Genomic DNA, 115343 nt, shown 5'->3' on the forward strand with positions numbered 1-115343 from the left:
ACCTTGCACAGCAGATTGATAGCGAGGGCTTCAGATACAGGTTCAATGGATCTGAATTGCCTTGGTCATTGATCGTCGGTTGATTCTGGCGGGCCCCGGGAGGGGCCCGCTTTTCTTGCTCAGGTTACCAGCGTCGCAACGCGGAAGGCGATTGGAACTACAGATTGAGGTAGCTGAGTCCGAGTGCCAGCGCTCCCACATGAACGGCAGTCCTTTCTAAACGACGATATCCCGGTGATCGCAGTCCGGCGCTGAATTCAGGCGCGTGTTTGCTGTATACCAGTGATGCTAGTACAGGGTGGATCCCGCATAGGGAGAAGTATCTTGAACGGATTGAGCATGTTCCTGGAAGGTCCAGGGCTGGAACGTCGCGCGGTGCAGTTGCTGCGAACTGAACGCGTTCCGCTTGATACCTTGCTGCATCACGCGACAAGCAGGGCGGCGGTAGCGTTGATCGATCTCCATATCTTGATTGACAACCGGGGCAACGTCGCCACGCAGGTCGACCATGAAGGTCTGCGCTACCGCTTTCCCGAATCCAATGCCCCGTGGGCGTTGATTGTCGGCTGAAGTCCATAGGTAGCGGGTGGGATCCGCTACCGCTGACGCGTTCAAATGCCGGGAGACCACCACCTGTCTTTACACCAAGGTTTGGGCCCGCGAGCTTTGGCTGCGTCGCCGTCACTCGGGCGTGTTTCCTTCATAGACCCGTTGATGGTGTAGAAAGCCATCGCCGCATCGCGCTGTTGGTAAGTGACCAAAGACTGGCGCGGGTCGCAACCCCGACCCACGCCAATCTGGTCAATCGGGCGCCTTCGCAGGAACGAACGGAGACACCGGGTCGCTGGCCGGGAAAGTTTCCTCCAACGCCTCATCCTGATTTGAACTCTCATGATCTTTGCGCTTGCGACGCTCATGGCTTGACTCGGGGCAGTCACGTTCCTCGGAAGGCTCTGGCGGGTCCTTGCGGTCTCGTATCATTTTGATGGCTCCTGGCGTTGAACGGTGCCTGCAATGAGGTTGCGTTGCTGGCAACGCAGAATCTGATCTACGTGCTGCTAGCAACGTGTGGAGAACTGGCAGGGCGTTGTGAAAAGATCGCTCATTGACCGCAACCGGCCTTTATTCAGGGTTAGCACCTGACCGCGTAGGGTGGCAGCAAGGCCAATCAGAGGATACGGCGATGGCGCGTACGGCACCGCGGGTTCATACAGCTCAAGCAGACATAGAACAGCTCAAGGCCTTGCAGTTGCTGCTGGATGCAGAGCTGGTCGTCGAGCTCCGCATGAAGGACGGAAGCGTATTGAGCGGCATGGTGACGGAACGACCCGCCGTGCAGCAGTTTCGCGGCCCCGATGAGCAGGAAGGAACGAATGGCCAGGTTTCACTTGACGTGCCCGGTGAGGGCGCCAGGTTGCTATGGCTGGATGAGATTGAGCACGTAACGCGCTTGGGGAGCAATTGATCAAATGGCTCCGTCATCGGCGAACTGAGGTGGCGGAAAATTCCACGTTTGATATCTATCAGGTTGATCTATAGACGGACAATACTGATTAGACAAAGAGTGCCGTTTCAGTAACACCGAACTGCACTGCAAGCCTGGCCAGCTCATTGGCAGCGGCAGCTGCGTCACCATGCTGCGATACGGTATCAAGTATGTCGCGATAGGCTTGCCAGAACTCTGGCCCGCTTCCATGCTGTTTGTACGAGACATGCAGGCGCATCCACTGCTTGGTTGAAAGTACCTGTGCGCCGAGTCCCATGATCAGATTGCCTGGATGATCGAGGCCAATGCTGCGCCGAATACGAAGCACAGCAATGCGGTTTTTCGTGGAAGGGTCCGTGCAACGGTCATGATGCTGGCTCCGTTCGGGTTTACCAGCATGCTGCCAAGTGCGGGGTTAAGCGCTCGTCCCCGGCGCCCTTTGTTTTGCGAAGGGTTCTTCACGCCTGGCGGCTTCCGACGAAGGCGCGGGTGGAGGCTAACGCTGGAACTTCACCCGCTCAGGACGATGCAGACCAAAACCCTGAGCGTAGTCCACGCCCAGGGAACGCGCCGCCTCGCACAGATGCCCGGAGCTCACCCCTTCGGCCACGACCTTGAGGCCGCGCTGGTGGCCGATCTTGGCGATGGCGCTGATGATGGTATGGCTGATCGGATCGGTATCCAGGTCAACAATGAAGCTGCGGTCGATCTTGATCAGGTCCAAAGGCAGATTTTTGAGATAGCCGAAAGACGACATGCCCGCGCCAAAATCATCCAGGGCGATGCTGCATCCGGCACAGCGCAGGCGCTCAACGATGCTCGCCACTTTGACCAGGTTGCGGACTGCGACGGTTTCGGTGACCTCGAAGCAAAGCTGCTGTGGTGGTACCCCGTGTTCTGCGATGCAGCCCAGGATGAAGTCTGCCAAACCTTCGTCCTCGATGCTGGCGCCTGACAGATTGATTGCACAGCTGCCCAGGGTCTGCGCGGTGGGGTGGAGGTTGCTGAAGTTTGACAGGGCTTTGCGGATCACCCAGCGGTCGATCGCCGGCATCAAGCCATAGCGCTCGGCGGCGGGGAGAAAGACGCCCGGCAGCACGATGCTGCCATCTTCATCACGCAGGCGCAGCAGCAGCTCGATGTGGGTAGTGGTGTCCGCGCCGGTGAGAGAGATGATCTCCTGGTAGTCAAGCAGCAGGCGGTCCTGTTCCATCGCCCAGCGCAGCCGGTTGACCCATTCCATTTCCCCCTGGCGCCTGCTGGTCTCGTCGTCCTCACGGTAGACGTGGACGCGGTTGCGCCCGTTCTCCTTGGCCAGGTAGCAGGCTGTGTCTGCCCAAGCCAGCAGATCCTTCAGTGTGGGCAACTGCTGGTCGATCACGACCATGCCGATACTGCAGCTGACCTTGTAGCTGCGCTCCTGCCAGGCGAACAGCAGGGTTTCGATGCTCCTGCGGATCTGTTCTGCCAACTGCAGTGCCCCGTCGGCATTTGCGTGGAAGGTCAGCAATCCGAATTCATCCCCACCCAGACGAGCGAGGACGTCGCCGCTGCGCAGCTGCTGGCGCATGATCAACGCGAGTTGCTCCAGCAGCTGGTCGCCGGCCATATGCCCGGACACGTCATTGATAAGCTTGAACTGGTCAAGGTCGATGTACAGCAATGCCCAAATGCCGTTGATCGCTGTTGCGGACCGGCTCTTCAGTATCTCTTCCAAACGTCGCTCGAACTCGCGGCGGTTGTAAAGGCCGGTCAGCGCATCGTGTGCGGCCTGGTAGCTCAGACGATCGGTCAGTTCGCGCTGCTCGGAGTTGTCGGTTGCCACCAACAGTAGATGTGGGGTCCCATCCACATCCACTTCGGCCATGGAGGCATTTGCCCAGAAGCTGGCGCCATCTGCCCCTCGCAGCTCGGTCTCAAGCCTGTTCCAGCCGCTGCGCAGATCCGCCGGATCTAGGGCCCTGGCCTGCAGTTGTTGATCAAGAAACAGCGAAGACAGTTGCGAACCGGTGGGGTCACCCAGACGCTTGCGTGCTGCCTGGTTGGCGTACACGATCTTCCAGTCGCGGGCATCGACCACCAGCACCAGCGCTGGCAGTAGTTCATTCAACGCACGAAAGCGCAGCTCGCTCTCGCGGTAGCGGGAGCTCATCTGCGCCCCCAGGGCCAGTGCCTTGCGTCGCGTTACCGCCAGCGACCATAACAATGCCGCCAACAGCAGGCTGATGATGGTTCCGGCGATGATGATGGTATCCAGCCGGCCGAGGGCGAAGGGCTGCGGGCGGGGCTGCATCTCCAGATGCCAGCGTCTGCCGCCGAAATCCAGTTGACGGTGCTGCGCAGGCAAGCCGGCAGCGACCATCGTGCCGGAATCGTAGAATGGCAGGGCACGCACATCGGTATCGCGGATTCTTATCCGGAAGCCATCCAGGATGGGTGCTTCCAGCGCGCTTTCGATCAATGGCTGCAAGCGGATGCCGATGGCCAGTGCACCGATCTCCCGAGCCTGGCGCTCACTCGCCGACGCCGGCGTTGGACCTTTGGAATACACCGGCAGGCGAAGCGTAACACCCAGCGGACTCTGTCCTGGAGACGCGTGTTGGCGAAGGGCAAACGGGGCTGAAACAGTGACGGTGTCGGTATCCCTGGCGCGCAGCAGGGCTGCCAGGTTGGCCGGCTGGGTGACCATGTCAAAGCCCAACAGACTGGTATTGCTCTGATAGGGCGATACGAACTCGTAGCGGTAAGCCGCGTTGTCGGTTTGCGGTCGGTCGACCTGGGCACGCCGCGCAAACGCGATGGAAGTGTAGGCCTCGCTACCATCGTGCAAACGCGCGTAGTACTGGCTGAAGCCGGTCTGATCCATCCTGTCGTTGGCCAGAAAGACGGTCTGCATCGCGCGCAGGATCGATGCTGCACGTTCAAGTGGTACCTGCAGTTGCGCAACGCTGGTGTCGGCCAGTGCTCGGCGCGCGTCTGCGGCCCGATGCTGCAGATCGGACCATTCGCGATACGCGATGATCGCCGTGCAGGTCAGGCCGAACAACAGGCCTGCAACCGCCCACGCAAGCGGCGTAAAGGTGCCGCCACGAGCGGGCAAGGCATGCGCGGGTTCTTCTTGTTCTGGCTGGATGAAGTTCACTTGCCCGTCCGGCTCCTGCGCAATGTTGTGCCATGAGGAACATGCGGCCTGCCGTTTCCCGGCCAGCTGCAAAAAACAGTCAAAACAACGCGAAAGCCACTGTGACGAAACGCCCGGCCCGTCCAGGCCGAGTATGGATATCGGCGCAGGTCCGGCGATCTTGATGGAGCGACGGAGACATTTGCTACGAAGGGGGGGCGTGAGGTCCGGGAACAAGGTAACGCAATTTGGCTCAAAGGCAGTCATCGCGCAGATACCTGATTTCACACCACCATAGCCACTCCTAGACTCGGCGCTGACGTTGAAGGCGTAGATTGCCTATCAAAGCATCCATCCAACCTGGATCGGACACCGTCTGGAGCGCCCCATGAGCGATGACAAACACGTCTTTGCCCGATCAGCTGGAGGCAGACCCACCCCAATCAGGTTGGTGAGGTCAAACAGGGGCGCAGCGCAGCGGATCCTGGCTACAAACGGCTGTGTCGAATTGTGGAGGCATCGAAACCCGGTGCTGCTGCAGTGCAGCGTTGCCTGCGCGAGATGGGCACCAAGATGAGCTTGATCGACTACCGTCGCAAACGCCGCTTCGAACATACGCGTGAACCTGAACCGGGCAAGTCGTTGCCAAAGGGACGACGTGCAATCTTCGTCGTGCAGCTGCACCACGCGAGTCGACGTCATTACGACTTCCGCCTGCAGGTTGGGGACACGCTGAAGAGCTGGGCGGTGCCCAAGGGGCCCAGCTACGATCCCTCGGTGAAAAGAATGGCGGTCGAGGTGGAAGACCATCCCGTCGCCTATGCAGATTTCGAGGGGGAAATCGCCAAGGGCCAGTATGGCGGCGGGCATGTGGCGCAGTTTGACCATGGCATCTGGGCAACCGAAGGCGACCCAGAGACGCAGTTGGCCAAGGGACATCTGCGGTTTGAACTGTTTGGCAACAAGTTGAAAGGCGGCTGGCACCTTGTGCGCTCGGGCAAGCCTGCGCGTCAACCGCAATGGTTGTTGTTCAAGGATCGTGACGCGTTTGCCGGTGATCTGGAAGCCGACGACCTGCTGGCCGATGTGACACCGGCGCCGGAAAGCGACAAACAACGCGCCGGCCGCGGCAAGACCGAAAAGAAGCGGATGGTGACTGTGCCAGTGAAGTCGGGTCGGCGCAAGGATTGGTCGAAACGTGCATTGTCCTTGGAGGGCGCTCGCAAGGGCAGGGTGCCGACAGGACCTTTCCAACCGCAACTGGCAAAGCTGGGCCAGACTCCGCCCAAGGGAGAGCTGTGGCTGCACGAGCTCAAGTGGGATGGTTATCGCATCCTGGTCACCGTGGCAGACGGCAAGGTACGCCTTTGGTCACGCAATGCCCTGGAATGGACGGATCGACTGCCCGAGGTCCGCGAAGCACTGGAAGGGCTGCAGCTCGACTCGGCATCGTTGGATGGCGAGCTGATCGCTGCACGCGGGGCACAAGAGGATTTCAACCTGCTGCAGGCGACCCTCTCGGGAGAGCGGCAGGGCCGGCTCACCCTGATGCTGTTTGATCTACTGCACCTGCAAGGCGTAGACGTCGCCAACGCGCCGCTGATTGAACGCAAGGCACTGTTGCAGGACCTGCTGAAGGGCGCATCGCCGCTTCTCGCGTTCAGCGCGCATTTGGACACGGATGGTGAGACGGCATTCCAGGTGGCGTCAGAACAGCACTATGAAGGGGTGATATCCAAGCGTTTGGATCAGCCCTATCACCCAGGTCGCAGCGACGATTGGCGCAAGACCAAGCAACTTGCATCGGATGAGTTCGCCGTGGTGGGTTTCACCGCGCCGAAGGGAGCGCGCACTGGTTTTGGCTCCCTGCTGTTGGCCAGCCCGGATGCCAGTCACGGCTGGCGTTATGCCGGCAGAGTAGGCACCGGGTTCGACGATGCGCTGCTGAAGCAACTGATGCGCAGACTCCGTGGTGGTGGCAGCAAACCGACTGTCCATATCGGGACCACCGAAACCGACCTGCGCACGGCCAAGTGGTTTGTCCCGCGCTTCGTGGTCGAGGTGTTCTACCGCGGAAGGGGAGGCCAGACCTTGCTGCGGCAACCTTCGTTGAAGGCCCTGCGGCTGGACAAGAACGTGAACGATCTCCTCGACAGTGATCGAATGCCCATGACGCGACAGAAAACCACTGGAGCCAAGCGCAGCAAACCTGCGACGAAGGCTGCGAAAGCCATGCTGCCAACGCTGACCAGCCCCACCAAGCGACTGTTTCCAGCCGACAACATCAGCAAGCAGGACGTCTGGGACTACTATCTGGCAATTGCCGATCATCTGCTGCCGGAAATCGTAGGGCGCCCGTTGTCGGTGATCCGCTGCCCGGCAGGCATTGAACGCCAGTGCTTCTTCCAGAAACACATGACTGCCGGCATCGAGCGTGTATCCACCGTCAAGCTCAAGGAAGAGTCGGGATCACAGGCCGACTATCTGGTAGTCGAGGATCTTGCCGGCTTGATGGAGCTGGTCCAGTTAAACGCGTTGGAGTTCCACCCCTGGGGAGCGAAGGCCGACACACCGGATATCGCCGACAGAGTGGTGTTCGACCTAGATCCGGGGCCCGATGTGCCATTCGCTGAAGTCAAACGCGCTGCCGCGGACATACGAAAGCTGTTGCTTGGCATTGAACTGGAATCCTTTCTGCGCGTATCCGGTGGCAAAGGCCTGCATGTGGTGGTCCCGCTTGCACCTGGGTGTGATTGGGCGTTGACCAAGCGCTTCGCACACAGCTTCGCTGATGCATTGGCCCAGTCTCAGCCGGACCGGTTCCTGGCCACCGCCACCAAGAGCCGCCGAAATCGTCGCATCTTCATCGACTACCTGCGCAACGGGCGAGGTGCAACCGCGGTAGCGTCCTACTCGATGCGGGCGCGTCCCGGTGCGCCGGTGGCGCTGCCTCTTGCATGGAGTGACCTGCCGAAGCTGCACAGGGCCGATGCGTTCACCATCAAGGACGTGCCGACGAAGCTGAAGCGGCGCAGGAAGAATCCATGGGCCGACATGGATACGCTGAAACAAAACCTGTCGCGCTGGGCCAATGACACATAGCCGCAGGCTTCGTGTCACGTTTATCCGGCGCAAAGAGCAAAGAGACTGCGGCCGCTGCACACGAAAGCGCAGCACCTTTCAATCGAGGAAATCACAATGGCGAACAACAAGCCCGCCGTCGGACAGAAAGAGGAAAAGACGCGTGCCGACGGAACCCCAGGTACCGATGCAGCACGCGACCAGGACATGAAGGAGCAGGCCGACCAGAACAAGCAGGAGGAGAAGTTGCGACAGTCCAACCAGATCGACAAGGGGCCATCAGCGTGCAATTCAGGTGGGCGCCGATAGTCGCACCTGCAAGCGTGATCGGCCGGTTCTTGGCGGCGGGCCAGTGCGGCGGTGTTGAAGTATCCGGGAACAGGACGCTCTATTCCGGTTCGGCCAGATGCACCGAAGCAATCCAAACTCGTGCGGCTTCAAGGAAGGCTGACTTTGCCTGCGGATAGCTTGTTTACTTCTCAAGTGGGCTACGCCTCATGGTCAAGCACTGGCGTAAAAACGAATGATCTAACGGTTCAGAACCGGACGTGTCGCACGCTGCTGGTCATCGATCGCCGGGTGGGGTTTTTTCCGGTGGAGTAGGGGCGGCAACCAATGGCGCGGGCATGCCCAGGACAGCGAGCACTGGCGCGGCAAGCATTTCAAGTTGAGGGCAGGTACACCATGCGATGTGGGTGTAGCGAGCGTTGAGAAGGAAAAATGATCGGGATTTTCATTCTTCCCATCAAATTGCAGCAGTGACAAATGAACTGCAGTGAGTTTTCTTCACATTGCATGACTGCAGACTAACGTTGGCGTGCGCAATGTAGGTGCTGCGATATCACCATCGCGCTGTTAGATGAGGTGAGTTGTGAGCACCCCCACGCCAACCGACCCGAATGCACCTCGCGAACCGGGCACTCCTGACCCGATGCGGGATCCTCGGAATCCTGATCGTCCGAACCCTGATCTGCCAGGCAACGACAATCCCGACTTGCCACCCGATGATCCGGAAAGAGAACCTCCAGTCCCGGACCATCCAGACAAAGACGGCGCAACTTGAGCCCCCTTCCGAGGCGTTTGCCAACTGATGCCTGGAAGGCCGAATCAGGTCTGAGTCCAGGAAGTTCGCTGCCAAATCAGCTTTTGGAAAGATGTCGAAGAAGACACCAGGAACGCCCATTGCGACGCGCGGTGAGAGTGAAGGCGGCCGCCGTGCCGCAACGAGCCGCTGATCGACTATTCCTGGGCAAAGGTTGCGATTCATGCCTTCACCAAGGCGCCGGTAGCCGAGTTGCGGACGAGCGGAATGCGTGTGAAAAGGATTTTCCCAGGCCCGGTATGGAAGCCGGTGAACCCTGCTGATAAGCCAGCGAATAATGTCGCTGAGTTCGGTGCTGACAGTGACATGAAGCGACCAGCTCAGTGTGAGGAGTTGTCGCCGGTATACGTGTTTCTGGCCTCTCCTGTTACCACCAGCTATATCAATAGCGTTGTGCTGCCCGGGAAGGGTGTGCCGCATTGGTTATAGATTCTTGGGTATATCCTGTGTCAGGACGGTGCTTCCCACTTGATCCGCCAGCTTGGCACATTCCTTCGAACACTATCGAGAGACCCGACGCACATGCAGATTCAGAAATACGAAGAGCGACTTCGAGTTGCCATGCTGCAAAGTGATGTAGCTGCGCTCGACGAGCTGATTGACGATGATCTGCTGTTCGTAGGGCCTGGAGGCCAGATCTATACGAAGCAAGATGATCTCCAACTGCATCGCTCGGGCACCCAGCGGATGTCTCAAGCCGACTGGTTGGCTGTCGAAGTGCGCCACTACGGTGCGGTTTGCATCACTGTAGTGACTGCGCAGCTCTCTGGCACGTTCTTGGCGCAACCTTTCTCGGGGCGGTTCCGCTACATCCGCACCTGGGAAGAGCGTGAGGGCATCTGGCGTGTAATTGCAGGTAGCGTGTCCGTGGTTACCGCGGAGAGCCCGTAACAGGTACCGTGGTGCAGCATCCTGCAGTTGATCGCTAGTATTGACGACTTGGATAGTACTACGAGCAGGACGTCATGAAGAGCGTATTGGTGGTATTGCTGCGAGTGGGGCGGCGATGGCGGCGGCTGCGCAACTCACCGACCCGCAGCGATTTCGGGCTGCTCGCCAGGAAATATTCGAGCGGTTTCGGTTTCCATCGCGCGATGGTGCTGCCTTCACTGTTGCTCAGGTGCGAGTGGTGAAACAGCTGCACGGACGGTTCGATGGTATGCAGCAACCTGGGCCGCGCTGAATGGCACAGGCTTCAGACGATGCATTCCGGTACTGCGTAGGGCCTGGGCCAAGTTGGTATCTGGCCATTTCGGTTTCAAGACGCAATGGCTTCCAATGGAATGTCGACTGGGTGGTATGCCCTTTGGACGAGGGCCGCATGCGTGCCGCGCTGAGCGGCGACACTGAATCCTTGCGGTTGGTCTTTGGCGAACAGACCGCACGGGGATGGGTGGAAATCGAGCACGGCGCGTATGCAGATTATTGTAGAGACGGAATTTTGAGTCGCGTCGGTTTGAAGTCAGCGGGCATCAGCGGCCATGTTCGTTACTGGCCAATAGCGGGCACGTGGCAAGGCGGGGAATAGATTGATTTGTCGGGGGTAGGGAAGGGCGGCTTCCGACCCGAAGTGAACACTTTGCCCGTAGCCAGATCGCTTCCCATCAAAACGCACTTCTAGCCGGACGATTTGGAATCGGGAGAGGGGGCAGGTTGCTCCAGCACTCGCCCACATTTGCCAGCAGCGGATCGTTACCCTGGGGCATAAAACGCCTGTATGCCAGACTCATCGCGTCGAGCTCAACGACAAGTCAGCGGTACAGGTCCGGGGCTTACTCGTCCTCGTCAATACCTTCTAGAAAAATGGGCGGGCTCCCAACGCGGGAAGGAGACACAAGCCTGTTGATTGCAGTAGGATTCCTCCCGCCGCGCCGCGGCTGATGAGGATCGCATCGATGCGCGGATCACCGGTTGAATGGATGCTTGTGATCGCCGGGCTGCTGGGCGTGGCCGGATTTGCGATTTCGGATTTTCAACCCAGCAGTGGATTGTTGTTCGCAGCCCCAGTCATCGCGGTGCTAGTAGCCTTCTGGGCCGTACGGGCGCAGCCCAGATCCGAAGGGACTTACTCGCCCCTTCTAGGCAGGCGGAGGTTAGCGCGTTCGCCGTATGCTCCTATATGGGTGGTACTCCCCCTGGCATTGGTGGCCGGATGGGTTTTCACCGTCTACGGGGCGGGCATGATCCTAGCCTCCGCCGTCGGGGTCGAGCACACCCGAAGCGGGATCCTGATCTACAGCGCGAGACATGAGCCATCCGCGCGCTCGCGCCGACGTCCCTGCACCGTACTCTCTGTTGTATTGAAGGCCGAGCGTGGACCGGTGTACATCAGGCATTGCGATGCGTATCTGGCGGGCAACATCCTACCTGCTGGCATGGGCGTAACGTACCGCACGCGCGAATCAGCGCTTGGGCTGTTCGCTGATCGGGACCTCGCCTTGCGGCAGGTGGAGTCAGCTCTCGAGATGGCCAATCGTGCAGAGCAACAAGCGGCACGCGCCGCCGAACGACACTAGGTTTTGTGAGCAGGGCGATCATGTTCGGCATCCCTGGGCTGACCCGCGCTTACTTCTTCCTGAGTTTCTTCTTAGAGTTCGGCAAGGACTTGGATGCAGAAGCCGCTACGGCCTCTGCGTCAGCCGGTGCTGAGCCGGTCATGGTCTCTTTGATGCAGATGGGCGGTACGTGCGCAGAGAGGGCGAGGGCGGAGCCGGCAGCAAGCTTGTGGAGAAGGCCAAGCCGGACCCTTATGTCGAGCTGACGCCGGATCAACGGTATGTGGCAGAACTCAAGGATCTCGGCCGCGTAAAGCTTGCGGCTCGCGCAGAATCCGGCCAAGACGATCAGTGGCTACACGCCGCCCAACCAGCACGCCTTTATCAAGGTTTTTCCTGCAGGAAAACCTGCCCGGAAACCATTGTCCTGTAACGCTTTCCAAAAGTACCGATCGAGCACGACCTGGCATTTTTGGGGTTCTGATACTCTTCGCACGGGCGCAGGGGGCGCTCGCTGCGTAGTTATCGCTATGAAGGCATACAGGTTCGCGCTGGCGTTATCGCTGATCGTTTTGGGGTTTACCCAAGAAGCGCTGTCTCAGACCATGAAAAGCGCGACTGGTCGCGGTGAGCCGCGCATCACCAGCTCGCCGACAGCGGCTTACAACTCGATGGGAAAGACCACGACACCCTTCAACTGCGAGCAGTATCGGGCGCATCCTCATCCATCGATGAAGGGATTTTGCGACGGGTTGGAGGCCAGTACGCTGCAATCGGAGGCCCGTCGAGCTGGTAGGCCCGGGCCTAGTAGCGAGGTCATAGAGTTACCCAGCATGGGGTCTCAGGCCGCGAAATCATCAGGCTATGCCTGTATCGGAGGTCAAGCGATGCGGAAACTGCCGAATGGGTGGGCGCAGGTCTCGTCGCCTAATGGCGGCTGGCAGCGTTGCCGGGAGCAGTGATTGGGGTGCAGGGGCATTTCCCCTGCAGTAGCGCTGTTATCCGGCGCGGGTTCCGAAGTGGCGTTCCCGCCATTCGTCCACGACAACGACCTTGACCATCGACTGCTGACGGGCTTTCCTCGCAGCGTTCCTTTTACGTGTCGCGTCACGTAAATAAGAGGCAACGGCGCGCCAGAGCAGGACACGTAACCGGAGTTCTGGGATTCCGTCGCCCGATGGCCCCACCAGGTCACGGCCAGCCAGCCGGCACCCAGCCCAAGGGCCGTGGAGCTCGACGTGGTTCTCTATGACGTGCCGGTGGTGCGCTGATGCGCACGCATTCGGACATTGTTCGCCGGTCGGCCAACATGGCGGCCTGCGGTCGATGTTGTAGCTGTCACTCATGCCTCAATTTCCCCCTGATCCTTAGGAGGCCGGGATGGTAGGTGAGATGAGATCCAAAGCCAGATCCAGCGCATGTGATTTTCCGAAGAGGATGTCCAAATTCGGCCCGTCATTGCTGGCGTGGACACGGGCTGTGGACGCGAAAATCTTTCACAAGACGATGTCCGTTTTATAGTTGTTAGGCGAATGTGATGGACTTCGTTTGGAAGGCACTTCCCGTTAGCTATCAATGAATTGACGCACGTCACCGGCGAGAGTAGATAGAGCGTCAAAAGACCCGGGGCAGCGACTATGACTGATACCCCTCTGGACCTCATTCCGGACGATAAGTGGGAACAAGCTCGGTTACGTGCTGAAGTGCTCCGAGGTATTTCCGGTCGAGGCCATGACCGGGCACAGCAGATAGTGCGAGCAGCCGAGCAGTTGCAACTCACCACTCGAACGATCCGTAGACTTTTGAGCCGGCTTCAGGAATCAGAATCACGTACGTCAAGCTTGTGTCGCCAACGTCCTCTTGGCGGAGGTGGCATTTCGCGATTGCATCCGCTTGTCGAGGAGATCATCAGCGAGACAATTCAGGACGCCTATCTGAAACGGCAGCAGCCTGGAATTTCGGAGATCACCAAGGATATCCGTCGGCGCTGTCGATCAAAGGGCCTCAACGCCCCCGCCTACAACACCGTGGGAAGGCGCGTGCAGGCCCTGAACCAGCGTGTCGTCGCAGTTAGTCGGCGCGGCCAGGATGAGGCCCTGAAGTATCGGCCCATTCTGGCGAGCACCCCCCTCCGTGATCATCCTCTGGAGATGGTCCAGATCGACCACACGACGGCCGATGTGATCCTGGTAGATGAGCGAAGCCGCCAGCCGATTGGTCGTCCTACGGTGACATTCGCAGTGGACGAGTGTAGCCGCGCGATTGTTGGCCTTGTGGTGTCGCTAGAGGCCCCGTCTTCAACAACAGTAGCCTTATGCGTCGCGAGCATCGCGGGAGGCAAGGCAGAGCGTCTTGCTCGTTTTTCGGTGGTTGCGCCATGGACAATGAGTGGTTTGCCGGAAGCCATCTTTGTAGACAACGCTAGTGAGTTCCATGGCAAAACGCTGGAGCGGGGATGCGCACAGTATGGGGTGAAGCTGCGTTTCAGAAATCTGGGGCAAAAGCAGGAGGGCGGCATCGTCGAACGCCTGATAGGAACCTTCATGCGCAAGGTTCATGCGTTGCCTGGGACCACGTTCTCGAACGTTTCCGCCAGAGGATCCTACGATTCGGATCGGGCTGCTTCACTTACATTGGATGAGTTCGAAGCGTGGCTGCTCAACGAAGTGTGTGGTGTGTATCACAACACGGTCCATAGTCACCTGCAGTGCACGCCCAATGAGGCATGGCACCGCGGCCTGCGCCGCAAACCACCCCAGCAGGTTGGTGACTTGGCAAAACTGATGCTCGACTTCCTGCCCGGCACAATGCGCAAAGTAGGGACGCACGGCGTTGTTTGGGATCGAATTAGTTACTCTTCACCAGCGTTATCTGAAATATTGATCCGCAGGAAGTCTCCAAAGTATCTCGTCAAACGTGATCCTCGCGACATCAGCTCGGTCTGGCTCTTTGATGAGCAACGATCGCTTTACATCGAGTTGCCCTATCGCGACAGATGGCGTCCACCGATCGCATTGTGGGAGCACAAGCGAGCGATGGAGAGGGTGCGCGCGGCCGGCGAGAAAGATCCGACCGAAGAGCTGATTTTTCAGCATGTAGAGGAGGGGCGAGCAATTATTGCGGCGTCCCAGACCAAGTCTCGCAAGGCACGTCGCGAGAAATCTCGGGTGGAGCATTTGGGTGTTCCTGCATCGGCCACGCCTATGTATCCGGACAATGATCCGGATGCCGTGAAGAGCGGGATACCGCCTAGTCAAAGTGTGGAGGTGTACTGACATGACCACACAGCCATTCGAACATTTGGCTCCTGCTGTGCGTGAAGTTGCTACTCAGAGCGCGCAGGAGCGCGCACTTCACTTGTATCGGGAACGCTGGGTCTCCTACGAAGTTGCAGATGTGGCGCTGAAGCAAATGCTGCGTTTTCTTGAGCTTCCTCCCAACCCACGCCCTGCGTGCGCACTGCTTGTTGGGCCGACGAACAATGGCAAGTCATCCCTTCTCCATCGACTGGTAAAAAGCCAGCCGTGGACTCATTCTCCGACCGGGGTCGTGGCACCGATCGTTTTCGTCGAAATGCCCTCAAGCCCGACCATCGAACGCTTTTATCGTGGCCTCATTTCAACGCTTGGCGCGCCCTCACCAAGTACCTGGGTCCGGACCGGGGCATTGGAAACTTTGTGCCTAGATCTGCTTCGTCAGATCGGCATCAAGCTGCTGGTGATTGATGAATTCCACAACATTCTTGCCGGCAGTCGCAGTGCGCAGCTGGAATTCCTCAATCTTCTGAGGTTCCTGACCAACCGCCTGCAGCTCTCAATGGTGCTGAGCGGCACTGAGCACGCTGCGCATGCGATTCGAACAGACCCGCAATTAGAGAACCGCTTCAAGCCGATAGTCCTTCGCCGTTGGGAACCATCTGACGAGTCCAATCACCTGATGCAAGGACTCGTCTCATCGTTTCCGCTGCATCGTCCCTCCCTGCTGGGGGAGGCCGCTGTGGCATACATCCTTCGACGTACCGAAGGCACCATTGGAGAGGTCCTGGATCTACTGCGTAGCACGGCAGAAATTGCGATTCGAACCGGTGAAGAGTGCATCAATCGCAGGACCTTCGAACTGAACTCCTATCTTGGCCCTATGGCACGGCGTGCCAAACTGGCCAAGCTCTAACGGTGATGAAGACATGGCCCATATTGATAGTGCCGTTTGCAGAGGAAGCCGCATCCTCTTGGGTGGACAGGGTGTGTCGGACGTTCCGTGCACCATGGGAAGAGATATCTCGAACTTGGTGCCGAGGACCGCTGAGTGATGTCGCGCTAGATGCAGGAAGAGCTCCAGTGGACATCGAGACCATGGCAGAAGTCAGTGGCGTGGATCAGTCCAGCCTGCGCTCGATGTTCTTGGAAAGTCAATTTCGTGGAGTCCAACGCGCCCTTCACCTCAAGCGCGGAACGATTGAGGAGCGACTTGGCTGGCAATCCTGGCAGCCTTCCGATTCGTTGCCGTTGCTTCGAGCATGCCCTGTGTGCTTGCGGGAAAAGGGCGCTTTCTACTATCGACTGTCCTGGCGCTTCAAGGTGATTAGGACATGCCAGCAGCACAAATGCTGGTTGCTGTTTGCCAATCAGGTCGGCGATCAGGCCAGATTCCGCGGCGATGCCTGCGGTTTTTTAGCCCATGCCTTGGCACTGGATAAGATCTCTCTGCAGACGCTCAGCGAGGGGAAGGCAATCTTTTCAGACGCGACATTGCCAGCAGCGAGGTGGTTCTTGAAGTTTCTACCGCCGCTGATCACACATCTGGAAGCCGATTACTATCCAAAGCATCACCCTGGAATACGCTATATATGCGCTGAGTCTGAACGGTTAGGGCGCCTTTTTAAGAGCTAAGGTTTCGGCGCCTGCAGTGGCTCAGATTGGCCCAGCATGGAACTTTCTGGAGGGGAACTCCAGTATGTGTTACCGATCGGCGCCACAAAATCGAGGAAGAGCCTAGTTATCAACGTTCTAGCACTGTCTGTTCGAGGGGCAAAGCAGAACGTGGCTTCTTCCTGAGGAGATTGAGCCTCACGCGAATGCAACCAACGGCTTCGCCGGCGAATCTCGTCGCACAGCGCTTGACCGGCGAAGGCCTGATCCATTCCGCTGCGCAGCAATGCGGCCGCCGCCCCCCTGACGGCATACCATGCCAAATACCTTCGCCGGCCCAGCGAGTGGTTCGACCACATATCTGCAAGTTCACTGCCACTGGCTAGATCGGTGGGTAGTTCGAGCTGATGGTTGGCTAAGAGGTACAGCAGGTATTCAAAGGCCTCCGCATCCACCAGCATCTGCCACAGTGAAGTGACCTCGACCTGCCAGCTGGCGCGCGCTTTATAGGCGGCAATTGACTGCAGCAGAGCGGCGCATAGGTGCGCACATGAGGGGCTTATAGGCTGTTGATATTGCCAAGCCCAAGGCCCTCGCAGGGTTCGTCTAGCGGACCTATTACCTTCGTTTACGGCAGCCAAAACGCGCGCCTCCTCTAGGTCTCGGAATAGGCGTGCACTAAGCCGATCAGAAGGCGAAATCGGCATGGCCTTGGTGATGGACATCTCGAAGGCCCACCAGGAAACCAAGCACACCAAATTCAAGCTCTCCGGAATTTCCGGCAAAGCCCGATGAACGCGACAGGCTGTTTTGCGGGGCATGGGAGATGCTCGACCTAGCCATAAGCGCAGATTACACGTTTTTCATGTATTCGGTAGGGGGTCATAGATTCCTTGGTCGCTAACGAAACGCGACCATGGACTCAAAAACCATCTATACGCAGGCCTACCGGGAACTGGTGCAGCGCTTGCGCCTGCGCCGTGAAGCGCTGGGCCTAACCCAAACCGATGTGGCCGCACGCTTGGGCTGGCCGCAACAGCGATTGTCCGCGGTCGAAGCTGGCGCGCGCCGACTGGACATCGTCGAATTCATCGAGCTGACGAATCAGTTGGACTTACCCTTAGTCGAATTGATTGAGACGCTGCGGACCGCCGTGCTGGCTCAGGGGCGCAGGTAGGTAGAGTACGCGCCTCTTCACACAGGTCTCGGGTGAATCAGCCACCGGCCCCACTGAGACTAGAGAGGAGGGGTCCTCCCGCTTGACTCTCGCCATCTGAATAGCGGTGCGTTCGGCCATCTGGCGCGCCACGCCATCATGCGAAGTCGGCGGGTGCAGAGTGGGGGGACGGGTGGCACCACATCAACCTGGCCACCTCCGGTGCAGTGCGTCAATCACGAAGCGGTGTGAATGCTTTCCATGCTTCCGCGCGTGCTCTATCCAATGCGGGTGATCATCTGGAAGGTCATCGTGGCTATGTTCAATCTCCTCGGGATCTGCCCTTGGCCACGAGCGCCAGGCAAGCAAAAGCCCAACGCCGGCAACGCCCACCAGTGCACCGATAGCCACCGGTAGCCCCCATTTCGCCCCCACCACTCCGGCAAGCGGGTAGGCAATCAGCCAGCACACATGCGATAGCGAGAACTGTGCTGCGAACAGGAATGGTAAGTCGGCGGAATCTGCGGAGCGACGAAGCAACCGCCCGCCCGGCGTGACCAGACCCGCGTATGCCATGCCGAGCAATACCCAGGCCGGAATGATCACGAACCAGTTGATCGCACCATCCAGGCCGATCCAAGCACCTTGCAGGCCCATCAACACCGCACACATCAGGCTCGCGGCGGCAAGCATTACGCGCCGGTCGGAGACCTTATCCAGTACTTTCGGCAGCAGCATGGCGACAGCCATGCTGCCAATACCAAAAGCCGCAAGGGCCCACGCGACTTCACGTTCACCGCCGTGAAGTACGCCGCGGACCACAACCACGGTGTTGACGAATACTAACGAGCCGCCTGCTGCAGCAACAAGGTTGAGTGCCAACAGGCCGCGCAGGCGAGGGGTACGCAGATAGATGCGCATTCCGCGGATGGCTCGCGCATAAGGGCCTTCATCACCGCGCCTATCGACAATCAGTGGGAAGGCAGTCGACAACACCAACATGGCTGAGAGCACGAAACCAACTGAGGTTCCGGCAAACAAACCGTGGAAGCTAATCAAGGTAAGCAATGCCGCAGCCAGGGCCGGACTCAGGAGGCTTTCCAGGTCATAGGCCAACCGCGAAAGCGATAGCGCCTTGGTGTAGTCCTTCTCATCCTTGAGGATTTCCGGAATGAGAGACTGGAATAGGGGGGTGAAGCAGGCGGATGCAGACTGTAGTAATGCAATCAGGATGTATACCTGCCAAATTTCAGTGACGAAAGGCAGGAAAAGAGCAGCGGCGGCCCGGACCAGATCAAGTGCAATCAGCACGCGCTTCCGCAACACCGGAGGCACAACGGCAGCGGAGACAGGGGCGAGTGTCACATAGACGATCATTTTGATCGCCAGCGCCGTACCTAAAACCGCACCGGCCTCAGCTCCAGCTAGGTCGTAGGCCAACAATGCCAACGCGACTGTCGCCAGTCCAGTACCTACCAGTGCAAACACTTGGGCGGCGAACAAGTTCCGGAAGCTTGAGTTCTTCAGAACATCAATCATGGCGTGAATCTCAGCACGTGCATGCGGGGAGGCAGGGCGGCGCCTGGTTGGCACCGCCCTGCTTTTCGGTCAGCTTAATTCTTTGCCGGCGCCGCCCTGCGAGCGTCGCAGGTGGACTTGAGGGTCTTGGTGGCCGAATCATTCAGATTCACGTCGTACTTGGACGTATCGGCCAGCTGCTCGCAGGTGGTGGGCTTGGGCTTCTTCGCAGCTGCCGCAGGAGCCGGCGCGGGTTCATGCAGGGCAGGGTCGTGCGCGATTGCGGCGCCCGAGGTGAATGCTGCTGCGAGGAAGGTAGCTACGAGAGCATTGCGGATCTTCATGGGTAACACTCCGGAAATTGCGGTGCTTACACCGCGGGTTGAAAACAAGTGTGGCGAGATCAGGGGCGATACAGATCGGCTTGGAAGCCGATGACTTCGACCGAAACGTCTACCGGCGCGGTGCCGCGGTTCTGCCAGTACCAGCCGTGGGTGCCGTCGAAGGGCGCAATGAAGGTGCCTTCGGCTTCGCTCTGTGCGGCCTCGACCGAATAACTGGTCCATGCACCCTTCACGTCCGGGCGCTCGCCATGCATGTCTACGGCTACTTCACCCGTGGCCTTCCAGCGATAGACAGCGCCGGCCCCTTGCTTGAGGTGTGCCTTCACTTCGGCACCTTTACCCGGCGCCAACGTCACCGTGAGCGTGTCTGTACGGATTGGCCCGGTAGTGAGGGAGGTGGCAGCCGCGTCCAGCGTCTGGCCGTTGTTCTCCCCGAACGCGGCTTTCGCCTTTTCGGCCAGGGCTTGATTGGCATCGCTATTGATGCTGGTCACCGTCGCGATGGCGACCGGATCGCTGTCAACCGGAGTCTCGGCCAGCTTGGTTAGACCCAACGTTCGACCAATACCGGTCGGGTCAACGCCGTACTCGGCAGGCAGGACGGTAGTGATCAACAACACTGCCGCCACCGCTGTTGCGATGAAGGTGGCACGGAGCAGGCGTGAGGTGCTGGGAAGAGGCTGATTTGCAGTAATGGACATTGAATTATCTCGATCAGGAAACGAAGTAGCCGGTGAGCTGGTAGCCAATAAGCACAAAGCCTGCGGTCATCAGGACGGCGTTGGCACCAAACGCCTGGCGGGCAAACATCGGTGAGCGGCGCCAGAAGCCCATGACGATCAGGATGAGAGCCAACGCGAGAATCTGGCCGATCTCTACGCCAACGTTGAATGCCAGCATGTTGGCAACCAGTCCTTCGCGTGACAGCGAAAAATCCTGGAGCTTTGTGGCTAGGCCGAGGCCATGGAAAAGACCAAAGACCATTACCGCGGCCTTCGTATTGGGCTGGAAGCCGAACCAGCGTTTGAAGGCCCCCATGTTGTCCAGCGCCTTGTAGACAACCGACAAGCCGATGATGGCGTCAACGATGTACGGGTTCACATGGAAGCCACCCAGCACGCCCAGCAGAAGCGTGATGCTGTGACCGATGGCAAACAACGTGACGTAGATGCCCACGTCCTTCATGCGATAAAGGAAGAAAACGACTCCCAGCAAGAACAGGATGTGGTCGTAGCCGGTGAACATGTGTTTCGCACCCAGGTAGGTGAATGCGAGCAGGTTTCGCCCAGAACTCTCTTCGAGGAATGCAGCGTCTCCCTCGCTAACGCCATGAGCCAGGGCGGCCGCTGTTGTCGTCAGCAGCGCTACGCCTGCGAGTACTGACGCTGGTGCTTTTATGTTGCGCAAGAAGATCTCCTTAGCTTTCAAAATTACTGAAGCACTCATACGTGCTCCTTGTTGATGTCGCCGTCGCGATGAATGAGGCGATAGAGCGCCGGCAGAACCAGCAGGGTCAACAGCGTGGAAGAGACGATGCCGCCGATCACAACCGTGGCCAGTGGACGCTGGACCTCGGCACCGGCACCCACGTTGAGGGCCATCGGCAGGAACCCTAGACTTGCCACCAGCGCCGTCATGAGCACTGGCCGCAAGCGGGTTATCGCGCCCTCGTGGACAGCGTGCTCGAGTGGAGCACCATCCTCGCGCAGCTTCTTGATGAAGCTGATCATCACCAAACCGTTGAGCACTGCGACGCCGGATAGGGCGATGAAGCCCACGCCCGCAGAGATGGATAGCGGGATTCCCCGCATCGCCAGCGCAAGTACACCGCCAGTAAGTGCCAGCGGCACACCGCTAAAGACGATGGCGGCATCCTTGCCCGAGCCGAACGCCATGAACAGCAGACCGAAGATGAGCACCAGCACGACGGGTACGACAACGGATAAGCGCTTGCTGGCCGAGATCAGCTGTTCAAACGTACCGCCGTACTCCACCCAATAGCCCTCCGGCATCGCGACTTCGGTGCTCACGCTTTCACGAAGCTCCTCCACGAAAGAGCCAAGGTCACGACCACGGACGTTGCTGGTGATGACCACGCGTCGCTTGCCGTTCTCGCGACTAACCTGGTTCGGGCCAGGGGCGACTTCAACCTTTGCCAACTGTCCCAGCGGAACATAGCCTCGGGTCGATCCCTCGCTCACCGGCAGTGCTACGGGAAGTGAGGCCAGGGTCTTCGGGTTCTCCCGCATGCTCTCAGGTAGACGAACCACGATGTCGAAGCGACGATCACCCTCGAATACCTGCCCGGCGGTTTCACCACCCAACGCCATGGAAATGGTCCGCTGGACCGCATCAATCGATACGCCATAGCGGGCCAAAGCATCCAGATCCGGAGTGATGGTCATCAGCGGCAGGCCCGTGACCTGTTCCAGCTTCACGTCGGCATTACCCTCAATGCTGCTGGCAACCTTCTCGATCTGTCCCCCGATGGCAGCCAGTTGATCCAGGTCATCGCCATACAGCTTGATCGCTACTTCGGCACGGACACCGGCGATCAGCTCGTTCATACGCATCTGAACGGGCTGCGTGAACTCATAGTTGTTGCCGGGAATGGCGCGCACCGCCTTTTCTAGTTCAGCAATGAGTTCAGCCTTCGGCTTGCGTGGGTTCGGCCATTCGCTCCGATCCTTGAGCATGATGAACGTATCCGCCACTGAGGGCGGCATCGGATCGGTGGCAACCTCTGCGGTGCCGATCTTCGCCACCACTTCGTCTACCTCAGGGAACTCCTTGATCCGCGCTTCCAGCTGTCGCTGCATACCGATTGCTTGGCTCAGGCTGGTACCTGGAATGCGAAGGGCATGCAACGCGATATCACCTTCATCCAGGTTGGGGATGAACTCCGTGCCCAAGCGGCTTGCGAGAACACCCGACAGCAGAATCAGTACTGCAGCGGCTGCGACCACCAACTTACGCGCGGACATTACCTTTTCCAGGAGCGGGCCGTAGAAGCGGCTGACCGCACGCATGGCGCGGGTTTCCTTCTCCGACACCTTGCCCGTCACGAACTGGGCGACGGCCGCCGGCACAAAGGTCAACGAGAGCGCCATTGCGCCCGTCAACGCGATCACCACCGTCAATGCCATCGGGTGGAACATCTTTCCTTCCACCCCGGACAGGGCAAAGATCGGGATGTAGACCGCCGCGATGATGAACAAGCCGAACAAACTGGGTTTGATCACTTCGGCGCTGGCGCTGGCCGCCAACTCAAACCGCTCCTGACGGGTAAGCAAGCGCCCCAGAGCATGCTGCTTTTCGCCAAAACGACGTAGGCAGTTCTCCACGATGATGACCGCGCCATCTACGATCAGACCAAAATCCAACGCTCCCAGGCTCATCAGGTTTGCAGAAACCCTATTCTCGACCATTCCGGTAATCGTCAAGAGCATGGTCAGCGGGATCACTGCCGCGGTGATCAATGCTGCGCGCAGGTTGCCAAGCAGTAAAAACAGAACGGCGATGACAAGGAGAGCGCCTTCCAACAGATTTTTGCGAACGGTCTCGATGGTGCGATCAACCAGCTCGGTGCGGTCATACACCGCATGCACGCGAACGCCGTCGGGCAAGGTTTTGTCGATTTCCTTGAGCTTGGCTGCACTGCGCTGTGCTACTTCACGGCTGTTTTCGCCGATCAGCATGAACACGGTGCCGAGGACCACTTCCTTGCCATCCTTAGTGGCTGCACCGGTACGCAGTTCGCTGCCTTCAAGTACTTCGGCGACATCGCCAACGCGGAGCGGAAGACCTTCACGTGTGGCGACCACGATCTTCCGCAACCCCACGATATCCGCCACCTGGCCAGGGACGCGGATCAGGTACTGCTCGCCAGACCGCTCGATGTAGCCCGCGCCGACATTCGCATTACTGCGATCGACAGCCTCAAGGACGTCCTGCATCGTCAGGCCGTAGGCCTGAAGTTTCGACGGATCGGGGGTGATATGGAACTGGCGGACGTAGCCACCGACCGTGTTGACCTCAGTGACACCTTTGAGGTGACGCATCTGCGGGCGAACGACCCAGTCCTGGAGCGTACGTAGCGCCATGGGGGTCCACGTGTCTTCCGCGCCCGGCTCGGCTTCGACGGTGTACATGAAGATCTCGCCCAAGCCGGTGGCTACCGGCCCGAGTGAGGGCTTCAGGCCCGAGGGTAGGGCAGAGGCCGCTTGCTGCAGGCGTTCGGCGACCTGCTGGCGTGCGAAGTAGATATCCGTTCCGTCCTCGAACACCACCGTGACCTGGGAAAGGCCGTAGCGTGAAACCGAGCGTGTGTACTCAAGCTTGGCCAGGCCGGCCAGAGCTGTTTCGACCGGGAAAGTGACACGCTGCTCCGCCTCCAAGGGCGAGTAGCCGGGGGCCTCGGTGTTGACCTGTACCTGTACGTTGGTGATGTCCGGAACGGCATCGATGGGGAGCCGGTTGTAGTTCCAGATGCCAAGGCCACATAGCCCCAGAACAAGGAGCAACACCAGCCATCTATGAGCGATGGACGCTCGTATGATTCTTTCGAGCATGGCCGTTCCTTAGTGGTCGTGGCTGGCGCCAGACTTTTCGATGTCTGCGCGGATCAAGTAGCTTTGCTCGGCGACGTATGCCGTTCCGGGCTTCAAGCCGCCAAGTACCTCGACGTACTCGCCATCTCTCCGACCTAGCTCGAGCATGCGCACCTCGTAGGTATCCTTGACCTGCGCAAACACAACCGTGAAGTCACGGAAGCGCTGCAGCCCGGATTCCTTCACTGCCAGCGGCACTTCCTCCGAAGACAAGGTGACCTCGGCTGCGACCGTCATTCCTGGACGCCAACGGCCATCGGGATTGGGAAGGTTCACGCGAGCAACCACGCTCTGACCGCTGGACGCTACAGGCAGCAGGGACGCAACAGTGGATTCGACGGTCGCTTCCCCGGTAGCCGAGCGGACCTGCACCGCCTGGCCGGCCGCCAGACGTTCGGCATCGGTACCGATCGCCCGGAGATCCACCCACACCTCGCCCATGTTGGCGAGTTCGATCAGGGTGTTATCGGCGGCCACGTCACCGACATTGGTGGCGCGAGTCAGCACCACACCGTCGAAGGGTGCGGTGACGGCGTATGTACGCATGCTCTCGTTGCCTTCGATAGTCGCCAGGGTTTGCCCGCGTGCTACCCGATCACCAACTTGCACGTGGACCGCGCGCACGATTCCCGGGAACCTTGCTTTGATCGCAGCGTGGCGGTTCTCGTTCAACGCGACGGCTCCCATCAGCTGAACGGTGTCGCGGATCGTCGCGGGCCCTGCTGTCTCTACGACTACGCCGGCATCCTTTGCTGCTTCAGGATCGATGGTGGTCCGGCCTTCATAGGAGGCATACGTCCAGCTATGAGGTTTGCCACCGAGCGTCGCATTGACCTTCACATCGAACGAGTGGGGCTCCACGACCTCGGAGCTCGCAGCCAGATAGTCCTTTTCTGCCTTGAAGGAGAAAGCACTGACTTCCCCATCAAGTCGCGTGACCTCCATGCTGGCAGTCACTTCACCAGGGGCGATAGGCTGGTCGTCCCGGTATGCATACAGGCGGAAGTGGGGCGGCGTGTTGGTTTCGTACACCGTCACCTCGATGGCGACGTTGCCATCCCGCAGCATTCGGCCACGATGAGGGCCGCGTTCGTATTCGGCGCCAGCGGCGGCTGAGGCTTCTCCGGCGATAGGTTCAGCGCTCTGCTTCTCGCCACATGCGGCGAGCATCAGAGATAGAAGGATCAGGAATGCATAACGCTTCATCGGGAGGCATCCGGGATGTGGGCGGTCAGGCGTTCAACCTCGACCATAAGGGTGTGGTATCGGGCGGCCGACTCGACTTCGCGTTCGCGCAGGTCGAACAGGGTCTTCTCGGCTTGGGCTAGAGCGAGGAATGAGAATCGACCGGCTTCAAAACCATGACGCGTCAAGCTGACCGCTTCTTGAGCCTTGGGCAGCATTCGGTTGCGAAGCGCTTCCACTTCGGAACGGACTTGCTGCATCTGTTGATAGCGATCGAATAGCTGCTGGCGTTGCTCCAGGCTTGTCGCCTGGGCGCGCGCTTGGACTGCGGCCAGATCTGCATCGGCTTCGGCGACCGAATAGGAGGCGCGCCGCTGGCTCCCAAGAGGCACGGAGAAGGACATCACCAGACCTTGATCCCCTGTCGCCTCCAAGCGACGAACGCCAAGACTGACGTTCACGTCAGGCTTCCCACTCGCCACAGCAATCCGACGACGAGCCGCGATGGATTCGGATTCGAGCTGTGCAAGACGCTGCTGAGGCGTCTGCGGCAGGCGGATGGCCAGGGATTCGAAATCCGCGAGCGGGGGCAGGGTGTCCAGATCCGCGGCCACGCTGTCGAAGTCCGGGGTTAGGGCTCCCCAACTGGCAGCAAGGCGTGCCTTGGCTCCCTGAAGTGCCTGTAGTGCCTGCTCATGCTGCAGTTCGGCATCGGCTAACGTGATCTCAGCTGCCCGAAGGTCCGAGTCTGGATTGCGTGCCGCCTGCACCCATCTGGCAACTTCTCGACGGGTGCGGTCGGCATGACGAACCCGCTCTTGGGCGTGTTCCACGTGCTCCTGAGCGACCGCGGTCTGGATGAACCGCTGTGCGGTGCTGTTGGTGATATCAAGCCTGGCTACGCCTTCAGCGCTTCCCTGAAGGTTGATCTCGGCAGTTCCCAAGGCTCTGCGGGCATCACGCTTGCCGCCAAGCTCAAGGACATGTCCGAGGCGTAACGTGGTTTCAGCTGAGTCCACACCGCTCAGCCCGCCGGTACCTGCAACGTTCTCAAAATCGGCCCCTATTACATAGGGCGCTGGAAGAGCCTCTCGGTTGGCACGATTGCGCACTGCCTCCAGACGGGCAGTTTCGGCTTGGATTGTGGGATTCGCTTGGAGCGCGCGGGCAACCGCATCTTCCAGGCGCAAAGGTTCAGCAGCGAAGCCGCACGGGGCAACGCTGCAGGTACCGACCAAAGTCAGTACCCACATGCAACGCAAATTCACGGAATCTTCTCCGATTGTTCGACGAATAACGCAGCCAGCCACAAATTGCGGCCAGCACTGTCAGGCCGCTACAAGGCGGCCGGATTCGTCAAACGATGGGAGGTCTGAAGGGGCTGGAAGGTTGTTGCGAAGGACGCCAAAGGACGTCTAAGGCAGGAACCGAGGTCTCTGGTGCGACGCTAGGCGCCCAATAACTGTGGTTCCAAAGGCTGAGTGCACCACTGGAATCAGCCGAATGGAGTAGGGCATGCAGCCCCTTGGCATGCTCAGGATCAGAGCCCGAGTCGTGATCGCCCGGGTGGTGGTGGCCATGTTCGGCAGCAGCCACAACTGCATGTTCGGTGGAGTGCAGGTCCCCCACCAGGTTCAACATCGGCCGCACAACCGCGCCCAAGGCCAACAGCACAAAGAGGCTGACCCGAAGCAGATTGATGGTGGCCGGTGTACGGAACATTGGCCGTAGCTTAAGGTGCGTTGCCAGCGCTTGTCGACAAGGAATCTGTCCATTCCAACCAAAGAGTGCAAGGGTGGCGGATCTTGAGGGCCCCAAGCCGTTTCAGTAGAACGCGAAGGCTAGCCAGCGCTATAAAGGCGAACCGCAACGCGAGGCCCGCAAGTGATTGCAACTTAACCGACCGCGATACCTCCAATGATCTATTTGGGCTTGTTCTTTGCCGCCTTTCTAGCGGCCACGGTAGTTCCCGCCCAGTCGGAGGCGGTGATGGTTGCGCTCCTTTTGGCCGACCATCCGGCTGCGTCGCTGATCATCGTGGCCAGTGTCGGCAATATCCTGGGCTCAACAGTTAACTGGTGGCTTGGTTCCAAGGCTCTCCAGCTCAGTTCAAAGCGGTGGTTCCCGCTCAATCCGGCGCGATTGGCGAGGGCAAGTCGTTGGTACAGCCGGTATGGCCGCTGGTCACTTCTGCTGAGCTGGGTCCCGGTTATAGGTGACCCACTGACGCTTGCAGCTGGGTTCATGCGCGAACCACTACGAACGTTCCTGCCGCTGGTCGCCTTGGCAAAAACCGGTCGCTATGTTGCCCTTGCATGGATGACACTTGGCCTCCGATGAGGTTAGGAACGAACTTCGTCTACATGCGCGATGCCTGACTGCTTTGTTCAGAGCTGCAAGGCCGCCTGCGCGCCCCATCCCCATAAGGCAGCCCCCACGATGACTGCAGGTATCACCAGCCGCGCCTTGCTTTTGAACAGAACCGCGGTGGCGATGCTGAAAAGCACGATCGGAGCGACGCCATTTAGACACTGATGCAACAGGGCTACCGCTGTGCCAATAATCAAACCCACTACCGCGGCGGTCACACCTTCCAGGAATAGCTGGATACGAGGGCGACTGACCAACCGCTCCAACGTGTTGTGACCCAGCAGCGTAAGCAGAAACGCGGGAAGGAAAATCCCTGTCGTCATAGCAACCGCCCCCCATGGCCCCCCGGCCAGATAGCCGATGAAGGTAGAGAAAATGATCAGCGGCGCGGGGAGTAGTCCCGACAATGCAATGCCATCGAGGAACTGGGCGTTGCTGATCCACTCCCCCTGGATGACCGCATCCCTCTGTAGGAAGGGAATGACAGTGTATGCACCACCGAACGTCAGCAGGCCAGCCTTCAGGCCTGACGCGAATAGGGTAGGAATTGAAGTGCTGGCTGCATTCGCCGAGCTCCAAGCGGGAGCAGTGTCGGCAGCAAAGGAGGCTAGGCCCGCGAGGCCACCTTGTCGGATGACCACTAGACCGATCACACAACCAGCAAGCAACAGCAGGCCCATGCTAAGAAAGCCTTTCCAGCAGCGTGACACCGCATAGGTGAGGCCACCAAAGGCCAGCAAAATGGCGAAATGGATGCCAGCCATTTGCGCGAACGCTCCGAGGATCGTTATGACCAACAGCCATCGATCAGTGATCACGTGGCCTCCGATCCGAAATGTCGCCCGCACAATGAGTGCCGCCACCGCGACCTGGACGGCAGCAAAGACGGACTGGAATGCCTCGGCTTTCAGTCCGAAGCGCACATACGCCCAGGAAAGAATGAACATCAGAACGAAGCCGGGCAGCATGAATCCCAACCCTGCCAGGATGCCGCCGATACGCCCGCGTGCGAGCATCCCGAAGTAGACGCATAGCTCATGTGCTTCTGGCCCAGGCAAAACCTGATAGATCGCAAGAGCTCGATTGAACTGTGCACTGGACACCCAGCGCTCGTCATCCACCAACGCTTGTCTGATCATTCCTATCTGCGCGACCGGGCCTCCCCATGCCAGGCATCCAAAGCGGAGGAATCGCAAGAACAATGCCAGCAGCGACTCATGTGGCACCTGGTACCCCGCAAAGGGGGGCCCGGTCGTCACTTCTGAAGAGGGAGGGGGGGACTCAGACATGATCCGACCTCCTCCTTGCATTTGTGGTATCTCCGGCCTGAGCCGCCTTTTCAGAAAAGGTCGCGAACAGTGCATCCAATACCGCGCATGCCTGATCCAGCAACTGATCATCGTTGGCGATAGTGCGACGCAAGCCTGCGAGGATGCTCTCTGCTCCGGCTGCTTCCGGTGGCGCCCGCCCCCCAACGTCCAGGTAGTGGACAAGCGCACTCATTAAGTCGATCGCAGCACTCGTCAGTCCGAAACTGGCTGCCAGAACCTCAAACGTGACTTTTGAACCGACGTGCGAAAACTCAGCACCATCGTAGTCGAAGCCCACAACGCCATCAGGACGATCGCGTTCGTTGACCAGCCATCTGAAGGTAGCGCGGGGGTCGATGAAGCGTCGAATCAACCACGCACTGGCCAGACGGTCAATCCAGGGTCGCTGGCGGGTCGCCCAGATTCGCCCTTGGTAGTCCAAGCGACTCAGTTGCCGCAACGTGTAATCTGCGGCCTGCGGCTCGTCTGGCGCTTGAAGACGGGCGCAGCTACTTTCCAGCTCCATTAGTTCTGCGAGCACCAGTTGTTCCGTCCCTTCGGGAAAGAAGTCAATCGCGCTGATTGCTTCATAGCGGCTTCGCAGTTTCCGTGTGCGTTTGAGTGCTTCTGTGGGTGGCAGCTGTCCGACGTCGCACTTGGTGAGCCGCACTACTTCCATCAGCTCCGTATAGTCCTGGGTTCGGGCAAACATTGCCCGATACGGGGCCGCCTCAAGGATCTGCAACGGAAACCAGTGGGTATCGCCCCCACTTCTTTGCACGTCGTTCGCTATCGCTTGCAAGCGCACTTGCAGCTCTTCAGAAGCAGGCAAGAGATAAACGCCATCCCGCAGGCTTGTGGCGCCAACTGATTTCAGAGCACGCCATGCCCGCTGTCGGGCTGTCGCATTCCCGCTCGGAAGGGAAAGAATAAGAATCTGCCAGCTCATGAGTAGAGACTACTACTGAATCAGTAGCTATCTCTACATCAGAGTTGTTATTACCTTAGGTCTCGATCAGCCCATCCCCAGCCCCGGCCGACCAGGGGTTCCTGGGGCGATGCAGGCTGCGAAGCACCGTGGAGGAGCCCGGGAGGGCTATTAGTGGCTCAAGACAGAGTGTTGCCGGGGGTAATCCGGCCAAAAGTCGTCGCGCTGGGCGGGCGACGAGCGCGCTAACTGCCCAATGCCGCTAGAACGGGTCTCACCTTATGAGACGCAAGTCACTAAACGTTAGATTAACGGAAGTCATTTCCGAAAAATTAACGGATTGCACAGGCGTATGGATGGTGATTTAATGTATAGAGAGGGGTTTTATGTCAATCGACAAATACTCCTCGTAAAAAAGCCACCATGTGCTGGTGGCTTATCCTGAAATGCAGGACGGTAGCCCAGGGACTGAGCATCAAATATCTAACGAGCGATTCTAGCAGCAAATCTGGCCGACGTCAAAGAGCCTAGCTGTAATCGCACAGTCTTCTGAAACTGCCTTCTGCAGCAACGCTGAAACGGAGGAGTATCCATTGAGTAATCGCTTAACTGTACGAAAAGCGAGCCGCCTTGCGGTCGCTACCGAGGAAGAACTGGCCGAACAGGCACGACTGTACCAACGCTCAGGGCAGCGAGAGGGGATGTCATTTCCCCTCTGGTATACCAACTGCATCAAGCTGGCCGTGAAGGATGTCTGTGCGGGATTGAGTGCAAACGATGCGTACGCGCGCTTGGCTAACTTTCCCGGTCCGTTAAAGGACAAAGCAGAAGGGCTGGTTCGCAATTTCGTGGAGATTGTGGCCGCCAACGATGACGTGGACTTCACGCCGCGACCGAGCCCACCCAAGTGCTCAGCCACGGTTGACGGCGTTATCTTGAGGACGGGGCAGGATGTTGCCGTAGCCAGCCAGGATGGCAGGCTCCTGCTGCTCTACCTCCACGTTGTCGACGCACCCTTGAAAGCCGAGCAAGCCCAAACGTTGCTGCATCTTGCCCAGTACATCACTGACGCCAAGCAATTGAATGCGGAAGTGGCGATTGTTGATGTCCCGCGCAAGCGTCTGATTAAAGTGGCCGAGTCCTACGATCCTGAGCAGATCCGTAAGGCGGTGGCTTCTGCGATGAGCAAGTTGCATTAAGCATTCTCGGTACAGCGCTCGGTGAAGTAGCTCTGGGGGCGTATGGGGCAGCGAGCGTCATGAGGAAAAGGCAATGCTCGCCAGCAACTGGCGAGCTTTCGGCGGTGTGGGTGGAGACGCTTTTTCCAACGCTCGCCGCAGATGGCAGAAGTCTTCTATCTATCGATCAGCCAGAACTTGGCGCATACGGAGGTGTGGCGGTGGCTCAGTACAAGTATGAAAAGTACCTCAACAAGTCAGAGAATGAGGCATACGACCTGCTTTTTTCCCCTGGAGAAAATTGTGCTAACTCGGGCATCTACCGCTGTGAAGCGTGCGGTGATGAGATTGCTTCGAATAAGAACAACCCATTTCCCCCACAGAATCATCACCAGCATGCTCCAGGCGCAGGCGCCATCCGCTGGAGACTGATCGTTTTTGCGCAACAGAAGAAGTAGCCCTTGCCGGCCTTCAGCACTCGCAGGTAGGGGCGGCGAACCCCCCGGCCACGCTTGCGTAGTGCTTTCCAAAACGCCGTCGTTTGTCACAAGGAAAAACAACGCCGGTCCCGGTGATGGGGCCGGCGTACTCAATCCCCCGCGAGCCTTGCCGCTGGATTGTCCGCGACCGCTCCGGCCTGAAAGTAGCCCACCACGCTTGCCACGGAGCGGTGGTCAGTCATCGCCATCAAGGCGGGCAGGGCGACGCCCTGGCGAGCCCCTTCGGTGACGAAACCTGAGCGCAGACTGTGCCCGGCGAAATCCCCCTCCAGCCGAGGGTCGGCAGGGATTCGTGTAAAAACGGGCCGAAAGTGAGCTAACTGCCTGTCGCAGCTGGCTTTATTGGCCGCTCCAGAAAATCGAGGGTTGGGCAGCACTCTCCCGCCGGCACTTGGGCGCACCGCGCTATTTTCTGTTCGAGATCCCTCTCCAGCTGTCGCAGCTCGCGGATTCGTAGACGGACATCGACGAGCTTTCGCTCGGTCAGCTGACGGGTCTGCTCGCAAGAACCTTCGCCTGTGATCTCTAGCAGGCCAGCGATCTCGTCGAGGCTGAATCCCATCATCTGAGCGCGCCGGATGAACTGAAGCCGATTGACATCGTTTTCGTCGTAACGACGCACGCCTCCTATGGGTCGCTCGGGTTGACGCAGCAGCCTACGCCGCTGGTAGTAGCGCACGGTTTCGACGTGCACATCGGCCGCCGCCGCCAGCCGGCTGATCGTAAACGTGTTCGGACGCACGGCTTGACTCCGTACCTAGGTACAGAGGCTAGTATGCTCTGATGCAAACAACCCCGGCCAAATCGTCTGTTCCAGCCATCGTTGGCGCGAGCATCGCCGCCATTGGCGCATCGGTCTGCTGCGTCGTGCCGCTGGTGCTGGTCCTGCTGGGCATCAGTGGCGCCTGGATCGGCACCCTGACAGCTCTCGATCCCTTGAGGCCCTGGTTCAGCGCCGCCGCCGTACTGTCCTTGGCCGTGGCGTTTTGGATGCTGTATCGACCTGCGGCACGGTGCGGTGTGGATGGCAGTTGCATCGCCCCGGACGCTCTGCGACGCAGGCGACGTTGGCTCTGGTTGGCGACAGCCCTCATCGTCCTGTTGCTGCTGTTTCCCTATTACATCGTCTGGATTCTGTAGGAGGCGCGATGCACAAGTGGATACTGGCCCTGGTGGCTGCTCTGTCGGTCGGTGCCGCTCTTGCGACGCCCGCAACCGTAGTGATGCTCGATGCTGAGAACATGACCTGTCCCGCCTGCGGCATCACCATCAGGAAGGCGCTGGAGAAGGTGCCGGGCGTGGCCGATGTGAAGGTGGACACCCGGGCTGAAACAGTCACGGTGACGTTCGAATCGAGCCAGACGGATGCAGCCGGAATCGCGCGTGCAGTCACGGAAGCAGGCTTCCCGGCCAAGGTGCGGACTGGCGGTGAGTGACGTCAAGCTGGAAAGCATCTTGACCTGCCCGGAGTGCGGCCATCGGGCGACCGAGACAATGCCCATCACAGCGTGTCAATTCTTCTATGAGTGCACGGGCTGTGGAGCGGTTTTGCGTCCGCATCAAGGCGACTGCTGTGTGTTCTGCTCGTTCGGAACAGTGCCATGTCCACCGATCCAACAGAACAATCCCTGTTGTGGTTGAACCGCGGACTCCGATAATAGTTGGACAGACAGGCTGCGAGATCGACTGTGCCACCCTGGAAAGCGCGCCGCTCAACCAGCGGTGTGCATGCGAAGTGGTCGACATCCTCCGTCTGCACGAGTCGATCCGGGGTGCCTTTCCGGAGTTCACGACTGATCCCGCCGTACACGCGCACTTATTTTCACCCTATGCCTTGTTCGTTGATCGGCCCGCGTTGGAGGCCATGGGACGAGTCGCGGCGGCGGTCTTCGACGTCGCAGGAAACCCGGGATATAGCCAACGGGTCCTGCAATGGGCCCCTGACATTGCAACCCATGATCCGGGTTCGGCGGGGGGCGTCCTGGGTCTGGACTTTCACCTGACGGTCGATGGCCCGCGGCTGATCGAGGTCAACACCAATCCAGGCGGTCTGCTCCTCAATGCCTTGTTGCTCGATGCCGTGCGGTCTTGCGCGCCGCCAGCATGGGCCACCTGGACCAACGCGGCCCAAGCGCGTGATGCGGCCGTCACGGCCTGGATGGAGGATGCTCGGCAGCAATCCGGGCGCACGCCGTCGCGCCTGGCCATCGTGGACAGCACTCCGCGAGCGCAGTTCCTTTACCCCGAGTTTGTGCTGTACGCGAACGCGTTTCGGGACCATGGCGTGGACTGCGTGATCAGCGCTCCCGAGGATTTGTCGTTTGGTTCGGACGGGCTTGAGGATGCCCACGGTCGAATCGACACTGTCTACAACCGGTTGACCGATTTCGCGCTCGAGGATGCCTCGCATGCAGACATTCGTGAGGCTTACCTGGCAGGGGACGTCGCGCTGATGCCGCATCCCCGAGCACACGCGCTGTTTGCCGACAAGCGCAACCTTGCGGTGCTCGGGGACCCGGCTCTGCTCGGCGGGTTCGGGGTCGATGCGGGTTCGACGGCACTGCTGGGCCAGGTGATCCCGCCCACGGTCGAACTCGTGCCCGCGAACCGGGATGCGTTGTGGGCAGTGCGCAACGGATATTTCTTCAAGCCTGCAGCAGGGTTTGGCAGCCGTGGGAGTTATCGGGGCGACAAGTTGACCCGGCGGACTTGGGCGTCTATGGCGTCGGCGACCTACATCGCACAGGCCTTCGCGCCACCGAGCATGCGGATCGTGCATGGGGGCCAGTCCCTCAAGGCGGATGTGCGCTGCTTCGCGTCCGAGGCGGGTGTCCTGTTGTTCGCGGCCAGGCTGTACCAGGGCCAGACCACGAACATGCGCACCCCCGGTGGTGGATTCGCAGCGGTGCTCACGTCGCCACGGATCGAGGAGTGATTCCCCACCGGAGCCGACCCTTGGGGCGTGTCGTGGCTACAGCCAGGCGAGTGCCGATTCAGCCAGTTCGCGCTCCTCATCGATCGCGACGTTCCATATGCTCGGCCCGCCCCCGCGGTCGATCCGCGTGGCTCCAGCATCGTTGACGTCAGGTGCCAGCGCCAGGCCGAGCCAGGCCAGTCGCGCGACGATGCGAGCCCGCAAAACCGGCGCGCGATGGCCGATGCCGCCGGAAAAGACGACATGGTCGAGACCGCCAATTGCCGTGGCCATGGCCGCGATGGACTGCGCAATCCGGACTGCAAAGAGCTCCACGGCAAGCTGGGCCTGCGGGCCGGGATCCGTCAGCAACACGCGCATGTCGCCATGGCCGGCGATTCCGGCAAGGCCTGCACTGCGGTACAGGCCGTTTTCAAGCGCCTGCGCATCCAGGCGTTCATGCCTCAGCAGATACAGCAACGCGCCGGGATCGAGATCTCCGGAGCGGGTAGGGCTCGGGATTCCACCCAGCGGAGTGAGCGCCATGGTGGTGTCGCGGCTGCGGCCGCCCTCGACGGCGCAGACGCTGCAGCCACCCCCCAGATGCGCGAAGACAGCGCGGCCCTTCAGGATTCCAGCGTCGTGGCTGGCCACTATGCGGAGCGCGGAGGCAAAGGCGAGTCCATGGAAACCGTAGCGGCGGATGCCCAGCGCATCCCATGCTTCAGGGACAGGCAAGCGCCGGCTCCAGGGCGCGAGCGACGCGTGGAAGTCGGTGTCGAAGGCCACGCCTTGGCGCGCGTGCGGCCAACGCATGCGCGCGGCACGCGCGAAAGCGAGGGCTACCGGCTGGTGCAAGGGTGCGAACGGCACCAATGCATCCAGTTTCGCGAGCACGGTTTCGTCGAGCTCGCGGGCGTCGTGCAGGTCACCGCCATGTACGATTCGGTGCACCACCACGTCGGGGCTGGGCCACGGCTCCGACAATGCCTCGAGCAGGGTGGCAAGGCGCTCCTGCGCATCCACGCCGACTGGAATTTCGGCCCGGGAGCGCTCGAGCAGACGAGACTGCGCGCCGTGTCCCTCAGTGTTGAACAGATAGGACGCGCCCTTGAGGGTGGACGAGCCAACGTTGAGTGCAAGAAGCCGGCGCGTGGTCACAGGTGTCCCCGAATCATGTTCATGGGGACCGCACCGCCCGGCGCAACAACTGCGCATTGATTGCCACAACGACGGTGCTCAGCGACATGAGCACTGCCCCAAGCGCAGGTTGCAGCAGGATCCCCCATGCGGCGAGAACGCCAGCGGCGAGAGGGATGGCGACGATGTTGTAGCCGGCGGCCCACCACAGGTTCTGGATCATCTTGCGATAGGTGGCCTTGCTCAATTCGATGATCGCTGGCACGTCGCGCGGGTCGCTGCGCACGAGTACGACGTCGCCGGCCTCGACCGCGACGTCCGTCCCTGTGCCGATGGCGATGCCGACGTCGGACGTGAGCAGCGCCGGAGCGTCATTGACACCGTCACCCACCATCGCGACGCGCTTGCCCTGGGCCTGCAGCTCCTCGATCTTTGCCACCTTGTCCTCGGGCAATACCTCGGCGAAGACGGTGTCGATGTTGAGTTCCTTCGCGACCGCGTTTGCGACCGCCGTGGAATCACCCGTCAGCAGGACAACCTCCAGTCCTTCGTCGTGCAGCCGCTTGACCGCGTCGAACGATTCGGGACGGATGGCATCCGCGATCGCAAATACGGCGAGCACCCGGTCGCCTTCCACCAGGTAGGTTGCAGATTGACCATCGGCTGCCGCTGATTCGGCAGCCCGCCGAAGCGTCTCCGGCGGTTCGACCGCGAGCATTCTCAACAGACCCGGCCCGCCAACGTGAAGCGAGCGCTCCTCGACGACTGCGCGCACGCCGCGTCCCGGCATGGACTCGAAGTCCTGCGACATCGGAACGTCGATGCCATGTTCCTTGGCGCTGGTCATCAGCGCCTGCGCGATCGGATGTTCAGCGTCGCGCTGGACCGACGCGGCCACGCGAAGCACCTCGTCGTCGGTGAGTCCATCGGCGGCAGTGGTCTTCACGACGCGGTGCGAACCGAGCGTGAGCGTGCCTGTCTTGTCGAACACGACCGTGTTCAGCAAACGGGCCTCTTCCAGGCCGCGTCGATCGCGCACGAGCAGGCCGTTCCGTGCGCCAATCGTGGTCGAGATGGCGGTCACCAGCGGGATGGCCAAACCCAGCGCATGGGGACAGGCGATCACGAGCACGGTCACTACGCGCTCGATCGTGAAGCTCCACGGTCGACCGAGGAGTGGCCAGACAATGGCGGTAACCGCGGCGGAGACGATGGCGATGATCGTGAGGTAGAACGCCGCCCGGTCCGCCAGGGCCTGGGCGCGCGAGCGCGACGTCTGGGCCTGCTCGACGAGCCGCATGATACCCGCGAGCGCGGTCTCGTCGCCGGTTCCCGTCACCTCGACACGCAACGAGCCCTGTCCGTTGACGGTGCCGGCGATCACCCGGTCGCCCGTCGACTTGTCCATCGGCTTGGACTCGCCGGTGATCATCGCTTCGTTGACGGCGCTGGTCCCTTCCTTCACGACGCCGTCGGCGGGAATGCTCGCGCCGGGCCTGATGAGCAGCAGGTCGCCGCGCTTCAGTTCCGCGACAGGGACTTCCTTCGCGGTACCGGCCTCATCCAACCGCACCGCCATATCAGGCAGCAGCTTCGCGAGTTCCTTGAGAGCGCCCTGTGCCTGGTTGATCGAACGCATCTCGATCCAGTGGCCGAGCAACATGATCGCCACCAGCGTCGCCAGCTCCCACCACAGGTCCAAGCCCTCGACAACGCCGAGCGTGACCAACGCGCTGTAAAGGAAGGCGACGGTGATCGCAAGCGAGATCAGCGTCATCATGCCCGGCAGGCGATTTCTCAGCTCGTGGTATCCGCCGCGGAGGAACGGCGAGCCGCCGTAGAAGTACACGATCGTGCCGAACACCGCCGGGATGTACGCCGACCCCGGGAACTGTGGTGCGGTGTAGTCGAACCAATGCTGGATCATCCCGCTCCAGATCAGAGTGGGGATGGTCAGCAGCAGCGTGAGCCAGAACTTGTCGCGGAAGCTCGCCACGCTGTGGCCGGCATGCTTGTCGTGCCCGGCATGGACGTCACCTTCAGCACCCGTGCGGGGATGCGGCGGTTGCTCGCCGTGCGCCTGATGATCTTGATGATGATGATTGTGTTGCGTCATGGGTCTGCCTTCCTGGATGCACTGATGCGCCGGGCACCAGCGGGGAGATAGATCAGTGTTCTGTTACAAGTGTCCCGATCTGGCGATGGCCATCACCAGCCGCAGTGAGAGCAATCCCGCAGCAGCGAAAGCCACCATAGCCAGGAAAGGCATGTGACCGAACACTTGCGGGCCGTCGGAATGCAGGCTCAACAGCGCACCGCTTACGTACAGGCCCAAGGTGACCAGGGCCAACGCCAGCCGGTTGCCCGTGCGCGCGATTGCCTCCTGCGTGGAACTCAGGCCATGGTGGTGTACGGAGAAGGCGGGTCGTCCGTCGCTCAGTTGCGCCTGCCGCAACAGGTCGGTGGCGATCTGTGGCAGTTGGCGCGCAGTGCGGGCCAGCCGCATGGCAAGCGGCCTGTTGCCGCTGGGGCGGCTGGCTTCGGCAATGTCGGCGATCGCGGCCGCCTGCGCGGACAGCGTCCCCAGCAGGTCCAGATTCGGATCCAGCGCCCGCAGCGTGTTCTCGACCAGGAACAGCGTCCGGATCAGGGACAGCAGGTGGGCCGGAAGCCGGAAGCCAGCGCCCTGCCCAATGCGTGCCACGCGCCAGATTGCCTCGGCAATGGACCACTGCGCCAGCGGACGGCTGGCCATCTCGGCCAGGATCAGGTGGATCTCGCGCACATGCGAGCGGCGGTCGACCTGCGACGGGAAGAAGCCCATGGCGATCGCTGCATCCAGCACGCCCTCGGCGTCGTCGGCCGCAATGGCCTCGACCATGCCGCCGAGCGCGAGCCGGGATGCAGGGTCGAGCACGCCGATCGATCCAAAGTCATGCAGGCACAGGCGCCCGTCGTCAAAGAAGAACAGATTCCCCGGGTGCGGGTCGGCATGGAAGACGCCGGCGCCGAAGAGCTGATGCACGTAGGCACCGAGCAGCGCCCTTGCCAGTGCGGGAGCGGCCGCTGTGCCGTACGCGGCCTCCAGACGGGTCCCGTGGCTTCGATCCTGCACAAGCACGTTGCGGGTGGCATACGGCTCGACGACGTGCGGCTGGGTGATGCCGGGCAGGGCATCCAGCACCTTGGCCATGCGCCGCATGTTCTGCGCCTCGTGACGCATGTCGATCTCGTCACGCAGGAATGCGCCTAGTTCGTCCACCAGTTCGAGCGGCCGGTGGCGTTTCAGTGGCGGCCAGATCCACTGGGCGACGCGCATCGTGCGCCGCAGGAGCAGCAGATCCGCCTGCACCTGGGCATGGATCCCGGGGCGGGTGATCTTGACGACCACATCGCGACCATCATGCATGCGCGCTGGATGGATCTGGGCCACTGAAGCCGCGGCCAGGGGCTTGTCATCGAAGCTGGCGAAAAGTTCGCCGACCGGCGCGCCAAACGCCTGTTCGACGATACGCATGGCCTCCTCCGCCGGGAAGGGGGGCACATCGCTGTGCAATCGCGACAGCGCCTCGCGATAGGGCGCCGGCAGCAGGTCCCAGCGCAGGCTCAAGCCCTGGCCCAGCTTGACGAAGGTGGTGCCCAACCCCACCAGTGTGGTGCTGACGTATGCCGGAAGCAGGTCGGGTGCACGTCGGCGCAGGCGCAGCACGGCGACGCCGAGCTTGAGTCCCGCCCAGGCAATCTGGCCTCCGCGCCGCACCGTGCCCGCCATCAACGCGCGCTCCCGGTTGGACAACTCATGGCGTCGACCCACTTGCAGGACGCAGGATCGTGGCCGGATCGCCCCGACCATCCACTGCCGCCAGCTCCGCTTCCGACAACAGGCCGCCCCGGGACTGGCCGAGGACGCCCGCGGCCGCATCGGCCACGTGCGCCCAGGTGCTGCGGTTGGCGAACAGCAGTCCCAGCACGTCCAGCGTGCCGCCGCGGTTGACGAAGCCGAGCGCCGCGGTCGTGGCCGGGCCAGTGTCGAGCCGGCGCAGCGCGCCCAGGAAGGGCTCGGGCCGCGTATGCGTGACGAATATGCGCGGCCGTTCCGCCGGGAACAGTGCATGGACCTCGCTGTCGGAGTGCACGTACCGCGCCTCGTCCGGATCGCGCGGCGTGCGGAACCGGCCGGGCTCGCCGAGATAGACGATCGCGGCCGACACGCCACGTTCAACGAGGCGCACCTGCGCGTGGCGCACTTCCTGCAATTGGTAAGCACCGGTGGCGACCAGCAGGATCGCCGCTGTCGCCGGGTTGCCGGCCAGGCATAGCGCACCTTGGGTGGCCAGCGCCTGCGCCTGCGTCGGTGTCAGCTCGTGCGGCACCGGTCGCTTGGGGACGACCAGGGTGGTGACCGTGCCGCGTTGCGCGTAGGCGTGGGCGAGGGCCGCGGCGGCGCCGTTGGCGTCCGGGGGAAACACCACGCGCGATATGTCGGCCATTTCGCCCAGGAGCGCCTCGGCCATGGTCGGATCCTGATGGGACTGCTCGTTCTTCGCGTTCTCCCACGTGTGCGAGGTCAGCACGAGAGGCACGCCCAGCCAGCCGGGCGGTCGCCCCGCCTGTGCCTGGTGACGCGCGAAGATCAATTCCTGGCGCACGGCGCCAAGCATCTTCGGTGCGAACGCCTCGTAGGTGACCACCAGGTTCAGCCCGCCCTTGTTGCCGAGCGCGGCGCATACCACGGCTTCCTCATTAAGCGCGGTGATGACCGCGCCAGTGGTCGATTCCGCGACACCGGGCTCGGGCTCGTGCACCCGGTGCTTCATTGCGTCCAGGGTGCGATCGAGCTTGTTGCTGCGCAGCTCGTCAGGATTGCCCACGCGCACGCGCAGCCCCGGGTTCGCTTCGGCGATGGCGACGAACTGCTCGTCGAGCGCGGTCATCGGCGAGCTCTCGCCGCCGGCGCCGCGGTCGGCGATCGCCGGGACGCGGGGCGGTTCCACCTGGCGATCGGCCAGCGCATGGTCGCGCTCGCGCACGCGCTGCTGGAGGTCGTGGCTGTTGAGTGCGGCAACAGCCTCCTCGAGCTCGGACGCGGCCACGAACAGCGCCGCGGCGCCTTGATTGAAGAGCGCGCGTGCCTCGGCCTCCTTCGACGGATTCCCGGGCAGGGGCAGGTTGTGCGAGGCGTTGGTCCCGGCGCCGGGGAATCCGAAGCCCTTCACGGTTTCGGCAATGCCATAGGGCAGCCGCACGTCGGCATCGGGAACGGCGGCGCCCGCTTGCAGGCGCGACTCCATCACATGGATACCCCACGCGATGCTGGCCGGATCGCGCCCGTCCAGCGCGATCGGATCAAAGCCGTTCAATCGCAGGTGCCGGTCCAGCCACCGCTCGCCGCCCTGCTGGGCGATCTGGCTGCGCTGTTCGATGCGCCGCCCGTTGAGGATGATGATCGGGCTGACCAGCCCGCTGTCCTCGGCACGCCACCAGCGCGGCGCCCAGTCGCTGCCGCGCTGTTCCTCGAACGCACCGTCGCTGAGGAACGCCACCAGGCGTTCGTCCTTGAGCGGTGCATGCACGTACTGCAGTTCGGCAAAGCCGAGATAGCCGCCTTCCATCACGCCCCCGGCGGTGTGCGCATTGACGTGGGAGCCCAGGGGCGACGCCGGTGTTCCGTCCGGATTGAGGGTGTAGGCATAGAAGTCGCCGACGAACCGGCTCAGCCCCGCGTCGGAGCGGTCGTAACGTTCGGCGTGCCGGGCGGTCATGTTGCCAACCAGCACGTTCAGCGCGTCGATGGCGGCCACGCAGTGCCCCTGGCCCATCATCCATGCGCGGGTGACGCCATCCAGGGCGTCCATCAGCAGGTAGCCGGCGTAGGCCGGCACCATGTTGAGGGACCCGCCAGTGTGGCCTTCGGGCGTGGCCTTGAAGTCATCGGCCTCGAGGGTCGCGCCGTCGGTGCGGACCCGCTGGCTGTAGGTCATGTGGGCCACCAGCCACATGCCGGCGCTGGTGACGCGATCGGCCGCGGCGAGCCGCTGCCAGGCGGTGCCGGCATCGGGCGTGCGGCCCAGGGCCACCAGCTCGTGCACCATCTGGCGGACCCGGAGCTGGGTGAGCGGGTCATGTCGGATCACGCCGTAGCCGGCCGCCCAATGGTCAAACGCGGGATCGGCCCGCCGGTGGGCGTCGGCGAGTTCAAGGGTCCGCTGGCGCTCGGCGGCCGACAGCTGGTCGGCGGTGCAGCAGTTGAGATGCAGGTTCATGGGTCCTCCGGGGAGTCGGCCGAAGCGGACATCAGGGTCGATGCCGCGTCAGCGAGGTCCGCGCCGAGCGCGATCGCGTTCGACGGGTGGGCAATGGTGTCGGTACTGACGATGCGGGCCAGACCTGCTTCCTGCAGGCGGGCATAGGCATCGCCGGCGAACACCGGATGGATGGCGACCAGCAGTGGCGGCGGCAACGACAACCGGCGCAGGTGTGCGAGGGTCTCCAGGATGGTGTGGCCGGACGACACGATGTCGTCGATCAGGACCGGGGTCCGGCCCGCCACGGCCTGCGGGTCGGGCAGGCTGACGCGCACGTCGTAGTCGCCGTGCCGCTCCTTGGCCAGCACCTGGTAGGGCATGCCGGACAGGGCGGCGATGTCCGCTACCCACTGCTCGCTCTCGCTGTCAGGGCCGATCAGCACAGCGTCGGGGACGGTCTCAGCGATCCAGCGGGCCACGGCCGGCGTCGCCGATACGTGGACCGTCGGAATGCGGTAGAGCGACTGCAGGCGCTCGACGCGGTGCAGGTGCGGGTCCACGGTCACCAGCCAGTCGAAAGCCTCTTCGAGGAATTGCGCAAACAGCGGTGTACTGACCGCCTCGCCGCGATGGAAGCGGGTGTCCTGGCGCATATACCCCAGGTAGGGTGCGATGAGGCCGACCGAACGAGCCCCGAACTCGCGCGCGGTCCGGGCGGCGAAGCGCAGCGGGAGGGCCAGGGCATCGGCGTTGCGCAGGCTGGCCAGGATCGCCACATCGGCGCCGTCCAGTGCGTCGTCCAGGGTGACCAGCGACTCGCCATCGGGGAAGTGCCGCCAGGCCACGGGTGCAATGCGCGCCTGCAGGGGCTGGTTGATGGTGCCGGCCAACACTGCATCGGCCGGGAAGGGCATCAGCACACGGGTCATGGAACCTCTCCAAGCACAAAGGGTTGCAGCGTCGCGGCGTGCTCCAGGGCGTAGGCCAGTTCTCCCGGCGACTCCGCATGCAGGGTCATCATGGGCTGTCCGCGCTCGACCGTATCGCCGATCCGCAGACCGGTTTCGAGGCCGGCGGTGGGGGATGTCGGGGCGCCGGCCAGCTTGGCCAGTTTGGCCAGCCTGCGGTTGTCGATCGCCGCGATGCGGCCCGATGCAGGCGCCGGGACGTCGGCGGTGAACGCCGCCCGTGGCGGTTCGCGGAAGCCTCCCTGGGCCTCGCAGATCGCCAGGAACTTGGCCAGCGCCGCCCCGGAATCCAGCACGCCGCGCGCGCGCTCCAGTCCGGTGCCGGCGTTGCTGCCCGCTGCCATGTCCAGCAGCGCCGCGGACAGCGCAAGTGCGCGTTCGCGAAGGTCGGCGGGTGCATCGGCCGCGTTGCGCAGCACCTTGAGCACGTCGTGCGCCTCGAGCGCCGGGCCGATTCCCCGACCCACCGGCTGGGTGCCGTCGGAGCGATGGATGCCCAACTGCAATCCCAGCGCGCCCGCGGTGTGGGCAAGCCGCGTGCCGAGGCTGTGGGCCGCGGCCTCACCTCGCACCTTGGCCGTCGGACCCACCGGCATGTCGATCAGGACGTGGGTGGAGCCCGCGGCTATCTTCTTCGACAGCACGCTGGCGACCAGTTGGCCGTCGCTGTCGAAATCCAGCGGGCGCTGGACCCGGATCAGGATGTCGTCGGCCGGGCTCAGGCGCACGTTGCCACCCCACACGATGCAGCCGCCCTCGCGCTCCACCACCCGGCGCATCGCCGCCAGGTCGAGCGCCACCGGCGCCATCACTTCCATGGTGTCGGCGGTGCCCGCGGGCGACGTGATCGCGCGCGACGAGGTCTTCGGGATGCGGTAGCCCAGCGCAGCCACGATGGCCACCACGATCGGGGTGGTGCGATTGCCCGGCAGGCCACCTACGCAGTGTTTGTCCAGCACCGGCCCTTCGCCCCAGTCCAGGCGCTGGCCCACGGAGATCATGGCTCGCGTCAGCGCGGTCGTCTCCGCATGGTCCAGGCGGTCACCCGCGCTGGCAGTGACGAAAGCTGCAAGCTCCAGGTCCGACAACCTGCTTTCCATCACGTCCTGCACCAGGGCGAAGTACTGCGCGTCGTCCAACCGGGCGCCGAACACCTTGGCACGGAGCGCGCCCGCCGACGCCGCGGGTTCCGCGTGCCTGACGCCGGCGAGGGCGTCGGGCGCGGGATCGAGGAGCGTCCACGCGGCCTCCGACAACGCCACCTCGTCCAGGCCGAGCCGATCGTCGATGACCACGTTCAGCGTCGCCACCAGCGTGCGGGCGTCCACGTCCAGCCTGACGCGCGTCATCGCGGCAAAGCCTTCCGAGCGACAGACCTCGCAGTCGCGGTGCATATAGACCACCGGCTGCTGGTAGGTGTCGATGCCGGCACGGGTGACGCGCAGGCGGGTGTGGCCCGGGGCCTGCGTGGTCATCTCGCATCCTCCAATCCGACTTGCTCCAGGTGCCCCGGCACGCGCGCACGCCAGCCCAGTTCACGCTGCACGCGCCCGCGCAGCGTGTCTGCAGCGTCGGGCTCGCCGTGGGTGAGGTAGACCATGCGCGGCGCGGACGGCGCGGTGCGCATCCAGTCCAGCAGCTCCCCGGCGTCGGCGTGGCCGGAGAAGCCCTCCAGCTGCACCACCTCGGCGCGGATGGGGACCTCGCGGCCGAACATGCGCAACGTGCGCTTGCCTGCCGCCAGCGCGGCACCGCGTGTTCCTCCGGCCTGGTAGCCCGCGAGCAGGATCGCGTTGCGGTCATCGGGGCCGAACGCCTCGATGTGGTGCAGCACGCGCCCGCCGGTGATCATGCCGCTGGCCGAGATGATGATCATCGGCCCGCGCTGGCGGTTGAGTGCCTTCGACTCTTCTACAGTGTTGACGAAGGTGGCCACGTCGAACATCCGCTGGCAGTCCTCGTCGGACACGTGGTGCTCGGAGTGGTGGTCGTGGTAGTGCCGGGTCGCGTTGATCGCCATCGGGCTGTTGAGGTAGACCGGCACGCGAGGGATGTCCTTGCGCTCACGCAGCCGGGCGATATGCAGCATGAGCGCCTGGGCGCGGCCGATGGCAAAGGCGGGAATGACGATCACGCCCCCGCGGGCGGCAACGCGGCGGATGATCGGTGCCAGCTCGGCTTCTTGGTCGATCGGAATGTGTTCCCGATTGCCATATGTGGATTCGCAGACCAGGACGTCACAGGCGGGCAGGGGCGTCGGCGGATTCATCAGCGACTCCTGCTGCCGTCCCAGGTCGCCACTGAAGTGCAGGCGCTGGCCCTGGACGTCAAGGCTGACATGGGCAGCGCCCAGGATGTGGCCGGCAGGATGGAAGCGGATCGTGACGCCTGATGCGACCTCGATGTCGCGACCATAGTCATGCCCCTTGAGCTGCTTCAGGCTGCGGCGGGCGTCATCCTCGGTATAAAGCGGCCGTGGTTCCTTGTGCTTGGAGTACCCCTTGCGGGCCGCGTACTTGGCCTCCTCTTCGAGCAGGTGTCCGCTGTCGGGAAGCAGCAGGCCGCACAGGGCCACGCTGCCATGGGTGCAGTGGATCCGGCCGCGGAACCCTTGTTTGACCAGTGCGGGCAAGTAGCCCGAATGGTCCAGGTGGGCGTGGGTCAGGACCACCGCGTCGATTGATGACGCCTCGACGGGAAACGGAGCCCAGTTGCGCTCGCGCAATTGCTTGTAGCCCTGGAACAGGCCGCAGTCCACGAGCACGCGCTGACCGTTGGCCTCGACCAGGTAGCGCGAGCCGGTCACGGTGCCCGCGGCACCGAGGAATTGCAGGGTGGGGTTGGAAGACGCTGTCATGGTGTGGCTCCTGTCCTGGAAGGGAAGTGATTGCGGAGGGCATGGCGAGGGCCGAGGCGCATCTGCATCGCCCGCGCGCCTGTCAGGGGCGGATCAGCTCCACTGTGTCGTTGACCTTGGGGCTCCCGGAGATCACTTCAGCCTCCGCGTAGTGGCTGTCGAACAGTTCGACGATGCGCACTTGGCCAACGTTCTCGCGGCGGTAGCGTGGACCGCCGGCCCGCGAATGCCGGATACGGCGCTTGTGCCGGATCACGTCCAGCACCTGCCCGACCTGGGCACCGTCGGCCTGCCCGACACAGACCACAAGCGTTCCGTCCTGCTTTTCCAGCACCTGGCCGCGCATCAACACGTTGTGGCGGAACCCACCCTCGTTCGCGGAGACGACCCCCGGCAATGCGAACGCGAGCGCGAGGGCCAGTGCGGCGACCCAATGGCTGCGATTGGTACCTCGGGGTCTGGAATGGGCGACGTGTGTGACCGTATTCATGGTGTGGACTCCTTAGATGGGCTGCGAGGGGTGGCGGCATCCGCCAGTGGAAGGCGTTTGAGCAGCAACGCGTTGAGGGCGACGATCACCGAACTGCCCGACATCGACAGCGCGGCGATTTCTGGCGACAGCACGAACGGATAGAGCACACCGGCCGCCAGCGGAAAGGCCAGCACGTTGTAGCCCACGGCCCAGCCCAGATTCTGATGCATCTTGCGCAGAGTGGCGTGGGCGATGGTGGTCGCGCGAACGACGTCATAAGGGTCGCTGTGCATGAGCACGATGTCGGCACTCTCGATGGCGACGTCGGTGCCGGCGCCGATCGCGAACCCAACGTCGGCTTGGGTGAGCGCCGGTGCGTCGTTGATGCCGTCGCCCACCATGCCGACCTTGAGGCCCTGCGACTGCAGCTTGATGACCTCATCGGCCTTGCCGCCCGGCAGCACGTCGGCCAGCACGATGTCGATTCCCAGGTCCTGTGCCACGCGCTCGGCCGTGGGGCGGTTGTCGCCGGTGATCATCGCCACCTTGATGTTGCGCCGGTGCAATTCGTCGATGGCCGCGCGCGAGGTCTCCCGGATCGCGTCGGCAATCGCGAAGAAGCCTGCGAGCCGGTCACCCACCCCGGCATAGATCACCGTGCGACCGGCACCGGTGAGGCGCGCAGCCTCCGCTTCCAATACCGAGAGGTCGATGCCGTGCTCGACCATCAGGATCCGGTTGCCCAGCACCACCTGCACCCCGTCAACCACGCCGGTAGCGCCCTGGCCATCGATGTTGGTGAACGCGGTAGCGCGCTCGGCTACCGGACCGGCACGCTTCAGGATGGCCTGCGCCAGCGGGTGCTCGGAGTGCGCCTCGACCGCGGCGGCCGCGGCCAGCAACCGCTCCTGCGTCCAGCCCGGCGCGACCGCCATGTCGACCACCTCGGGGGCGCCGACCGTCAGGGTGCCGGTCTTGTCGAAGATCACCACGTCCAGGCGTGCGCTCTTCTCAATCGATTCGGCATGCTTGAAGAGGATGCCGTGTCGTGCCCCCAGGCCAGTGCCGATCATGATCGCCATCGGCGTGGCCAAACCGAGTGCATCGGGGCAGGCGATGACGAAGACGGTGATCGTCAGCGTGAGCGCGAACAGCAGCGGCTGTCCCAGCCACCAGAACCAGACCGCGAAGGTCAGCAGCCCGATCACGATCGCAGCCAGCACCAGCCATTGCGAGGCGCGGTCGGCGAGCAGCTGCGCGGGCGCCTTGGAGTTCTGCGCGGTCTGGACCAGCTTGATGATCTGCGCCAGTGCCGTGTCGCTGCCGATCTTGGTGGCGGTGTAGGCGAATGCGCCGCTCTTGTTGATCGATCCGCCGACGACGGACTCTCCGGGATCCTTGCGCACCGGCATCGACTCGCCGGTCAGCATGGATTCGTCGACCTGAGAGCTGCCTTCCGTCACGATGCCATCGACCGGGATCTTCGCCCCGGGCCGAACGATCACGGTCTCGCCGACCAGCACTTCAGCGGTGGGAATGTCGAGCTCCTGCCCCTCGCGCCGGACGACCGCGCGGGGTGGGGACAGCTTCAGCAGCGCTTTCATGGCGTCCGAGGCGCCGGCGCGAGCCCGCATCTCGAGCCAGTGGCCAAGCAGGACGAAGGTCAGCAGGACGGCCGAGGCCTCGTAGAAGTTCGGCCCGTCGAAGAAGAACGTCGACGCGATGCTGAAACCGTAACCTGTGCCCACGCTCAGGAGCACCAGGACCGCCATGTCCAGCACACCCCGTCGCAGGGACCGGATCGCGGCGCTGAAGAATGGCCAGCCCGGATACAGCACGGCGCCGGTCGCCAGCAGGAACAACCAGACGTTCTCGCGCAGTCCGAACGGCACCGGCGGCGGCTCTATCAGCCCGCCCATGGGCGACCACACGAATACCGGGATCGCGAAGGCGAGGGCGACCAGGAAGCGGCGGCCCATGTCGCGCGCCGCGGCGTGCAGATCGCTGCCGTGGTTCATGCCCGCATGGGCGTCGTGGCCCCCGGCATCCGTGGCGTCATCGCCGTGGCCGGCGTGGGCGTCAGCGGGGCGCTCTGCGGCCAATTCCTGTCCGTGCCCGGCATGCGCAGCATGGGCGTGCGCGCCTGCGGCGGGGTCGGCATCGGGCATCGGCGCGTTGCATTGGAAGCCGCAGTCGCGGATCGCGGTGGCGACCGCGCCCGCCGACAGGCGGGCCGGGTCGTAGGACACCTGCAGGGTCGCGGTAGCGAAATTCGCGCTGGTGGCGTTGACTCCAGGCAGCGCGGCCACGGCCTTCTCCAGCGTGCGCGCGCAGCCGGCACTCACCATGTCGCCGATGGGCCAGGTGCGCGTGCGCACAGTGGGTTTGTGGACGTGCGTCATCGGGTTTCTCCTTGGGATGGAGCGGGGCCGCGCCGGCGTCGCGGGATGAAGGCCGGCACTTCCTGCATGTAGCGGACGTAGTCGTCGCCGAAGCGGCTCAAGCAGTCTTTTTCCTCACGACGCGCCAGGCGGGCATAGGCCCACACGAGCACTGGATAGCTGGCGAGCGTGAGCAGCGTGGGCCACTGCAGCAGGAAACCGGTCAGCACGAGCAGGAAGGCGACGTACTGCGGGTGACGCATGCGCGCATACACGCCCTCGCGGGCGAGCCGGCCTTCACGCTGTGCCCGATACAGCACCGGCCAGGCGGCCGACAGCAGCCAGAAGCCGCCGCCGATCAGGACGAAGCTTGCGATGTGGAATGGGCCGAAATGCGGGTTGGCGCGCCAGCCGAACCACATCTCGAGCAGATGGCCCGCGTCATGGCTCAGCCAGTCCACCTGCGGATAGTTGGCGCTGAGCCAGCCGCCCAGGACGTACAGCGTCAGCGGGAAGCCATACATTTCCGCGAACAGGGCCACGACGAAGGCGGAGAACATACCGAACCCACGCCAGTCCCAACGGGTCAGCGGTTTGTAGAAGCTCCAGGCGAAGAAGATGAAGAACGCGGCGTTGATGGCGGCGAGGAGCCAAAGACCGTAGCCGGAGTCGGGTGCCTGCATGTCAGTGCCCTCCGTTCGAGGTGTCGGACGTTTCGTCGTTCAGTGCCCGCTTGCTACGGCTCTCATGCTGGCCATGGGGTGTGTCGTCGGCATTGCCGTCGCGCCCATGACTTCCGGAACCTCCATGACCGCCATGCCCCTTGTGCATGAACACATGCATCAAGGGACATAGCAGCAGGATGGCCAGGGGCAACCAGCGAAGCGTCCCCCCAAGGTGGGCGCGGTGCTCGACGGCGAGATAGAACACGGCCAGCGCCAGGAAGATCCAGAAGACCCAGCGTCGGGAGCCTGAGGGGGCAGGACTGGAGGCTGTCATGGCAAATTCTCCTCTGTGGGGCGGCGTCCAAGAAGTCGCCGGGGGGTGGACTTGACGAACCCGCCGCCTTCAGCAGCGGCAACAGATTCGATCAATGCGCAGACGTCATCGCCAGTCGGAATGGAGTCCGGAAGCTCCGCCCAGGCGTGGATGGCACGCTCCATTCGTCCGTGCATGGCGAGCAGCCTGTCCAGTTGTTGGCGGGTGTCGTCGAGCCTGCGCCGAATGATGTCCCGCACAAGCGGACAGGGACTATGTCGCAGCAGGCTGTGGTGGATGATTTCCTCGATTTCCCCCAGCGTGAAGCCAAGGTGTTGCGCCGTGCGAATGAAGTGCAGGCGAAGGAGCTCCGAGGTGGAGAACAACTGGTAGCCGCCCTCGGTATGCGTGGCCGCTTGCAACAGACCGCGCCGCAGGTAGTTGCGCACCACATGCACCGTGACATCGCCCTGCCGTGCCAGCTGGCGGACCGTCATCAGCGGCAGCGTCACTTCTTCCTTGGTCGTCATCGGCTTGCTCCCGGCGAGGTGTTGATCAGGCTAGACCTGTGTCTCGCACACAGGTCAACCGGCCTTGCGGTGGGCGAAGCCAGTAACGCGCGAATTGGCCGTGGACGGACGGATGTTCGCGGCCACAGTTGCATGAGCCGTCGGTCCCTGCCTGCGTTGAACGGCCCCATCACTACTTCTCCTTGGGTAGTGCGGAGGAGGGGTGCGGCTTCCTGGCCAGCTGCCGCTGCTTGATCAGCGAGTACAGCGCCGGGATCACGACCAGGGTGAGGATGGTCGAAGACACCATGCCACCTACCATCGGCGCAGCGATTCGGCGCATGACTTCCGAGCCAGTACCGCTGCTCCACATGATGGGCAGCAGGCCCGCCATGATCGCGACCACGGTCATCATCTTCGGGCGCACGCGGTCGACCGCGCCTTCGATGATGGCCTCGCGCAGGTCCCGTGAATCCAGTGCCCGGCCTTCGGCCTGCCTCTGCGCGGCACGCGCTTCAAGTGCGTGGTCGAGGTAGATCAGCATCACCACGCCGGTTTCCGCGGCGACGCCGGCCAGCGCGATGAAGCCCACGATCACCGCGACGCTGGTGTTGTAGTCGAGCATCCACATCAGCCAGATGCCACCGACCAGTGCGAAGGGCACCGACAGCATCACGATCAGCGACTCGGTGACACGGCGGAAGTTGAGGTACAGCAGCAGGAAAATCAGCGCCAGCGTCACCGGAACGACGACACGCATCTTCTCCGCGGCACGTTGCATGTATTCGTACTGTCCACTCCAGGTCACGTAGTAGCCAGGCGGGAACTGCACCTGCTCGGTGACCGCTTCCTGCGCAGCCTTCACGTAGCGGCCGAGATCGCTCTCTCGGGTGTCGACGTAGATGTACGCCGCCAGCATCGCGTTCTCGGTGCGGATGCTCGGCGCACCCTTCCTGACCTCAATCCGCGCCAGTTCGCCCAGCGGCACCTGGGCGCCGCCGGGCACCGGCACAAGGACTTGGCTGCCTATCCGGTGCGGATCGTCGCGGAGTTCGCGGGGATAGCGCACGATCGCGCTGAAGCGTTCGCGGCCCTGGAGGATGGTGGTGACGATCTCGCCGCCCAGCGCGGCGGCCACCACGTTCTGCACCTCGCCCAGGGTGACGCCGTACTGGGCCAGGCTGCCAAGGTCGGGGGTGATGTCGAGGTAGTAGGCGCCGGTCAGGCGTTCGGCGAACGCGCTGGTCGTGCCCGGCACTTCGCGCACCACGGCTTCGATCTCGGTGGCCAGCGCGTCGAGTTGCTCAAGGTCCGTGCCGAAGAGTTTGATGCCCACGGGCGTGCGGATGCCGGTGGCCAGCATGTCGGTGCGCGCCTTGATCGGCATCGTCCAGGAGTTGGCGACGCCCGGGAACTTCAGCGCCGCGTCCATCTCGGCGATGAGCTTGTCGGTGGTCATGCCGTCCCGCCATTCGTCCTCGGGCTTGAGGTTGATGACGGTCTCGAACATCTCCAGCGGTGCGGGATCGGTGGCCGTCAGGGCACGGCCCGCCTTGCCGAACACCGACTCCACTTCCGGGAAGCCCTTGATGATCCGGTCCTGCTGCTGCAGCAGCTCCGAGGCCTTGGTCACCGACATGCCCGGAAGCGACGCGGGCATGTACAGCAGCGTGCCTTCGTTGAGGGTTGGCATGAACTCGCTGCCCAGCCGCGATGCAGGCCACAGGCTTGCAAACAGGGCGGCCAACGCAAACATGATTGTGGCCATGCGATGCCGCAGAACGACGTTGATCACCGGCCGATAGGCCGCAACCAGGAACCGGTTCACCGGATTCTTGTGCTCGGGCACGATCTTGCCGCGCACGAACAGCAGCATGAGTACCGGTACCAGCGTGATCGACAACAGCGCGCCACCGGCCATCGCGAAGGTCTTGGTGAAGGCCAGCGGCTTGAACAGGCGACCTTCCTGAGCCTCCAGGGCGAACACGGGCAGGAACGAGACGGTGATGATCATCAGGCTGAAGAACAGCGCCGGCCCGACCTCGCGACAGGCATCGATGATCAGCTGGGTCCGGCTGCGGGAGCCGTCGGAGCGCTCGATGTGCTTGTGCGCGTTCTCGATCATCACGATCGCCGCGTCGACCATCACGCCAATCGAGATCGCGATGCCGCCCAGGCTCATGATGTTGGAGTTCATGCCCAGCATGCGCATCGCGATCACCGCGATCAGCACGCCGACGGGCAGCATGACGATCGCGACCAGCGCGCTGCGCGCATGGAACAGGAATACCAGGCACACCAGTGCGACGATCAGGCTCTCCTCGAGCAGCGTCGTGCGTAGCGTCTTGATCGCGCGCACGATGAGATCGGAGCGGTCGTAGACCGCCTGGACGCTGACGCCCTCGGGGAGTCCACTCGCAAGCTGGGCGATCTTGTCCTTCACCCCCCCGATCACGGCCAGGGCGTTTTCGCCGAAGCGCGCAATGACGATCCCGCCCACAACGTCGCCTTCGCCGTCCAGGTCGACGATGCCACGGCGCTCATCGGGTACCAGTTCGACCCGGGCGACGTCGCCGATCAGCACCGGTGCGCCCCCTTCGGCGCGCAGAACCAGGCTCTCGATATCCTCGATACCGCGCAGGTAGCCGCGGCCCCGCACCATGTACTCGGTCTCGGCCATCTCGATCACGCGGCCGCCGACGTCGCGGTTGCTCTCGGCGATCACCTCGGACACGCGTGAAATCGGGATGTCGAACTCGCGCAGCCGGACCGGATCGACGGTGATCGAGTACTGGCGCACGAAGCCGCCGACGCTGGCGACCTCGGCCACGCCGGGCGCGGTGGTGAGCTGGTAACGCAGGTACCAGTCCTGCATCGCGCGCAGCTCGTCCAGCGAGTGGCGGTCGCTCTGCAGCACGTACTGGTAGACCCAGCCCACGCCGGACGCGTCGGGTCCCAGTGCCGGTGCCACGCCAGCCGGCAGGTTTTTCGACGCGACGTTGAGGTTCTCGAGCACGCGCGAGCGCGCCCAGTACAGGTCCGTGCCTTCTTCGAAGATGACGTAGATGAAGGAGGCGCCGAAGAACGAGAAGCCGCGGACGTCCTTCGACTTCGGCGTCGCGAGCAGGGCGCTGGTCAGCGGATAGGTGACCTGGTCCTCGACCACCTGGGGCGCCTGCCCCGGGTACTCCGTGAACACGATCACCTGCACGTCCGACAGATCCGGTTGTGCGTCCAGCGGCGTGTTCATCAGTGCGTAGATGCCACCGGCGACAATCGCCAGCGCCATCAGCAGCACCAGGAAGACGTTGCGCACCGACCATTCAACGAGACGGCCAAGCATGTCAGTGCCCCTCGTGGCCGGTGGGGGCGGGCGGAGTCTCTTCCGGGGTAGCCGGCATGGAATGACCGGCGTGCGGATCAGAGGCCTCGTCACCATGACCTGCGTGCGGGTCGGCGGCGTCCTCGCCGTGCCCGGCGTGTGGATCCTCAGCGGTGCCCGAAGGCGCGCCGTGTCCTGTGTGACCCTCAAGACCCTGGAGTGCCGACTGCAGGTTGCTTTCGGCGTCGATCAGGAAGTTGGCGGAGACCACGACCTGCTCGCCCTCGGTCAGGCCGTCGAGGATCTCGATGCGATCGCCGCCGCGCCGCCCCAGGCTGACATCGCGCGGTGCGAAGCGGCCAGGGCCGGTCTCGACCAGCACCACCTGGCGCGTGCCGCTGTCGAGCACGGCCGAGCGCGGAACGGTCAGGACCGGTCCAGCCCCCGGCTCCTCCAGCACCACCGTCCCATACAGCCCGGGCCGCAGGTCGCCAGCGGGGTTGGGCAGGGCGATGCGCACATCCACGGTGCGCGTCATCGCATCGATGACGGGCTGCACGAAGGTGACCTCGCCCTCGGCCACCTGGCCCGGCAGGGCCACGGTTTCAAAGCGGGCCGTTTGGCCGGGCTGGATACCCGCGGCCTGCGCCGCCGGCACCTTGGCGATCACCCACACCTTCGACAGGTCCGCCAGGCGCAGGATGGTTTCGCCGGGCTCGAAACGCGCGCCCTGGACCACCGGCTTCTCGATCACGACCGCGTCCGCGGGCGCGGTGAGCACCAGGCCCGTCTTGCCCATCTGCGCGTCACTGATTTCCCAGTTGCGCAGGCGGGTGCGGGCGGCATCGCGCAGGCGGACCATCGACGCCGCGCTCGCGGGATCGGACCCGGCCAGCCTGCGGGCGGTCTCGTCGGCCAGCCGGTATTCCTGCTGCGCCGCGGCCAGCTGCGGGCTGTAGACGGAGAGCAGCGGCTGCCCGGCGCTGACCCGCATGCCGGTCTGGTTCGCGTACAGCCGCTCCACCCAGCCTTCGAAGCGCGGGGCGATCGCGTACTGCCGGGTCTCGTCGACCTCGACCGTGCCGCTGGTGCGCACGGTAGCGGACAGGGCTCCGCGCTTGACCGCTTCGGTGCGCACGCCCAGCGCCTGCACCTTGTCCGGCGGCAGCACCACCGTGCCCGGTGCCGCCGGCGGTGCGTCGTCGGCATAGACCGGGACGTAGTCCATACCCATCGAATCCTTCTTCGGCACCGGCGACGTGTCCGCCAAGCCCATGGGATTGCGGTAATAGAGCACCTTGCGTTCTGCGGCCGGGCCGTCGATCGACGTGCCCGCGGTCGGGGAGTCGTTCGTGGCGCGGCCGGCAATCCAGCCGACGGCGAGGGCGGCGAGTGCAACGCCGATGGCGAGCGACAGGGTCTGGACACGGGTCATCGGATCTCTCCTTCGATGGCGCGCACGGCGGCGGCGCCCAACAGTTCGTCACGCAGTGCATCGACCCGTGCGAGGTCGGCGCCCTGCCATTCATTGAGTGCTTCCAGCAGCGTCCCGAAGTCGACTTCACCGACCTGGTAGCTGGCCAGGGCGGACTGCCAGGTGGCGTCGGCCTGCGGCAGCAGCGTGTTCTCGATCAGTCCGCGACGCTCGCGCGCGTTGGTCCACTGCGACCAGGCGGAAGCGCCGCGTTCCTCGACGGCCCGCAGCGTGGCGTCCCTGCGGGCAAGCGCTGCGTCTTCGAGCAGGCGCGATTCGCGCTCGCGCTCGCGGCGGGCACGCTGCTGGAACGGGATCTCGACCTCGAACATCAGCTCGGTGCTCTCGATGCCGTTGCCGAACTGCATCGCACCCACGCCCAGGGTGATGTCGGGAAAGCGGTTGCGACGCTGCAGTACCACGTTCGTGCGCGCCGCCTCGGCGCGAGCCTGCTGCGAGCGCACCGCGGGATGCGCATCGGCGTCATCCAGTGCCTCGGCAAGCGAGGCGCTGTGGACGGCGAGGCGCGGCGCCTCGTCGGGAGTCGCCAGCGGTGCATCGGACCGGCGCCCCAGCACCGCGTTCAAGGTGGCGGCCGCCTCCTGCTTGGTCGCGAGGCGTTCGATCCGCTCGCGCTGGAGGCTGGTCTGCTCGACCTGGGCGCGGATGGCATCCTGCTGCGCCGCGCGACCCAGGGCGTAGCGCACGCCGGCCATCTCTTCCACCTGGCGGAGCAGGGCGATGCGGCGATCAAGCACGGCCACGGCCTGGTCGGCATGCCAGTAGCGTGCGTAGGCCGCCTCGGCGTCGGCCAGCAAGTCGCGCGCAGTGGTGAGGCGATCGAGTCCGACCGCGACCGCGTCCTGGCTGGCCGCGGTCCGCGCCAGGGCGCGCTTGCCCCAAAGCGGGAGGCGCTGGCGCAGCGCGTAGTTGACCTCGCGCTCGGCACCGGCGGAGCGCCAGGGCTTGTCCGGATCGAGGCCGCGGAATCCAAGGGAAGCCGTCGGGTCGGGTAGGGCGCCCGCTGGCTGGATCCGTGCTTCGGCGGCCTGGGCCTCGAAGTCCATGGCCCGCAATTCCGGGTTGTGTTCCAGAACCCAGGCGCGGATCGACTCGAGGCTGTGCCCCGGGACGGGTTCGGTGGCGGTCACCGGCAGCGCCAGGGCCCACAAGGCGCCGGCAAGCACGCCGGCAAGAAGGTGCCGGAGCGGTGGCAGACGGCGGGACAGAGGGCGAGGGTGCAGGCGCCTGGCCGGCAGTCGGTCGAACGGGGATGCCATATCAGTGTCCTTGGGCCGACGCGACGCAGGTCGCTCGGACGAGGGCAGGAACACATGCCGTGACGCAGCCACGGCGCGAACGCACAGGACTGCGCCGCACAGACGTGCGGAGCAGTCAGCGTCCAGGCATCAGATCAGCAGGAGTGCCGCTGGATGGGCGGTAGGTCGGTGCCAGGCGGGTCTGGGCGGCGAATCCACCCATGTAGCCGTGACACCTGGCGCAGCATCCGCAATCGCGGCGATCGCAAGCCAGGAGAACCAGGCTTCGGCCAGCAGCGGCGGAATCGAAGGGATGCGCCCACTGTCCGCCGAGATGTCACCCTCGGTGCAGTGCGCGTCGCACACTGCCTTGCTCGCTGAGGGGAGCTCGGCATCGCAGCCGTGGCCATGGTCGTGTCGGGTGTCGGTGGCGGCAGCGACAAACGCCGCCGGCGTGACTGGGAGATCCAGGCAATCGCCATGGCCTGCGAGCGCGAACTGGGACCAGAGCAGGGCCACCATCGCGAGGAGGGCGGTGCGCTGGAACAAGTTCCGATGGCGGATGCGGACCATGGCGTGAGCTTACCTCTTACTGGAACCGATGCAATTGATCCAAGTCAATCCTTGGCCAGGCCCAGGGGCTGGCGCGGCACAGATGTGGTCGGCGAGGACGGTACGGCGGCCGACTTGGCAAGGCGAAGGGCGTTGGCCACCACCGACACCGAGCTCAAGCTCATCGCAAGCGCCGCGACCATCGGGCTCAGCAAGATCCCGAATGCGGGGTAGAGCACCCCGGCCGCGACCGGCACCCCCAGCGCGTTGTAGAGGAACGCGAAGGTGAGGTTCTGCTTCATGTTGGCCACGGTGGCCTGGGAGATCTTCCGGGCGCGCAGGATGCCCCGCAGGTCGCCCTTGACCAGGGTGATCTGGGCACTGGACATCGCGACGTCGGTGCCCGTGCCCATGGCGATGCCGACGTCGGCCGCGGCGAGCGCCGGGGCGTCGTTGATGCCGTCGCCCGCCATCGCCACCCGCCGGCCTTCGCGCTTGAGGCGCTGCACCAGCTCGGCCTTGTCCTCGGGGCGGACTTCGCCATGCACCTCGTCCAGGCCCAGCTCGGTGGCCACGGCCCGTGCGGTGGTGAGCCCGTCGCCGGTGGCCATGATGATGCGCAGCCCGGCGGCGTGGAGCTCGTTGATGGCCGCCGCGGCCGACGCCTTGATCGGGTCGGCAACCGCGACCAGCCCCGCCAGGCGCCCGTCCACGGCCAGGAACATGGCGCTCGCGCCCTCGCGGCGCATCCGCTCGGCCACGTCGACGTGCGCAGCGGGATTGGCGCCCAGGTCGTCCATGAGCGCGGTATTGCCCAGCGCAAGCGCATGGCCGGCCACGGACCCGCGCACACCCATGCCGGTCACCGAGTCGAAGTCCTCCACGCGGTCGAACTCGAAGTTCCGGCGTCGAGCCTCGGCGACGATGGCGTCGGCCAGCGGGTGCTCGCTGCCCTGGTCCAGGCTGGCGGCCAGGTGCAAGACCCGGTCGGCGTCGAAGCCCTCGAAGGCCACGACTTCCTTGAAGGCGGGGCGCCCCTCGGTGAGGGTGCCGGTCTTGTCGACGATCAGGGTGTCGATGCGGCGCATGTGCTCGATGGCCTCGGCGTCGCGGAACAGCACGCCCACCTGCGCCGCCTTGCCCGTGGCGACCATGATCGACATCGGCGTCGCCAGGCCCAGCGCGCAGGGGCAGGCGATGATCAGTACCGAGACCGCGTTGAGCACCGCAAAGGTCCAGGCCGGCTCCGGACCGAAGGAGCCCCAGATAAAGAAGGTGGCCACCGCGATCGCCAGCACCGCGAGCACGAACCAGTAGGCCGCGATATCGGCCATCCGCTGCATCGGCGCGCGGGAGCGCTGCGCCTGCGCGACCAGCTGCACGATCTGCGACAGCACGGTGTCGGAGCCCACCTTGGCGGCGCGGATCACCAGCGCGCCGGTGCCGTTCTGGGTCGCGCCGATGACCTGGTCGCCTGCGGTCTTCTCGACCGGAATCGGTTCACCCGTGAGCATCGACTCGTCGACGCTGGAGCGGCCTTCCACCACTTCGCCATCCACCGGCACCTTCTCGCCGGGACGCACGCGCAGGTGGTCGCCGACGTGGACGTGGGTCAGCGGGATGTCTTCCTCGGTGCCGTCGGCGTTGACCCGCCGGGCTTCCTTCGGCGCCAGGCCAAGCAGGCCCTTGATCGCCGCGGACGTTTTCGAGCGCGCCCGCAGTTCCAGCATCTGGCCGAGCAGGGTCAGCGAAACGATCACCGCCGCCGCCTCGTAGTACACCCCGACGCGCCCATGTTCGGTAAACGACGGTGGGAACAAGCCGGGTGCCAGCGTGGCGACCAGGCTGTAGCCAAAGGCGGCCGCAACGCCAATCCCGATGAGGGTGAACATGTTCGGGCTGCGGTTGCGGATCGACTGCACGCAGCGCTCGAAGAACGGCCAGCCGGCCCACAGCACGACTGGTGTGGTCAAGACCAGCTCGACCCAGGTCTGCACGTCGATCGACAACGGCAGGATCTGCACGTCGCCCAGCACGACACGCGGGAGGTACTGGCCGAACATGGCCAGCACGAGCGTCACCACAGTCAGCGGAAGCGTCCACCAGAACCGGCGCGAGAAGTCGCGAAGTTCCGGATTGTCATCGTCCTCCAGGCTCGGCATTTCCGGCTCCAGCGCCATGCCGCAGAAGGGACAGTTGCCTGGACCTTGTTGCCGGACTTCCGGGTGCATCGGGCAGGTGTAGATGGCGCCGGGCTGTGCCACCTCGGGTTCGTCCTGGGGCGTCAGATAGCGCTCCGGATCGGCCACGAACTTCGCGCGGCATCGCTCCGAGCAGAAGTGGAAAGGTGTGTCGGCGTGGGTCGCATGATGCTGCGTCGTGGCGGGATCGACCTGCATGCCACAGACCGGATCGGTGACCCGTCCATCCGCAGCCTCGACAGGGGCTGCGCCTGCAGAATGGTGATGGTCATGGGACGACGGTGAGTTCATGCCGATGCTCGCTTTAGTGGGGATGGACTGCCAAGGCAGTGTGCCATTGCGGGTTACACAGCTATTCGGGGCTGAGCGTCCCGAGCACTGAAACAACAATCAGGATCAAGATGGCCAGCGCGGCCTCAGCCGTAACACTCTGCCGCAAAGCCCGCACCTCCTGCGCGGGATCTCCGCTGGTCAGCGCTCGTTCCAAGCGCGGCACCAGCGTCCATCGGTGCAGCGCTCCCAAACCCAGCATTCCAGCGAACAGGGCCAGTTTGAACAGCAGCAACTTCCCGTAGGTGCTCTGGAACAGGGCCGAAAACGACCACGCGGTGAGATCCCCGTAGTGCGCGATGCCGGACACGATGAGCGCACCAACGAAGATCGTTCCCAGCGTCGAAAAACCATGCAGAAAGTCATGCGTTGATCGCAGACGCCCGCTGCCGTTCGTCTCTTTGCCGCGCAGCAGCATGGCAAGGAACATCAGGACCGCTGCGATCCAGCCGCCTGCCGCGAGAAGATGGACGATGCCTGCAGCAAGCCGGACCGCGCCTGCCAAGCCCTCGCCAGCGGCGGCGTGGCCGTTCCATGCCAGCGAAGCGAGTGCGCCGCCCGCCAGCATCGCCCCCAGCGGGAAGGCGGTCTCCACCTTCCCGCGGCGACGATGCCATCCGAGCACGAACATCAGGGCGACCAGCAGCGCGCCTCTCGCCATGGCTGCCCGGCCCGCGGACGTCTCGAGCAGATACCAGCCAAGCGATGCGCGATCAACCTCGGCAAGCGGCATTCCCATGATGCCCGCGGTCTTGAAGACGACATCGAGCCCGGTGAGCACGAGACCGGCTACGGCACCCGCCAATAGAACGCCCATGAGTGACCACCCGGCCAAGGCGTCGGCGAGTGCCGATCGACGCGACCCGTACCAACCGAAGAGTGGAACCCCGAAAAGAACCATGATGACAAGGTATTCCAGGAATCTCAGTGCATAAGCCGACAGGTCGAACATTCGCGACTCCTCAGCGCACCGTGAAGCTGAAGCTGCCCGGCATGGGGTGGTTGTCACCACCGACGGCGCGGTATTCCACGGTATAGACGCCCGGAGTCAGCGGCTGGGGCAACTTGGCACGCAGGGTCTTACCGTTGTTGACGATCTCGGTCGTGAAATTCTCGATCGGCATGGTGGAACTGCCGTGCTTCATGAGCAACTTGAGACGCGACGCCCGCGGAATCAATGTTTCGTTGAACACGAGATCGATCTGGCCCGGCGAAGCCACCACCGCATTTGCCGCCGGTGTGGACTGCTGCAGCGCGGCGTGGGCGTGCGCGATCTGCAGGGAGAACTGCCCAGCCGCAATCGCGAGGACGAGCGCGAAGGAGCGAAGGACGTTTGATGATTTCATAGGGATAAATCCTCATTGCGAATGTGATGCAAAGCCCCGTTCGGCGCCGTGCTGTGTTGGATCCGACAAGCGTTAGGTGTCGGGCTGTCACCGAAACCACGGTTGGTCGGCTTTTGATATTTGAGATGAGGATCCCGCCGCTCAGGCGGGATCCTCGACGCGTCAAGCCGCCATGGCGCTGCAGCTTTCCGCGCAACGGCGACAAACTTCGGCGCAGCGCGCCATCTCCGGGTCGTTCATGGCGTCGCATGCTTCGGCGCACTGGCGGCAGATCTCCGCGCAGGCACTGCAAACCACCGAGTGAGCGCTGGCGCCACGCAACATGGCGTCGGCGCTGGTGGCGCAGATATCGGCACACGTCGCCAGCAGGGCGATGTGCTCCGGGGCTGCGTGGGCACCTCCTTTGCTCAGGCAATAGTTGATGGTCTCAAGGCAAATCGCGTGGCATTGCGTGCAGTTGTCGATGCACTCGTTCATGGCCTGAGACCGGTGGTCTTCGGAATGGTGAGTCATGTGGATCTCCTGCTTCATCGCGGACGAGAATCGGCGCGCCCGCAACACCGCCCCCTGTTGCTCTTGCGGATCAATGCTGTGCGAAGGGTTCGGTGGTTCCGTCGTGATGGACCAGCTCGACCGTATACGGCTGCTGGCGTCCTTCCGGGACCTCCATGCCCGGCGAACCGAGCGGCATTCCGGGCAGGACCAGGCCGCGTGCGTCCGGCTTTTCTTCGAGGAGGCGCTTGATGTCCTCGGCCGGGACATGGCCTTCGATGACGTATCCGTCGACCTCGGCCGTGTGGCAGGAGCCCTTTGCATAGGGGACACCCAGGCGCTCCTTGACCGGACCCAGGTCATCCATGTCATGCACATCCACGGTGAACCCCGCCTTCTTCACGTGGTCGATCCAGCTACCGCAGCACCCGCAGGTCGGGGTCTTGTGGACGGTCATGCGTGGCAGGGCGGCTGGAGTCGCGTCGGCTGTTTCCGGGACGACCTGTGCAGTGGGCGCGATGGTGGATTGCGCGGGTGTAGCCGCTTGGGTGCAGGCACCCAGGCCGGCGACCGCAAAAGCCGCCCACGCCAGTCGGTTCAATCTGCAGGTTTTCATTTCTGGTTCTCCGCTTAGCGCTTGGTCCGCGAAGACCAGTGGATGTGGGCGATCCGCCAACCGTCGGTGGTCTGCTTCAGCACCATGGTCTCGGTGCTCTGGACGGTCAGTGGCTTACCGTCTTTCTGGGCGTGCAGCTCGCTTTCGGTTCCGACCCATGCGAACTCACCAGCGGTGCGTGCACGCTGACGGAGCAGCTGGCGATGGGCGCCCTTGAGGAATGCCGCATCGCTGACTGCGTGATGACCCAGATATTCCTCGCGGCTGCGCTCGGCACCCCCGGACTCGAGGATGAGGACGTCGGCAGCGAGCAGGGCTTCGACCGTGGCCAGATCGCCGCTAGACAGGGCCCTGTTGAAACGCTCCGCTACGGCGACCGCGGCCTCTGCAGTGACTGGGACGTCGACGTCCGCAGATGCCGCGGCAGCGGGGTGATGTGCGTGCGGCTGTGTCGCCTGCGCCATTGCGGGGGACACGACGGCCAGTGCCAGTGCGAGGGTGAACGAGATTGCTGTTGCGTTCATTGCGTGGGCTCCAAGGAGATCAATGGGTGTGCGCATGGCCGTCATCGGCCACGGGCGTGTGTGGTGCAGGGTGCGACTCCACCTTGCCGTCGGGATGGCCGTGGCTCACCAACCCGACTTCCGTGTCGCTGGGTGTCGGGCCGTGGTGATCGTCGTCCACGCCCGGCGGGTGCGCATGCGGCATGGAGTTGTTGCCCGGCTCGAATAGGGCAGGGTGATCCTCGGCCTTTTCGTCGTCATGGTGGCCTTGCGTCTCGCCGCCGCCATGCGAATGACCATCACTGCTGGCCACCAACGCCTGGTAACCGGCCTTGTCCAGCGTGGGCAGCTTCTGCAGGAAGGCCGACATGTTCCAGATGAACTCATCGTCCATGCTGCCGCCCCACGCGGGCATGCCGCTGGCCTTGATGCCGTGCTTGATCACCCAGAACGCCTCAGCTGGAGCGACCGACTGTTTGCTTAGGTTCGGTGGCGCGGGGTACAGGCCCTTGCTCATCTCGGTGGCCGCCGCCTCTGGCGAAAGATGGCAGGTCACGCACATGGCGTTGTAGTTGCCCGCACCCTGGCGGATACGCTCAGGATCATCCAGGTTCGTGGGCACCTGAAGCTTGGCGGCGCGCACCTCAATGGAACGCTCGCGCGCCGTTTCAAGTAGCGCATACACCGGGCGACTATGCGGATCGTCGGCGGCCACGTTGTACACGCCCAGAGAGACCGTGGCAGTTGCCGCGACCGCAACCAATCCCACGCCGGCACCGAGCCATACCCACATCCTTTTGTTGGATTTCATTGTCAGTTCCCCTTAGAACCAGGTACGAAGGCCGATGACCAAGCGCGTGTCTTCAAAGGACTCGCCATGCTCGCGTCGCATGTCTGCGGTATTGCCAAACGCGCGCTCGTACACCACGCCGATGTAGGGAGCGAACTTTCGGGTGAACTCATAACGAAGTCGTAGCCCCGCCTCAGCGGTACTCAGACCCGAACCTATCCCGCGCAATGGATCGTTCTTGCCATAGGCGGTGACTTCCACCAGCGGCTGCAAGATCAGCCGGTTGGTTAGCAGCAATTCGTACTCGGCCTCGACATTGGCGGCAGTCTGGCCCCCTTCGCCGAGATAGGCTGTGGCGGACACTTCGAACTTCATCGGCGCCAAGCCCTGTACACCGATAGCGGCGAAGTTTTGAGATGCCCCAGGCTTGAAGTCATGACGCACACCGGCCACCACATCCCACCACGTGGAGATACTGCGGCCGTAGAGCACTTCCAGATCAGCCGACTCGGTCTGACCATCCGTGCGTTCGCCTTCACTGCGGAGCCAGACGCGATTGAGGTCCGTACCGATCCAAGCCTGGCCCTCCCAGCCCAGCCCGGTGCCCGGATCGGCATCCCAGGCTTCCAGGCGATTGAGCAGCACGTAGCTCTTGATCGAGTTGTCATGCACCGGATGCGCGTGTTCCGGCGCGATGGCCGCCTTGCGATCCGCGTCCGTCACCGCGGGTATCGGGGTGCGCGGCTGCGTTGGCACTGCAGGCCCGTGTCCCATCTGACTGTGGTCCATGCCCTGCATCGACTGTGTCTGCGCTTTGGGCGTTGCGGGCGTGCTCGGAGGCGCGCCGTGCCCCATCTTGGAATGGTCCATCCCCTGCATCGCAGGCGTGGCCGTACTAGAGGTGTCGGCTGCAGGGGGCTGTGCCATCTGACTGTGATCCATGCCCTGCATCGACTGCGCCTGTGCTGTGGGCGCCGCAGGTGTGCTCGCGGGCGAGACGTGCCCCATTTGCGAATGGTCCATGCCCTGCATGGCAGGCTCGGCTGCTTTAGCCTGCGGCGCGGCGTGGCCCATCGTCGCATGATCGATCGTCGCTTCGCTCGGCTTGGCCGGTGTTGCAGGCTTTTGGGCTGGCGCAGGTTTTGATGTCGGCGCCTGTTGTGCAGAGTGATCCTGAGTCTGGGTCTGCGCGCCCTGCTCCATCGGCATGGAGCCGTGCTGCATGGATTGGGCGCTGGCCGCATTGGCCAGGGCCAGCGAGATAGCCAGCGTCAGCGCAGTCAGGGTGGTATCGCGTCTATTGATGTTCATTCGTCGACCCTCACCGTGCGCATCATTCCGGCTTCCATGTGATAAAGCAGGTGGCAATGGAACGCCCAGCTGCCCAACGCATCGGCACGCACGCGATACGTGCGTCGGCTACCCGGCGGCATATCCACCGTGTGCTTGCGCACCATGAAGTTGCCGTTGTCGTCCTCCACGTCACTCCACATGCCGTGCAAATGGATGGGATGGGTCATCATCGTGTCGTTAACCAATACGATGCGCATACGCTCGCCGTAGTTCAGCCGCAGCGGCTTGACATCGGAGAACTTCTGACCGTTGAAGCCCCAGGAGAATTTCTCCATATGTCCGGTCAGATGCAGCTCGATCTCGCGACCGGGGTCGCGTCCGTCAGGGTCTTCAAAGGTGCTCTTGAGCATGGAATACGTCAGTACATGACGGCCGTTATCGCGCAGGCCATTACCCGGATCATCCAAGCGCGAACTCACGCTCATGGCCTGGTTGTCCAACAGGGGATTGTTGGTCTCGCTGGCAGGGTGTGATTGCATGCCCCCGTGCTGCATGCCTGCCATGGCACCATCGCCGGCGGCGGGCATCGCATGGCCTGCATGGGCCGAGGTCGCGTTACCGCTGGCAGGTGGGGTCATGCCAGGCATGCCCATGGCCGCACCACAGCCGCCTTCCATGCCCTTGCTGCCGCCAGACATATCCATCGATCCATGATCCATGCCCATGTCTGCCATCGTCAGCAGCGGCCGGGGATCCACAGACGGAACGGGCGCGCGTAATCCTTCGCGCACGGCGAGCGTGCCGCTGACGTAGCCGGTGCGACCGGAGTCTTGGGCAAAGATGGTGAATGCGTCCTGCCCGGAGGGCTCCACGATCACATCGAAGGTTTCTGCTACCGCGATGCGGAACTCGTCGACGGAAACCGGATGGACATACAAGCCATCTGCTGCCACCACGGTCATCTTTAGCCCCGGAATACGCACATCGAAGTACGTCATGGCAGAGCCATTGATGAAACGCAGGCGCACCTTCTCGCCACTGCGGAACAAACCGGTCCAGTTGCCCAGCGAGGTCGTGCCGTTCATCAGGTAGGTGTAGGTGTTGGCGTTGACGTCGGACAGATCCGTGGGCGTCATCCGCATCACGCCCCACATCTTGCGATCTTCCAACGTGGCCGACAGGCCGTTGCGCTTCACATCGCGCGCAAAATCGCCGACCGTGCGCTTGTAGTAATTGTCATGGCCCGGCATCTTCTTCAAACGATCGAACAGGGCCGTCGGGTCCAGGTCTGTCCAATCGCTCAGCATCACGACGTAGTCGCGATCGAAGCTGAAGGGCTCCGGCTCCAATGGGTCGATGATGATCGGGCCATAGAGCCCGGCTTGTTCCTGGAACCCCGAGTGGCTGTGGTACCAGTAGGTGCCGCCCTGATGCAGGGTGAACCGGTAGTGGTAGGTCTCACCACGTCCGATACCGTCAAAGCTCAGGCCCGGCACGCCGTCCATGTTGGCCGGCAAAATGATGCCGTGCCAATGGATGGAGGTGTCCGCGCCATGGAGGGAGTTAGCGGGCAATGCATTGGAGACACGCAGGTTGACCGTGGTGCCTTCCCGCCAACGCAGCAACGGCGCCGGAACGGACCCATTGACGGTGATCGCGGTGCGGGTCTTGCCGGTGAAGTTCATCGGCGTCTCGCCGATGGTTAGGTCAAACTCGGTGCCCGATAGTACGTTGGGTTGTCCCGGGCCCTTGAGCGCCCAACTGGCTTTGGGCCAGAAACCTAATCCTGCGACTGCGCCTCCCAAGGCCAAGCCCTGGACAAATCGCCGCCGCGAAGGTAGCAGCGGCGGTCCACCGTGTGGACCACGAAAATCATCATGCGACATGAAAATGCTCCAAGCGTCGTGTTGCCACCGGCGGGCGGTGGTACAGAGCGGGCGGCTGGCCTATAAATAGGCATGCAAGCCACACCAACGGCGCCATTGCGGCGCTTAGGGACGCTTAGCCGATCGGTGGTCGGATCAGATGAGGCAAGGCAGGTGCCGCATGCCCTAGGGGCAGCGGCATGACATCCAGGCCCAAGGCCAGTTGCACCGAAACATGCAGGCGCGCCGGAAGTGCGCTCGCGCACGCGTGTACGCAGGCGCACCGGCACGCAGAAGACTTGCAACAGTCGGGACCGGCATGGTCGCCATGCCCAGTGCCAGCCCTTTCAATCGAGGTGGCATCGGGATGATTCTCAGCACTGTGATGGGCGACGCAGTCTTCGTCGCCTTGCACCGCGGCAGCCACTTCGCTGGCCTGCGCTTCCATGGCCGGGTTCATACTGATCGACGCAAATGCCGACCACGCGCCGTTAAGCACGAGCATGACGATCAGGAGCAGTCGCAGTAGAAGTGAGGAGGCTGACACGGGCGACATTGTAAATCACTTTAGACAAGGCGCGTGTGTATCGGTCGTGAACAAAATCTCAAGTAGGCCTGAGATGCCGCCACTTGTCAGTCGCACTAGTCACGGCCACTGCAGCTCCCTCCAGGAGCGCCCAATGGGCGGGTTGAGGCGAAGGGTTGCCCATAGGGCTAGCGCTTGTTCGGTTTACTTCTCGGGTGTGGCCTCGATCAGCTTCACCAACTCCCGCTTCTGCTGCTTGCTTAGCGAGCCCCAGCGCAGGAGTAACTTGGCCAGCAGATCATCGTCGGTGTAAAGGAAGGCGGCGGGGATCCCCAACGCTTGGGCCAACCGCTCAGCAGTCTCCAGCTTGGGCTCGTGCTTGCCACGTTCGTACTGGTTGACTCGGGGGCTGGCCACGTAAGGATCCAGACCGGCCCGGATGCCCAACTCCTTCTGCGACAAACCCGTGTGCAGGCGGGCTTGTTGGAGGCGTCGAGCGAAGGTCGGTGTTGAGTCGACGGACAAAGTCACGCGCACCCCCCATGGAAACCCCATAAGGATGGCGGATGTGGGGTTAAGCCGAGATACGTGCAAAAATGCCCCCAGAATTTTTTTTTTCTTCCGTGAAATCATTTGGTTGCCGGATTTTTGTTGGTACCTGAACTGTCGGCGCGATCGGGCCGCAACTGCGCCAGCAACTGCTCCAAGGTGTCCTGGCGCACACCGGCACGCAACGCTTCGGCCTCGGCTTGTTCACGCCGTTCTCGCTCCTTGGCCAAGTCGGCGTGAGCATTGGCCAGCTTGACCCGTGCGCTCTCCAACGCTTGGGCGTCCTGGGTCCAGCGTGCCAGCAAGGCCTGGTACTCCGCAGCCGTAAGCCGCAGCGCGTCCAGCTCCTTCCGCTGGTCGTCCGCAGCTTGCCGCACCTGCGCCAGTTCCCTCTCTAGGCGGCTGTGGCGTTCCAGCCACTGCCCGTTGTCGCGGTTGAGCTGAACCAGTTCGTGGTTCTTGGCGGTCAGCGCCTCGTTGGCCTGGCGCAGCGCGACCTGCAGTTCCTGCACCTGGTGCTCGTGGCGGCGCTGTTCCTGTTCGCGTTGGTCCTTGACCGAGGTGCGGTAGTGCTCCAACGCCTCGCGAGCATGCTGGTGCTTCTGCTCCAGCGACTGGGCATGCGCCTCGTGCTCCGCCAGCCGCGCGGTCAGTCCCGCGATCCGTTCGCCGAGCTGCGCGACCTCGGTGACCCGTTCGGCCAAGGCCTGCTGGGCTGCGGCGTGGGTCGTCTTTTCTTCGCGTAAGGCAGTTTCAATGCGCTGAAGCTGCGCGCTCAGCGTGGACGCCTCCTGCTGGGTGCGTTCCAGCGCCTCGCTACGCTCCTGCAAGTGCGCTTCGAAGCGCTGCCGGGCCTCGGCGATTACAGCCTCGGCCTCCTCGTGTAGGCGACCGGCAAGCCGACCGACCAGGTCCTGTAGCGCGTCGCTGACCGCGACCTTGGCGCCAAGGCCTTGCCCTTCATCTTCTTCCAGCTCCTTCAGGTAGCGGTGAATGGTTGTCTTGGAGCCGGTGTTGCCCAGCGCCACCCGCACCGCGTCCACCGACGGGTGTTTGCCCTGTGCCCGCAGCGCATCGCGGGCCTTCTGGATGTCGCTCTTGTACAAGCCGCCGCGTGCCATCGCACTCTCCGACTATTTCGTAATGTATTACATACCACGTAATTACATACCAATCAAGTTACACTACTCGCCGAGTACGGGTCGTATCTAAAGGCGGGATAATATTGAATTATCCCGCGTAACCGGCGGTTCGGCCATTTCAAGTCGTCAAAACAGTACGAAACCGCCCAAGGCTGGCGATCGCTGGGTAGTATGGCCCAGAGCGGAAAGGAGGCCAGCCGGGGTGCAAGCAGGCGCCGCCACCGAACTCGTAGGCCATCAAAGGACTGTGCATGCCGATCGAACGTATCGTCGTCGACAATTTCAAGTCGTTTCGCCATCTGGACCTGCCCCTCAACGCCCACATGAACCTGGTGGTGGGCGACAACGAGGTCGGTAAGTCCACCCTGCTGGAGGCCATCCACGCGGTGGTCACCGGGCAACTGCATGGGCGCAATCTCGCCTACGAGCTCACGCCCTACCTGTTCCACCAGCCCGCGGTGCAGGAATATCTGGCGACCCTTGCTGCAGGCACGCCGGCTTCGCCGCCACGGATCTCCATCGAAGCCTATCTGGGCGCAGATGTCGCGCTGGCGTCGTTGCGCGGCACCAACAACTCCCTGCGCTTGGATACCGCCGGCATCCGGCTGCTGGTCGAGCTCAACGATGACTACCGCGAGGAGTTCAACGCCTACCTGCAGCAGCACCAGGGTGCGGTCAGCCTGCCGGTGGAGTACTACACGGTGCGCTGGTATTCCTTCGCCAACAATGGCGTCACCGCTCGCAGCATTCCGTTCGACTCGACCATCATCGACACTCACGGCATCAAGACCTTGTCCGGTGCCGATCGCTATATCGCCGGCATCATCGATCAGGCACTGACGCCTGCGCAGCGCGTCTCGCTGTCGCTGAGCTTCCGTCGCATGCGGCAGAGTTTTTCCGAAGAAGCCGATGTGGCGGCTATCAATGCCTACTTGACCGAGCACACCGGGGACATCAGCCATCGAGCGCTGACGGTGGGGGTGGATACATCGCCGCGCTCAACATGGGAAACCAGCTTGTCACCTTACCTGGATGAGCTCCCGTTCACCCAGGCCGGCAAGGGTGAGCAAAGCGCGGTGAAGATGAAGCTGGCGATGCACGCGGCCGGCGCTGCCCACGTGCTGCTGATCGAGGAGCCGGAGAACCATCTGTCCTATTCCAGCATGACCCAGCTGATCGACAAGATTGCGGCCCTCTCCACCGCCCAGCAGGTGATCATCGCCACCCACAGCAGCTTCGTGTTGAATAAGCTGGGCGTGGACAACGTGATCCTGTTCAGCGCGCAGGGCCAGATGAAGCTGGACCAGCTGCCGAGCGATACCCATGACTATTTCATGAAGCTGCCGGGCCACGACACGCTGCGGTTGATCCTGGCCAAGCAGGCGATCCTGGTGGAAGGCCCTTCCGACGAGCTGATCGTGCAGCGCGCCTACAGCGACCACCATGGCGTGGCGCCGATGGCTCATGGCGTAGACATCATTTCGGTCAAGTCGTTGGCATTCAAGCGCTTCTTGCAGATTGCAGATCGGCTGAGAATTCAGGCCAAGGTGATCACCGACAACGACGGCGACATCGCGGTTGTGCAGGAACGCTACGCCGACTATCCCAACGCCATCTACTACGATTCCGATGAGAGCGCCCCGTCGCTGGAAGAGCAGCTGATCAAAGCCAACTCGCTGGCCGAACTCAATACCGTGCTGGGCAAGACGTTTGCCGATGAGGTGGCGCTGCTCAAGTACATGAAGGGCCATAAGACCGATACGGCCCTGGCGATCTTCAACAGCCCGCACTCGATCAGGTTCCCGGACTATGTCCAGCGCGCCATCACCTAACCGGGTCCTGCTTTCGGCGGCCGGCTCGGGCAAGACCACCTTGCTGGTCCGGCAGGCCCTGGAGCGGCCTGGGCGTCGCATCGCGATTGTCACCTACACGCTGGAGAATCTAGAAGAGATCCGGCGCACGTTTGAGGTCCACGCCGGTGCGGTCCCCGTGCATGTCACTTTGCACAGCTGGTATGGCTTCCTGCTGTGCCAGTGCATCCGCCCGTACCAGGCAGCGCTTTGCCCTGAGCCTCGCATCGAGACCATCCTGTTCGTAGAAGGTGTCACCAATAACAGGGCCCCACGCACCCAGGTGGCGCGCCACTACTTGGCAGGCAACCGGATGTATTCGGACCGGGCGGCCGATTTCGCTGTGCGCTGCGATGAGCTGACCCAAGGTCAGGTCATGGCACGCCTGGCGGCCATGTACGACGAGCTCTACATCGACGAAGTTCAGGACCTCGCCGGCTTTGATCTGGATCTGGTCGAGCGGCTGTTGAAGAGCGGCATTGCCATCACGTTGGTGGGTGATACGCGGCAGGCGACGTATGCCACCAACTATGCTCAAAGGCACAGCCAGTATCGTGGACCCAATCTGGCAGCGCTGTTTCAGATTTGGGAGGCGGACGGCTTATGCCAGCTGGATCACCGCCTCATCAGCCTTCGCTGCGTCCAGGCCCTGTGCGATATGGCGGACACGCTCTATCCGCAGATGCCGCGAACCCAATCAGGCAATGGCGAGGTCACCGGGCACGATGGCATCTACCTCGTCGCTCCAGCGGATGTTGAAGCGTACATGCAGGAGTTTGCGCCCACCGTGCTCCGGCATGACCGGCGGCAAGCGTGCGACGGACTACCGGCCGTGAACTTTGGGCAGTGCAAGGGCCGCACCTACAGCCGGGTCCTCATCTTTCCGAACGGCCCGCTGACACAGTACCTGCGCACGGCAGATGCAGCGCGTATCACCGCGCCACCAAAGTACTACGTGGCCTTCACCCGGGCGCGGCAAAGCGTGGCCTTTGTGTATGCCGGCGCGTGCGCGTTGCCGGGTTATCAGCTCTATGCGCCTGCCAACGCAGACGCATAGAGCCACGGGCGATCACATTTTCTTCAAGGGCGCCGCGGTGGGCTGTGGTGGCACCGGACCCGGGTCGTTGAAGCACAGCATGACCTGATCGATGTCAAATTGATCGGCCAGCACGCGGGCGATCACCGCATGCACCAGGTCCAGGTCGACCGAGGGCGCAGCGACGGTGATGGTGGCCGCGATCGCACGACCGCGCTCTTTGGCGGGGACTAGGCGCAGGTCATCCACCGCTTTCACGCCGGGGTCGGTAAACATCGCCGTACGCACTTGTTCCAGCTCGGCTTCATTCATGTTGGCGGTGACTCCAGGGAATGTGATTGTCAGGCGGGATAGGTCTGAATCTTGCAATCAAAAAACACCGGCCTTGCCAGCAAGGTTGGTAGGCGGGGGACAGGCTCCGGCCGATGACGACTGTCGCCAGCGACCGCTGCAACCCTGAGCCCGCATCTTTGAGGCTCCGGTGGGCTTTGGGCGCATTGAAACCAGAAGTCGCCACCACGGACCTACCTCGGGGTATTGCTTCCGGCCCGTAGAAGACCTCCACAAACGTGATCTCGATGCGCCAACTCTCACAGAGCGAGACTGACGACGGGTGGTCCCATCCGCCCTTGCGTCATATTTGTCGCGCTCGCAGTTGTCAAGAATTAGCCTCCATGATTTGGATTGGTTGATCGGATCCTATTTCCTGCGAGGCTTGGACCGAAGCCCCGGTGGTCTGCGTTGCTTAATAGGTTGCTTCAATCTCCACCGGCTCCATTCACTAGTAGATCCTTCAGCTATGAAGGTGACCAGAACCCACTTCAGTAAGGGAGAGAACCCCACCTCAGCATCACGAAGCAGGTTGGCCCAATACCTTCCGACTAGGAAGGAGAATAGACTCATGGCAGTGACAGACGATGCGAACCACGGCCAACTGATGTCACTGACGTTCGCTTGGATGCCTTTCTTGTACATGTAAACTGCAAACACCAGAGCAGCGCACTGCATCGAGATCACAACCGCGGTCGGCGTCGCCCGGGCTCTGTGGAGGGCGGCGGCGAAGAGAGTCTCCGCAAACGAGAAGCCGATCAGCAATAGAGCTGCACTCAGCATCGCTGGACCGAACTCCGCAATTCCGGCGAGTGACAGCACGATTGGAAGGAATGCAAAGGGGAGTGGCTCCAAGCAGAGGGTTGGATAGAATTTCACGAACAGTGGCCATCTCTTTACCGCGACCAGAATGATGTCTTGCATCATCGCAACTACCAATGCAGCAGCCGCACTCGTTAGCGCAATCGACACCGGTATCCAAAACATCATCTCTTCTGATGCCGGCGCGAAGGGCACCATGGCCGCTGCGCCCCAAATCGCTGCGGCCAAGAACGCGCCAATTGGGAGTGCGGCTGGCTTCCACATGGTCATACTCTGATCAGAATACGTGGCCAAATAGTCAGGCGCTCAAGGTCTGCACTGACGGCTCTGCAGCCATGTCTACGCCTCACCGTCATAGGGCCTCCCTTCCCCGGGGGGGGGGCATAGGCCTTGATGGCGGTATCAGTCGATACCCAACCCGCGGCAGCGTCTGGATCATCTTTTCCTCAAACGGACCATCAATGCTTCGCCGCAGGCTGGACATCTGTGATCGCAGAAGATCCCCGTCGGGCAGGTCGTCACCCCAGAGAGTGTGCTCAAGCTGCCGCCTGGTCACAGCGGCAGGACTTGCCCGCATCAGCGCTTCAAGGAGCTTCCTGCAAGCTGGGTACAGATGCAGTCGTTTTCCAGCCCGTGTGGCCTCCAACGTACTCAGGTCCAACGTGAGCTCTCCGATCAGCAGTCGCCTCCTTGTTACGCGTCCCTCCGTACGGGAAACCAACGCCTCTAGGCGAACTTCGAGCTCCGGGAGCTCAAAAGGCTTGGTCACATAGTCATCTGCACCGGAGCGGAAAGCGATGATTTTGTCCGAGAGCGCAACCTTTGCAGCCAACATCACAACGGGAACTGAAACACCGTGATTCAACCGCAGCCTTCTCAGAACCTCCGGGCCTTCCATGCGAGGAAGCATCCAATCAAGAATGACTGCGTCGTAACCATTGGACGCCGCAAAGTGAAGGCCGGCGATGCCGTCCCCGATGGTATCAAGCTGATGCCCTCGGGCCTCGAAGTAGGCCAGAATCTTCAAAGCGACTTCTCGATCGCGCTCAATCACTAGAATTCGCATGTCACGACTGACGGAAGCCAAGGAGCCTCAGCGCATTGAATACAACCAACAAGGTTGAACCTTCATGCACTGCCACAGCCGGTCCAATGCCAAGACCTAGGATGGTCGCAGGAACCAACAACGCTACGACGCCCAGGCTCACATACACGTTCTGACGGATCACCCGTTTCGTGCGTCGACTAAGCGCTACAGAGAATGCAACCTGTCTCAAATCCTCAGACATAAGCGCGACGTCGGCAGTCTCCAGCGCTACGTCCGAAGAGGCGGCACCCATTGCAATTCCGACGCTGGCACTAGCCATTGCGGGTGCGTCATTCACACCGTCGCCGACCATTGCCACTCGCTCCGTCTCCTTCAACCGACGTATTGCCTTCACCTTGTCGTCAGGCATGAGATTTCCCCATGCCTCGTTTAGACCCACGTCCGTTGCCACGGCTTGAGCTACAGTCTGGTGGTCGCCAGAGATCATGATCATTCGTTGGATGCCCAAGCGCCTTAGCTTGTCCAGGGCTTCACGCGCCTCTGGCCGGGGCGTATCCATAAGGCCGATGACACCTAGGTCGCGATCACCTAGGCGAACGGCCATCGTGGTTCTGCCGGCGTTACGGAGCTCCTCAATGGCAGACTCCGCACCCGCGGATAGAGCGCCAATGCCGTCGTTACCGAACATTTCTGCCTTTCCTATCCACACGTCAATGCCGTTCACCTTCGCCTGAACGCCTCTTCCAGCGAAGTTAGCGAGGTCTGTCGCTACCATGACCGGTCCATCGCCCAGGCGAGTATTACCATCTCGAACGATAGCTGCGGCCAAAGGGTGGTCACTTAAAGCCTCGACGGCGACGGCAACGTGAAGCAGTTCCTGCTCTGTCGTTCCCTGCATCACTTTGATGTCGGTAATTCGCGGCTTGCCTTCAGTGAGCGTTCCAGTCTTGTCGAACGCGATGGCGCGGACCATGCCCAGCTCCTCCAATGGTGCGCCACCCTTGATGAGTACGCCACCTCGCGCAGCTCGCGCAATTCCCGCTAGAACCGCGCTTGGAGTCGCGATTGCCAGTGCGCAAGGGCTTGCCGCTACAAGTACCGCCATCGCTCGATAGAAGCTGTCGCGGAATGGCTCATCGATCACGATCCATGAGAAAAGTAACAGCACGGCCAAGATCAGAACAGCGGGAACGAATACCCTCTCAAACTTGTCTGTGAAGCGCTGCGTTGGCGATTTCCTGGTTTCGGCTTCGCTCACCATCTTGACTACGCGGGCCAGTGCCGATTCGCCTGATCGACGCGTGACTTCGACCTCTAGGACGCCGGAGCCATTGATAGTGCCGGCGAAGACGCGGGACTCCATTCCCACCGAATCAGGCCGACCCCGTGCCTGAGCAGGGTCAGTGACTTGCAACTTATCTACCGGAATGCTTTCCCCGGTGACAGGGGCTTGGTCAACGCTGCTAGTGCCTTTGACGACGAATCCGTCTGCCGGCATCCGATCATTGGGACGAACAACCACCACATCTCCAGGTATCAACGATTCAACCTTGACTTCCACGACCTGCCCATCCCTCAGCACCCTGGCGGTTTCTGGGGCAAGCTTTGCAAGAGCTTCAATCGCGCGCTTAGCCCGGCCCATCGCGTAGTGTTCAAGGGCATGACCTAGACTGAAGAGGAACAGAAGCAAGGCGCCTTCGGCCCATGCGCCCAGCGCTGCCGCACCTACCGCTGCAACCAGCATCAGAGTATCGATTTCAAAACGCTTCAGCTTGACGTTCTCAATCGCTTCGCCAAGCGTGAACCAGCCGCCAAAGAGGTAGGCAGCTACGTAAAATGCGGTAGGAATCCATGGCGTTTGGAGCAAGCCGAGCTTTTCAATCGCAAATCCCAGGATCAGGAGCAGGCCACAGGCAAGTGAGAAGATCAGCTCGCTATTGCCACCCAATACGCCCCCGTGGGAATGACCATGGTCTTGTCCGTCCTTGTGTTCGTGACCTTCGTGCTGATCTTTCAAGTCTTCCTTCGGACCGGATGCGCCTTGCCCTACACCCAGCGCGTGGAGCTCTGCTCTCAGCTCCGTCTCGCTTGTCTTGGTTTGATCGTATTCGAGGCTCACGCCGCCAGTCGGGCTGGTGGTGGCTTCAATGACCCCCGGCAAAGCGTGTAGTTGCCCTGCAATTGTTCGTGCTTTCCGGGCGTGAACTGCTGAACCCAGTTCCAAGGAGAGGTGACCATACCGCTCACCCAGCTTGACACCCATGGACGACGCCACCTCTCGCACTCGTTGAAGCGAGATGAGCTCGGGCGCGTAATGAATGCAAAGTGTTCCGCAAGCCCCATCGCTACCACCGCGCACGTGCACGCGTGATATTCCGTCCATTTCCTGAAGCCCGTCCACCAGCCTTTGGACGCAGTTATCGTCGTGAGAAACGCCTGGGAGTACGACCGGCAATTCGACTTCTGTGGTCAGGTTCATGTGTTCCCTCCAACGTCATAAGAATGGATCGGGAAGTCCGGCAGGCAGATACGCTGCCGGACACAAACACTCCATCAATCAGGGAACATTTCCCGGTTGCCCTTTGGGATCTGGCTTGGCCAGGCGCCCCGCAAATGTCGGCAGCACAAGAAGTGTCAGCACTGTTGCGGTCAACAGGCCGCCAATGACCACCGTGGCGAGAGGCTTCTGCACCTCAGCACCAGATCCACTCGCAATAGCCATCGGAATGAAGCCGACGATCGCCACCAGCGCGGTGGTCACCACAGCTCGAATTCGGCTGCCGGCACCGTTCATTGCAGCGATCAATGGACTGTCACCAGCATCAAGCCTCTCTCTGATGGCTTGCATGAGCACCAATCCGTTCAGCGTCGCAACACCCGATACCGCGATGAATCCGACAGCGGCAGATACCGAGAACGGCATACCACGCACCAGCAATGCGAGAATTCCGCCAACCAGGGCAAGCGGGACGCAGGTGAACACCAGACTCGCCTCCTTCGCACTGCCCAATGCCATGAACAGAAGACTTCCGATCAGCAGGAAGACAATCGGCACAACTGTCATGAGTCGCCTTTCCGCCCGCTGCAAGTTCTCGAACTGACCGCCCCACGTCATGTGGGCGCCTGGTGGAAGCTTCACGTCCTTCACCGCAGCTTGGGCCTCTCCGACAAACCCGCCCAAGTCACGACCGCGAACATTAGCCTGCACCACGACACGACGGCTCCCGTTGTTTCGACTGATCTGGTTCGGCCCCTCGCTGATCTCAATGCGTGCGACAGAGGAGAGCGGCACGATGCCCCCAGTTGGGGTTGCAATCGGCAGCGATGCGAGCTGATCGGGGTCATTGCGTGCATCGTCGCCGAGGCGCACCACAACATCGAACCGGCGGTCGCCCTCGAAGATCTTGCCTGCCGCAGCGCCGCCAATGCCGGTTGAAAGTGCGTCGCTCACGTCCGCCGCCGTGAGGCCATACTGCGCAGCTGCAAGATGATCGATTGCCACATTGAGCGTGGGCAGGCCGGAAATCTGTTCAACACGGACATCCGCTGCGCCCTGAGTATTTCTCAGCTTCAGCGCGACCTGGTCAGCAACAGCTTGCAGTTGCTCGAAGTTATCGCCGTAAATCATGACGGCTAGGTCCGTACGTACACCTGAGATCAGCTCATTGAAGCGCAGCTCGATGGGCTGGCTGAATTCAAAGCTGTTGCCTATCTGCGAGGCGGCGATCGTCTCAAACCTTGCAATCAGATCCTCCTTGCTCAGGGAAGAGTCTGGCCACTCCTTTCTCGGCTTAAGTACGATCACACTGTCGGAGATGTTGGTCGGCATGGGGTCGATAGCTGCTTCGGCAGTACCGGTCCTCGAGAAGACCGTCACAACCTCTGGTTCAGCAGCAATGGCCTTCTCCAGCGCCAACTGCATAGCCAACGATTGCTCAAGCGACGTAGATGGCACACGCAACGCCTGCATAGCGAGGTTTCCCTCATCAAGCGTTGGCATGAATTCTCGACCCAGCATCGTAAAGCCGACCACGCCCATTGCGAGCATCACGAGGGCGCCAGCGAACACTGCCTTGGGCCTACGAATCGCCGCTTGGATCACCGGTTCGATGCGGCCGCGCAGGACGCGGATGATGGCAGTCTCATGTTCTTCGTCCTGGTCGCCCTCGTGTCCTTCCTTCTTCGCGTGGAGCTTGGGCTCCCTGACCAGCAGGGCAGCCATCGCCGGTACGAAGGTAAAGGAGAAGATGAATGCGCCAACGAGGGCGAGCATGAAGGTGGCGGCCATCGGGTGGAACGTCTTGCCTTCCACACCTTCCAAGGTAAGGATCGGTGCGAACACCAACAGGATGATCACCTGACCGAAGGCTGCAGGACGCGCCATCTTCCTCGCCGAGTCGGCGGCCACACGCAGTCGCTCCATGGCATTGAGGGGTCGGCCAAGTTCGGCACGCCGCTTGCCAAGCATCAGCAGGGTGGACTCGATCACAATTACCGCGCCATCTACAAGGATGCCGAAGTCCAGCGCACCCAAGCTCATCAGGTTGCCGCTGATACCGAACTTGTTCATGCCGATAACAGCGAACAGGAACGATAGCGGAATGACCAATGCGGTGATGGCTGCCGCACGCAGGTTGCCCAGGAGCAGGAACAGCACAACTACGACCAGCAGGGCACCTTCGGTCAGGTTCTTGGCGACAGTCTTGACAGTGGAGTTAACCAGCACACTACGGTCCAGCACTGGCTCTGCGAAGATATCGGCGGGCAGAGATTCATTGACCTGTGCCAGGCGCTCAGCTGCAGCTTGAGCGACGGTGCGGCTGTTGCCGCCGGCGATCATCAGTGCCGTGCCCAGTACTGCCTCATGACCATTTCGGCTAGCTGCACCAAGCCGTGGGGCGCGCCCCATACCGACCTCGGCAACATCAGCCACCCGGATGACCACACCGTCCTTGGTGGCCACCGGCGACTGAGCCAAGTCGTCGGTCGTCAGGGCAAGGCCGTCTGCCCTAACGACCAGGCCTTCGCCCGCACGCTGGACGAAACCCGCGCCAGCCTGGACGTTGGAGCGTTCTAGTGCTTGGACCAGATCGGCCAGACCCAAGTTGTATGCCGCCAGTCGAGCGCTGTCGGGGTAGATGCCGTATTCCTTGACGTACCCACCCACCGTATCAACACCGGCCAGGCCGGGGCTGGAGCGCATCTGTGGTGCGATGATCCAGTCCTGGACAGTACGCAGGTACGTTGCGCGCTCCTGGGCGGTTCCAAGACGATCGCCCTCTGGTGTCAGGTAGACCTCACCCTCTTGCCAGCCAGCCTGGCCGGGCTTGGCCAGCTTCTTGGGGTCGAATGGCTTGAAGTCCACCGTCCACATGAGAACCTCGCCCAGCCCGGTTGTAACCGGAGAGAGCATGGGGGACACGCCCTCGGGCAGATCTCCGGCAGCCTCCCGCATCCGCTCTGCCACCTGCTGGCGGGCGAAATAGATGTCGGTCTGATCAGTGAAGATCGCGGTGACCTGAGAGAAGCCATTGCGTGATAGGGAGCGAGTGGTGTTCAGACCTGGGATGCCGGCCAAGGCCGTCTCCAGAGGATAGGTGACCTGGCGTTCAATCTGCTCCGGAGTAAGGGCAGGTGCGATGGTATTGATCTGAACCTGGCGGTTGGTGATATCTGGTACAGCATCGACTGGCAGCTTGCTCAGTTGGAACAAGCCAAAGCAGGCAATCGAAGCAGCCAGAAACACCACGAGCCAACGGAACTTGACCGCTGCTTCAATGATGATCTTGAACATGGTGTATGAGTTCCCTTAGTGGCCGTGCTCGGCTTCGCCCTTGGCCAGTTCGGCTTTGAGCAGGAAGGCATTGGCACCTACGAGGCGCTCACTACCTGTCAGGCCGTTAAGGATTTCGATTCGATTACCTGCACGACGACCAGCGAGTACCGGCGTAGCCTGGAAACCACCCTGGACGGCAACGAAGACAACACTTCTGCCATCAACGCTTTGGACCGCATCCGCCGGCACACTCATACCTTCAGCGGCACCATCGGCGATGATGACGGCCGAAACGGGGGAGCCGGCCGGTGGCAACTTCTCCGAAATTGGTTTGGCGCGAATGGTCGCGGTGCCTCCCTGCTGCATCACATTCGCAGCGGCGGCAATCACCTCAGCTTCGAAGCTTCCGCCCGGGCCAGTCACTTCCAGCTTCATTCCGGGCACCGCGAGAGTGGCCAGTGCTGGCGGTGCAGTGAATACGAGTTCATTCATGTCCGGATTGGAAACCTCCGCAACAAGCGTTCCAGCTGAGACGACACCACCGGGCGTCACTTGGACGTTGCCAACCACGCCAGCGACAGGACTGGAGATTGTCACCCGGCCGGAACTGTCCGGAGATCCACTGGCCGCTACCTGTGCACGTGCAGCACTAGCGGCAGCATCAGCCGCCAAAGAGCGCGCGCGCGAGGCCTCCAGCTCCTGGCGAGCCACTACGCCCTGCTCGACAAGAGACTTGTCGCGGCCGTAGGCCAGGCGAATGGCTTCGGCCTCCGCCGCAGCGGCAGTGGCGGCGGCTTTGAAGGTCGCAGCTTCTCCACTGACAATGATCACCAGGGGCTGGTTGCTCTTGACGGCTGTACCCGGCGCAACAAGCACGCGCTCAACGCGGCCGGTGACCGTTGAGGCGATGGCAGCACGCCCCCCGATGGCCGGCTCGACGCGACCTGCAAGGCGGGTCGATGCGCCACCGCCGCGGCCGACAGCCACCACGCCGATGCCAGATGCCTTGATCTGGTCAGGCGTCAGCTTGACTACACCTTCCTCGGACTCCTCTTCGCCATGTTCGCCATCACCATCACCTTCACTGTGCGCCTCGGCGGAGCCCGGCTTTGCGTCAGCTGCGTGAACGTCGTGACCATCATCCTTTCCAGCCGGCTTTTCTGCCTCCGTACCGGTGGATTTGGCATCCTCCTGCGCCCCGCCACTGCATGAGGTCAGCGCGCCGGTCATCATCAAGGTAGCCAGCAGCGTCGCTCCGATGAGCGTCTTGTTTCCGTACTTGTTCATTTTGCCTCCACAAACGGTGCGCGCCCTTCAAGGCGGGCGAGGTCGATTTCTGCTGCCACCCGGCTAAGACGGGCATCCACAGCACTGCCACGCGCAGCGATCAGGGTTGATCGCGTGCTGCGCAGCTCCAATTGCGATATACGACCTGCCTCGAATCCGATGCGGGCCAGCCGATAGGCTTCATCTGCGGCCTGTACGCTTTCATCCGCTGCTCGTGCGCGGCTGTTGGATGCCTTGAGACTCGCTACCGCTCCCAAACGGGCCGCCTCACTGTCACGCCTCTGAGCCTCCAGAACCGCTTCGGCAGCACGTTGTTCCGCATAGGCCGCCTGGATCGCACCGCGGTTACGATCGAATAGGGGGATCGAAAGGCTGATGCCAACGTTGTAAGCTTGGTCGCCCGCTTGGCGGAAGCGCGTCTGAGCCACGGATGCACTCAGTTGTGGCAACGCACGCTTGCGCTCAACATCGATAAGGCGGCCGGAGGCGTCCGCTTCGGCTTGGGCGATGCGAACGGCAAGCGGGGCGGCCTCGTTGTCAATTGGGTGAGAGGGCACTCGGTCAAGCAGGCTTTCGCCGATGTCGGTCAGCGGGCTGTCCACTAAGGACACCCCGGCTAGGCGAGCAAGCGCCGCATCCCGGTAGGCCTCGGCCTCATCTAGGCTGGCCTTTGCATTGGCGACCTCGCTCCGTGCCTGCACACCGCGCAGGTTGGGCTCACGTCCCTCGCTGACCATCGCAGCTACCGCCTTGGCGTCCTGTTCAATCAAGGCCAATGCCTCGCTGGCCAACTCATATCGGCGCAGCGCAGCCTCTGCTTCGGCGTATGTCGCAGCCAGGCGACCCGCTGCGTCACTGCGCATCAGATCACCCCGCAAGCCTGCAGCCCCAGCCTCCGCACGCGCGGCGCGCACTCGGGCCCCTCGTTGACCCCAAATCTCCAGCGGCTGGGAGAGGGTGACAATGCTGTCAGCGTTTGAGAAACCTTTGTAGGGACCAGTGCCGTAGGCGTTCTCCGCTTCGATGGAGACCGTCGGATTGGGCAGTGCCCGAGCCTGTTGTACCCGCGCCTCGGCTGCCTCAGCCAGCGCGACGCCTTGGACCGTCGCAGGCATCTGGTTCAAGCGAGAAAGCAACGATTCGTAAGATGGTGCAGTTTGAGCAGCTACATGCCCGGTTGGCACCAACGCCAGCAGAACAGCGACAGCCAACCCGGTCGCTGAACGCGACCGACCCGTCAAAATCGACATAAAAACTCCCGTAAATTATCTGAGCGAACTACCCGCAAATGCGGGGCAGAGCCAGATCAGATACGGGGGGGGCGCATGGGTCCGTCGAGTCGGAGGGCGTAGACGTCCCCGTGCTCGGTACTGTGCAGCGAAATCCGGCCATCGGCGAACAGATCGTCGTGACCGGCAGCTGGGAGGCTTGCCGTTGAATGGTGGCAATGCCCATGGCCACAGGCATCGGCACTGGACGAATCCTTGCTCTTGCTCGACTCGGAGTCTGAATCACTTTGCAAGGCGTGCACATCGCCCACGCTGACCGTCGCTTCTTGCGCGCACGCCAATGCCTCGGCCACAGGCACGACCACGAACACCGCCAAAAGCAGCAGCATCAGGTATATACGAATAGCAGGCAGAGAGCGACGCATTGGGAAAGGCTAGCAACCTCTTTTGGACGGATACAATTACATAAAAACACTACGGTGGCTGTGCTTGAACGCACCCGAGCCCCGTTCAGGTCGGGACCCGGGGGATCAACCCACAAGGATAACGGCCCATGTGAGGGCGACATTGCAAAGAGCCACGAACACCGCAGCCGACCCCATGTCCTTGGCACGACCAGCCAGCTCATGGATTTCTGGACCATATCGTTCGATCACTGCCTCGATAGCGGAGTTCAGCAGCTCGAATGCCAAAACGAACAGTACGCTCCCCATGAGAAGCACTCGCTCTACCCCTGAGTTGCCCAAAAAGATAGCTGTAGGTAATGCCACCACGGCCATAACAACTTCCAACCGAAACGACGATTCATGCAGCCAAGCTGATCTCAGTCCCTGAAGAGACCAGCGAAGCGCCTCAAAGACGCGCGCAATGCTCCGCGGACGATGACCGTACATATCTGCCACTTCGATGTTTCCTTCTTTGGAGTTCCCAGGATTTCCTAGACAGAGCTAGCCTCTGTTGGGGGCGGCATTGGGAGACAGTCATGTCTGCAGGCAAGATCACCAGCAAGACCCGGCAAGCCTACAAATTCATCGATGCGCATCGGGACGAGTTCAGTATCCAGATGATGTGTCGTCTGCTTGGGGTTGCTCGAGCCGGCTACTACGCATGGCGTGAACATCCGATTTCCGATCGAGCGCAAGAAGATGCGCGGTTGCTTCGCTTGATACGTGCGTCGTTTACCGCCAGCCACGGAATTTATGGCGCCCCCAGGGTGTTTCTCGACCTGAGGGAGCACGGGGAGGCATGCAGCAAACATCGGGTTGCTCGCTTGATGCGGGTGAACGGATTGCACGCGCTGCATGGCTATCGCATACGGCACATCCCCGCTCCAAAACCTCATGTCTTGATCCCAAATTTGCTCCAGCGTCAGTTCAGCGTATCGCGCCCGAACGAGGCATGGGTGACGGATATCACCTACATCCGCACGTGGCAGGGTTGGCTATACCTGGCGGTTGTTTTGGATCTTTTCTCACGCAGGGTTGTTGGTTGGGCTGTCAGATCAACGATTCATCGAGAACTTGTTCTGGATGCCGTGATGAAAGCCGTGCGCAGCCGGCGTCCTCGCAAAACCCTTATCCACTCGGATCAAGGCTCGCAGTACGGAAGTGATGCATGGCGACGTTTCTGCAAAGACAACCACCTTGAGCCAAGCATGAGCAGACGTGCCAACTGCTGGGACAACGCGGTCGCTGAGTCCTTCTTCAGCAGTTTGAAAAAGGAACGGATCAAGAAGCGCATCTATGCGAATCGTGACGTGGCGACCTCGGACATATCCGACTACATCGATGGGTTTTACAATCCAAAACGCCGCCACAGTCATCTAGGCGGGGTCAGTCCTGACGAGTTCGAGGCAGCGCATCGCCACCCTCGGTCAGGTGTCCACTAAATCCTGGGAACTCCACTTTTGGGCCCAAGAGACGCTCACGGGGTCTTCCAACAGCGATACTCGCCGTGGTCGGCTATAGGCTGTGACCGGCGTTGCTGGTACAGCCGGAGAACAGATTTAGGCTCTCGTCTAGCACCGTCGTCCTAACCTGCATCAGGCCGAGCACAGAATGGAAGAGGTTGTCGTGGCTGGCCGGCTGCTTTGATCGGTCCCGGACACATTGAAGGTCCAGGTTGTTGCTGCTCTTCATACCATCAGACATCCACATCACCATCGGCACCTTGATCTGAGTATCAGGGGCGATAGCGTAGGGGAGCCCGTGAAGATAGACGTTCGCCTCCCCTAATGACTCGCCGTGGTCGGAGACATAGATCAGCCCGGTATCGTGACTCTTGTCCTGTTCAAGCATGCGAATTGTCTTTGCAAGGAAGTCATCTGTCGCAAGGACCGCGTTGTCATACGCATTGACGATTTCACCGCGTGTGCACTTGCCCAAGTCTGCGTTTCGGCAGTCGGGAGTAAATTTCGTCAGATCTTCCGGGTATCGCTTGAAGTAGCTGGGTCCGTGGTTCCCCAACTGATGTAGAACGACGACGACATCACCAGGGTTGTCCTCGATCGAGTCATGCAGACCTTGCAGCATAATCTCGTCACGGCATGCTTGGTCGTCGCACAGAACATCCTTGGCGGGCACGCGATAGGATTCAAATGCCAGATCAGAGCAGACGCCCTTGCATCCAGTCTGGTTGTCACGCCACAGGGTCCTGACCCCGGCACGCTCCAGAACATGCAGAAGCGACTCCGAACCTTTGATCTTGTCTCGGTCGTAGTCTCGCCGCCCGTACGCAGAGAACATACAGGGCACCGACACTTCGGTGTTTGACCCGCAGGCGGTCACGTCTGAGAAATTGACGACGTCCAACGCTGCCAACTGAGGCGTTGTCTGTCTGCCATATCCATTCAAACCCCAGTTCTGCGCACGAACCGTCTCACCTACAACGATGACCAAGAAGTGGGGCTTCGCGCCTGGCGGATGAGGCGTCATCATGGCATCGGGGCCAACCACTTGGATCGGACCGCGCTCCGCACGGGTGTCCTCTCGCACAACTTTCGCAATGGAAGCGATGTAGTTTCCAGGGTTTGCAAGGTATCTGACTTGCTTGTGATTGCGTATGAGTGATGAGAGGTCGTCGAATGACGCAATTGCCGCGCCAACGATGACAACAACCGCCATGCCAAGTAGAAGCACTCTTGCAAGTATCGCCCGCGTCACATTGGAAGAACGTTGGAGCCTTACCATGCATACCGCGATAGCTGGCACGACGCCTTTAATTAGTACCGCAAGAAAGAAGCCCCAGGTCAGCAACTCTCCGGCTTCAGCGCCGTCGGTCTTCAGCACATTTCGTACCATGCTGGCGTCGAAGTAGACGCTGTAATTGTCTGAATAGTAGGCGGCAGTAGCGGACACGACGAGAAGCAATGCAAGAACCGGCTTCACCGTCCATCGAACGCATAGCAATCCGAGAATGAGCACATTCAAGGCAGTGAGGATCGCTCCCGTAGAGATAACAAGTAGCGCACGAGCTGCTCCGTCCGCACCACTCTTCGCAATTACTTCTGCGAAGAACGCGCTGTTGAGAAAGAACGTGAAGTACATCGCCACGATGATAATCAACGTGTTGACGCCCAGCTGCGGGCCGCAGATGGGCTTGCCAAGACGGCCCAGTGGATCTGAGCCTAAGCCCCCGCGCGAACTGCCTCGGTTGAATTCTGTTTTCACGTAATGCATTGGTGATTCCTTTTTATTGACCACCGCGCGCGCTCATAGCGCACACGGCCGCCATTGCGCGTTCCTAGATGGAAATTCATCCACACATATGCAACGCCTGACACCAGCGAAGGGGCCAGGACCGCGGTCCGCAGGTTTTGGGTCAGTGACAGCAGTGCAGCCGAGATCCACATGAAGAGACGCTTGTCTGGGTGCAGCTCCGCTCCCCGACGCGGGAACAGCGAGCTTCCGGTTTCCACCATTTGGGTGGCAACCAAGGCAAATCTCGGTTCGTCGACAGGCCCCAAATCGCGCACACCAAGAGATGCGCCGATGGCAAGCACGGAGGTTGCCATCAGTAGTGCCGCTCGATCGCGTGCAGTTCGGAGATTGGTAGATGTTGAGAAGGGCATTCAGGTCGCCTTCTTCAAGGCGGCGCAGTACTGGCCGGCGACTGCACGTGCAGCTACGCGTCGGCCGAGCGCACGGAGCGCCCAGCAACAAGATGTGTTCATGGAAAGACCTACACAAAGGTGATCGCAGAAGGACTGACAGGCGCGTTGCGCCTGTTATGCGATCAAAGCCTGGGAGGTCTAATCAGCGTGTCCGGGATGTGGGACGTCATGGGCTGTTCGTAGAACGTGTGCCCGCCTTCATTTCTTGCGGCTTCGGCACTGGTGAAACCGTTGGACGCCACAAAAGTGCTGCTGTGGTGGCAGTGACCGTGACCACAAGCGGCATGCGCCTTATCGGGGTGGCCATCGCCTGGCCCTGCCACTTCCTGGTGTGACTGCTCCTCAGAGAAGCAGACCGAAGCATCAACGACAGGCACGATGATCATCACTGCGAGCAGCAGTGCCAGAGCGTAGCGCTTGGCATGGATGACAATGGAAGGCACGTGTGGCTAGGACTGATACATTTGAGGCCGGAAAGATACCTTGGGTCCCGCTCATCAGCAAGCTGACGCTTATTCATCAATCTCGCGGGCTCGAGTGGCCTCTGCGAGTCAGGTGGCCAGGCAAAAGCTGGCGCGGGAAATTGACGGAATCCGGCATCCGAAGAACAGAAAGTTAACGTTTTGCCTGAGCTTCCGCACGGTCACGCAGATTGAGCTGCGACGGATTAGGTCGGGGGCCAGCTGCGCCACGTGACAGTGCCGGGTTCAAGCGCAGCCGCCAGAGTCCGAGCTCAGTCGGCCAAGCCTGGTCATGCAGCCGTCTTGCGCGCGTCGGCACCTGCCCGGCGGGCATCACCTAAAATCTCGAAGGCTTCCTTGATCACATACAGGCCGATCAGGGCGCCGATCACGAAATCCGGGTACGGGCTGGCCAGCCACCACACCAACAGACCGGCCAGGATCACCCCAACATTGGCGACCACATCGGCCCGCGTGAACAGCCACGTCGCTCGCAGATGCACTTCGCCGGTCTTTAGCGGCGCCAGCATGCGCAGCACGGTCATATTGACCGCCAACGACAGCAGGGCGGTGCCAATCATCCAGCCGCTGACCGGCTCGGCGCCGTACATCACGCGACGGCCGACCTCAACCAACACGCCAACGCCCAGCGCCAGCAGCACACCGCCGCTGACCCAGGCTGCGTTCGCCTTGAAGCGGGCCGTGCGCCCGATGGCGACCAGGCCAATGGCGTAGGCGGTGGCGTCAGACAGCATGTCCAGCGCGTCGGCCAATAGGCCTGTGGAATGGGCAACCCAGCCGGCGATGCCGCCGATCACGGCCATCGCCGCATTCAGGGCAAGGGCGATCCAGAGCACGCGCCGCTCCTGCGCGTTCTTGGCCTCGTGGTGGCAGCCGCAATCACTCATCGGAACATCTCCAGTCGCAGGGAAGCCAGGCCCAGGCGGACCGCTGGCATGGCACAGCCGGTGAGGGTAAAGTCCGTAGCTACTACGGAGTCAAGCGCACTACGAATGAAAATCAGTGAGGCTGCCGACGCCAGTGGGTGCCATCTGGAGACCATCCGCTATTACGAGCGGATCGGCCTGCTGCCGCGCCCGGGGCGCTCGGGCAATGGCTACCGGGTCTATGGCCCGGCCGACATCGAGCGACTGCGCTTCATTGCGCGCGGCCGGGACCTGGGCTTCAGCCTGGAGGAGGTCCGCAGCCTGCTGCAGTTGGCGGGCGATGAAGAGCTTTCGTGCGGGGACGTGGATCGGCTGGCCCGCAGCCATCTGACCGACGTGCGGGCGCGCATGGCCGACCTGCAGCGCATGGCCAGCGAGCTGGAACGGGTGATTGCCAGTTGCCACGGCGGGCAGCGGGCTGAATGCACCATCCTGTCAACGCTGCGGCAGCCGGCCTCGGTGGAGGCCACGCGCCAGTGACCGAACTGGACCGCTACCTCGATGCGGCCACGCGCCAGAACACGGTGCGCAGCTATGCGTCGGCGCTGCGGCACTTTGAAGTCGAGTGGCAAGGACACCTCCCAGCGACACCGGACAGCGTGGCCCGCTACCTGGCCGCGTATGCGCAGACCCTGGCCACCAGCACCCTTCGCCACCGGCTGGCCGCCATTGCCTCTTGGCACCGCGACCACGGCTTTGTCGACCCGACCCGGTCGCCGCTGGTGCGCAAGGTGCTCAAAGGCATCCAGACCCTGCACCCGGGCCAGGTCAAGCAAGCCGCGCCGCTCCAGATTCGGCGGCTGGTCGAGCTCGATGACTGGTTGGCTGCAGCGATCGCTGCGGCGCATGCCCGGGGCGATGGAGCGGCAGCGCTTCGCCACCAACGGGACCGAGCGCTGGTGCTGCTCGGATTCTGGCGTGGCTTTCGCGGCGATGAACTGCTGCGGCTGGAAGTGGCCCATCTCACGCTGGTGCCGGGACAGGGGATGACCTGCTTCCTGCCGCGCAGCAAGGGCGATAGGCAGGCCGCCGGCGTCACCTACAAAGTGCCAGCGTTGTCGCGGCTGTGTCCGGTGGAGGCGACCCAGACGTGGCTGCAGGCGGCTGGCGTCCAAGAAGGGCCGGTGTTTCGAGCGGTCAACCAGTGGGGCCAGATAAGCGCCGAAGGCCTCCATCCCAACAGTTTGGTGCGCTTGCTGCGCGAGTTGCTGGCCAGTGCCGGGTTTGCCGATGCTGGGCTCCACAGCAGCCACTCGCTGCGCCGCGGGTTTGCCAGCTGGGCCAACGACCAAGGCTGGGATATGAAGGCGCTGATGGAGTACGTGGGCTGGCGCGATGTGCACTCGGCCATGCGTTACCTGGACGGGCGTGACCCGTTCGCCCGGGATCGCATTGAAGCGAGCCTGCCCAGCCCAACCGCGCCAGCTCCGACGATGGTGCTGCCGGCGCCCGAGGGCAAATCTGCCCTGCAGCTGCGCCTACGCCTGGTGCTGACCCCGTTTGCCCGCGCCGGCCGCGGCGCGGCCAGAGCCCGGGGTCGGATCGAAGAGATCTGCTTGGCCCCGTTCAAGGCTATGCGCCTGAACACCGCCAGCAGCGAGTACCGGTTGACTGTTCCCACCGATCCCGACCGGGATCTGGATGAAATCCTGGCCACGTTGCTCGATGACATGCACCGCATGGCCGATACGCACCAGTGTTTCCTGGAAGCGTCACTCAGTACAGACGACGGCCGGCACTGGGACTGATTCCCCTCACAACCTCCGGATCCAATGGCTACCCTTCACGAGACCGCCTACCCGCGACTGAAGCCTGATCCCACCGCCAAGGAACTGGAGGAGGTCTATACCCCTACCGCAGCTGAAATCGCCTTTGCCAAGCAGCTGACTGCCCAGCCGGGTCCGCAGCTGGCGGTACTGATCCATCTCAAGCTCTTCCAACGCTTAGGCTACTTCACGCTGTTGGCGGAGGTGCCTGAGCGGATCCGGCAGCACATCGCCAAGGCCGCACGTCTCGGCCGCGTGCTGGCCTCCGACCAGCTCGAACGCTATGACGTCTCCGGCAGCAAGCGCCGGCATATGCCACAACTTCGGCAGTTCATTGGGGTACGTCCCTTGGACAAGTCGGGGCTGGCTTGGCTGGATACGGTGGCCACCGCCGCAGCCCAGACCAAGCACACCATCCCAGACATCGTGAACGTCCTGCTTGAAGAGCTGGTGCACCATCGCTACGAACTGCCTGGCTTCCGCACCCTGGAGCTGGCCGCCATCGGTGCCCGCGAGCGGGTCAATTTGGGGTACTACCGCAGCATCAGCCATGCACTGACGCCTGCCACGCGCACGCTCATTGATGAACTGCTGCGCGCACCGGAAGGGTCCAGGTTCACCGGCTGGCACTCGCTCAAGCGCGAGCCTGGCCGCCCGACCAACAAGGAGGTCCGGTTCTATCTGCAGCACACCCGCATGCTGCAGCAGTTGGCTGAGCAGCTGCCTCCCATCGATGTACCGGTCCCCAAGCTCAAGCAATTCCGTGCAATGGCGCGGGCCTATGACGCCAGTGAGTTGGCCGAATTGGCTGCGGACAAGCGCTATGCGCTGGCCACCATCTTCATCCGCGCCCAGCATGCCAAGACATTGGACGATGCGGCCGAGTTGTTCATCAAGCAGGTGCGTGGATTGGAAAACACCGCGCAACAGAAGCTACTGGCGTATCAGCTCGAACACGCCAAACGGGCCGACTTCCTCATCGGCCAGCTCAAAGAGATCCTGCAGGCCTATCAGCTCGATGGTAGCGATAGCCAGCGCGTGGACGCGATCGACAACAGCCTGGAAGCGGAAGTGTCGACCTTGCTGGCCGAATGCGAAGAACATATGGCCTACGCTGGGAAAAACTACCTGCCTTTCATGCTGCAACCCTACGGCGCGATCAGGCCGCTACTGTTCAACGGGCTGGAGCTGATGAACTTGCGGGCGACCAGCCACGATGCTGGAATGGAGCCGTTGATCGCAGCGGTGCTGTCGCTGCGCAACCAACGCCGTGAGCTGATCGAGGTGGCTTCCCTCGGTTTGGACCCGGAAAAGGACTTCGATTGGATGTCCAAGCTCTGGCGTCAGCACGTGTTTGGCAAGCGGGCCAGTGCGGCAGGCGCAGGCTGGATGCACCGCAAGTACTTCGAGCTGGCCGTGCTGGTGCAGGTCAAAGACGAGCTGAAGTCCGGAGATCTCTTCATTCCCAGCAGCGAGCGTTTTGACGACTACCGCGAGCAGCTGGTCGATGAAGCCACCTTGGCCCAGGAACTGGAAGCCTATGGGCAGGTGTCAGGCCTGCCCACCGACGCCGCGACTTTCGTGGCTGGGTTGCGCACACAACTGACCGCCCTGGCCGATGAGGTCGACGCGCGTTTCCCGGAGAACGTGCATGCGGACATCCTGGAAGGACGTCTGGTATTGCGGAAGGGGCAACGCGCCGAAGTCTCCAGTGCAATTGCTACCGTGGACGGCCTCATCACTGAACGGCTGCCCGAGTCCAGCATCGTCGATGTTCTGATCGATGCCAGCCAATGGCTGGATCTGCACCGCTTCTTCCGTCCGATCGCCGGCACCGAGAGCCAGGTTGAAGATCTTCCTCGGCGCGTGATCACCACGCTTTTTTGCTATGGCTGCAACCTGGGCCCGACGCAGACGGCGCGGTCGATCAAGGGCTTCAGCCGGCGCCAGGTCGCTTGGCTCAATCTCAAATACGTGACCGAAGATGTGCTTGAAAAGGCCATCGTAGAGGTCATCAATACCTACAATAAATTCGACCTGCCGGGCTATTGGGGCAGCGGGAAGAGCGCATCAGCAGATGGCACCAAGTGGAGCGTCTACGAAGACAACCTCCTGTCGGAGTACCACATCCGCTACGGTGGCTATGGCGGCATCGGCTACTACCACGTGTCCGACAAATACGTGGCGCTGTTCAGCCACTTCATTCCTTGTGGCGTGCACGAGGGCATCTACATCCTGGACGGCCTGTTGGCCAACACTTCCGACATCCAGCCTGAGATTGTCCATGGCGACACGCAGGCCCAAAGCTATCCGGTCTTCGGCTTGGCCCACATGCTGGGGATCCAACTGATGCCCAGGATCCGAAACATCAAGGACCTGACATTCTTCCGGCCGGAGCCGGGAAGGGCCTACAAGAACATCCAGGCACTGTTCGGAGACAGCATTGACTGGCAACTGATCGCCACCCATCTTCACGACATGCTGCGGGTGGTCATCTCAATCCGACTGGGCAAGATCACCGCGTCCTCGATCCTGCGTCGGCTGGGCACCTACAGCCGGAAGAACAAGCTGTACTTCGCATTCCGGGAGCTAGGCAAGGCCGTTAGAACGCTGTTCTTGCTGCGCTACATTGATGACAACGAGATCCGCAAAACGATCAATGCCGCGACCAACAAGAGCGAGGAATACAACGGCTTCGTGAAGTGGGTGTTCTTTGGCAGCCAAGGGATCATTGCTGAGAACGTCCAACACGAACAGCGCAAGATCATCAAGTACAGCCAGTTGGTGGCGAACATGATCATCCTCCACAACGTGGAGGGCATGAGCCGGACGTTGGCTGAGATGCGGAAGGAGGGGATCGAACTGACGCCCGAGATCCTGGCCGGTTTGTCGCCTTATCGGACCAGTCACATCAATCGCTTTGGCGATTACCACCTGGATCTTGAAAGGGCAGTGGCGCCCTTGAGCTACACGGCCAAGGTCCTCGAACAGGCCCCATAGATGGGGAGATCACCCCCGCGACGAGAAAACAGCCTTATACGTCAGCCGCTTAGGTCAGTTCTGGCCCTGTACGTAATGATTCCCTGCCGACCCTCCAGCCCTGCCAGACGCGCGCGTTTCTGCACGATATCGGCCACGGATTTGGATGACAGGCCCACGCCAATTGTGGTGCCCCAAAGGCGGCGGAAGATCGGCCCCTCGGTCAGGCTGGCCGCGTCCAACCAGGCAGCGAGGGCATCGGCCGCTACGCCCAGGATCGGCTTGTCCGGCGTGGAGGTCGCTTTCGGTCCGTCCTGCAGGGTTTTGCCGTGCTCCAGTCGATAGATGTAGGTCCGGACATCAATGCGTCGCAGGTCGGCCATGTCGGCGGCCGCCACTTCGCTGCGACGACGGCCGCCACTGGAGAAGGCAAAGTAGAGCAGGGCCCGGTCGCGCAGACCGGTGAGGGAGTCGTCACAGGTGGTCGCGAGCGCCTCCAACTCAGTCCGGGTGATGGCCGTTTTCTTGCGCGGGCGCTCCCCGCGCTTATGCGCTGCACGACGGCCCTTGGCCAACAGCTGGCGCACTTCCGGCGTTTCGCACGGATTGTCGAGCTTCTTGAGCTGATGGGCAGCGGACAACACGGCCACCCGATGCACGACGGTGCTGAGCTTGAACGCGCCAGGCTTCTGCTTCAGTCCGGCGGTAACCAGCTGGAAATCCAGTGCCGACGGTAGCTCCCAAGTCAGGCCCGCTTTGGATCTGCGCTCCAAGTGATCGACCACGAACTGGACCACCGTAGCTGCCGGCACTGGCAGTGCAATCGACTGACCGTAACGTCCCTGAAACCAGGCCGCCCAGTAGCGCAGCGCCGCCGCATAGCTGCGGGTGGTATTCGCGGAGGTGGCCTCGGCAAAGATTTCCCGTACGGCCGCAGCGGCGTGCGCGGCGAGTTGTTCGGGCTGCAACGCGGGTGGCCGCTCGGGGAGTATCGGCGATAGTCTATTTTTCATATGTATTATGTAATGTATCGTACGAGTACAGCCACCTACTTCCGATAACTATCCCTTATCGGAAGTAGTGAATCAACCGGGCAGGGCGCCCATCCAGGAGACACTCTTATGGCCCGCGGCATCACCGAATCCGATGTTCACACCGCTGCCGACGAGCTGGTCGCCAGCGGCGATCGCCCCACGGTAGAGCGCATCCGCGCCCACCTGGGCACCGGCTCGCCCAACACCGTGACGCGCTGGCTGGAGACCTGGTGGAAAAATCTGGGCATTCGACTGCAGCCGAAACGACCAGATTTGAAGGATGCGCCGGCGGCACTGGCCGAGTTGGCCGGACAGTGGTGGACGCTGGCATTGCAGCATGCGCGCGAGTCGGTGTTGGAAGAACTTGCCCATGCCAGGCAGACCCTTGCAGCCGAGTACGACGAACTGCGTGTCCAGCAGCAGAACTTTGCTGAGGAAGCTTCCGAACTCCATGCCAAAGCAACGGCCTCGGCCCACGCAGAACGCCTCGCACTGACCCAGGTGACGGAGCTGCGGCAACTCGTCGACCAGCTTCAGTCGCAGCTCGCAGAGTCGGCGCAACAACGTGCTTCTGCGGATCAGCGACTAGCGCAGGTGGAGTCTGCGAGACACGCCCTAGAAACCCGATTGCACGAGCTGCAGGAACTGGCCAGATCTGAACGCGAGAGCCTGATAGAACATGCCAGATCTGTCGAGAATCGTGCTCTGCACGATATCGACCTTGCTCGCCAAGAGGCCAAGTCGATACGGACATTGCTCATCGCGGCTGATAAGAAACACTCGGTTGTTGAAGCTGACTTGCGGCGCGGACTGCAGCAAGCCCAAGAATCCGCCATCACAGCGACAGCTGAAGCAGACAGGCTGAAAGGCAAGAATGCAGCTATCGAAGAGCAGCTTGCTAAGTTTCAGCATTTGCCAGCTGACTTGGAAGCAGCAATCCGACGGGCGCAATCGTCGCCGAGAGTTAGCAAAACTGGCGGTCGCCGGATGCCCACCAAGACCTAGCTTACGAATTGCAGTGTTTGCTGATCGATCTTCTTAAGTAAGCTTCTGTCGCTTGAGCGCTTAGCCCTATACGCTCAAGTATGGACAATTAACTAATGAAAAAACGGTCATCGACTTCGGAAAGTCACAGCGCAGGCGCTTCATTACGCCATTTCGCATAATGTATATTATGTTAAATATTGTCCGGACATGGCTGGTCCGCATCTTGCAGCCCCGATGGCTCTTGACACGGAGTCTGCAACATGCGTAACCGCAAGCTGACCGGCCCTTGGGCCGGTTTTTCGTTTAAGTCGGGCCGATTGGTAACGCCCGAGGGCCGCGAATTGCTGCCGGAGGATCTGGCATGGCTTGGCCTGACCGCTGCGCTCGCCCAAGAGTACCGGCGACTGCTGGACCAAGAAAAGCAGCTCGCCAAGGGGGTGATCCGTCGATCAGCGGAGCCTTGCCCGGTAGTCCCGATGCTACCGGCGCTGAGGCGCTCAGGGCGCGTGTGAGGCGTTTACCGTAGGGGCGCTGCCCCTACACCCCAAAGACCTGGTGATTCTCGATCGGTACTTTTCGGAAAGCCTTACAGGACAATGGTTTCCGGGGCGTTTTTCCTGCAGGGCGAATTTCCTGCAGGAAAAAACGAGTTCAAAGCGTGCTGGCCACCGCCGCGAGTACCATCAGATGCCCAATGTAGTAGCCGTAGAAGCCCCAGCGCGTGCGCCTGACAGCCGGCAAGCGTCTAGCTGGGTCACCGAGCCAATACATGGGGAAAAGAGCAACCAAAGCCCACGGATTGCCGTTATAGACGCACAGTGGCGCAAAGGCGGCGAACGCAAGAAAAAGACGGCCCACACCAATCCAGATGGTTCGGTCACCGCGCACCCCTTGGGGTGTTCTGAAGAACCACCACCATGCCACCACAAGAGCAACGCCGGACCACTGATAATCCACCAGCATAGGGATTGGGCCAGCCAAGACCAGCAGCAGCCCCCAGCGGCGATTCTGGACCGCCCAGCAGCAAGCTACGGCCAGAGCGAACGAGAACAGGACGTTGACCGGGAGCAGCGCGTCGAACGTCCATGCATAAACCGGCTGAGCGACAAGGCCCCAGATGGAGAGACGCCGAAACGATTTCGCATAATCGGCACCCGGCTGGGCCAAGTTGTAGGCCATCACGAACGCGAACAACGGGAACGCGATTCGACCAAGTTCAGAGACGACCGGAACGTAACCGCCCGCCAACACCTTTACCGCGTGGTCTCCTGTCATCAGTACCAGGGCGAGCCATTTTAGGGTTTCTCGCGCCGAGCTCGTCATAGCTGGAAATCCGTCGACGGCACCGTGGTTGGCGTGTTGTATGACTTCACTTCGGGAAATGTCCCCTGTGAGCGTTGGCCTCTACTGATGACAGCACTACCCTGCCCTCGCTCGGCAATAGATTCTTTATTGCGCTCAATCTGCGTAGGCCCATCAACGAAGCGATCATTTCGCTCGTCCCTATAAGGCTCGTACTGGCCGCGACGGGCAACAAAACGACAAGTTGGCTCGTCGATCACGTAGTTGGTGCCCTGCTCCGTGACACACGTGCAAGAAGGTTCGGCATTCTTACCCTGAGCGTTCATACCACCCAAGGAAGACATACAGAACAGACGCGGCGCTTCACTCGGCAAAGAAAGGCTGTCGTCATATGCGGGTGCGCTCCACGGCTCAGATGGAATGCGTGGAATGAATCGCTTCGCATAGTCGGAAGCTGTCATCGAGGTGCCCGCCGCAACACCGCCTCCCGCCGTCGCATTCGCTCCGTCGCGCGGCGTTGTCGCCGTGCCCACTTGATTGCCTGCGGGTAACGCTTGCTCATCGCCGCCCAGCCGCTCTCCCATTGAGCCAAACGTGTAGTACATCATGTACAAACCAAGCGCAATGCCGATCGGAAACGCGATGTAGTACCAAGGAATTCTGCGCTCAGTCGTATCCAGCTCAGTGGATTTGTAAGTCCCCATCGGACGCTTGGGCAGCTTCTTGCGCCTGTTGACAAGCGGAATCGCTTTCTCGGCCTGCGCTTCGAACTTGTCGAACTCGCGTAGCTGCACGAACTGCGTACCAAACCGCCTACGCACATGGATGTGGCGCTCGATCAAGTCATGCACGAATTGATCGCACTGCTTGTCGGGCGACTGGCTGACGAAGATGAAGTCCAGACCCCTATGACGATGCTTCGCTAGCTGCTCGACGTGATTAGGAACCTTTGAGCCCGACGGACGCTTGGGGAGCATGCCGTGCTCGTAGGCTTCGTCTACAAGTGCGACTGCACCATCAGGCAAGAAGTTCGGCCAGTCTTTGAACTGCTCTGGCGTCATTTCAAGAACGCCCGTTTTTGCATAGTCGAACTCGCGGATATTGCACGCGTAAACGATACGGCCTTGATCCTTGAATTCGAGAAGCCGCTCGATTGCGTGGAGCGTCTTACCGTGCCCAGGCTGACCCGTAAACCAATAAATCATGACCCACCCCCGGCAAGCTGGTCAGCGACTGACTTGGGAACAATGAAGACCTTCCAAGCAAGGCGAACCGTCAGAGCGGAAAGAATCATTGACATCGCCGTACCTACTTGCAGGTAGCCAAGCACTTGAAGAACTGGACCATCTAATCCGCTGACCTGCGACAGCACAAACGATTTCAAATTGGGAAGAACAGCATCGAACGTAACCGTAGTTAATCCGAAGGTTGCGAGGACCTTGCCAACAATTCCAGATGCGGCATCTTTCAGTTTGCCAAGAAGGTGGGTAATACCGTTTGCAATCCAACCCCAGACCATTCCGCTCATTACAGCCCCCAGCCCATCAGGATTTTCAAAGCAGTAAACGCGCCGAATACAAGTATCAGCGCACGAAGAATTGACATGGCTTTGCACCAATACGGGAAATCAGCACCGCTGATCGTTACGCCCATGAGTTGGAACGTAGGAGGCTGAGGACAAGAACCACCACCGAAGATGTTGTCCTGGTCGAGCAAGCTGGTGGAAACCCCGATACCGAACCGCTTGGCACCTTGAACGTCACCATTGCCATCACCCGGACCAGTCACCTCACCAGTGCCCTCCAGTACATCAGGGACGCCGTTGCCGTTTGCATCTGAAGAATCACCACTGCCCTCATCGGAACCGCCTTTAGCGAGCTTCTCCAGAGCACAAGCGGACTTCCACTGCTGCATCAAAGACGCGTACTCCATTGCATCGCACTTATCACCAGTGCAGATCGGCACAGCAGTACAGGTGCCCCCGCTGACATTGCGGTTCTTCCGTGTATTGCAGTCAATGCGCCATTGAACCTTCACCTGCATGCACTGAATGGCGTTCCCGCTACAACTAGGCGGCGAATCGCAGCTATCACCGCCCGACGCAGAATCTTTGTTTGGGTCCTGCTCGCCATCTTCTTCGTCAGGCTTGCCATCTCCGTTGCTGTCCTTCTTGCAAGTACCATCCTTGCCCTTTGCTTCGCCTGCCGAGCACTGCCCATCACCCGGTAGACATTGACCGGAAGGCGATTTAACGTTTCCTGCAGGACACTCGCTTTTTTCAGGACTGCAATAGAGCGATCCTTGCTGGATCGCTCCAGGCGTAGTACCGGGAGTTGAAATCATTCCGTCCGGGCATTGTCCGTCGGGAACACACTGCCCGTTCTTCTTCTTCTGGCCTTCGGGACAAGGTTTATCTATAGGCTCGCAAACGCCCATGTAGCCGTTCCAGTAGCTACCGCTAGGACAATCCTTCTTGAAGTCGTCGTCAGCACACGTGGATCCTGTTGTGCTAGCAATGCTTGTCTCATCTGCATTCTGAGCATACTTAACAACGCAACCCAGATTACAACGAGTCGAGCCGGTGACCGGCAAGAATGGCGTAGTTTGAGAGGGGCGCTTCGCACAGCTGTTGGCAAGCATCCAATAGCGTGTATATGGACCGGGGCCAGACGCATCACCAGGACTGTGACCAGTTGAAACAGAAATCCTGCAGTAATTTGCGCCTGAGCCGTCTGGGCAAGAACGACTAATCGTCAAATAGCTATTTTTCCAAGTATCGCTATAGCTCCCCTTTGCTTGACCAATCGCTGCAGAATACGCAGTGCCTTCATCCGAACACCATCCGTTATTGACGCTACAAGGCGATTGCTGAGCGAGAACAGCCGGGGTGAGGATTGCCGAAACGATGAATAGCGCGACAACCAGAATAATGCGCATCACACGCCCCCGAACGCGAGCCAGCACGCACCACATATCCCGACGATAACGAAGTAACCCATAACCCCTCCCTCAATAAAAAAAAGGGGCGACCATGACAGTGCGCCCCTCCCAATCCCCTGCCCCGGCCCTTAGCGGGCGCGCTTGATGTAACCCCAGAGGATAATCACGCCGAGGATCACCGCAATGGCTGCGATGACCAGGTTGACGTCAGCCTTACCACCAGCCATCTCACCGGCGATGGCTGCGCCCGGCGAACCACCACCGCTTGCAAGGGCTGCACCGGAAGCCATCAGGGCAGTTGCACCCGCACTGACCTTGCCGGGAATCGAAGCGCCGAAACGTCGCAGCTTGTTCACGTACTTCATCTGCAAAACCTCTCTATCAATAGACCCCTAGACGCGCGGCACGGAACACCAGACGCGCTTTCAAGCCGATGGCCCACAAACCAACTATTGAGAAAGCCACCAAGCTCCCATCAGCCAAGTCCAGGGGCGGAAGAATTGGCTGGTGGTATGGAACCCAAACCGGCACCAAACACGTGCCGTCCTGCTGCACATTCGCAGCAGCGCAACCGACTACGTAAAGTGGTTCCGGCTGGGACATCAGTTACCCCTTTGCCGGGGCGGCGGCGTGCGGCTTCGCAGACAGCGGCACCAGATCGACGTAACGCTTCAACGTCAGGTCGCCGAAGTTGCCCAATGCAAAGCTTTTGGGATCGATGTCGTACTCACCAGCCGGGTAAGCCGGACGCTGGCCGAGGCCGACACGAAACGGCAATTCGAAGCCGTTGCCCAGGTCGAGACCAACCATCTGCGAACGCATGATGCTGTTGGTCTTGGGGTTGTGCTGTTCTTCAACAGCGGCGGACTTTACGCGGCAAACTGGCATAGTTCTTCCCTCACATATCGATGAAGTGGCTCACCCTTGGCAATGCCGCGAAATCTCCCCGGGTGGCCGTCACGGAGTACGCGGGCCTCTACGAAGTCCGACCAGCTATCGCCGAACGCTTCACGGAGGACATTGAGCATTGGCCCCGCCTGACGATGCAGCCATGCAACGGCAGCTTCGGCGGAAACCTCGACTTGCTTGCGAATCGTTTTGAGGCGGGTACACACGCCTTCGATCAACTCCGCAATAACGCTGTAGGACCCGCGCAGATACGCAGCGGGATTCATCAGCACATCCAATGGCACTTCAACGTGCTTGCCGTACAGGCGTGCTTCCACTCGCACCCAGCGAGATCCGGGCAACCCCATCTGCTTGCCCTTTTCATACACGCACAGCTCTTTGTGCCCCTTGCCGCCGACGTACAGCGTGCAACCCGTACCGTGGCCTTCATCGCTGATGAAGCGATGGCGAGGTGGGCATCCGCCCTGGGCAAAATCACCAGCAGCAGCCCGCTCACGCAGCGCATGGACGTCCACACGCTCGCCCTCGTAGTCGTCGTGAGCAACGTCCACGCGGCTGATCTTGGCCCGGAGACGTTCGCACTCGCGCTCAACCACGTTCCAGCGAGTAACCCACTTGCACCCTGCCCCGGACAGGCTGATGCAAATGGTTTCCTTATTGCCGCCCAGCCCAACGTGGCCGACCAACTCGCCTTCACGATCCACAAGAACGGCGCTCAAAGGGTAGAAATTCCACTGCTTTTTGCGGATGGCACCGGCGCGGACTTCGCCGCGGAAACCAAAAATCCGATAGAGCAACAGATCCAGCTGCGTGCACCGAACTTCGTCAGCAGCTTCAAACGGAAAGACGATGGTCAAAAAGTCGATGATTGCTCCCTGTTGCTGCGAAACCGACTTTTGGCCCGTGTTACTCCTCGGGCCAATTTCCGCGACCTGACCCTTTTCACCAGCACAGGCTGGGGAAAAGGCGTAACGCGACGGCAGACGCAGCGTGTCGCCACGCTGGGCGATAGGCGGGAGCATGGCAATCGCCATGCGATCAACGGCAGCGGGACAGCCAAACGAGCGAACGCGCTTACCGTTCACAGCAGGATCGAACGCAGGAACAACACCGGCAACTGCCGCCACATCGCCATCAAGGGACGGGAAATCATCCACGGCGCACCCACCGGATGAAGTAGAAGCAACCGAGCAACGCCAGCGGAACAAGAAGGATCACTGGCCCACCTCCGCCCTTGCACACGCAACAAGGCGAGCGGCGCGGTACGCGGAATCAACACGCGCTTCCCGGCGAGCAATCACCCAGCCAAATAGGCGAGCCGTCCCGAAGGACAGGGCCAGCGAAGAACCAACCAATGCGATGACGGCAGCTGTGTGCATGTGCATCCCCTCCCCTACCCGTTGAACCGGACGCCCGGTGGGGGTGCACCGGGGCCGGCGTCACGCCAGCGCGTGACAGGGCGCATGTAAACTGACAGCGTGACGCTATGTCAAGCCGGAGGATGACGTGAACACAGTTTCAGAGCTACTTGACAAGGTGAAAGAAGCCTGCTCCATCCCGTCAGACAACGCTCTCGCGGAAAAGCTGGGCGTCAACCGCCAACTGCTATGGCAAGTGCGGCGGGACGAAAAGCCGCTGTCAGATGAGCGGATTGCGCAGCTTTGCTCGATGGCGAAGCTAGATGCAGCGGAATGGGTTGTCCGCCTCCACGCCGAACGGGCTCAATCGCCAGTAGAGCGCGCCATGTGGTCAAAGATGCTCGTACGCCTGGCAGCAGCTGCAATTTTCGTTGCACCGCTTACCGCTGGCGCCGCTGATAAATCGCTTCAAAATCAGGCATTTGCGCCTGAAAAATCGCTCGGTATGTATATTATGTTCAAAAGAGTTCCATGAAAGATCCGAAGGCTCCCTGTGGCCCGGCGCCTTTTTTTCGCAACGAGCGCCCTGACTTCGTGCTGGAACTGCGGCCGTATGTATTCGTTTCCTGCGAAGTCCGCATCAGAACAGCTCCTGTCGCCATTCCCAAGGTTTGGTTTGCAGTACTTTGCCGATCCTCTGTGAGGCACATGCTCTGAAGGACGACATCTTTCGCCACTGGCGCGGCTCGTTTATCCCCGGCCGTGTCGATGCATGTAGCCCTGTTTGAATCCTTGAAATCTGGCCTGCCCAGTAGCCGAGAACGCGCCAGATTTGAAGCCATGGCCTTGCGGTCTGTGGGCGTGAGCCGTCCTTGTTGAAGCTATTGCGGATCCAATGCTTATTTAGTGACTCGTCACGATTAAATGCCAGCTGGCAGCTGAAGCAACGCTGTGAGCAGTAGCCTGCAGGCGTGTTGAAGAGTTCCAATTCAGTACCGTGCGTTCGACTTGGTTGACAGCCGCCACGGTCGCATGAAGGTCAGAGCCTCGATCAGCTAAGGTCGGCTGTGGGCAAGAGAAGCCTGACTTCGTATTTAAAGTGACGCGTCACCTTAACAAGAGATTGAATGGATATTGATCCGGCCAGGTGCGGCTCCGCTGACAGTCGTCCATCGATACGCACAATTAAAGTGTTACGTCACTTTAATTGGTCAGGTGCCAGCACACGCAGCTTCAGCTGATCGCATCCAGGGCCTGCCGCAGGGCACCGACCAGGTCGGCCTGAGTCTGGATCCAGTCGTTTTCCAAACCCTTGAGTGCCGGGTTTTGATACGCCATCCCTGATCGCTGTCTGCTCTTGGCCGATGCATGCAGCTGCAGGCAGCCCGATTGCTGCGCAACCTCTGCAATGTTTTGGGGGTTCAACCCAGCCCCGGCCATCAACTGCAGGCGCGATCCGGCTTGTTTGACCAGCTTGGCAAGCGTTGCGCTACCTTCGGCGGCATCGGCATGGCCCCCCGAACTGAGGATGCGTTTGATGCCAAGCTCAACTATCTGTTCCAGCGCTGCAGGTAGATCGCGTGCCGCGTCGAATGCGCGATGAAAGGTGATGTCCAGCGGCCCGGCAACACGAACGAGTTCGCGACACAGCGCTACATCTATCTCGCCGTCTGCATCCAGTGCCCCTATGACCACCCCGTCGCAGCCCAACTGCCGACAATGGGCAATGTCCCGCAGCATGATCTCCGTTTCCATCGATCCGTAATGAAAGTCACCCGGACGCGGTCGTATCAATACGTATAACGGAATGTGCAGACGGTCACGCGCTACTGCAATGCTACCGAAGGACGGTGTCGTGCCGCCCTGCTCCAGGTTTTCGAACAGCTCAACGCGGTTGGCCCCACCTTGCTGAGCTGCTACGGCCGACATTGTCGAATTGCAGGCGATTTCCAGCAGATATGGCGAACTCATGCCTGGGTGCTCGTGTACACCGAAGCTGATTCGAGCAACGCATCCTGCTTGCTGCTGTCGCACACGGCGTAGACGAAGCCACGATGCAGCGCATACGCGCCAACTTCGCCACGGCGGTTCATTGCCAGGAAACAGACCTGCAAGGTACGGCTGGCTTCGGGGCGTTTACGTACTACACGCTGGATGGCTTCACGGCAGGCTTCCGCCGGCGTACGGCCTTGCCGCATCAATTCGACCACCAGGAAGGAGGCCGCATTGCGGATCATTTCCTCACCCATGCCGGACGCCGTGGCTGCCCCTACTTCGTTGTCGACGTACAGGCCGGCGCCGATGATCGGGCTGTCGCCGACGCGGCCATGCATCTTGAAGGCCATACCACTGGTGGTGCAGGCACCGGCCATCTCGCCCTTGGCGTCGATGGCGATCATCCCCAGCGTGTCGTGGTTGTCCTTGTCGCCGGGAATACCGCGACGCTCGGCGTTGATCTGCGGCGCGTAGTGCTCGGTCTTCAACCACTCGCGCCAGGCTTTCTCTGCTTCCGGCGTCAGCAGATTGCGGCGTTCATGTCCTTGCTGCACGGCAAATTGTTGGGCGCCCTCCCCCACCAGCATGACGTGCGGGGTCTTCTCCATCACCGCGCGGGCGACGGTGATCGGGTGCAGGATATCGGCCAATGCCGCCACCGAGCCGCAGCGACCATCGCCAGCCATGATGCTGGCGTCCAGGCTCAGTACGCCATCGCGATCAGGATTGCCGCAGCGACCGACAGTGGGGTTGCAGAGTTCGCTTTCCGCCCAGCGGGCGCCGGCTTCCACCGCATCCAGCGCATTGCCGCCGGCGGCCAGGATCTTCCATGCAGCCTGGTTGGCGCCGACGCCGAAGTCCCAGGTTGAAACCACGCGAGCGCCGCTGGCAGCTGCCGGCGACGCCAGCAGGCCGGGCGCAGCGCTGCCCAATGCACCGATAAGTGCGGACGATTGCAGGAACTGTCTGCGGGTACTCATGGCGGGAACCTCCTGGGTTGGGCTCAGCGTGCGGTGAGTTTGTCCACGTGCCAGGCAAGGGCACCGAGCACGCCGAGCTCGCCGTGTTCAACGCGCCAGACCGGTACGTGCCGCAACGCCTGTGACAAGCGGTCCTTGGCAAGGAAACGTTGCTGGAAGCCGCCTGCGTGCAGGAAATCACTGATATGACCAGTGATACCACCGGTCAAATAGACGGCGCGTGCACCGAAGGTCAGCGCCAGATCGCCAGCCAGGCTGCCCAGCCATGCGCAGAATACGTCAACGCTTTCTGTCGCCAATACATCGCTGCCGCTGCGTGCGGCAGCAACCAGTTCGGCTGGCGATTGCCATTGCGGGACGCTGCCGCGCAACTCGCACAAACAGGTGTAAAGCGTGATCAAGCCCGGACCAGACAGGATCCGTTCGTTGTCGATATGGGTGTATCGCCGCGACAGCAGGCGCAACACGTCCTGCTCCAGTGCGCTGGAACCAGCCAAGGCGGCGTGCCCTGCTTCGCTGGGCAGCACCGAAGGCTTTCCACCCGGCAGGTATACCGCCACGCCCAAACCGGTTCCTGGGCCGAGCACCACGGCTGGGCCAGGTGCTACCTGCTCGGGATCACCGCAGATCAGGTGCAGCGAATCGGCCTCGGCATGCGCCATCGCTTGAGCGACGGCGACAAAGTCGTTGATCAACTCCAGCGTTTGCATGCCTGACTCACGGCGCGTTGCCGCCAGCGACACCGGCCAGGCCAGATTGGTATTGAGCAGCGTATCGCCGTCACCATCAAGGACGCCGGCGATGGCAACGACCGCGTGCGCGATCGGCGGTGCATCGGTTTCCCGGGCCAACCAGTCGGCGTAATCGCGCAGGATTGCAGCCAGACTCGGGTGTTCGGCACAGGTGTATTTGCGGAAACCGTGGACGCTCAGCGCGCCGTTGGCCTGCAGCCGCGTCCAGCCCAGGCGCGCATAGGTGCCGCCGACATCCGCACCGATGATGGCGCTGCCCGGTTCAGAATCCTGGATTGCTTTGCTGCGGGCCGCGTCATCCGACGCTGGTCTGCTCATTCGTGTGCCCGCTTTTGCTGCATGTCCAGGAAACGCTCAATTTGTGGTGGGCGCATGATGCGGTATCGACTGCGGCATTGAAAGCGACCTCAAGTCAGGTGCCGCAAAGCGCGCCAGGTCCACCAGCCCAGGGCGGTCATGGACAGCGAACCGATCAGATGCAGGCCGATGGTCAGCAGGCCCCAGCCCAGTTGTTGGCGCTGCAGCAGGTAGACCACTTCAGCGGAGAATGTGGAGAACGTGGTCAGCCCTCCCAACAGCCCCGTGACCACGAACAGCCGCCATTGCGGTGAGAGCTCGGGCCGGGTGGCGAAGAAAGCCAGTGCAAGCCCGATCACGTAGCCGCCCAGCAGGTTGGCGGTCAAGGTCCCCAGCGGCACCGTGTTGTGCACGGGGTTGAGCCAGAGGCTCAGTCCGTACCGCAGCCAGGCACCGAGCGCTGCGCCAACGCCGATGGCCAGGAAAGAAAGCCACATGGGTTCAAGCTCCAGGCATTGGGTGGCGGATGGCGGTCATTTGCGCTGTGCGCGGGCCTGCTCGCGGGCGGTGCGCAGGCGATCAAGCTTGTCTTTCAACTTGATCTCCAGGCCGCGCTCGACCGGCTTGTAATAGACCTGTTCGCCCATGTCATCCGGGAACGCCGTCTGGTCCAGCGCGATACCGCCTTCGACGTCATGGTCGTACTGGTAGCCCTGGCCGTAGCCCAAGGTCTTCATCAGACGCGTGGGTGCGTTGCGCAGGTGCATCGGCACCGGCTGGGTGCCGTACTTCGCGATGTCGGCGCGGGCCGCATGCAAGGACATGTAGGCCGCGTTGGATTTGGCGGTACTGGCCAGGTACACGACCAGGTTGGACAGGGCGATATCGCCTTCCGGTGCGCCGATGCGGTCGTAGGCGTTCCAGACATTGATCGCCATTTCCAGCGCCCGCGGATCGGCCAGACCCACGTCCTCCACCGCCATGATGGTCAACCGACGCAGCAGGTAGGACGGATCACAGCCACCATCGAGCATGCGCGCCAGCCAGTAGATGGCGCCGTCCGGGTTGGAGCTGCGCACCGACTTGTGCAGTGCCGAGATCTGGTCATAGAACTGCTCGCCATTCTTGTCGAAGCGGCGGGTGCGGTCGGCCAATACCTGCAGCAGGGTTTCCGGGGTGATTTCACCGCCCTCGCCCGCGGCCAGTTCCGCGGCGATTTCCAGCAGGGTCAGGGCGCGGCGCACGTCGCCGTCGGCGGCGCGGGCTATCTCCAGCAGCGACTCGGCCGAGACCGTGATTTCCTGCTCGCCCAGCCCGCGCTCGGTATCGTCCAAGGCCCGCTGCAGCGCTTCCACCACGTCTTCGGGCGAGACCGACTCAAGTACGTGCACGCGACAGCGCGACAACAGTGCCGAGTTCAGCTCAAACGAAGGATTTTCGGTGGTCGCGCCGACAAAAATGATCGTGCCGCGCTCGATATGCGGCAGGAAGGCATCCTGCTGGGCCTTGTTGAAGCGGTGCACTTCGTCGACGAACAGCACCGTGCGTCGCCCTTCGGCGAAACGCTGCGCGGCTTCGGCCAGCACCTGGCGCACGTCGGGCAAGCCGGACAGCACGGCCGAGATGGCACGGAATTCGGCATCGGCATACTGGGCCAGCAGCAAGGCCAACGTAGTCTTGCCACAGCCCGGCGGGCCCCACAGGATCATCGAATGCACGCGCCCGGATTCGACCGCGCGGCGCAGCGCCGTGTTGGGTGCCAGCAAACGCTTCTGGCCGACCATCTCGTCCAGTGCACGCGGACGCATGCGCTCGGCGAGCGGACGCATATTGTCCCGGTCCGCTGTCAGCAGATCGGCGGGAGCTTCATCAAGAAAGATATTTCGGGATCTGGCCACGCCCACATTCTAGCAGCGTGGCCGCCCTGCCCCGGTCTCAAAAAACGGCGGCTCCGGGTTCAGCGTTCGCCGACCACGTCGACGTCCTTGCCCGGCACGAAACGGAAGGTACCGGCAGCGAAGCTCGGGTTCTTCTTCCAGCCGCTGAAGTTGATGATCGTGCGCTGGCCCACCGCGTCGGTCAGCTCCATCCGCGACAGCGCGCCACCGGAGAAGCCCAGTGCGGCGACATCGAAGCTGGCCTGGGTATCACGCTTGGGCGTGAGCGACAGCCACTGCATGCCGTCGCGCGGTGCGGCTTCTTCGCTGATGTCGTACTGCTGTTCCAGCAACGCCGGGTTGATCAGCGCGGTGAGCGGATTGTTCTGCTCCTCGGTGCCCTGCGGGCTGACCCGGGCCTGCTCCAGGTCCGGCTCGTAAACCCACAGCTTGCTGCCGTCGGCAATGATCAGCTGTGGATGCGGACGGGTGTACTCCCAGCGGAACTGGCGCGGTGCCGACAGCGCCACGCGGCCGCTGGAGGATTCCTTGACCCGGCCACGTTGATCCACCACCTGCTGCGCGAACTGGCCATCGAGGCCGCGCAGGCCGCTGGTGAAGGACTTCAGGTCGTCGCGGGCGCCGGCATGCGCATCCGCAGCAAGGCCGGCACAGGCCAGGGCAACAGCAAGAACGGAGTGGCGCAGGAATGCAGTCATGGCGGCTTGGGATAGTTATGTCGTTGGTGAGGCAGAGTCTGCCTCTTACAAACTGAATGGGCGGCAATCAATCACTGAATGCCGCCCTTGCGTTCATTGTTTGGGCGGCGGCGGAGCCAGTACGGTGCGGTCGCCGTTGTGCTCGGGCGCGGTCACCACACCGGCCGCTTCCATCGCTTCGATCAGACGCGCGGCGCGGTTGTAGCCGATCTTCAGGCGCCGCTGCACGCCGGAAATCGAGGCGCGGCGGGTTTCGGTGACGATACGCAGCGCCTCGTCGTACAGCGGGTCGGATTCATCACCGCCACCGCCGCTGGCTTCCGGCAGGCCGTTGGCCCCCACCACCACGCCATCGCCCATGGTCTGCACTTCGTCCAGCACGCCCTCGATGTAATCGGTGGGGCCGCTGGCCTTGAGGTGCTCGACCACGCGGTGCACTTCCTCGTCGGAGACGAAGGCGCCGTGCACGCGGTCCGGCATGGCTGTGCCCGGCGGCAGGTACAGCATGTCGCCGTTGCCCAGCAGCGCTTCGGCGCCGGACTGATCGAGGATGGTGCGCGAATCGATCTTGGAGCTGACCTGGAAGGCGATGCGGGTCGGGATGTTGGCCTTGATCAGGCCGGTGATCACGTCCACCGACGGGCGCTGCGTGGCCAGGATCAGATGGATGCCGGCCGCACGTGCCTTCTGCGCCAGGCGCGCGATCAGCTCTTCGACCTTCTTGCCGACGATCATCATCATGTCGGCGAACTCGTCGATGAAGATGACGATGAACGGCAGCGGTTCCAGCGGACGCGGCGCCTCGCCCATCTCGGGATTCGGCTTGAACAGCGGGTCCATCAGCGGCTGGCCGGCGTCGATGGCGTCCTTCACCTTCTTGTTGAAGCCGGCCAGGTTGCGCACGCCCACCGCACTCATCAGCTTGTAGCGGCGTTCCATTTCGGCCACGCACCAACGCAGGCCGTTACCGGCCTCCTTCATGTCGGTGACCACCGGCGCCAGCAGGTGGGGGATGCCCTGGTAGACGCTGAGCTCCAGCATCTTCGGGTCGATCATCAGCATGCGCAGGTCTTTCGGGCTGGCCTTGTACAGCAGGCTCAGCACCATCGCGTTGACCGCAACGGACTTGCCCGAGCCGGTGGTACCGGCCACCAGCAGGTGCGGCATGCGCGCCAGGTCGGCCACGCTGGGGCGGCCGGCGATGTCCTTGCCCAGAGCCAGCGTCAACACGCTGGCCGACTTGTCGTATTCCTTGGAGCGCAGCAGCTCGGACAGGAAGATCATCTCGCGGGTGACGTTGGGGATTTCCAGGCCGATCACCGACTTGCCCGGAATCACATCAACCACACGCACCGACTTGACCGACAGGCCACGGGCGATGTCCTTGTCCAGCGAACTGATCTGGCTGACCTTGATGCCCGGCGCCGGTTCGATCTCGAAACGGGTGATCACCGGGCCAGGATAGGCGCCGACGACCTGCGCATCGATGCGGAAGTCCTTGAGCTTGAACTCGATCTGCCGCGACAGGGTCTCCAGCGTCTGTTCGTCGTAGCCCTTGGCCTGCGGCTTCGGGTCGTCAAGCAGGGCCAGCGGCGGGATGTCCGAGCCATCGCCATTGACGCCCTGGAACATCGGGATCTGCGTCTCGCGCTTGGCGCGGTCGCTCTTCTCTATGATCGGCGTGGGGCGCGGTTCGATCTTCACCGGCTCGCGCTTGGCGCGGACCTCGGCATCGACCTTGCGCACTTCCTCGCGTTCCTCACGCAGCACGCGGGTCTGCTGCCACTCATTGGCCTGTTCTTTCTTCTTGTTGAGCATCGGCCCCAGGGCCAACACCCACTTGCCGATTTTCTCCATCACCGCAAACCACGACAAACCGGTGGCCAAGGTGATCGAGGTCAACAACAGCACCAGCAGGAACAGATTGCTGCCCACCGGGCCAAAGCCGGTCTGCAGTGATTTGCCTACCAATACGCCCAAGCCACCACCGGCACGGGCGACATCACCCGGCGGCAGGCGCAGGTACAGGAAACCGGTGGCACCAATCAGGAAACCGACAATGCCGACCAGTCGCAGCGCCGGCCCCAGGTCATCCTGGCCGCGCTCGTCGGTCTTCTTCAGGCCGAACATGGCGATCCACGCCACCGCAGCCAGCATCACCGGGATCAGGTAGGCCACATAGCCAAACAGCTGGCGCAGCACATCGGCAATCCACGCGCCGACCTTGCCGCCCATGTTGTGCACGGGCGCAACCACCGAACCCGACTGTGACCAGCCCGGATCCGTGGGCGAATACGTGAACAGACTGGCCAGCAGGTACAGCAGCGCGGGCGCGATCGCGATCAGCGCCAGATCACGCCAGAGCTTTTGACGACGCGGATTGTCTACTGCTGCAGCCGCCGACTTGCGCGCATCAGCGGCAGCCTTGGGGCTTTTGTCGCGTTCCGGGACCTGTTTCGCCACCTTTGACCAGACCTTAAAAATGCACGGTTAGTGATTGATATTAAACGACAGATCGTCGGGTTTCACCCGCTTGCAGCGCATTGCGGTACGGCTGACAGACAGAAAACGTCAAAAAGCCGCCAGACAGCGGCGGCAGCAATGAAGGAAACAGCGGAGTTGTATCCAACGGGCCGCGCAGTTCCATTCACGTGCCTTGATTCACCGGGGTCCGACCGCCACTCTATTGGCTTGCCCGGACAGTTGCAGACTGCCGCGTTCGGGCCACCAATCCTGACTTTCGCGAGTATACATGAGCACTTCCAGCCTCCCGACCAAGCACACCCGCCTGTTGATCCTCGGCTCTGGCCCTGCCGGCTGGACCTCTGCCGTCTACGGCGCGCGCGCAAACCTGAAGCCGTTGGTCGTCACCGGCCTGCAGCAGGGCGGCCAGCTGATGACCACCACCGAGGTCGACAACTGGCCGGGTGATGCCCACGGCCTGATGGGTCCGGACCTGATGGCGCGCATGCAGGCGCATGCCGAGCGCTTCGAAACCGAAGTGGTGTTCGACCACATCCATACCGCCGACCTGTCCAAGCGCCCGTTCACCCTGACCGGTGACAACGCCCAGTACACCGCCGACGCGCTGATCATCGCCACCGGCGCCACCGCCAAGTACCTGGGCATTCCGTCCGAGGAAGCCTTCAAGGGCCGCGGCGTGTCTGCCTGCGCCACCTGTGACGGCTTCTTCTACCGCGACCAGGACGTGGTCGTGGTCGGCGGCGGCAACACTGCCGTTGAGGAGGCGCTGTACCTGTCCAATATCGCCCGCAAGGTTTACCTGGTCCACCGCCGCGACACCTTGAAGGCGGAAAAGATCATGCAGGACAAGCTGTTCGCCAAGGTCGCCGCCGGCAAGATCGAGACCGTGTGGCACCACCAGGTCGACGAAGTGCTGGGCAATGACGCTGGTGTCACCGGTGTGCGCGTGAAGTCCACCCTGGACGGCAGCACCCGTGATATCGAAGCCCACGGCTTCTTCGTCGCCATCGGCCACCAGCCCAACACCGAGTTGTTCACCGGTCAGCTGGCGATGAACAACGGCTACCTGGAAATCCGCTCCGGCCTGGGCGGCAATGCCACCATGACCTCGGTCGAAGGCGTGTTCGCCGCCGGCGACGTCGCCGACCAGCACTACCGCCAGGCCATCACCTCGGCCGGCTTCGGCTGCATGGCCGCACTGGACGCCGAGCGCTTCCTGGACGAAAAGGGCGCCTGAGCGCCCCGCTCCGCCCGCCTGCCATGGACAAGCTGATGATCAAGCAGCTGCTGTTCCATGGCAGCTGGCTGGTCTTTCCTGTCATCGCCTGGCTGCTGTGGCGTTGGCGCAATCCGCGCCACCGGCCGGTGCTTGCGGTGCTGCTGCTTGGCTGCAGCGTGTTCGTCTGGGCACGCTTCATCGAGCCGCAGATGATCGTGATCAGGCACACCACGCTGGAACGTACCGGTACCGCTGCCCGCATCGCCCTGGTCAGTGACATCCACCTGGGCGTCTACAAGGATCGGCGCTTCCTGGAGCGATTGGTGGCGCGCATCAACGATCAGGATGTCCACGCGGTGGCGATCGTCGGCGACCTGACCTACGAGCCGCAAGGCCTATCGCTGCAGGAGCTGTTCGCGCCGCTGGCGGACCTGCGCGCGCCTGCGTTTGTGGTGCTCGGCAACCACGACCAGCAACAGCCCGGCCCGGACATCGACAAACCCCTGCGTGCCGCACTCGCCGCGTATGGCATGAACGTCATCGAAGGACGCCTGCTCCGGGATACCAACGGCGTGAACTGGGCGGGCCTCGGCGACCGCTGGGCCGGCCGGGATGACGCGCGCTTCCTGCTCGGGGGCGGGGCATTGCTCGGACCCACGATCATTCTTGCCCACAACCCCGACAGCGCCATGCAGGTCTGCGCCGGCAATGTGGCCGTTGTTCTCGCTGGGCATACGCATGGCGGACAGATCCGCATCCCCTGGCTGTACCGCAAGGTCATTCCGAGCGCTTATGGCTTCGATCGCGGTGAGCAGGTCATGCAGGGCGCCTGCGGTCCGATACGGGTTTTCACCACCAGCGGTACCGGAGAGATCGGCCTGCCATTGCGCCTGTTCAACCCACCCGTCATCGACGTATTGACGCTGGAACCATGAACCTGCGTTTGCAACCTCGTGTCCTGCACAGCCTTGCAGCGTTGCGCGCCGCGCAGTGGGATGCCCTGCATGACGGCAGCAACCCCTTCGTCGGCCACGCCTTCCTCAGTGGGCTGGAGCAGCATGGCTGCCTGCGCCCGGAATGGGGCTGGCAGGCCCAGCACCTGAGCCTGTGGCGCGACGACGAACTTGTTGCTGCCGCCCCCGGCTACCTGAAGCAGAACTCGCATGGCGAGTTCGTGTTCGATCATGCCTGGGCCAACGCGTATGCACGCCATGGCCTGGCGTATTTCCCGAAATGGCTGTGCGGCGTGCCCTATTCACCGGTCACCGGGCCGCGCCTGTTGGCCCGCAGCGAGGCTGATCGGCAGGCATTGATCGAGGCCATCGTTGGCCATGTGCAGGACAATGACTTGTCGTCTGCGCATATCAACTTCCATCTGGCCGATGAGAACCCATTGTTCGACGCGCAGTGGCTGCAGCGCGATGACGTGCAGTTCCAGTGGCAGCGCCAGCCGGGCTGGAAGAGCTTTGATGACTTCATCGGCGCGATGGATCACAAGCGGCGCAAGAACATCCGCCAGGAGCGCGCCAAGGTCGCCCGCGCCCGCATCCGCTTCGTCGTGCGCCACGGCGATGAGGCCAGCGCGGACGAATTGCGCGCCATGCACGGTTTCTACCTCCAGACCTTTGCCGAGTACGGCAACGCGCCGGCGCTGACCCTGGCTTTTCTGTGCCATATGGCTGAGCAGATGCCGCGCCAGCTGGTGTTGTTCCTGGCGATCCAGGATGGCGAGCCGATTGCTGGTGCGCTGTGCCTGCGTGGCGCGGATACGCTGTACGGACGCTACTGGGGCGGCGCCGCCCTGCCCGGCCTGCACTTCGAGACCTGTTATTACCAAGGCATCGACTACTGCCTGCGCGAAGGCCTGCAGCGCTTCGAGCCCGGCGCCCAGGGCGAGCACAAACTGGCGCGTGGCTTTCTTCCAACACAGGTGCGCAGCCACCATTGGCTGGCCCATCCGCAGTTCCGCGAGGCCGCACGTGACTGGTGCGCCCGCGAGCGCGAGGATGTCGCGACCTATGGCGCAGACCTGCTGCGCCATTCACCCTTCAAGCTGGACGATCCATCGCAATGAGCAACAAGGGCCCGTTCCTGCTGGACAGCGCCAGCGATGCACCATTCCCGCCCGCCGAGCTGGCCTTGCAGGAGCCCGATGGCCTGCTTGCCGTCGGCGGCGATCTCAGCCCGGTGCGCCTGCTCAATGCCTATGCCGGCGGCATTTTTCCGTGGTTCTCCGAGGGCCAGCCGCTGCTGTGGTGGTCGCCGGACCCGCGCATGGTGTTCCGTACCGACAAGGTCCACCTGTCCTCGCGCTTCCGCCGCGGGCTGCGCAACAGCAAGTGGACCCTCCGCGCCGATACCGCGTTCTCGGAGGTGATGCAGGCCTGCGCCTCAGCCCCGCGTCCCGGCCAGGATGGCACCTGGATCACCCCCGCCATGCACCAGGCCTATGTCACCCTGCATCACCTCGGCTACGCGCATTCGGTGGAAGTATTTGACGAGGAGGCGTTGGTAGGTGGCATCTATGGCGTCGCCATCGGCCAGATGTTCTTCGGCGAAAGCATGTTCAGTGGCCGTAGCGGCGGTTCCAAGGTGGCACTGGCGGCCTTGGCCGGGACGTTGGCCCAATGGGGCTGGCCGTTGATGGATGCACAGGTGGAGAACCCGCACCTGCTGCGGATGGGCGCCGAGCATCTACCCCGTTCGGCGTTCCTCGAAAGCGTCCGCGAGCTGGTGCAACGACCCGGGGACGCGGGGGGCTGGACGCGCCGGTTTGGCGAGTTGGCTGCAGCGGCATTGGCCTGAATACCGAGGTTTAACGCAAACTTTGCATCCCGGCCCGCGAAAGCGTAAAATGCCCGCCCTTAGGCCCAATGGCCGTCCGCAGAACCGCACAGGACTACATGTCGAAAGACGACTCCATCGAGTTCGAAGGCACCGTCAGCGAGACGTTGCCGAACACCACTTTCCGTGTTCGCCTGGAAAATGGGCATGAAATCATTGCCCACATTTCCGGTCGCATGCGCAAGAACTACATCCGCATCCTGACCGGCGACCGTGTCAAGGTTGAGATGACGCCGTACGACCTTACCAAGGGCCGTATCACCTACCGCATGAAGTAATGCGGTAAGTCGAGCGTTAGCCGAAAGCCAGCCTTCGCGCTGGCTTTTTCGCGTGGCCAGGATTCCATGTAGTGCCGAGCCATGCTCGGCAGAAGCGTTACCGGAAATGCCCCCGTAGTGCCGAGCCATGCTCGGCAGAGGCGTTACCGGGAAAGCCTCTGCCGAGCATGGCTCGGCACTACAAAATAAACCCCCGCATCGCTGGATGCGGGGGTTTGCGTGTGCCGAAACCATCCTGGCTTCGCGGCTTACGCCACTCCTGCAAGCGCAGGCTTACACCGTTGCCGGCAACAGATGCTCCGGCTCGGCTTCGGTCTCCACGATCAGTTCGCCGTCGCGGACGTCGATGCTCACCTTGCCGCCATTCAACAGCTTGCCGAACAGCAGTTCGTCGGCCAGCGGGCGCTTCACCTTGTCCTGGATCACGCGGTGCATCGGGCGTGCACCCATGTCCGCATCGAAGCCGTGGTGAGCCAGCCATTCGCGCGCGGCAGGGGTGGCCGACAACGAAACGTGCTTGTCCTGCAGCAGCATCTCCAGCTCGATCAGGAACTTGTCCACCACCCGCAGGATGTGATCGAAGCCCAGCGGCTGGAACTGCACCACGGCATCCAGGCGGTTGCGGAACTCCGGGGTGAAGCTCTTGCGGATCACCTCCATCGCGTCGGTGGCGTGGTTCTGCTTGGTGAAGCCGATCGAGCGCCGCGCGGCCTGGGTGGCACCGGCATTGGTGGTCATCACCAGGATCACGTTCTTGAAATTGGCTTCACGGCCATTGGTGTCGGTGAGCACGCCGCGATCCATGACCTGCAACAGGATGTTGAAGATGTCCGGATGCGCCTTCTCCACCTCGTCCAGCAGCAGCACGCAGTGCGGGGTCTTGACGATCTTCTCGGTCAACAGGCCGCCCTGGTCGAAGCCAACATAGCCCGGAGGCGCACCGATCAGGCGACTGACCGAATGCGGCTCCATGTACTCGGACATGTCAAAGCGCACCAGCTCGATACCCAGCTGCAATGCCAGCTGACGGGTTACTTCGGTCTTGCCCACGCCGGTGGGGCCGGCGAACAGGAAGTTGCCGATGGGCTTGTCCGGACTGGCCAGCCCGGAACGCGACAGCTTGATCGCGGATGCCAGCGATTCAATGCCCTGGTCCTGGCCGAAGATCACCATCTTCAGGTTGCGCTCCAGGTGCTGCAGCACGTCCTTGTCGGTAGCGGTGACCTGCTTGGCCGGGATGCGCGCCATCTTGGCGATGATGGCTTCGATCTCCTCGACGTCGATGCGCTCCTTGCGCTGCCCTTCCGGAAGCAGGCGCTGGCGTGCGCCGGCCTCGTCGATCACGTCGATGGCCTTGTCCGGCAGCAGACGGTCGGCAATGTGCTTGACCGACAGGTCCACCGCCGCCTGCAGCGCATCATCGGCATAGGTCACGCCGTGGTGGGTCTCGTACTTGGGCCGCAAGCCCTTGAGGATCTCGTAGGTCTCGCCAACGGTGGGCTCGACGATGTCGATCTTCTGGAAGCGCCGCGCCAGGGCACGGTCCTTCTCGAAGATGCCGCGGTACTCCTGGAACGTGGTCGAACCGATGCAGCGCAGCTCACCGGAAGCCAGTGCGGGCTTGATCAGGTTGGACGCATCCATGGTGCCGCCCGATGCCGAGCCAGCACCGATGATGGTGTGGATCTCGTCAATGAACAGCACCGAGTTGGGGATCTTCTTCAGTGCGGTGATCACGCCCTTGAGGCGC

General features: G+C 62.1%; 102 protein-coding genes and 1 pseudogene (1 of these 103 running past the window's edge). 32 read left to right on the forward strand and 71 right to left on the reverse strand.

Translation table 11 applies throughout. From position 1 onward, the window contains the following. The first annotated feature begins 324 nt into the window (after positions 1-324). Together RT131_RS08190 and RT131_RS08195 are read left to right on the forward strand one after the other, a co-directional pair. On the forward strand, positions 325-570 hold the full coding sequence (locus RT131_RS08190) for a hypothetical protein (RefSeq protein WP_313171930.1): 246 nt from the start codon (positions 325-327) through the stop codon (positions 568-570). Positions 571-1183: 613 nt separating this feature from the next. Continuing rightward, complete coding sequence (locus RT131_RS08195) at positions 1184-1465, forward strand: DUF3247 family protein (RefSeq protein WP_313171932.1); 282 nt, start codon at positions 1184-1186, stop codon at positions 1463-1465. Between the two features lie 88 nt (positions 1466-1553). Here RT131_RS08195 and RT131_RS08200 read toward each other — a convergent pair whose 3' ends face one another. Both RT131_RS08200 and RT131_RS08205 read right to left on the reverse strand, forming a co-directional pair. Then, on the reverse strand, positions 1554-1763 hold the full coding sequence (locus tag RT131_RS08200; RefSeq protein ID WP_313171934.1) for a hypothetical protein: 210 nt from the start codon (positions 1761-1763) through the stop codon (positions 1554-1556). A 219-nt stretch (positions 1764-1982) separates the two neighbouring features. Continuing rightward, entirely contained in the window at positions 1983-4628 is a 2646-nt protein-coding gene (locus tag RT131_RS08205; protein WP_313171936.1) for an EAL domain-containing protein, read from the reverse strand. A gap of 552 nt (positions 4629-5180) precedes the next feature. Here RT131_RS08205 and ligD point away from each other — a divergent pair. From ligD to RT131_RS08225, 4 genes are all read left to right on the forward strand, one after another. After that, a complete protein-coding gene (gene ligD / locus RT131_RS08210) occupies positions 5181-7709 on the forward strand; it encodes a DNA ligase D (RefSeq protein WP_313172289.1) in 2529 nt (842 codons plus the stop codon). Between the two features lie 96 nt (positions 7710-7805). Then, positions 7806-7997 carry a hypothetical protein gene (locus RT131_RS08215; protein WP_313171938.1) on the forward strand — a complete coding sequence of 64 codons (192 nt, stop codon included), beginning with the start codon at positions 7806-7808 and terminating at the stop codon, positions 7995-7997. 985 nt (positions 7998-8982) lie between these two features. Then, complete coding sequence (locus RT131_RS08220) at positions 8983-9219, forward strand: hypothetical protein (RefSeq protein WP_313171940.1); 237 nt, start codon at positions 8983-8985, stop codon at positions 9217-9219. A 93-nt stretch (positions 9220-9312) separates the two neighbouring features. Then, the gene (locus RT131_RS08225) at positions 9313-9681 is read left to right on the forward strand and encodes a nuclear transport factor 2 family protein (protein ID WP_313171942.1); all 369 of its coding nucleotides are present in this window, start codon (positions 9313-9315) and stop codon (positions 9679-9681) included. 58 nt (positions 9682-9739) lie between these two features. Here the strand turns inward: RT131_RS08225 and RT131_RS08230 are convergent, their stop codons facing one another. Continuing rightward, complete coding sequence (locus tag RT131_RS08230; protein ID WP_313171944.1) at positions 9740-9934, reverse strand: hypothetical protein; 195 nt, start codon at positions 9932-9934, stop codon at positions 9740-9742. A 1580-nt stretch (positions 9935-11514) separates the two neighbouring features. On the opposite strand from RT131_RS08230, the gene RT131_RS08235 reads away from it, so the two are divergent. The 5 genes from RT131_RS08235 (at position 11515) to RT131_RS08255 (ending at position 17330) form a co-directional block, all read left to right on the forward strand. Further along, a complete protein-coding gene (locus RT131_RS08235) occupies positions 11515-11718 on the forward strand; it encodes a hypothetical protein (RefSeq protein ID WP_313171946.1) in 204 nt (67 codons plus the stop codon). A gap of 1204 nt (positions 11719-12922) precedes the next feature. Continuing rightward, positions 12923-14560: a Mu transposase C-terminal domain-containing protein gene (locus RT131_RS08240; RefSeq protein ID WP_313171948.1), complete on the forward strand. Its 1638-nt coding sequence runs from the start codon at positions 12923-12925 to the stop codon at positions 14558-14560. Position 14561: 1 nt separating this feature from the next. Then, the gene (locus RT131_RS08245) at positions 14562-15455 is read left to right on the forward strand and encodes a TniB family NTP-binding protein (protein WP_313171950.1); all 894 of its coding nucleotides are present in this window, start codon (positions 14562-14564) and stop codon (positions 15453-15455) included. 5 nt (positions 15456-15460) lie between these two features. Beyond that, a complete protein-coding gene (locus RT131_RS08250) occupies positions 15461-16174 on the forward strand; it encodes a TniQ family protein (RefSeq protein WP_313171951.1) in 714 nt (237 codons plus the stop codon). Between the two features lie 895 nt (positions 16175-17069). Next, entirely contained in the window at positions 17070-17330 is a 261-nt protein-coding gene (locus tag RT131_RS08255) for a helix-turn-helix transcriptional regulator (RefSeq protein ID WP_313171953.1), read from the forward strand. Positions 17331-17513: 183 nt separating this feature from the next. Here RT131_RS08255 and RT131_RS08260 read toward each other — a convergent pair whose 3' ends face one another. The 7 genes from RT131_RS08260 to RT131_RS08290 all read right to left on the reverse strand — a co-directional run bounded on the left by RT131_RS08260 (position 17514) and on the right by RT131_RS08290 (position 26219). Continuing rightward, complete coding sequence (locus tag RT131_RS08260; RefSeq protein ID WP_313171955.1) at positions 17514-18848, reverse strand: MFS transporter; 1335 nt, start codon at positions 18846-18848, stop codon at positions 17514-17516. 74 nt (positions 18849-18922) lie between these two features. Beyond that, positions 18923-19171 carry a hypothetical protein gene (locus RT131_RS08265; RefSeq protein ID WP_313171957.1) on the reverse strand — a complete coding sequence of 83 codons (249 nt, stop codon included), beginning with the start codon at positions 19169-19171 and terminating at the stop codon, positions 18923-18925. Positions 19172-19230: 59 nt separating this feature from the next. Beyond that, positions 19231-19872: a hypothetical protein gene (locus tag RT131_RS08270; protein ID WP_313171959.1), complete on the reverse strand. Its 642-nt coding sequence runs from the start codon at positions 19870-19872 to the stop codon at positions 19231-19233. 13 nt (positions 19873-19885) lie between these two features. Continuing rightward, a complete protein-coding gene (locus RT131_RS08275; RefSeq protein WP_313171961.1) occupies positions 19886-20617 on the reverse strand; it encodes a HupE/UreJ family protein in 732 nt (243 codons plus the stop codon). Further along, positions 20614-23742: a CusA/CzcA family heavy metal efflux RND transporter gene (locus tag RT131_RS08280; RefSeq protein ID WP_313171963.1), complete on the reverse strand. Its 3129-nt coding sequence runs from the start codon at positions 23740-23742 to the stop codon at positions 20614-20616. The genes RT131_RS08275 and RT131_RS08280 overlap by 4 nt, the downstream gene beginning before the upstream one ends. Positions 23743-23751: 9 nt before the next feature. Further along, complete coding sequence (locus RT131_RS08285) at positions 23752-24987, reverse strand: efflux RND transporter periplasmic adaptor subunit (protein ID WP_313171965.1); 1236 nt, start codon at positions 24985-24987, stop codon at positions 23752-23754. Next, on the reverse strand, positions 24984-26219 hold the full coding sequence (locus RT131_RS08290) for a TolC family protein (protein WP_313171967.1): 1236 nt from the start codon (positions 26217-26219) through the stop codon (positions 24984-24986). The genes RT131_RS08285 and RT131_RS08290 overlap by 4 nt, the downstream gene beginning before the upstream one ends. A 664-nt stretch (positions 26220-26883) precedes the next feature. Here RT131_RS08290 and RT131_RS08295 point away from each other — a divergent pair. Then, positions 26884-27306: a YqaA family protein gene (locus RT131_RS08295; protein ID WP_313171969.1), complete on the forward strand. Its 423-nt coding sequence runs from the start codon at positions 26884-26886 to the stop codon at positions 27304-27306. A gap of 47 nt (positions 27307-27353) precedes the next feature. On the opposite strand, the gene chrA is transcribed toward RT131_RS08295, so the two are convergent. Both chrA and RT131_RS08305 read right to left on the reverse strand, forming a co-directional pair. After that, positions 27354-28625, reverse strand: coding sequence for a chromate efflux transporter (chrA, locus tag RT131_RS08300; RefSeq protein ID WP_313171971.1), 1272 nt, complete (start codon positions 28623-28625; stop codon positions 27354-27356). Further along, positions 28618-29595 carry a chromate resistance protein ChrB domain-containing protein gene (locus RT131_RS08305; protein WP_313171972.1) on the reverse strand — a complete coding sequence of 326 codons (978 nt, stop codon included), beginning with the start codon at positions 29593-29595 and terminating at the stop codon, positions 28618-28620. The genes chrA and RT131_RS08305 overlap by 8 nt, the downstream gene beginning before the upstream one ends. 572 nt (positions 29596-30167) lie before the next feature. Here RT131_RS08305 and RT131_RS08310 point away from each other — a divergent pair. Together RT131_RS08310 and RT131_RS08315 are read left to right on the forward strand one after the other, a co-directional pair. Next, positions 30168-30773, forward strand: coding sequence for a hypothetical protein (locus tag RT131_RS08310; protein ID WP_313171974.1), 606 nt, complete (start codon positions 30168-30170; stop codon positions 30771-30773). Between the two features lie 59 nt (positions 30774-30832). Beyond that, on the forward strand, positions 30833-31210 hold the full coding sequence (locus RT131_RS08315) for a hypothetical protein (RefSeq protein WP_313171975.1): 378 nt from the start codon (positions 30833-30835) through the stop codon (positions 31208-31210). A 131-nt stretch (positions 31211-31341) separates the two neighbouring features. On the opposite strand, the pseudogene RT131_RS08320 reads toward RT131_RS08315, so the two are convergent. Beyond that, positions 31342-31524: pseudogene (locus tag RT131_RS08320) on the reverse strand (integrase); the annotation flags it as partial. 44 nt (positions 31525-31568) lie between these two features. Further along, complete coding sequence (locus RT131_RS08325) at positions 31569-31994, reverse strand: MerR family transcriptional regulator (RefSeq protein ID WP_017355167.1); 426 nt, start codon at positions 31992-31994, stop codon at positions 31569-31571. A gap of 41 nt (positions 31995-32035) precedes the next feature. Here RT131_RS08325 and RT131_RS08330 point away from each other — a divergent pair, with 41 nt between their 5' ends. The 4 genes from RT131_RS08330 (at position 32036) to RT131_RS08345 (ending at position 34187) form a co-directional block, all read left to right on the forward strand. After that, complete coding sequence (locus tag RT131_RS08330; RefSeq protein ID WP_017355168.1) at positions 32036-32392, forward strand: mercuric transporter MerT family protein; 357 nt, start codon at positions 32036-32038, stop codon at positions 32390-32392. Between the two features lie 8 nt (positions 32393-32400). Continuing rightward, positions 32401-32688 carry a heavy-metal-associated domain-containing protein gene (locus RT131_RS08335; RefSeq protein ID WP_017355169.1) on the forward strand — a complete coding sequence of 96 codons (288 nt, stop codon included), beginning with the start codon at positions 32401-32403 and terminating at the stop codon, positions 32686-32688. Then, the gene (locus RT131_RS08340; RefSeq protein WP_080354540.1) at positions 32681-32893 is read left to right on the forward strand and encodes a GDCCVxC domain-containing (seleno)protein; all 213 of its coding nucleotides are present in this window, start codon (positions 32681-32683) and stop codon (positions 32891-32893) included. Before RT131_RS08335 ends, RT131_RS08340 begins: the two co-directional genes overlap by 8 nt. 94 nt (positions 32894-32987) lie before the next feature. After that, complete coding sequence (locus tag RT131_RS08345; protein WP_313171977.1) at positions 32988-34187, forward strand: hypothetical protein; 1200 nt, start codon at positions 32988-32990, stop codon at positions 34185-34187. Between the two features lie 36 nt (positions 34188-34223). Here RT131_RS08345 and RT131_RS08350 read toward each other — a convergent pair whose 3' ends face one another. From RT131_RS08350 to RT131_RS08485, 28 genes are all read right to left on the reverse strand, one after another. After that, positions 34224-35327: an acetate/propionate family kinase gene (locus tag RT131_RS08350; RefSeq protein WP_036196077.1), complete on the reverse strand. Its 1104-nt coding sequence runs from the start codon at positions 35325-35327 to the stop codon at positions 34224-34226. A gap of 19 nt (positions 35328-35346) precedes the next feature. After that, positions 35347-37422 (reverse strand): heavy metal translocating P-type ATPase, encoded by a 2076-nt coding sequence (locus RT131_RS08355; RefSeq protein ID WP_082316348.1) that lies wholly within the window; start codon positions 37420-37422, stop codon positions 35347-35349. Positions 37423-37485: 63 nt separating this feature from the next. Continuing rightward, a complete protein-coding gene (locus RT131_RS08360) occupies positions 37486-39078 on the reverse strand; it encodes an AarF/UbiB family protein (protein WP_017355174.1) in 1593 nt (530 codons plus the stop codon). Between the two features lie 25 nt (positions 39079-39103). After that, on the reverse strand, positions 39104-41569 hold the full coding sequence (locus RT131_RS08365) for a xylulose 5-phosphate 3-epimerase (protein WP_313171979.1): 2466 nt from the start codon (positions 41567-41569) through the stop codon (positions 39104-39106). Beyond that, positions 41566-42480 carry a ribose-phosphate diphosphokinase gene (locus RT131_RS08370; RefSeq protein ID WP_017355176.1) on the reverse strand — a complete coding sequence of 305 codons (915 nt, stop codon included), beginning with the start codon at positions 42478-42480 and terminating at the stop codon, positions 41566-41568. Before RT131_RS08370 ends, RT131_RS08365 begins: the two co-directional genes overlap by 4 nt. Then, complete coding sequence (locus RT131_RS08375; protein ID WP_049404647.1) at positions 42477-43994, reverse strand: thymidine phosphorylase family protein; 1518 nt, start codon at positions 43992-43994, stop codon at positions 42477-42479. Before RT131_RS08375 ends, RT131_RS08370 begins: the two co-directional genes overlap by 4 nt. Then, on the reverse strand, positions 43991-45376 hold the full coding sequence (locus tag RT131_RS08380; RefSeq protein ID WP_017357192.1) for an MBL fold metallo-hydrolase: 1386 nt from the start codon (positions 45374-45376) through the stop codon (positions 43991-43993). The genes RT131_RS08375 and RT131_RS08380 overlap by 4 nt, the downstream gene beginning before the upstream one ends. A gap of 82 nt (positions 45377-45458) precedes the next feature. Further along, positions 45459-45866: a hypothetical protein gene (locus tag RT131_RS08385; RefSeq protein WP_049436410.1), complete on the reverse strand. Its 408-nt coding sequence runs from the start codon at positions 45864-45866 to the stop codon at positions 45459-45461. Next, positions 45863-48250 carry a heavy metal translocating P-type ATPase gene (locus tag RT131_RS08390; RefSeq protein WP_049404642.1) on the reverse strand — a complete coding sequence of 796 codons (2388 nt, stop codon included), beginning with the start codon at positions 48248-48250 and terminating at the stop codon, positions 45863-45865. Before RT131_RS08390 ends, RT131_RS08385 begins: the two co-directional genes overlap by 4 nt. After that, positions 48247-48912 carry an isoprenylcysteine carboxylmethyltransferase family protein gene (locus tag RT131_RS08395; RefSeq protein WP_017357195.1) on the reverse strand — a complete coding sequence of 222 codons (666 nt, stop codon included), beginning with the start codon at positions 48910-48912 and terminating at the stop codon, positions 48247-48249. Before RT131_RS08395 ends, RT131_RS08390 begins: the two co-directional genes overlap by 4 nt. Before the next feature lies 1 nt (position 48913). After that, positions 48914-49228: a DUF2933 domain-containing protein gene (locus tag RT131_RS08400; protein WP_065427866.1), complete on the reverse strand. Its 315-nt coding sequence runs from the start codon at positions 49226-49228 to the stop codon at positions 48914-48916. Beyond that, on the reverse strand, positions 49225-49737 hold the full coding sequence (locus tag RT131_RS08405; protein ID WP_017357196.1) for a MerR family transcriptional regulator: 513 nt from the start codon (positions 49735-49737) through the stop codon (positions 49225-49227). The genes RT131_RS08400 and RT131_RS08405 overlap by 4 nt, the downstream gene beginning before the upstream one ends. Positions 49738-49909: 172 nt before the next feature. After that, the gene (locus tag RT131_RS08410; protein WP_049404640.1) at positions 49910-53059 is read right to left on the reverse strand and encodes a CusA/CzcA family heavy metal efflux RND transporter; all 3150 of its coding nucleotides are present in this window, start codon (positions 53057-53059) and stop codon (positions 49910-49912) included. Position 53060: 1 nt separating this feature from the next. Then, entirely contained in the window at positions 53061-54473 is a 1413-nt protein-coding gene (locus RT131_RS08415; RefSeq protein WP_017357198.1) for an efflux RND transporter periplasmic adaptor subunit, read from the reverse strand. After that, positions 54470-55792, reverse strand: a complete 1323-nt coding sequence (locus tag RT131_RS08420; RefSeq protein WP_239503521.1) for a TolC family protein — start codon at positions 55790-55792, stop codon at positions 54470-54472. Before RT131_RS08420 ends, RT131_RS08415 begins: the two co-directional genes overlap by 4 nt. A gap of 129 nt (positions 55793-55921) precedes the next feature. Next, positions 55922-56344 (reverse strand): hypothetical protein, encoded by a 423-nt coding sequence (locus RT131_RS08425; protein WP_049404632.1) that lies wholly within the window; start codon positions 56342-56344, stop codon positions 55922-55924. Between the two features lie 44 nt (positions 56345-56388). Continuing rightward, entirely contained in the window at positions 56389-58815 is a 2427-nt protein-coding gene (locus RT131_RS08430; RefSeq protein ID WP_080354477.1) for a heavy metal translocating P-type ATPase, read from the reverse strand. A gap of 61 nt (positions 58816-58876) precedes the next feature. Then, positions 58877-59806, reverse strand: coding sequence for a copper homeostasis membrane protein CopD (copD, locus tag RT131_RS08435; protein WP_017354978.1), 930 nt, complete (start codon positions 59804-59806; stop codon positions 58877-58879). A 10-nt stretch (positions 59807-59816) separates the two neighbouring features. Next, positions 59817-60200 carry a copper homeostasis periplasmic binding protein CopC gene (gene copC / locus RT131_RS08440; protein ID WP_017354979.1) on the reverse strand — a complete coding sequence of 128 codons (384 nt, stop codon included), beginning with the start codon at positions 60198-60200 and terminating at the stop codon, positions 59817-59819. A gap of 162 nt (positions 60201-60362) precedes the next feature. After that, positions 60363-60731, reverse strand: coding sequence for a four-helix bundle copper-binding protein (locus RT131_RS08445; RefSeq protein WP_017354980.1), 369 nt, complete (start codon positions 60729-60731; stop codon positions 60363-60365). A 52-nt stretch (positions 60732-60783) separates the two neighbouring features. Further along, a complete protein-coding gene (locus tag RT131_RS08450) occupies positions 60784-61308 on the reverse strand; it encodes a DUF411 domain-containing protein (protein ID WP_229301210.1) in 525 nt (174 codons plus the stop codon). Positions 61309-61322: 14 nt separating this feature from the next. Continuing rightward, a complete protein-coding gene (locus tag RT131_RS08455; protein ID WP_026070602.1) occupies positions 61323-61832 on the reverse strand; it encodes a DUF4440 domain-containing protein in 510 nt (169 codons plus the stop codon). 19 nt (positions 61833-61851) lie between these two features. Beyond that, the gene (locus RT131_RS08460; RefSeq protein ID WP_026070603.1) at positions 61852-62622 is read right to left on the reverse strand and encodes a cytochrome c; all 771 of its coding nucleotides are present in this window, start codon (positions 62620-62622) and stop codon (positions 61852-61854) included. A gap of 12 nt (positions 62623-62634) precedes the next feature. After that, entirely contained in the window at positions 62635-63912 is a 1278-nt protein-coding gene (locus tag RT131_RS08465; RefSeq protein ID WP_313171983.1) for a copper resistance protein B, read from the reverse strand. Continuing rightward, on the reverse strand, positions 63909-65780 hold the full coding sequence (locus RT131_RS08470; protein WP_017354985.1) for a copper resistance system multicopper oxidase: 1872 nt from the start codon (positions 65778-65780) through the stop codon (positions 63909-63911). The genes RT131_RS08465 and RT131_RS08470 overlap by 4 nt, the downstream gene beginning before the upstream one ends. A gap of 115 nt (positions 65781-65895) precedes the next feature. Beyond that, on the reverse strand, positions 65896-66315 hold the full coding sequence (locus RT131_RS08475; RefSeq protein WP_080354476.1) for a CopL family metal-binding regulatory protein: 420 nt from the start codon (positions 66313-66315) through the stop codon (positions 65896-65898). 174 nt (positions 66316-66489) lie between these two features. Further along, the gene (locus RT131_RS08480; RefSeq protein ID WP_049404629.1) at positions 66490-66840 is read right to left on the reverse strand and encodes a helix-turn-helix transcriptional regulator; all 351 of its coding nucleotides are present in this window, start codon (positions 66838-66840) and stop codon (positions 66490-66492) included. A 74-nt stretch (positions 66841-66914) separates the two neighbouring features. After that, entirely contained in the window at positions 66915-67955 is a 1041-nt protein-coding gene (locus RT131_RS08485) for a DNA-binding protein (RefSeq protein ID WP_017354988.1), read from the reverse strand. A 272-nt stretch (positions 67956-68227) separates the two neighbouring features. On the opposite strand from RT131_RS08485, the gene RT131_RS08490 reads away from it, so the two are divergent. Together RT131_RS08490 and RT131_RS08495 are read left to right on the forward strand one after the other, a co-directional pair. Continuing rightward, positions 68228-69808, forward strand: a complete 1581-nt coding sequence (locus RT131_RS08490; protein WP_313171985.1) for an AAA family ATPase — start codon at positions 68228-68230, stop codon at positions 69806-69808. Next, the gene (locus RT131_RS08495; protein ID WP_313171987.1) at positions 69786-70883 is read left to right on the forward strand and encodes a UvrD-helicase domain-containing protein; all 1098 of its coding nucleotides are present in this window, start codon (positions 69786-69788) and stop codon (positions 70881-70883) included. The genes RT131_RS08490 and RT131_RS08495 overlap by 23 nt, the downstream gene beginning before the upstream one ends. Before the next feature lie 12 nt (positions 70884-70895). Here RT131_RS08495 and RT131_RS08500 read toward each other — a convergent pair whose 3' ends face one another. The 9 genes from RT131_RS08500 to RT131_RS08540 form a co-directional block, all read right to left on the reverse strand. Beyond that, on the reverse strand, positions 70896-71174 hold the full coding sequence (locus RT131_RS08500) for a hypothetical protein (RefSeq protein ID WP_027080079.1): 279 nt from the start codon (positions 71172-71174) through the stop codon (positions 70896-70898). A gap of 387 nt (positions 71175-71561) precedes the next feature. Further along, complete coding sequence (locus RT131_RS08505; RefSeq protein WP_017354992.1) at positions 71562-72284, reverse strand: hypothetical protein; 723 nt, start codon at positions 72282-72284, stop codon at positions 71562-71564. An 82-nt stretch (positions 72285-72366) separates the two neighbouring features. Beyond that, entirely contained in the window at positions 72367-73080 is a 714-nt protein-coding gene (locus RT131_RS08510) for a response regulator transcription factor (protein WP_313171990.1), read from the reverse strand. 1 nt (position 73081) lies between these two features. Beyond that, positions 73082-75541 (reverse strand): heavy metal translocating P-type ATPase, encoded by a 2460-nt coding sequence (locus tag RT131_RS08515; protein ID WP_313171992.1) that lies wholly within the window; start codon positions 75539-75541, stop codon positions 73082-73084. 78 nt (positions 75542-75619) lie between these two features. After that, positions 75620-78856, reverse strand: coding sequence for a CusA/CzcA family heavy metal efflux RND transporter (locus RT131_RS08520; RefSeq protein ID WP_126941534.1), 3237 nt, complete (start codon positions 78854-78856; stop codon positions 75620-75622). A gap of 15 nt (positions 78857-78871) precedes the next feature. Beyond that, positions 78872-80125, reverse strand: coding sequence for an efflux RND transporter periplasmic adaptor subunit (locus tag RT131_RS08525; protein ID WP_313171995.1), 1254 nt, complete (start codon positions 80123-80125; stop codon positions 78872-78874). Then, the gene (locus RT131_RS08530) at positions 80122-81375 is read right to left on the reverse strand and encodes a TolC family protein (protein WP_313171997.1); all 1254 of its coding nucleotides are present in this window, start codon (positions 81373-81375) and stop codon (positions 80122-80124) included. The genes RT131_RS08525 and RT131_RS08530 overlap by 4 nt, the downstream gene beginning before the upstream one ends. Positions 81376-81431: 56 nt before the next feature. Then, positions 81432-81779, reverse strand: coding sequence for a hypothetical protein (locus RT131_RS08535; RefSeq protein WP_225764965.1), 348 nt, complete (start codon positions 81777-81779; stop codon positions 81432-81434). A 105-nt stretch (positions 81780-81884) separates the two neighbouring features. Then, positions 81885-82256 (reverse strand): diacylglycerol kinase, encoded by a 372-nt coding sequence (locus RT131_RS08540; protein ID WP_313172002.1) that lies wholly within the window; start codon positions 82254-82256, stop codon positions 81885-81887. A gap of 80 nt (positions 82257-82336) precedes the next feature. Here RT131_RS08540 and RT131_RS08545 point away from each other — a divergent pair, with 80 nt between their 5' ends. Continuing rightward, on the forward strand, positions 82337-83242 hold the full coding sequence (locus tag RT131_RS08545; protein WP_313172004.1) for an IS3 family transposase: 906 nt from the start codon (positions 82337-82339) through the stop codon (positions 83240-83242). Positions 83243-83315: 73 nt separating this feature from the next. Here RT131_RS08545 and RT131_RS08550 read toward each other — a convergent pair whose 3' ends face one another. The 4 genes from RT131_RS08550 to RT131_RS08565 all read right to left on the reverse strand — a co-directional run bounded on the left by RT131_RS08550 (position 83316) and on the right by RT131_RS08565 (position 86834). Next, entirely contained in the window at positions 83316-85031 is a 1716-nt protein-coding gene (locus RT131_RS08550) for a phosphoethanolamine--lipid A transferase (protein WP_313172006.1), read from the reverse strand. Beyond that, positions 85019-85366, reverse strand: coding sequence for a hypothetical protein (locus RT131_RS08555; RefSeq protein ID WP_313172008.1), 348 nt, complete (start codon positions 85364-85366; stop codon positions 85019-85021). Before RT131_RS08555 ends, RT131_RS08550 begins: the two co-directional genes overlap by 13 nt. Before the next feature lie 221 nt (positions 85367-85587). Beyond that, entirely contained in the window at positions 85588-85908 is a 321-nt protein-coding gene (locus tag RT131_RS08560) for a hypothetical protein (protein ID WP_062167471.1), read from the reverse strand. A gap of 308 nt (positions 85909-86216) precedes the next feature. After that, positions 86217-86834 carry a cation transporter gene (locus RT131_RS08565; RefSeq protein WP_313172010.1) on the reverse strand — a complete coding sequence of 206 codons (618 nt, stop codon included), beginning with the start codon at positions 86832-86834 and terminating at the stop codon, positions 86217-86219. Between the two features lie 105 nt (positions 86835-86939). Between RT131_RS08565 and RT131_RS08570 the strand changes: the two genes are divergently transcribed. From RT131_RS08570 to RT131_RS08580, 3 genes are read left to right on the forward strand one after another with little or no spacing between them, the layout of a single operon-like run. Further along, positions 86940-87353 (forward strand): helix-turn-helix domain-containing protein, encoded by a 414-nt coding sequence (locus tag RT131_RS08570; protein WP_014159616.1) that lies wholly within the window; start codon positions 86940-86942, stop codon positions 87351-87353. Next, entirely contained in the window at positions 87350-88621 is a 1272-nt protein-coding gene (locus RT131_RS08575) for a site-specific integrase (protein WP_074053037.1), read from the forward strand. Before RT131_RS08570 ends, RT131_RS08575 begins: the two co-directional genes overlap by 4 nt. 24 nt (positions 88622-88645) lie before the next feature. Continuing rightward, positions 88646-91639, forward strand: coding sequence for a Tn3 family transposase (locus RT131_RS08580; protein WP_032961106.1), 2994 nt, complete (start codon positions 88646-88648; stop codon positions 91637-91639). Between the two features lie 41 nt (positions 91640-91680). Here the strand turns inward: RT131_RS08580 and RT131_RS08585 are convergent, their stop codons facing one another. Beyond that, a complete protein-coding gene (locus tag RT131_RS08585; RefSeq protein ID WP_313172013.1) occupies positions 91681-92631 on the reverse strand; it encodes an integrase in 951 nt (316 codons plus the stop codon). Between the two features lie 108 nt (positions 92632-92739). Between RT131_RS08585 and RT131_RS08590 the strand changes: the two genes are divergently transcribed. Further along, positions 92740-93657, forward strand: coding sequence for a DNA-binding protein (locus tag RT131_RS08590; RefSeq protein ID WP_313172015.1), 918 nt, complete (start codon positions 92740-92742; stop codon positions 93655-93657). Between the two features lie 242 nt (positions 93658-93899). Then, complete coding sequence (locus RT131_RS08595; protein ID WP_313172017.1) at positions 93900-94151, forward strand: DUF3653 domain-containing protein; 252 nt, start codon at positions 93900-93902, stop codon at positions 94149-94151. A 139-nt stretch (positions 94152-94290) separates the two neighbouring features. Here RT131_RS08595 and RT131_RS08600 read toward each other — a convergent pair whose 3' ends face one another. The 7 genes from RT131_RS08600 to RT131_RS08630 form a co-directional block, all read right to left on the reverse strand. Next, positions 94291-94962: a TraX family protein gene (locus RT131_RS08600; RefSeq protein ID WP_313172019.1), complete on the reverse strand. Its 672-nt coding sequence runs from the start codon at positions 94960-94962 to the stop codon at positions 94291-94293. Further along, positions 94959-96146 (reverse strand): zonular occludens toxin domain-containing protein, encoded by a 1188-nt coding sequence (locus RT131_RS08605; protein WP_313172021.1) that lies wholly within the window; start codon positions 96144-96146, stop codon positions 94959-94961. The genes RT131_RS08600 and RT131_RS08605 overlap by 4 nt, the downstream gene beginning before the upstream one ends. Beyond that, positions 96143-96469: a DUF2523 family protein gene (locus RT131_RS08610; RefSeq protein ID WP_313172023.1), complete on the reverse strand. Its 327-nt coding sequence runs from the start codon at positions 96467-96469 to the stop codon at positions 96143-96145. The genes RT131_RS08605 and RT131_RS08610 overlap by 4 nt, the downstream gene beginning before the upstream one ends. Then, positions 96469-97878: a hypothetical protein gene (locus RT131_RS08615; RefSeq protein ID WP_313172025.1), complete on the reverse strand. Its 1410-nt coding sequence runs from the start codon at positions 97876-97878 to the stop codon at positions 96469-96471. The genes RT131_RS08610 and RT131_RS08615 overlap by 1 nt, the downstream gene beginning before the upstream one ends. A 131-nt stretch (positions 97879-98009) precedes the next feature. Next, on the reverse strand, positions 98010-98246 hold the full coding sequence (locus RT131_RS08620) for a hypothetical protein (protein WP_313172027.1): 237 nt from the start codon (positions 98244-98246) through the stop codon (positions 98010-98012). 241 nt (positions 98247-98487) lie between these two features. After that, the gene (locus RT131_RS08625) at positions 98488-98769 is read right to left on the reverse strand and encodes a single-stranded DNA-binding protein (RefSeq protein ID WP_313172029.1); all 282 of its coding nucleotides are present in this window, start codon (positions 98767-98769) and stop codon (positions 98488-98490) included. Beyond that, on the reverse strand, positions 98751-99947 hold the full coding sequence (locus RT131_RS08630) for a replication initiation factor domain-containing protein (RefSeq protein WP_313172031.1): 1197 nt from the start codon (positions 99945-99947) through the stop codon (positions 98751-98753). The genes RT131_RS08625 and RT131_RS08630 overlap by 19 nt, the downstream gene beginning before the upstream one ends. Before the next feature lie 349 nt (positions 99948-100296). Between RT131_RS08630 and RT131_RS08635 the strand changes: the two genes are divergently transcribed. Beyond that, positions 100297-100683 carry a DUF3693 domain-containing protein gene (locus RT131_RS08635; protein ID WP_313172033.1) on the forward strand — a complete coding sequence of 129 codons (387 nt, stop codon included), beginning with the start codon at positions 100297-100299 and terminating at the stop codon, positions 100681-100683. A 698-nt stretch (positions 100684-101381) separates the two neighbouring features. Here the strand turns inward: RT131_RS08635 and RT131_RS08640 are convergent. The 7 genes from RT131_RS08640 to RT131_RS08670 form a co-directional block, all read right to left on the reverse strand. Further along, positions 101382-102119 (reverse strand): copper homeostasis protein CutC, encoded by a 738-nt coding sequence (locus RT131_RS08640; protein ID WP_313172035.1) that lies wholly within the window; start codon positions 102117-102119, stop codon positions 101382-101384. Next, positions 102116-103123: a N(4)-(beta-N-acetylglucosaminyl)-L-asparaginase gene (locus tag RT131_RS08645; RefSeq protein ID WP_313172037.1), complete on the reverse strand. Its 1008-nt coding sequence runs from the start codon at positions 103121-103123 to the stop codon at positions 102116-102118. The genes RT131_RS08640 and RT131_RS08645 overlap by 4 nt, the downstream gene beginning before the upstream one ends. 23 nt (positions 103124-103146) lie before the next feature. Then, a complete protein-coding gene (locus RT131_RS08650) occupies positions 103147-104193 on the reverse strand; it encodes a glucokinase (protein ID WP_313172039.1) in 1047 nt (348 codons plus the stop codon). Between the two features lie 89 nt (positions 104194-104282). After that, positions 104283-104669 (reverse strand): fluoride efflux transporter CrcB, encoded by a 387-nt coding sequence (gene crcB / locus RT131_RS08655; protein ID WP_313172041.1) that lies wholly within the window; start codon positions 104667-104669, stop codon positions 104283-104285. A 36-nt stretch (positions 104670-104705) separates the two neighbouring features. Next, the gene (locus RT131_RS08660; RefSeq protein WP_313172043.1) at positions 104706-106001 is read right to left on the reverse strand and encodes a replication-associated recombination protein A; all 1296 of its coding nucleotides are present in this window, start codon (positions 105999-106001) and stop codon (positions 104706-104708) included. A 128-nt stretch (positions 106002-106129) separates the two neighbouring features. Continuing rightward, positions 106130-106768 carry an outer membrane lipoprotein chaperone LolA gene (gene lolA / locus RT131_RS08665; protein WP_313172045.1) on the reverse strand — a complete coding sequence of 213 codons (639 nt, stop codon included), beginning with the start codon at positions 106766-106768 and terminating at the stop codon, positions 106130-106132. A gap of 93 nt (positions 106769-106861) precedes the next feature. After that, the gene (locus tag RT131_RS08670) at positions 106862-109231 is read right to left on the reverse strand and encodes a DNA translocase FtsK 4TM domain-containing protein (RefSeq protein WP_313172047.1); all 2370 of its coding nucleotides are present in this window, start codon (positions 109229-109231) and stop codon (positions 106862-106864) included. Between the two features lie 289 nt (positions 109232-109520). On the opposite strand from RT131_RS08670, the gene trxB reads away from it, so the two are divergent. The 5 genes from trxB to infA all read left to right on the forward strand — a co-directional run bounded on the left by trxB (position 109521) and on the right by infA (position 113593). Next, on the forward strand, positions 109521-110489 hold the full coding sequence (trxB, locus tag RT131_RS08675) for a thioredoxin-disulfide reductase (RefSeq protein ID WP_313172049.1): 969 nt from the start codon (positions 109521-109523) through the stop codon (positions 110487-110489). 35 nt (positions 110490-110524) lie between these two features. Next, entirely contained in the window at positions 110525-111406 is an 882-nt protein-coding gene (locus tag RT131_RS08680; RefSeq protein WP_313172050.1) for a metallophosphoesterase, read from the forward strand. Continuing rightward, complete coding sequence (locus RT131_RS08685; RefSeq protein WP_313172051.1) at positions 111403-112545, forward strand: GNAT family N-acetyltransferase; 1143 nt, start codon at positions 111403-111405, stop codon at positions 112543-112545. Before RT131_RS08680 ends, RT131_RS08685 begins: the two co-directional genes overlap by 4 nt. Continuing rightward, on the forward strand, positions 112542-113276 hold the full coding sequence (aat, locus tag RT131_RS08690) for a leucyl/phenylalanyl-tRNA--protein transferase (RefSeq protein ID WP_313172052.1): 735 nt from the start codon (positions 112542-112544) through the stop codon (positions 113274-113276). The genes RT131_RS08685 and aat overlap by 4 nt, the downstream gene beginning before the upstream one ends. A gap of 98 nt (positions 113277-113374) precedes the next feature. Further along, positions 113375-113593, forward strand: coding sequence for a translation initiation factor IF-1 (gene infA / locus RT131_RS08695; RefSeq protein ID WP_005409596.1), 219 nt, complete (start codon positions 113375-113377; stop codon positions 113591-113593). Positions 113594-113866: 273 nt separating this feature from the next. Here the strand turns inward: infA and clpA are convergent, their stop codons facing one another. Beyond that, positions 113867-115343, reverse strand: partial view of an ATP-dependent Clp protease ATP-binding subunit ClpA gene (gene clpA / locus RT131_RS08700; RefSeq protein ID WP_313172053.1) — the 3' portion only. It continues 803 nt past the right edge of the window; 1477 of the gene's 2280 nt are visible here — the last part of the coding sequence; its start codon lies off the right edge, out of view; its stop codon occupies positions 113867-113869.

The sequence above is a fragment of the Stenotrophomonas sp. genome (assembly GCF_032066555.1).
In the GTDB taxonomy this organism is placed as follows: domain Bacteria; phylum Pseudomonadota; class Gammaproteobacteria; order Xanthomonadales; family Xanthomonadaceae; genus Stenotrophomonas.

What these genes read in the sequence shown, in the direction of transcription:
- RT131_RS08470 (WP_017354985.1), bottom strand. Translation starts at nt 65,780, where the DNA reads ATGTCGCATGATGATTTTCGTGGTCCACACGGTGGACCGCCGCTGCTA.
- RT131_RS08225 (WP_313171942.1), top strand. Translation starts at nt 9,313, where the DNA reads ATGCAGATTCAGAAATACGAAGAGCGACTTCGAGTTGCCATGCTGCAA.
- RT131_RS08530 (WP_313171997.1), bottom strand. Translation starts at nt 81,375, where the DNA reads ATGTCGATTTTGACGGGTCGGTCGCGTTCAGCGACCGGGTTGGCTGTC.
- RT131_RS08680 (WP_313172050.1), top strand. Translation starts at nt 110,525, where the DNA reads ATGATCAAGCAGCTGCTGTTCCATGGCAGCTGGCTGGTCTTTCCTGTC.
- RT131_RS08330 (WP_017355168.1), top strand. Translation starts at nt 32,036, where the DNA reads ATGCAAACAACCCCGGCCAAATCGTCTGTTCCAGCCATCGTTGGCGCG.
- RT131_RS08640 (WP_313172035.1), bottom strand. Translation starts at nt 102,119, where the DNA reads ATGAGTTCGCCATATCTGCTGGAAATCGCCTGCAATTCGACAATGTCG.
- RT131_RS08450 (WP_229301210.1), bottom strand. Translation starts at nt 61,308, where the DNA reads ATGAAAACCTGCAGATTGAACCGACTGGCGTGGGCGGCTTTTGCGGTC.
- RT131_RS08215 (WP_313171938.1), top strand. Translation starts at nt 7,806, where the DNA reads ATGGCGAACAACAAGCCCGCCGTCGGACAGAAAGAGGAAAAGACGCGT.
- RT131_RS08550 (WP_313172006.1), bottom strand. Translation starts at nt 85,031, where the DNA reads ATGCATTACGTGAAAACAGAATTCAACCGAGGCAGTTCGCGCGGGGGC.
- crcB (WP_313172041.1), bottom strand. Translation starts at nt 104,669, where the DNA reads ATGTGGCTTTCTTTCCTGGCCATCGGCGTTGGCGCAGCGCTCGGTGCC.
- RT131_RS08685 (WP_313172051.1), top strand. Translation starts at nt 111,403, where the DNA reads ATGAACCTGCGTTTGCAACCTCGTGTCCTGCACAGCCTTGCAGCGTTG.
- RT131_RS08510 (WP_313171990.1), bottom strand. Translation starts at nt 73,080, where the DNA reads ATGCGAATTCTAGTGATTGAGCGCGATCGAGAAGTCGCTTTGAAGATT.
- RT131_RS08365 (WP_313171979.1), bottom strand. Translation starts at nt 41,569, where the DNA reads ATGAACCTGCATCTCAACTGCTGCACCGCCGACCAGCTGTCGGCCGCC.
- RT131_RS08390 (WP_049404642.1), bottom strand. Translation starts at nt 48,250, where the DNA reads ATGACGCACGTCCACAAACCCACTGTGCGCACGCGCACCTGGCCCATC.
- infA (WP_005409596.1), top strand. Translation starts at nt 113,375, where the DNA reads ATGTCGAAAGACGACTCCATCGAGTTCGAAGGCACCGTCAGCGAGACG.
- RT131_RS08605 (WP_313172021.1), bottom strand. Translation starts at nt 96,146, where the DNA reads ATGATTTATTGGTTTACGGGTCAGCCTGGGCACGGTAAGACGCTCCAC.
- RT131_RS08305 (WP_313171972.1), bottom strand. Translation starts at nt 29,595, where the DNA reads ATGAGCTGGCAGATTCTTATTCTTTCCCTTCCGAGCGGGAATGCGACA.
- RT131_RS08380 (WP_017357192.1), bottom strand. Translation starts at nt 45,376, where the DNA reads ATGACAGCGTCTTCCAACCCCACCCTGCAATTCCTCGGTGCCGCGGGC.
- RT131_RS08600 (WP_313172019.1), bottom strand. Translation starts at nt 94,962, where the DNA reads ATGACGAGCTCGGCGCGAGAAACCCTAAAATGGCTCGCCCTGGTACTG.
- RT131_RS08525 (WP_313171995.1), bottom strand. Translation starts at nt 80,125, where the DNA reads ATGAACAAGTACGGAAACAAGACGCTCATCGGAGCGACGCTGCTGGCT.
- RT131_RS08240 (WP_313171948.1), top strand. Translation starts at nt 12,923, where the DNA reads ATGACTGATACCCCTCTGGACCTCATTCCGGACGATAAGTGGGAACAA.
- RT131_RS08615 (WP_313172025.1), bottom strand. Translation starts at nt 97,878, where the DNA reads ATGCGCATTATTCTGGTTGTCGCGCTATTCATCGTTTCGGCAATCCTC.
- RT131_RS08295 (WP_313171969.1), top strand. Translation starts at nt 26,884, where the DNA reads ATGATCTATTTGGGCTTGTTCTTTGCCGCCTTTCTAGCGGCCACGGTA.
- RT131_RS08375 (WP_049404647.1), bottom strand. Translation starts at nt 43,994, where the DNA reads ATGACCACGCAGGCCCCGGGCCACACCCGCCTGCGCGTCACCCGTGCC.
- RT131_RS08520 (WP_126941534.1), bottom strand. Translation starts at nt 78,856, where the DNA reads ATGTTCAAGATCATCATTGAAGCAGCGGTCAAGTTCCGTTGGCTCGTG.
- RT131_RS08385 (WP_049436410.1), bottom strand. Translation starts at nt 45,866, where the DNA reads ATGAATACGGTCACACACGTCGCCCATTCCAGACCCCGAGGTACCAAT.
- RT131_RS08580 (WP_032961106.1), top strand. Translation starts at nt 88,646, where the DNA reads ATGGCTACCCTTCACGAGACCGCCTACCCGCGACTGAAGCCTGATCCC.
- RT131_RS08475 (WP_080354476.1), bottom strand. Translation starts at nt 66,315, where the DNA reads ATGTCGCCCGTGTCAGCCTCCTCACTTCTACTGCGACTGCTCCTGATC.
- ligD (WP_313172289.1), top strand. Translation starts at nt 5,181, where the DNA reads ATGAGCTTGATCGACTACCGTCGCAAACGCCGCTTCGAACATACGCGT.
- RT131_RS08400 (WP_065427866.1), bottom strand. Translation starts at nt 49,228, where the DNA reads ATGACAGCCTCCAGTCCTGCCCCCTCAGGCTCCCGACGCTGGGTCTTC.
- RT131_RS08660 (WP_313172043.1), bottom strand. Translation starts at nt 106,001, where the DNA reads ATGCGTCCGCTCGCCGAGCGCATGCGTCCGCGTGCACTGGACGAGATG.
- RT131_RS08535 (WP_225764965.1), bottom strand. Translation starts at nt 81,779, where the DNA reads ATGCGTCGCTCTCTGCCTGCTATTCGTATATACCTGATGCTGCTGCTT.
- copD (WP_017354978.1), bottom strand. Translation starts at nt 59,806, where the DNA reads ATGTTCGACCTGTCGGCTTATGCACTGAGATTCCTGGAATACCTTGTC.
- RT131_RS08280 (WP_313171963.1), bottom strand. Translation starts at nt 23,742, where the DNA reads ATGCTCGAAAGAATCATACGAGCGTCCATCGCTCATAGATGGCTGGTG.
- RT131_RS08500 (WP_027080079.1), bottom strand. Translation starts at nt 71,174, where the DNA reads ATGAATGAAGCCGAGCTGGAACAAGTGCGTACGGCGATGTTTACCGAC.
- RT131_RS08495 (WP_313171987.1), top strand. Translation starts at nt 69,786, where the DNA reads ATGTCCAGCGCGCCATCACCTAACCGGGTCCTGCTTTCGGCGGCCGGC.
- RT131_RS08200 (WP_313171934.1), bottom strand. Translation starts at nt 1,763, where the DNA reads ATGGGACTCGGCGCACAGGTACTTTCAACCAAGCAGTGGATGCGCCTG.
- RT131_RS08445 (WP_017354980.1), bottom strand. Translation starts at nt 60,731, where the DNA reads ATGAAGCAGGAGATCCACATGACTCACCATTCCGAAGACCACCGGTCT.
- RT131_RS08485 (WP_017354988.1), bottom strand. Translation starts at nt 67,955, where the DNA reads ATGGCACGCGGCGGCTTGTACAAGAGCGACATCCAGAAGGCCCGCGAT.
- chrA (WP_313171971.1), bottom strand. Translation starts at nt 28,625, where the DNA reads ATGTCTGAGTCCCCCCCTCCCTCTTCAGAAGTGACGACCGGGCCCCCC.
- RT131_RS08360 (WP_017355174.1), bottom strand. Translation starts at nt 39,078, where the DNA reads ATGGCGGGCACGGTGCGGCGCGGAGGCCAGATTGCCTGGGCGGGACTC.
- RT131_RS08490 (WP_313171985.1), top strand. Translation starts at nt 68,228, where the DNA reads ATGCCGATCGAACGTATCGTCGTCGACAATTTCAAGTCGTTTCGCCAT.
- RT131_RS08620 (WP_313172027.1), bottom strand. Translation starts at nt 98,246, where the DNA reads ATGAAGTACGTGAACAAGCTGCGACGTTTCGGCGCTTCGATTCCCGGC.
- RT131_RS08315 (WP_313171975.1), top strand. Translation starts at nt 30,833, where the DNA reads ATGAGGAAAAGGCAATGCTCGCCAGCAACTGGCGAGCTTTCGGCGGTG.
- RT131_RS08270 (WP_313171959.1), bottom strand. Translation starts at nt 19,872, where the DNA reads ATGTCCATTACTGCAAATCAGCCTCTTCCCAGCACCTCACGCCTGCTC.
- RT131_RS08370 (WP_017355176.1), bottom strand. Translation starts at nt 42,480, where the DNA reads ATGACCCGTGTGCTGATGCCCTTCCCGGCCGATGCAGTGTTGGCCGGC.
- RT131_RS08430 (WP_080354477.1), bottom strand. Translation starts at nt 58,815, where the DNA reads ATGAACTCACCGTCGTCCCATGACCATCACCATTCTGCAGGCGCAGCC.
- RT131_RS08645 (WP_313172037.1), bottom strand. Translation starts at nt 103,123, where the DNA reads ATGAGTACCCGCAGACAGTTCCTGCAATCGTCCGCACTTATCGGTGCA.
- RT131_RS08415 (WP_017357198.1), bottom strand. Translation starts at nt 54,473, where the DNA reads ATGACCCGTGTCCAGACCCTGTCGCTCGCCATCGGCGTTGCACTCGCC.
- RT131_RS08590 (WP_313172015.1), top strand. Translation starts at nt 92,740, where the DNA reads ATGGCCCGCGGCATCACCGAATCCGATGTTCACACCGCTGCCGACGAG.
- RT131_RS08275 (WP_313171961.1), bottom strand. Translation starts at nt 20,617, where the DNA reads ATGAGTGCTTCAGTAATTTTGAAAGCTAAGGAGATCTTCTTGCGCAAC.
- RT131_RS08260 (WP_313171955.1), bottom strand. Translation starts at nt 18,848, where the DNA reads ATGATTGATGTTCTGAAGAACTCAAGCTTCCGGAACTTGTTCGCCGCC.
- RT131_RS08425 (WP_049404632.1), bottom strand. Translation starts at nt 56,344, where the DNA reads ATGGTCCGCATCCGCCATCGGAACTTGTTCCAGCGCACCGCCCTCCTC.
- RT131_RS08515 (WP_313171992.1), bottom strand. Translation starts at nt 75,541, where the DNA reads ATGAACCTGACCACAGAAGTCGAATTGCCGGTCGTACTCCCAGGCGTT.
- RT131_RS08480 (WP_049404629.1), bottom strand. Translation starts at nt 66,840, where the DNA reads ATGGGGTTTCCATGGGGGGTGCGCGTGACTTTGTCCGTCGACTCAACA.
- RT131_RS08355 (WP_082316348.1), bottom strand. Translation starts at nt 37,422, where the DNA reads ATGACGCAACACAATCATCATCATCAAGATCATCAGGCGCACGGCGAG.
- RT131_RS08285 (WP_313171965.1), bottom strand. Translation starts at nt 24,987, where the DNA reads ATGAAGCGTTATGCATTCCTGATCCTTCTATCTCTGATGCTCGCCGCA.
- RT131_RS08455 (WP_026070602.1), bottom strand. Translation starts at nt 61,832, where the DNA reads ATGAACGCAACAGCAATCTCGTTCACCCTCGCACTGGCACTGGCCGTC.
- RT131_RS08610 (WP_313172023.1), bottom strand. Translation starts at nt 96,469, where the DNA reads ATGAGCGGAATGGTCTGGGGTTGGATTGCAAACGGTATTACCCACCTT.
- RT131_RS08570 (WP_014159616.1), top strand. Translation starts at nt 86,940, where the DNA reads ATGAAAATCAGTGAGGCTGCCGACGCCAGTGGGTGCCATCTGGAGACC.
- RT131_RS08585 (WP_313172013.1), bottom strand. Translation starts at nt 92,631, where the DNA reads ATGAAAAATAGACTATCGCCGATACTCCCCGAGCGGCCACCCGCGTTG.
- RT131_RS08255 (WP_313171953.1), top strand. Translation starts at nt 17,070, where the DNA reads ATGGACTCAAAAACCATCTATACGCAGGCCTACCGGGAACTGGTGCAG.
- RT131_RS08405 (WP_017357196.1), bottom strand. Translation starts at nt 49,737, where the DNA reads ATGACGACCAAGGAAGAAGTGACGCTGCCGCTGATGACGGTCCGCCAG.
- RT131_RS08245 (WP_313171950.1), top strand. Translation starts at nt 14,562, where the DNA reads ATGACCACACAGCCATTCGAACATTTGGCTCCTGCTGTGCGTGAAGTT.
- RT131_RS08460 (WP_026070603.1), bottom strand. Translation starts at nt 62,622, where the DNA reads ATGAAATCCAACAAAAGGATGTGGGTATGGCTCGGTGCCGGCGTGGGA.
- RT131_RS08290 (WP_313171967.1), bottom strand. Translation starts at nt 26,219, where the DNA reads ATGTGGGTACTGACTTTGGTCGGTACCTGCAGCGTTGCCCCGTGCGGC.
- RT131_RS08335 (WP_017355169.1), top strand. Translation starts at nt 32,401, where the DNA reads ATGCACAAGTGGATACTGGCCCTGGTGGCTGCTCTGTCGGTCGGTGCC.
- RT131_RS08595 (WP_313172017.1), top strand. Translation starts at nt 93,900, where the DNA reads ATGCGTAACCGCAAGCTGACCGGCCCTTGGGCCGGTTTTTCGTTTAAG.
- RT131_RS08625 (WP_313172029.1), bottom strand. Translation starts at nt 98,769, where the DNA reads ATGCCAGTTTGCCGCGTAAAGTCCGCCGCTGTTGAAGAACAGCACAAC.
- RT131_RS08465 (WP_313171983.1), bottom strand. Translation starts at nt 63,912, where the DNA reads ATGAACATCAATAGACGCGATACCACCCTGACTGCGCTGACGCTGGCT.
- RT131_RS08420 (WP_239503521.1), bottom strand. Translation starts at nt 55,792, where the DNA reads ATGGCATCCCCGTTCGACCGACTGCCGGCCAGGCGCCTGCACCCTCGC.
- RT131_RS08505 (WP_017354992.1), bottom strand. Translation starts at nt 72,284, where the DNA reads ATGACCATGTGGAAGCCAGCCGCACTCCCAATTGGCGCGTTCTTGGCC.
- lolA (WP_313172045.1), bottom strand. Translation starts at nt 106,768, where the DNA reads ATGACTGCATTCCTGCGCCACTCCGTTCTTGCTGTTGCCCTGGCCTGT.
- RT131_RS08565 (WP_313172010.1), bottom strand. Translation starts at nt 86,834, where the DNA reads ATGAGTGATTGCGGCTGCCACCACGAGGCCAAGAACGCGCAGGAGCGG.
- trxB (WP_313172049.1), top strand. Translation starts at nt 109,521, where the DNA reads ATGAGCACTTCCAGCCTCCCGACCAAGCACACCCGCCTGTTGATCCTC.
- RT131_RS08555 (WP_313172008.1), bottom strand. Translation starts at nt 85,366, where the DNA reads ATGGCAACCTCCGTGCTTGCCATCGGCGCATCTCTTGGTGTGCGCGAT.
- copC (WP_017354979.1), bottom strand. Translation starts at nt 60,200, where the DNA reads ATGAAATCATCAAACGTCCTTCGCTCCTTCGCGCTCGTCCTCGCGATT.
- RT131_RS08395 (WP_017357195.1), bottom strand. Translation starts at nt 48,912, where the DNA reads ATGCAGGCACCCGACTCCGGCTACGGTCTTTGGCTCCTCGCCGCCATC.
- RT131_RS08545 (WP_313172004.1), top strand. Translation starts at nt 82,337, where the DNA reads ATGTCTGCAGGCAAGATCACCAGCAAGACCCGGCAAGCCTACAAATTC.
- RT131_RS08265 (WP_313171957.1), bottom strand. Translation starts at nt 19,171, where the DNA reads ATGAAGATCCGCAATGCTCTCGTAGCTACCTTCCTCGCAGCAGCATTC.
- RT131_RS08410 (WP_049404640.1), bottom strand. Translation starts at nt 53,059, where the DNA reads ATGCTTGGCCGTCTCGTTGAATGGTCGGTGCGCAACGTCTTCCTGGTG.
- aat (WP_313172052.1), top strand. Translation starts at nt 112,542, where the DNA reads ATGAGCAACAAGGGCCCGTTCCTGCTGGACAGCGCCAGCGATGCACCA.
- RT131_RS08195 (WP_313171932.1), top strand. Translation starts at nt 1,184, where the DNA reads ATGGCGCGTACGGCACCGCGGGTTCATACAGCTCAAGCAGACATAGAA.
- RT131_RS08250 (WP_313171951.1), top strand. Translation starts at nt 15,461, where the DNA reads ATGAAGACATGGCCCATATTGATAGTGCCGTTTGCAGAGGAAGCCGCA.
- RT131_RS08650 (WP_313172039.1), bottom strand. Translation starts at nt 104,193, where the DNA reads ATGAGCAGACCAGCGTCGGATGACGCGGCCCGCAGCAAAGCAATCCAG.